The following is a 96,347-nucleotide window of genomic DNA, read 5'->3' as shown; positions in this document are numbered from 1 at the left end:
GCGAGGGTGTAGACGATGTCCAAACCCTGCTTTTGCGCGACTAATACCGCTTGGTCGTTGATGGTTCCGATGTCGCTCTCTTGGCCTCCAGAAAAAGCAAAGAAGATGGTTTCCGACAACGTAATGTCTGCTCCAGATACGGTCGATACTATCGTTGAGAGTTTTGTCAGATATGGATCAGACCAAAAAACTTTTTGTGTCATACATTTAACCGAAGTAATACTTGAGCTTGTTGCGCAATGACTCGAAGTACTCTTCGTTCATTTCAGCAACAATCGGTGAATTCATTCCATCCAGTACTTTTTGACGCAAAACAGCGAGCTCTTCTTTACGCGTTACAAAACGCATCATGAAGTCGTGAGCATAATCCAGTCCAGCATAGCTCGCACTTTCTGAAAGAGCAGATAGCTGAGCATCCGTTAAATCTAATGTCATCTTTGGCATACCCCAATGCTAGGCGTTGAAATTGAGTTTGGCAATCACTGGATACTGCCCGATACATCCAGTTACAAGCCCACAAAAGCAAAAACCCCAGCGCGAACGCAGGGGTTTTTTCAGTTTCAGATGGTGGCCCGGGGCGGAATCGACCAGTGCCGAGGATTTCTAATCCTACCTCTCGACTGCCTTTTTAAACGACATCAAAAACCAATCGTGTAGGTGGCAAGAACAGTGGTGGTTGATACCGCCTGAAATGGCTCTTGACGATAGATACCCGTGACACTAAAGCGTTGGCTCTTGGTGATGTCATAGTAAACGCCCACCGTTGCCGTTGGTCTTGTCTTTACTGGGTTGGGATTGAAGTTCACTGGAGTTAAGCCAGTAACCCCAGTAGCCGAGTACGTACCATTAGCCGTGTTGATGTCGGTTTCGAGGCCTGCACTAGCAAAGAGCGTGGTATTTGGAATGCCGCGATAACGGGCTTGCGCACCAGCAAGTGCTGTTGTGGCATTGGTGTTCAGAGCTGAGTAGGTGAGTGACGCTGTTACTGCTGAGCTGGTAGCTTCGGTATAACCGCCCATGTTGTTTCGGGTATAGCGCATGCCCACATAGGGACTGACTAGCATATCAGGTGCTAGAACAAAACCATACTTGGCCGTAATTTGCGCGCCTTGGCTGTTTAAATTAGATGAGCCAGTGCCCGCTTCACTTAGGCCCACGATTTGGCGATTGACCGTGGTGTTCTTTTGTCCATAGGCTGCAGATACTTTGACTTCAGTACCCGTGCCATCGATGCGTTGGTTCCAGACACCAAATAAACCAATGAGCGGCGAGCTGTTAACGAGGTTTACGGTAGAGCCCGTATTATTGACGGATAGGTTCTGATCGGCATAGGCGCCAATCCGCATAGTAGGTTTAATGCGATAGGCAGCAATCAGAAGCGCGCTGGTGTTATTTAAGCCATTGGCAGCGGATACTGCGGTATTGCGACCACCCGCAGACACGCACACATTGTGCTCACCAAATACCGGGCAGTCATAAGAGAAGCTGTTGGCTAGAACCGAATTTTGTAAGGCATAGGTGTTTTGTAGGGCAGCGGCATTATTGACTATGGACCGCTGAGTGCCCATGAGGGAGACGCCAGCAAACGCAAGATCGAATCCCCCGCCATTAGCAACCAAGGCCCACGTCATATTATCGTAGGCACCAGAAGACGTTCCGGTAGGAAGAGCGGTCCCGCTTAAAACACCAGAGTAAGAGCGCGAGGTGATAAAGGGTGCGCCATAAATATCGAAGTTAGTGATGGGGGTTGAGCCAGGGTTGGTTACAGCCAACTGACCATAGTGCGAAGCTGAGTTAATGATGACCTTGTAGTTGGTGGGCAGATTACCCCTGTACGTTAATGCCGTAGTAGATGGGGAAGAGCCATTACCGCCTTGGGCGTTGCTCAAGGTGCCGATGGTGCCTGGGTTACCAATTCCGGTTCCACTATCTCCACCTGAGATCGTGCCCGAGTTGGTCAACGTCTCGATGGTGCCGTCGTTGTAAATGCCATATCCACTCTCTCCAGCCGAGATCGTGCGGTTGTTGGTCAACGACTCGATTGTGCCGTCGTTGTAAATGCCAAATCCACTCTCTCCAGCCGAGATCGTGCCCGAGTTGTTAAGGGTGGTGATGGTGCCAGGGTTATAAATTCCAACTCCACCAACTCCACCAGATCCAGCAGAGATCGTGCCCGCGTTAGTCAGGGTAGTAATGGTGTCTGAGTTAAGAATTCCGTATCCAATATCTCCAGCCGAGATCGTACCCGAGTTGGTTAGGGTATTGATGATGCCAGAGTTAAAAATCCCATATCCATCGTCTCCAACCGAGATCGTGCCTGAATTGGTAAGGGTGGTGATGGTGCCAAAGTTATAAATTCCGTTTCCAACATCTCCAGCCGAGATCGTGCCCGAGTTGGTGAGGGTATTGATGGTGCCAAAGTTATAAATTCCGTTTCCAAGATCTCCCGCCGAGATCGTGCCCGAGTTGGTGAGGGTATTGATGGTGCCAAAGTCGTTAATGATCCCGACTCCACCATCCGCCGTGATCGTGCCCGAGTTGGTTAGGGTGGTGATAGTGCCATCGTTATAAATTGCGTATCCACTATTATCAGCTGAGATCGTGCCCGAGTTGGTGAGCGTGGTGATAGTGCCACCGTTATAAATTCCGTATCCACTATCTCCAGCCGAGATCGTGCCCGAATTATTATTTAGAGTGGTGATGGCCCCTGCGTTAACAATTCCAGCTCCACCAGCTCCACCAGAGATCGTGCCCGAGTTGGTGAGGGTGTTGATGGTACCTTCGTTTGAAATTCCGATTCCACCCGCTCCAACCGAGATCGTGCCCGAGTTGTTCAGGGTGGAAATGGTGGCTCCGACACCGTAGTTCTCTATTCCAACGACTCCGATGGCACCTGCAATAGACTCAGAGTTGTTCAAGGTGGTGATGGTGCCAGTGTTATGAATTCCGGCTCCCTTCCATTCAACCGAGATCAAGCCCGAGTTGTTCAGCGTGGCAATGAAACCTTGGTTATAAATTCCATATCTCCTCTCTTTTCCAGCCGAGATAACACCATTGGCTGTATTGTTTATCGAATTCCCTAAACCCGAAACACTAATTACCGTTCCCCCAGAATTCGACACTTCGACTAGGCCGCTTGTGGGAGTGCCAATAGTGAGGTTTGCGCCTGTCAACGAGATGCCAGTATCACAAGAGCTGCTTACTGTAGTGTCACCTGACACGATTGGGCAGGGGGTTTGGGCATGGACACCCGCCATGGCAATGAGGGTCGATCCCACTACAAGGGCAATCTGTTTAATGGCAGAATTAATCACGAATTTTGTCCATTGAATCAAATACGTTTGAGTTCTTAGTTAACAATTGTCATTTATTCGCCCTGGATTTACTAGCTTTTTGACTAGTAATTAGCGCTGAAGCTCGAAAATAACCATCAAAATCTGTCAAAGCAGGCTGACCAAGGCCTCGGTCCTCTGCCATGCCCCCCGTCTCTTGACTACACGTTCATACCAAATGCTTTTTCAAAAGGACATGACTCAACTGAACTGTCGTGTAACACGACACTCGAACATCAAGCCAAACTAGCAGCCGCCATCGTGGCAGTTAATTTTGAGTAATGCCGCTCAATCATCAAGACCGAATTGCCCATCTGCCGAGCCAGAGTGTGTATGTCAGTGCCATTTTCCAGCAGTTCCAACGTGGCGTAGGTGTGGCGTAACGAATACAGCGTTCTGACCTGACCATTACCCGTCCGTAGCAATCCCGTATCCTTTAAGAGCCGCTTGAACATGCCATCCACTCGTGCTGGTTGATGCAGATCACTTGTGCGAAATACCAGCTGCGAACAATTACTGGTCAATAATTGATCAAACGAGATCCCAGCAACGTCACTCTGTCTGGCGTGCAATCGTTCCAATACCGCAACGGCAGCATGTTTGGCAATCAGCCAGCGCCCACCAGTTTTGCCATCGACCCAGATGCGCAAATATCTAACGCCCTTATCTGTATGCCAACTGACGTGCTGCCATCGAACGCCCAAGGCTTCAGTGCCGTGTCGCATGCCTGTGTACAGCAACATTTCCACATAGTCCCGCACTAGTGGTCGTGTGATCCGCTCTATCGCTAACCTGCCCTGACCAGTCCATGCAGGCATTGCCGCTTGTAGCTGATCAATCTCAGCACGAGTAAACGCTGGTCGGGCAACACTCTTGATGCCAATCGTGGTCAGCCGAGGTATCTTGGCATTTGGGCTAATCCATCCGTGTCTTACGCCAGTTTCACGCAGACGATTCCAAGCCGACGCGAAGTTCATCAGGGTGGATGCTCTAGGCTTTTTCGCCATCTGCCGATCACGCCACAGTTCAAAGTCCATGATGTCTTGATGGGTCAGCTGTTCAAACTGCCTGTCGCCGAAGTAGGGCAGGAAGTAACGCTCAATACAACTGACATAGCTGTCGTATGCGGTCTTGCCACGAGCAGCATCTATCAGTCGCCCGAGTTCTTCCAGTGTCGCAGCCGCAATTTGTGCAAAGCTGCGTGCCGTGTGTGCTAAGCCCAGTCTCTGGCGAAATCTGGCAAGGTCATAGGCTTCACAGGCAACTTCTACTGCCAGTTCAAGTGATGCACGTTTCGTCGATTGTCTATGCCATGCTCCGTTCCGGATGCGGTAGCGGAATTGCCATAGTGGGCTATCTGTACGACGAAACACAACTACATCACCGTCCCGTAACTGGACGCTTGTGGGTTGTGCGTATTGGAGACTGTGGAGATTTGGTCGTTCGTAGGTAGGTCGGGGCACAAGTGCGAGAGTAGGTAAGAGATCTCGCTTGCGGGACATTAGGTGTTGAATATGGTTTTGTTCATATCGCTATTTTAATTTCTGATTTTGTAGAGGTCGACCTGAGTTTTTGATGAATGCGGTGTCGAAGTGTCGTGTTACACGACAGTTATGAATCAACCGTCCCGTAACTGGACGCAGCAGGTTTCGTCCGTTCAAAAGCACGTTGCCAACCTGTAAACCATGTGCTCGGTATAAAAACAAGCCCAGAAATGCAAAAACCCCAGCGCGATGGCAGGGGTTTCTATAAATTCAGTGGTGGCCCGGGGCGGAATCGACCGGGGTATTGAGGATATCTGACTCTAGCTCCCTTTTATCGAAGTTTTTCTTCCAATCAGTACCGCTCCCAATACCGCAATAGCAAAAATTACATTAAATAAAGTAATGGGTTCCTCTAATAAAAAGTACGCACCTATCAAAGTCAAAAAGGGTTGTAAAAGTTGAACTTGACCAACTCTTGCGACTCCGCCTAAAGCAATTCCTCTGTACCAAAAGAAAAACCCAATAAATGCTGAAAAAAAGCTTACATACAAAAATGAGATGAAAACACCAACTGATAAATCGGTTAGAGCTATATTGGCAAAAAGATAGGTGGCAGGAATATTGATAGGCAGAGTCATTGCCACTGTCCAACTAATCACCTTGATAGCGCCCATCTCTTGAGCTAACTTGCCTCCCTCGCTATAACCAATTGCCGCTGTAACGATGGCAAGTAATAACCAGATATCACCAAATGCCAAACCACCACTATCAATCATTGAGTAGACTAAAACGAGAAGTGTTCCACAAACTGCGGTAATCCAGTATGCAAAGGATGGTCTTTCACGAAATCGAATGGCCCCTACCGCAGACATCGCTAAGGGAATAATTCCAAGCACGATTCCGCTGTGTGCTGAGGGCAACGTTTGCATCGCTAGGGATGTAAAGATTGGAAACCCATACACCACACCAAATGCGGTGATTAGGAGTTTTTTAAATTGGGATTTTGTTGGTAATGGCGACTTGGTTAGCAACAACAATAGCGCGCCACATACGCCAGCAATAACAGCTCTACCAAATGACACATAAAAAGGTGTCATCTCCTGAACCGCAATGCGAGTGAAGGGCAAGGTGAGGCTAAATATGGCCACTCCAATAAAGCCGATCAACATTCCTTTGGTTTCTTTTGTCATCACAACATTCTAGATGAATGTCGTTTTAAACGACATCACAGACCCCCAAAAGCAAAAACCCCAGCGCGAACGCAGGGGTTTCTATAAATTCATTGGTGGCCCGGGGCGGAATCGAACCACCGACACAAGGATTTTCAATCCTCTGCTCTACCGACTGAGCTACCAGGCCAACTGAAGGACGAAATATTACACCAATTCAGACAAGCATGCTTAGTCGAGCTTGGTGCTGGTCCGTTTGAGGATGGCAGAATAAAAGTCACTTTCCTGGGCGAGCATGGTGCTGAGTTCTTTTGGCGACACCACAGTGACGTCCATCGCCTGATTTTCAATCTTCTTTTGAATATTGCCATCTTTTTGTATCTCAGCCATGGCGCGATTGAGTTTAGCGACGACGTCGGGGGGCGTGTTGGCGGGCGCGAACATCGCCGTCCAAGTTCGGATACCAAAATTCGGAACGCCACCTTCTGCAATGGTAGGAATATTATTCAAGGTACTACTACGTTCGGGGCCTGTAGTCGCAATGAGTTTGATGCGACCGTCTTTGACCTGCTCCATCATATTGCCGACTAGGGATGTGATCATGACATCGACGCGTCCCGCAACGAGATCATTGAGTGCTACGCCGGCACCTTTATAGGGGATATGGAGCATATTGATCTTGGCGGCATCGTTTAGCGCCTCCGCAGCTAAATGCTGAGCTGAGCCGTTTCCCGAAGAAGCAAAATTCACCTTGCCAGGGTTGGCTTTTGCATACTTGATCAGATCGCTAACACTGTTGACACCGATGTTGGCGGAAACTAAGACGCCCATGGATTGGGTTGTCGCTAAGGAGACGGGTTGCAGGTCTTTCAGAACGTCATAGGTCGGTTTTTTATGCAAAAGCGGTGTGATCACCGTGGCGGGGGTGCCCCAAAACAGGGTGTAGCCGTCCGGCGCCGCTTTAATGACGGAGTCCGTGCCAATAAGTGTGCCAGCACCTGCGCGGTTTTCGACCAAAACAGGCTGGCCAAGCTTAGTGCTAAGTTCTTGGGCAAAAAGTCGGGCCACAATGTCGGTAGACCCGCCTGGCGCATAGGCCACGACAATGCGAATGGGTTTGTTGGGGTAGTCTGGGCTGGCTGAGGCTTGCTGAGCGGCCCAAAGCGGCAAAATTGCGAGTGCGGCGCGGGTGATTATTTTTTGAATATTCATATCGGTCTCCTGTGTAGGGCATTGTACGGAATGTCTCGGGCTCCGGCCCAGCCAAGGGCATTGCGTGAACAACTTGGTTTGCACCCTTATAATAAGGGTTGTTACGTAGATCTAATAAAAAATTCCTTTATCTATGTCGGTTAGCGTCCTCGCTCTTGGGTTGAACCACGTCTCGGCACCTGTTTCGGTGCGCGAGAGGGTATCTATGCCTGATGATTTAGTGCAGCCGGCACTGAATGCCTTGCGTCAGGCCTTCGGTGGCGCGGTCAAAGAAGCCGCGATTCTTTCAACCTGTAATCGCACTGAGCTTTACTGCGCTGCTGAGCCGCAAGTCGCGCAACAGCTCCCTGCATGGCTCGCTGACTTTAATCGTATTGAGGCTGGGGAGCTTGCACCACACGTGTATTTGCATGGGCGAGATGATGCTGTGCGACATGCTTTCCGCGTCGCGAGTGGTCTGGATTCCATGGTGTTGGGCGAGCCTCAGATCTTGGGGCAAATGAAAGATGCAGTGAGGGCTGCGAGTGATGCGGGTGCGCTGGGTACCTTGTTACATCAGCTCTTTCAACGCACTTTTTCCGTGGCCAAAGAAGTCCGTTCCACCACCGCGATTGGTGCGCAGTCTGTTTCGATGGCCGCTGCCGCTGTGCGACTTGCTGAACGCGTATTCGGTGAGTTGTCGACATCCAAGGTGCTCTTTATTGGTGCTGGCGAGATGATTGAGCTCTGTGCGACGCACTTTGCTGCCCGTCAGCCAAGTGCGATCGTGGTTGCCAACCGTACCCTTGAACGTGCCGAGTCCCTGGCGAAACGTTTCTCTGCTAACACCATGCGCTTGGCAGACTTGCCTGACAGATTGGCTGAGTTTGACGTGGTGGTGTCCTGTACGGCCAGTACCTTGCCTTTACTGGGTCTGGGGATGGTCGAGCGCGCCACAAAACAACGCAAGCGCAAGCCGATTGTGATGGTTGACTTAGCCGTGCCCCGGGACATTGAGCCAGAGGTCGCGCAGCTTGAGGATGTCTATCTGTATTCAGTCGATGATCTTGCCTCCGTGGTGCAGAGTGGTACGGAGGCGAGACGCTCTGCCGTGGTGCAGGCCGAGGCCATCATTGATACTCGCGTCAGAAACTTTATGCACTGGATGCAAGTTAGGGCAAATGTCCCCGTGATTCGCGATCTGCAAACAACCGCTCAGGCTGTGCAGGCTCAGGAGCTTGAGCGCGCACGCCGGATGCTGGCTAAGGGCGAGTCGCCCGAGGCCGTTCTCGAGCAGCTCGCACATGGTCTAACGCAAAAATACTTGCACGGAACTTTAGCTGCGCTCAACCATAGCGAAGAGGCAGAGCGTCAACAATTGCTTGGCTGGCTGCCCCGTATATTTCCGTCTGGATCCGAACGCCGTTAGCGACACTGCTGACTGATCTCGCTTTAAGCGAGTGGTACGCCGTTCTGATCCCCCCAACTTTTTTACACAAGACCGTTCCTCATGAAACCTTCAATGCGCGCTCGCCTTGAGCATCTTTCCCGTCGCTTGGTCGAGGTGGATGCCTTACTTTCAGAGCCTGATGCGGCTAATGATATGAATCAGTTTCGCAAGCTTTCGCGTGAACGCGCTGAGCTTGAGCCAGTCGTCAAGGCGTTCGAAGCCTTTGAGGGGGCGAATACTGATTTGGCCGGTGCCAAGGAGATGCTGGACGATCCCGAGATGAAATCGATGGCGCTCGAAGAAATCGAGGCGTGTAAACAGCGCATTGAAGCACTCGCTGCCGATTTACAACTTCAGTTATTGCCCAAAGATCCTGACGATGGGCGAAGCGTCTTTGTAGAAATTCGCGCTGGCACAGGTGGAGACGAAAGCGCGCTTTTTTCAGGTGACTTACTCAGGATGTACACGCGCTACGCCGAGCAGCAAAGCTGGCGCGTCGAACTGATGTCAGAGAGCGCCTCCGAGCTGGGTGGCTACAAGGAAGTGATCGTTCGCATCGACGGTGATGGTGCCTATGGACGGCTCAAGTTCGAGTCTGGGGCGCATCGTGTTCAGCGGGTGCCTGCGACGGAAGCGCAAGGCCGTATTCATACATCAGCTTGCACCGTTGCAGTCATGCCAGAGGCTGATGAGGCGACCGATATTGTGATTAATCCCAGTGACTTGCGGATAGACACCTTTCGAGCGAGCGGTGCAGGCGGTCAACACATTAACAAGACCGACTCTGCAGTCCGTATTACGCACTTGCCAACCGGTTTGGTTGTGGAATGTCAGGATGATCGCTCACAGCATCGCAATAAAGACAAGGCACTGCAGGTTTTAGCCGCGCGCCTCAAAGACAAAGTGCAACGGGAGCAGCATGACAAAGAAGCCGCGCAGCGTAAAAGCCTAGTGGGCTCGGGTGATCGTTCCGAACGGATCCGTACCTATAACTTCCCGCAAGGTCGCTTGACAGATCATCGCATTAATCTCACCTTGTACAAATTGGGCGCCATCATGGAGGGCAACCTGAGTGAAGTCACCGGGGCATTGATTGCTGAACATCAGGCAGAGCTTCTTGCCGCGTTGGGCGACGGCGTCTGATGCAGACCGGCCAATCCCTTTTGCAGTTGTGCGGTTTGCCTCGGCTAGAGGGTCGTATGCTGCTTGAGTTTGTTTTGCAAAAACCCCGCGAGTGGCTGCTTGCGCATGATACAGACCCGCTCACCCCTGAACTGTCGGCACAGTTTTTGACGCTTGCGGCCCAGCGACGACAAGGCGTCCCCATGGCGCATTTGATCGGTTGGCGCGAGTTTATGGGGCATCGTTTTGAGGTCAACGCCGCGGTGTTGATTCCACGTCCTGAAACTGAACTCTTGGTTGAGGTGGCTTTGGCATCCTTGGCTGGATTATCGAAACCTGCCGTGCTTGATATGGGCACTGGGAGCGGCATTGTGGCGATCAGCTTGGCACTTGCCCGCAAGGATGCCTTTGTCACCGCGACAGATATCAGTGTGGAGGCTTTGGTCGTGGCACAGCGCAATGCTCAGGCTTTGAGCTCACGCGTTCAATGGCGGCAAGGGAGCTGGTTTGAGGCCTTGCCGCAGGAGGCAAGATTCAATGTGATTGTGTCTAACCCCCCTTATATTGCCGCCAACGACGATCATTTACTGCAAGGCGACTTGAGGTTTGAGCCTGCCCAGGCGTTGACGGATGGCCGAGACGGCTTATCCGCACTTGAAATGATCATTCGTGGGGCGGGTAGCCGACTTTTTTCAGGCGGTAGCCTCTGGCTCGAACATGGTTATGATCAGTCTGAGGCCGTGAGCCAATTACTGACTCAGTCAGGATTTAACGCGGTGCAAACACACGCCGATTTGGCGAATTTGCCGCGTGTGACCGGAGGCGTGTGGGCATAAGGATTTATCTCCACTCTGCCTCTTATAATATTATTTTTGTGGTTATTCCCACCTCTATTTTTTTATCGATCAGGACTATCATGAGCGACGTTCAGCAATTTATCCGTGACACCGTCACAAAAAATCCGGTTGTATTGTTTATGAAAGGTACAGCGCAGTTTCCACAGTGTGGGTTTTCTGGCCGTGCAATTGAAATCCTCAAAAGCAACGGCGTGACCAAGTTGGTGACTGTCAATGTGCTCGAGGACGAAGAAGTCCGCAGCGGCATCAAGACCTTTTCGCAGTGGCCAACCGTCCCTCAGTTGTATGTCGGCGGCGAGTTTATCGGCGGCTCAGACATCATGGGCGAGATGAACGCGAGTGGCGAACTCAAGACCGCCCTGGATCAGGCTGGCGCCACCACATAATCTTACGTCGAAGGGACCTGTTGGCGGGTCAGTGGGATGACGGGAGCTAGACTCTCCGTATCGTTATTTCCGAAGATTCGAGAGGCGCTGGATCAAAAGCGGTGTCCCCTAGTGGATTCGCTTTTCCGTCAGGTCTTAACCCCACAAAATCAAACAACTGTGGGTCCATCAAGTGAGACGGTGTCACGTTAGCTAAGGCTTTAAAAATATTCCAGGCACGCCCAGGATATTTTTTATCCCACTCCAGCAGCATGCGTGTGACTTCTTTACGCTTCAGATTTTCTTGCGAGCCGCACAAGTCGCAGGGGATGATGGGAAACTGTTTCCAATCTGCATATTCGATCAAATCTGTCTCGGGTAAGTAGGCGAGGGGCCGAATGACGGTGTGTCGACCATCATCTGAAACAAGCTTGGGTGGCATGGCCTTGAGCTTGGCGCCATAAAACATATTCAGAAAAAAAGTACCGAGAATGTCATCGCGGTGATGACCCAGCGCGATCTTGGTTGCGCCAAGCTCAGTGGCCACGCGATACAAATTACCGCGCCTCAGTCGAGAGCACAATGAACAGGTTGTTTTACCCTCTGGGATCAGTCGCTTGACGATCGAGTAGGTGTCGCGTGTTTCGATGTGAAACGGCACGCCGACTTGGGTTAAATACGCAGGTAAAACGTCGGCGGGAAAGCCCGGCTGCATCTGATCGAGGTTAACGGCGACGATTTCAAAATCAATCGGCGCACGACTGCGCAAGGTCATCAAAATATCGAGCATACTGTAGGAGTCTTTGCCTCCGGAGACACAAACCATCACACGATCGCCGGCTTCGATCATATTAAAGTCAGCAATCGCTCGACCCGTTTCGCGCATGAGTCGCTTTGAAAGTTTGTTTTGTTCGAGACGCAGTCGCTCGAGGCCTTCCTGCATGATCAATAGCCCTGTTGTTTGAGGTGACGCGTCACGGTCTCACGGTCACCTGAAAAAATAATCCGGGAGGCTTTGCCAGCCCGTTGATGTTCATACATTGGATCGTAGTATTCGGTGAGTAAAGGCCGAATCCAATCGCGGTGTGCATCAAGCGCACCTGTGGCCTTTTGCGAAGCGAGCGCCTCAAGCATGCGTTGATTCAGGCGGGCATGACGTTCACCCCCTAGACGTTTGTAGAGATTTTGCAGGCTTTCCAAAAGCCGTGCTGAAAAGGCTTCAAAGCCAGCCTCTGTGCCAAGTTTGCGCGCAAACTGTCCACCAAGATCTTCGACATAGTCATGCAAGATACGCTCGACCCGGGACTCCGTCGGTTCTTCGACCCAAACCACAGGACTCACTTGCATGATGTCTCTTAAGGGAATGGGGAGGGCGCATTTGCCTATCAGGCGTGACTCGTCCTCGAGCGCGATATTGTGTTTGCCAGCGGCATGCAAACGCATAAACGCAATCGCCAAACTATTATCAAAATCAATTTGTACGGGTTGATCGGTCGCATGCTTACCAAAGCTTGAGCCCCGATGGTGCGCAAGCTTCTCAAGATCGATCGTGGCATTCAGATGGTGGATGACCTCAGTCTTGCCGCAGCCGGTAAATCCTGCGACCAGCACAAATTTAGAGGTTGCAATCGATTTGGTTAGCTTTTCAATCAAAAAACTGCGCATGGCCTTGTAGCCACCAATGATGCGCGGGTAGGGCAGCCCGGCTTCCATAAGCCATTGCTGAGAGATGCGGGAGCGTAACCCGCCTCTAAAACAATAAAGATAGCCTTCGGGGTGCGCCTGTGCAAACTTGACCCATTGTGCAACGCGTTGCACTTTGGTGTCGCCTGAGACAAGTTCGTGACCCAAGATGATTGCTTTGTCTTGACCCGCATTTTTGTATTTCAACCCGACAAGGTGACGCTCCTCATCATTCATCAAGGGTAAATTGACCGATGCGGGAAACGCGCCTTGAGCAAATTCAACAGGTGCACGTACATCGAGCAAGGGCGCACCGCTCATGAGAATCGAAGCAAAGTCTTCAGTATCTGGCCGCGTGCTCATGGTTGGCGCGTGTCCTGAAGGATGCAATCTGCTAGTGGGGGGGCGGCAAGAGTGAGCTCAAAACAGCGCAACTCATCACGTCTAAAAACATGGACGCTGATCTTTTGATCAGGCTGGTAGCTTGCCAGAATTGCATCCAAGGTATTGGAGACGGAGTCTATACGGACGCCATCAATCGCGACAAGGAGGTCATGGGCTGAAAGGCCCGCAGTATGCGCGGCACCGCCTTCAAGGGCGGCAGCAATCACCATGTGTTCACCCTGTTTCCGTGTGCGGATATCTAAGGATGGTCGGGCGTTTCCAGTTTTCCATTCTAGACTCAGGCCCTGCGTTGTAAACAGTTGTTTGAGCGGGAGATCTTCGCGTCCATAAGCCCAGCGCTGAATCTCGTCCGAGACATCGACACCGGTCGCATCGCGCACGAGTTGTGGAAAGCCTTTCTCTGACAGTCCGATAGGATTGCCTTGATAAAAGTCACGACCATAACGCACCCACAGCAAGCGCATCACATCATCGAGACTATGCTGATGGTCTGTCGCGAGACGAATCGTGAGGTCGAGCGCGAGTGCGACCAACGAACCTTTTGTGTAGTAGCTAATGATGGCATTTGCTGCGTTTTCATCTTGCTTGTAATAACGCGTCCAAGCATCAAAAGAACTTTCTGCAACGGATTGTTTGTGACGTCCGGGCATGGTCATGACAGAGGCGATTTGTTTGCCTAGCGTCTTAAGGTAAGTTGGCTGATCAATCACGCCACTTCTTAGCAAAAATAAATCATCGTAATAGGACGTGAATCCTTCAAAAATCCAAAGCAAGCGCGTGTGACTTTCAGCAGCAAGCCTGTAGGGCGCAAAGGCGGCAGGTTTGATGCGTTTGACATTCCACGTGTGAAAGTACTCGTGACTGACCAGACCTAAAAAGGTTTGATACCCCTCAGGCGCTTTGTCATGCTCGAGCGTGGGCAGGTCTTTGCGTGAAGCCATCAAGGCTGTGGAGGCACGATGCTCCAAGCCGCCATACGCATCTCCCGTCACCATGGTCATAAACACGTATTTATTTGCGCTGTCGAGAAACGGTACTCGCGCTGTTTCAGGTTCAAAGAAACGGATCTGCGCTTCGCAGATTTTTTTGACGTCCTGCGCAATGCGCTTGAGATCAATATTTGGAACTACCCCAGTAAACACCATTTCGTGTTTAGCGCCGCAGGCCTCAAATTTGATGACTGCCGGGGTGCCCATTTCTACAGGATGGTCAATCAGTGCATCATAGTTTTCAGCAAGGTACGTCCCAAAACCATTGCGAGAAATTTTTGCATTGACGCGTGTATCTTGGGGCAGGCTCGTAAACGCATTCCAACGGGCGGGTCTTGGGGGCTCCAGGAGCGACAGACGGCAGGGATGATCTTCTTGGCCGTGCACCTGAAAAAAGACGCTTGTGCCATTGAAAAAGCAATGCGTTTCGTCGACATGGGCGCCGCGTACGGACAAATCCCACGCGTAGATCACCGCTGTGATGATGACGGGGGCTTTGCAGGGCGCAATACGCCAGCGATGATTATCTAACTTGGTAATAGAGACTTCTTGATAGCCTGATTTCGCTGAGATGTGCTCGAGATGCCGTGAAAAGTCGCGGATCAGGTAGCTGCCTGGGATCCAGGCCGGCAGGGAGATGATTTGCCCTTTTGGGTCCGGCTCCGCAATGCGCAGAGTCACGCGCAGGCGATGTCCCGACAAATCAACGGGTTCTAGGCTGTAAAGTAGAGGTTTGCTTTTAAGTTTACGTTTCATAGCCTCTATCTTATTTCACATTTTCAGGAAGACATCATGAGCGAAAGTTTTGTGTTGGTTGAAACGCGGGGCCGAGTGGGCCTTCTGACCTTGAATCGCCCCAAGGCGTTAAATGCGCTAAATGACCAGCTGATGGATCAGCTTGGGGCCGCCTTGATTGCGTTTGACGCCAATGACGAAATTGGCTGCATTGTCATTACCGGAAGCGAAAAGGCGTTTGCCGCAGGCGCAGATATTGGCGCCATGAAAGATTGGTCCTACATGGACGTTTATCGTAGTGAATACATCACCCGCAACTGGGAAACATTGCGCTCAGTCCGCAAGCCTGTGATTGCCGCTGTGGCGGGTTACGCGCTGGGCGGCGGTTGTGAGCTTGCGATGATGTGCGACTTTATTTTGGCGGCTGACTCTGCAAAATTCGGACAGCCAGAAATCAAGCTGGGTGTCATTCCTGGGGCGGGTGGGACGCAGCGATTACCGAGAGCCGTCGGCAAGGCAAAAGCAATGGAGATGGTCTTGACTGGGCGCATGATGGATGCCGCTGAGGCTGAGCGGGCAGGCCTGGTGTCGCGAGTCATTCCCGCAGAGCGTCTTTTAGATGAAGCCATCGAGACTGCAATAGTGATCGCTGGCATGTCGATACCCATCGCAATTATGGCAAAAGAGTCCGTCAATCGTGCATTTGAGTCCTCGTTGCGCGAGGGAATTTTGTTTGAGCGTCGCGTTTTTCATGCGTGCTTTGCGACAGAAGATCAAAAAGAAGGGATGGCCGCTTTTGTGGAGAAACGAAAACCCAGTTTTAAAAATAAGTAACTTTTTATCAGGTGGGTGGTGATCCCCTTTGTTTTGGCAAGAGCGGTAATTAACCAGCATATTTATTAAAAAAGGGTCAAGCTGATGGATGCCAAGATCTTGGATTGCACCACCTATAAAAAACAGCTATAATAATTGGGTTTGCCGGAAAGTATAATTTTTTTTATGGCTGACTCAGCGGCAAAACAAATGCAAAAGCAAGTAGAACCAATGCAGGTTGATTCGGTTGTTTTAACCGAGGCAGATTTGGTTTTGATTGATGCGCGTGCTCGGGAAGATCTGAAACAGGTTGTTTTTGCTCAAGCACTATCAGCAATATTTGTTGCATTATTTGTTTGGCTGGTTGGCGGTATTGATGCGGGGTGGTCAGCTTTAGCTGGTTCTGGTGCTTACTTTATCCCTAACTCTTTATTTGCAATGCGACTATTTTTAGCGACATTTCGTCCTGGTGGATCAAGTGCCCTCTTGTTTTTGGTGGGTGAGTTCATCAAAGTATGCGCAGTAGTCGGATTGTTGTGGTTGTTAGCTCATGTAGGTGCTGAGCGCGTGGTGTGGCTGGCTGTCATCGCCGGCTTGATCGCAGCGCTCAAAGGCTATATTTTGGTGCTGATGTTTGGAAAGCGTGCGGTAACGCGCCCAACAAACGGCTAGTTTGACGAATTTTTTAGAGAACCCTCATGGCTGCTGCAGCTGACGTATCGCCCCAAGCCGCATATATTCAGCACCACTTGGTGCATTTCAATAGTCTTGGCGAAAAGCAAACCGCAATCGCCAACTTTGGCGTGATCAACTTCGATTCAATGTTTTGGTCGTTCTTGATGGGTTTAACCGCGGTAGGCTTAATGTGGTTTGCAGCTAGAAAAGCGACCTCAGGTGTTCCAGGGCGCTTTCAGGGTTTTATTGAAATGCTGGTGGATATGGTCGACCAGCAGGCCCGTAGCATCATCCCAAGTGAAGAAACCCGCAGGTTAGTTGCACCACTAGCTATGACGGTTTTTATGTGGATTGTGCTGATGAATGCACTAGACTTGATCCCTGTGGATCTTGCGCACTACGTCTTTCATTTGATGGGTATTGGCATAAACAGCACGGACCCCCTCCATTTTCATCGCATTCTCCCAACTGCTGACCTAAACGTACCGATGGGTATGTCCATGGGTGTATTGCTGTTGATGTTGTACTACGGCCTCAAAATCAAAACGCCTGCAGGTTTCGTTAAAGAATTGTTTACTGCCCCTTTCCATGCACACGGTTTTGCTGCGGTCCTTTTAGCTCCAGCCAACCTCTTCCTCAATCTTGTGGAGTATGCAGCGAAGTCGGTGTCACTTGGTATGCGACTATTTGGCAATATGTTTGCCGGTGAGCTTGTATTCATGTTGATCGCTCTGTTGGGTGGTGCTTGGACAGGTTTTAATTCGATGAGCATGAGCTTAGGAATAGCCCATATTTTGGCTGGCTCAGTTTGGGCGATTTTCCATATTCTGATTGTGTTGCTGCAGGCGTTCATTTTCATGATGTTGACCTTGGTCTACATCGGGCAAGCTCACGAAGGCCACTAAAAGTGTAGTGAGTGTTACGTCAAGTTTGCGGCTTGATAGTTTTTACTTGGCGGTTTTGTAGTTTGAATTTTGACAATTTTAATTTTTGATACATAGATAATAATTAAGGAGTTTTCATGACTAACGTCGCTTTCGTAGCTCTCGCTTGCGGTTTAATTATCGGCTTGGGTGCTTTTGGTGCCTGCGTGGGTATTGGCATGATGGGTGGCAAGTACCTTGAAGCTTCAGCACGTCAGCCTGAGCTGATGAATGCTCTGCAAACTAAGATGTTTTTGCTGGCTGGTCTGATTGATGCCGCGTTTTTGATTGGTGTAGGTATCGCCATGTTGTTCGCTTTCGCAAATCCTTTCGTCTAATCGATAGGATAATCACAGGCCTTTTGGGTAAGTGAACGAGTGCACGTGCTAAGGGTTAATGTTTTCACCTTTGGCTTATTGATTCAGCCCTTCCAAGCAATTTCGCCTGAAGGGTACAAGATGTAATAGGGAAACGACCGTGAATCTGAACGCGACGATCTTTTTCCAGATGATCGTGTTCTTTGTCTTAGGTTGGGTCACGATGAAATTCGTGTGGCCACCTCTGACAAAGGCTATCGACGAGCGACGCCAAAAAATCGCTGAAGGCTTGGCTGCTGCCGAAAAAGGCAAGATAGACCTCGCTCAAGCTCAGGCGCGCATTGGTTCGATCGAGGCATCTGCGAAAGCTGAGCTCCACACCCGAATGATTGATGCTGAAAAGCAGGGCGCCCAAATTATTGAGCAAGCCCGTGCCGAAGCTGAAAGAGAACGCGCACGCATTCTCGCGCAGGCAAAACAAGACGCAGCTCAAGAAGTGCAGCGTGCTCGTGATGTACTGCGTGACGACGTTGCTAATCTCGCTGTCAGAGGTGCCGAGCAGATTCTCAAGCGCGAAGTGGATGCCCGCGCCCACGCCGAGTTGCTCACGCAACTTAAGGCGCAGCTTTAATCTCCGGGGTCGACATGGCAGAACTATCCACCGTTGCTCGTCCTTACGCTGAGGCTCTTTTTGCCGTCGCGCGTCAAGACGCTGCTGGTTTGGCCGCATGGGCTGAGCAGGTCCAGCAGCTAGCTGATATCGCAGCGGTCGAAGACGTGCGCGTCGCAATGGCCGATCCGCGTCTCGAAGACGCTCAGCGTTCGAGCGTATTTTTGAGTCTGGTTAAGCCTGCAGCATCTGCTTCGCTACAAAATTTTGTAACGTTATTGGTTGCAAACGACCGTCTCTCACTGTTAAGTCATATCGCGGAGCAGTTTCATGCTTTGCGCGACGAGGCTGAAGGTGTTGCGCAGGCTGACATCACTAGCGCTTTTCCAATGACTGAGCAGCAAGTCTCAGATCTAATTAAGCTGCTTGAGCCAAAATTTGGTCTCAAGCTTAAGCCCCACGTGAACGTTGATGCCTCCCTGATTGGTGGCGTGCGTGTTCAAGTGGGTGACCACGTACTCGATACCTCCGTGCAAGCGCAGTTAGTCCGCATGCGCGACACGATGGCGGTTTAACCCGCCCCAAAGATTCCAGGAGTCTGAACATGCAACTCAATCCGTCAGAGATTAGCGAACTACTCAAGAGCCGTATCGAAGGTCTGGGCACATCGTCCGATATTCGTACACAAGGCACGGTCGTTTCCGTGACCGACGGCATCACCCGCATTCATGGTCTGTCAGACGTGATGCAGGGAGAAATGCTTGAGTTCCCCAATAACGTTTTTGGTCTTGCGCTGAACTTAGAGCGTGATTCTGTGGGCGCTGTTATTTTGGGTGATTACACAGGCGTTTCCGAAGGTGACGCAGTCAAGGCAACCGGCCGCATTCTCGAAGTGCCTGTTGGCCCAGAGCTGCTTGGGCGCGTAGTGAATGCTTTGGGTGTGCCGATCGACGGCAAAGGCCCAATTAATGCCAAAGAAACAGACGTCATTGAAAAAGTAGCGCCAGGCGTGATTGCACGTAAGTCCGTGTCACAGCCTATGCAGACTGGCTTAAAGTCAATTGACTCCATGGTGCCAATCGGCCGTGGTCAGCGCGAACTCATCATTGGTGACCGTCAGACGGGTAAGACTGCTGTCGCGGTTGACGCGATCATTAACCAGAAAGGCAAGGGCGTAAAGTGCGTCTATGTCGCGATTGGTCAAAAGGCTTCGACAGTCAATAACGTACTGCGCAAACTCGAAGAGTTTGGCGCGCTTGACTACACAATCATTGTGGCAGCCACAGCTTCTGACTCCGCTGCGATGCAGTACTTGTCAGCGTATTCTGGTTGCACGATGGGCGAATATTTTCGCGATCGCGGCGAAGACGCTCTAATTGTTTATGATGACTTGACCAAGCAAGCGATTGCTTACCGTCAGGTTTCATTGCTTCTGCGTCGCCCTCCAGGCCGTGAAGCATATCCTGGCGATGTGTTTTATCTTCACTCACGCTTGCTTGAGCGGGCCGCTCGCGTCAATGAAGCCTACGTCGAAAAGTTCACCAACGGTGCAGTAACAGGTAAGACTGGTTCACTCACAGCATTGCCAATTATTGAGACGCAGGCTGGTGACGTTTCCGCCTTTGTTCCAACCAACGTGATTTCGATTACTGACGGTCAAATCTTCCTTGAGACCGACTTGTTCAACGCTGGTGTCCGTCCCGCAATTAACGCCGGTATTTCGGTGTCGCGAGTGGGTGGTGCAGCGCAGACCAAGATCATCAAGAAGCTCTCCGGTGGTATTCGTACTGACTTGGCTCAGTATCGGGAACTCGCAGCGTTTGCGCAGTTTGCTTCCGACCTCGACGATGCAACACGTCGTCAGCTTGAGCGCGGTAAGCGCGTGGTTGAGCTACTCAAGCAGCCTCAATATCAGCCATTGCAAGTTTGGGAGCTCGGTGTGATCCTGTTTGCCGTGAACAACGGATATTTGGACGACGTCGAAGTCTCCAGCGTGTTGCCCTTCGAGAAAGGTATCAAAGACTATCTCAAAGCGAAAAACGCTGCGATGATCGAGCGCATTGAAAGCACCAAAGAATTGTCGAAGGACGATGAGGCAGAGCTGGTTGCTGCATTGGTCGACTTCAAAAAGAACGGTACCTACTAAGTAACCCGCTATAACGACGACCCGACTTCATTGTTGGGTTGTGCGCAAAGCAGATGGTCTGAAACCTGAACGACAGGTCTGACACAGGAAGCGAAATGGCAGGAATCAAGGAAATTCGAACAAAGATCAAGAGCGTGCAAAACACGCGCAAGATCACCAAGGCGATGGAAATGGTCGCCGCCTCCAAAATGCGCAAAGCGCAGGAAAGGATGCGAGCTGGTCGTCCATACGCGACAAAAGTCTATGACATCGCTAGCCACTTGATGGAAGCGAATCCCGAGTACACGCATCCCTATTTGATCGAGCGCAATGACCTCAAAGCAGTGGGTATTGTTGTGGTCTCGACTGATAAGGGTTTGTGTGGTGGCCTAAACACCAACATCATGCGCTTAGTCTTTAGTCGCATGCGCGAGTTCAATGGCAAAAATGTACGGACTCAATTCACCGCCTTCGGTAACAAAGGCTTGGGTGTGTTGACACGTATTGGTGCTGATGTTGTCTCTCAGGAAATCGGCTTGGGTGACAAGCCTGAGCTCGATCGTTTGATTGGCGCGATCAAAGTGCAGTTAGATGATTTTCTAGCGGGCCGTATTGATGCGGTTTACATCGCAACCAATCGGTTCGTCAATACAATGAAGCAAGAGCCAACGTTTACGCGCCTTTTGCCTCTGCCAGGAAAACTGGTTGATCCTTACCATGCCTCATCAGCATCTGGACAAGACGGCGAAGCCGTTACGGCCGAACATGGTTGGGATTATTTGTACGAGCCTGATGCTCAGACCGTGATTGACGAGTTGTTGCAGCGTTATGTCGAAGGTCTTGTGTACCAGTGTGTAGCAGAAAGTATGGCGTCAGAGCAGTCTGCCCGAATGGTTGCCATGAAGGCGGCATCGGACAACGCTAAGAAGGTCATTGGCGACTTGCAACTCGTCTATAACAAGACGCGTCAAGCCGCTATCACTAAAGAAATTTCGGAAATCGTGGGGGGCGCCGCGGCTGTCTAATGTTTAGACTGCCTAACGGTATCCCATCAGACTTTATCAAGTAAGGATCAGACATGAGCAACGGAACCATCGTTCAGTGCATCGGCGCCGTGGTGGATATTCAGTTTCCCCGCGATAACATGCCCCATATTTATGAGGCGCTCCGCCTAGCGGACGACACTTCAAAATTCGCTGAAAAAGGCTTGACCTTTGAAGTGCAGCAGCAGCTCGGTGACGGCGTTGTCCGTACCATTGCGCTAGGTTCAAGCGACGGCTTACGCCGTGGCATGGCTGTGTCAAAAACAGGCGCACCTATTTCTGTGCCGGTCGGTACAGGTACCCTCGGCCGTATTATGGACGTGTTGGGTCGCCCGATTGATGATGCGGGTCCAATCGCCAGCACAGAATTGCGCGCGATTCACCAGCCTTCCCCAAAATTTGACGAGCTCTCACCTTCGGTTGAGTTGCTTGAGACAGGCATCAAGGTGATTGATTTGGTGTGCCCTTTCGCTAAAGGCGGTAAGGTTGGTCTGTTCGGTGGTGCTGGTGTTGGCAAGACCGTCAACATGATGGAACTCATCAATAACATCGCTAAACAGCACAGCGGTTTATCCGTGTTTGCGGGTGTAGGCGAGCGCACACGTGAAGGTAACGACTTCTATCACGAGATGGCAGAGTCAAACGTATTGGACAAAGTGGCGATGGTGTTCGGTCAGATGAACGAGCCACCAGGTAACCGTCTGCGTGTGGCACTGACCGGTCTGACAATGGCCGAGAAGTTTCGCGATGAAGGTCGTGACATTTTGTTCTTTGTGGACAACATCTACCGTTACACCTTGGCCGGAACAGAAGTGTCCGCTCTGCTGGGTCGTATGCCTTCAGCCGTGGGTTATCAGCCAACACTTGCCGAAGAAATGGGCGTTCTTCAGGAACGTATTACTTCGACAAAGACAGGTTCGATTACGTCGATTCAGGCTGTCTACGTGCCTGCCGATGACTTGACCGATCCATCACCTGCCACGACATTCCAGCACTTGGATTCGACGGTTGTGTTGTCGCGTGACATCGCTTCGCTTGGTATTTACCCAGCGGTTGATCCACTCGATTCGACCAGCCGTCAGCTTGATCCTAACGTTGTGGGCGAAGAGCACTATAACGTTGCGCGTGGCGTTCAACAGACGCTTCAGCGTTATAAAGAATTGCGTGACATTATTGCGATTTTGGGTATGGACGAATTGTCTCCAGAGGACAAGCAAGCTGTGGCCCGTGCGCGTAAGATTCAGCGTTTCTTGTCTCAGCCATTCCACGTTGCCGAAGTCTTTACCGGTTCGCCTGGTAAATACGTTCCTCTGTCGGAAACACTCCGTGGCTTCAAGATGATTGTTGATGGCGAGTGCGATGCACTGCCAGAGCAAGCGTTTTACATGGTTGGTGGCATCGACGAAGCCTTCGAAAAAGCCAAGAAACTCCAATAAGGATACGTCATGGCTACCGTCAAAGTTGACGTCGTCAGTGCAGAAAAATCTCTGTATTCTGGTGTCGCAAAATTTGTAGTTCTGCCTGGTGAGTCGGGTGAGTTGGGTATTTTGCCCGGTCACACGCCTTTGATTTCACGCATCCGTCCTGGATTGGTGCGTATCATCCTCGAAGACGACTCCGAAGAGTCAATCTTTGTGGCGGGCGGACTTCTTGAGATTCAGCCTGGTCACGTGACTGTGTTGTCTGACACAGCTATCCGTGGTGGAGACTTGGATGCTGAAAAAGCTGAAGCTGCGCGTATGGCGGCACAGGAAGCTCTCGCCAATGCGAAGGACAAAGCGAGTATGGACGTGGTTCAGGCCGAGCTTGATATGTTGGCAGCGCAAGCGAATGCGGCACGTCGCATTCGCGAGATCACAAACAAGCAGTAATCATTCGGCTACTTTGTAGCGCGGCTGACTGAAAACACGCCTTAGGGCGTGTTTTTTTATGTGCATGCATCTCTTATGCGTGCTTATACGATTGCGTTGATTCCGTATATTCGCTTTCACTTCAAATCTCTAATCTCAAAGGATTTGGAGTGACTTTCCATGCGACAACAAATTGATTGCGCTGTGCTTATTCTCGCAGCACACCAGGCATGGTTGCCAAAGGTTTTAAAAGACTTGGAGCCTGCGCTAAATAGAATCAAAATTCACGCCTTGGAGTGGGAGGCTGGCCATGATCTGGATCTTGAGTTCAGTCTTGATCGTGCATCACCTGTGAGCTTGCCCTTTGAGACGTTGGCACAGGCGAGTATCGGGCTCAGACGCTATGATGTTGTGCTGTTGCCTGTCTCCATGGAAACGATCGCTTGGACCCGTCAAGCACTCGCAGCGATCCCGCGAGGACCCTTCATACCTTTGGTCGGTGTGCTTAAAGAGATGCGTTCTGCAGCAATTCAAGATTTACTCGAAATGGGGTTAACGGATTTTGTTCGTTTACCAATCTGCACGGATGAGTTTCGCGCAAGATTGTTGCATTCGGTCACGTCCGTACCAAGACCTGGAAGCTTGAGAGAGCCCTCGTTGAATTATGGACAAAAAATCGCTATTGCCAGAGGTGTGCTCCCTATCATGGGAGAGGCAACCCTGCGTGATTGGCTGGATATGACAAGGCGTAAAAATCCAGGCTTAGCGACTCTTTCTACAGAGCAGATTCAAAAGATACTGGCAGGTCAATTGCCCCTTGGGCCAGAAAGTGAGAAAGATAGAAAGGAAAGGTTGAAGTTGGAGAGAGTAGAAAGGATAAAGAATATAGAAAAGCAAGATGAAAATGAGATAGACGCATGCTCTACCTCAATAGGGGAGGCATCAGAGCCAGTAGGCCATGGTCATGACAAGCAAAGACACCTTAAAGTCGTCAAAACAAAGCTCATCGAAGAGTTTGAGCGCGCATACTTGACAGAGGCAATGGATAGAAACAGAGGAAATATCGCCAATGCTGCGCGTTACTCAGGAAAACATCGCCGTGCTTTTTGGGCATTGCTGAGGAAGTATGACATCGAAGCTGAAGATTTTCGGACTTAACATTTTCGGACTTAATATTTCGGACGCATCACATCTCGAGCATCATCGCGTCATGGTTCCAGGAGGGTAAAATGATGACAATGTTATTGAGATGCGACTCTTCGTGGGGTCCGGACCGCCCGATTAAAGGATTTTTGTGTCAGTTGCCCCCTTAAAAAACGACCTTTTGCTTCGTGCACTGATGCGTCAGCCCGTGCCTTACACCCCAACATGGTTGATGCGGCAGGCTGGCCGCTATTTGCCTGAATACAACGCGACACGCGCACGCGCAGGGTCTTTTATGGGTCTTGCGCAAAATCCTGATTACGCAGCAGAGGTGACACTGCAGCCGCTTGAGCGCTTTGCTTTGGATGCGGCAATTTTGTTTTCGGATATTTTGACTGTGCCCGATGCGATGGGGCTTGGCCTTTCCTTTGCGCAAGGCGAAGGTCCGCGATTTGCGTATCCGATCCGTGATGAGCAGGATGTCGCAAAATTAGCCGTACCGGATTTGTCTAAACTTCAATATGTGTTTGACGCGGTGCGCGTCATTCGTCGTCAACTCGATGGACGTGTGCCCCTGATCGGCTTCGCGGGTAGTCCCTTCACCGTGGCCTGCTACATGGTTGAAGGCAAGGGTAGTGATGATTATCGTTTGATCAAAAGTATGCTTTACGCTCGGCCTGATTTGTTACATCGCATCCTGAAAATTAATGCTGAAACCACGGCACAGTATCTGAATGCCCAAATAGATGCCGGGGCGCAGGCTGTGATGATTTTCGATAGCTGGGGTGGCGTCTTGGCGGATGGACTATTTCAGCAGTTTTCATTGCACTACACCAAACAGGTCGTCTGCGCGCTCAAGCGTCAAAGTGAGGGACGTACCGTTCCTGTGATTGTTTTTACCAAAGGTGGCGGACAGTGGCTTGAGTCGATTGCCGGCTGTGGTGCGGATGCGGTGGGCCTGGATTGGACCGTTGATTTTGCAGCGGCGCGACGGCGTGTCTCTGATTTAGTCGCTTTTCAAGGAAATCTTGATCCGATCGCTTTGTTCGGTGGTGAGCCTGCGATCAGACAAGAGGTGCGTCGTGTTTTGGATAATTTCGGACCAGTAGGTGCTGGAGGTCATGTGTTTAATTTAGGACACGGCATTTCTCAGTTCACACCACCAGAGTCCGTTGAGGTGCTAGTAGACGAGGTTCGTGCGTATAGCCCCAAGCTGCATGGCTCATGTGCTTAAAAGTGTGTAAACATGCGCCTTTTAAAAGAATAATCGCTGTAATCCTGCATCGAATTGAGGTAGTTGTGCACAGCAGTAAATATAGTCGGGAAAGCCCTGAATTCAGAAAGGCAATTCTATGATAGTTTTCCAAATTCTTGATAATAAAAGAAAATAGTCGTAAATAATTATTAAGTCGACGTGTTATTTAGTAGGTATGAACTAATCGGAAACCTGAGGTACGCTAGTTTTCCCCAAAGTTATCCACAAGTGACAACATGGTTTTTTTGAAGCCATGATTTGTCAGGCTTTTAGACTCAAAATCAAGAAACAACATTAAGTTCATGTCAGATTTGCGTCATTTATCGATGGACGGTACGGCCTCTTCTGAGGCCTGGGTCCGCGTGGCGCTGGATGTACCTTTAGAGGGGCCATTTGATTATCGTTGCGCCCAATCAGTCGTGGTGGGTGATAGGGTTATTGTTTCCTTTGGCCGTCGCAAAATGATTGGTTTGGTTGTGGAGCTCCCTGCAGAACCAGGATGCGACCCGAGTCTGGTCAAAGCGGTCGAGACGGTTCTTAAAGATATTCCACCCCTGACAGCGAGTTGGTTAAAGTTCACTAAGTTTGCCGCAGACTACTATCAACGCCCTTTGGGTGAGGTTGTCATGCCTGCCTTACCCGTCGCATTAAGAAGCCTAAGCGCCTATGAGGGCAAACGCTCTGGGGGTGGTCCTGTCGAGCGTATCGATCAGCGTCGCGCACCCAAGCTCAAGCCAACGGAGTCTTCGCCAGCACCCATCCTCAATGATGCTCAGCAACGCGCTGCAGAGTTGATCGCGGCTGCGCAAGGTTTCCAGCCTTTTCTTCTGTATGGGGTCACCGGAAGTGGGAAGACGGAGGTGTATCTTCATGCTGCAGCGCAAACCTTGGCGCGCGGCAAACGGGTATTGATGTTGGTCCCTGAAATCAATCTGACGCCCCAATTTGAACAATCACTGCGCGCCCGCCTCGAGCCCGTAGCGGGCGTTGGTGGTGTGGCCGTTTTGCATAGTGCACTGTCAGATGGCGAGAGGCTGAGGGCTTGGTTACGCGTTCAGCGTGGTGAGGCCAAAGTGGTATTGGGCACGCGGCTCTCTATCTTTGCGCCCATGGATGATGTGGGTTTAATTGTCGTCGACGAGGAGCATGATCCCTCTTACAAACAACAAGATGGGTTGCGGTATTCGGCAAGGGATCTTGCTGTGTGGCGAGCGCATGACTTAGGTATTCCTGTGGTGCTGGGTTCTGCAACGCCCTCTCTAGAAAGCTGGGTGCACGCTGAAAAAGCGAACTACACGCGCTTGGATTTGCCTGCGCGCGCGAGAGAGGTGAGCTTGCCGTCGGTGCGTCTTGTCGATACGCGTCGTCTCAAGATGGAGCATGGGATATCCGTGCAGTTGCTCGATGCCATGCGCACGCGCTTGGACAATGGCGAACAGATATTGATTTTTTTAAATCGCCGTGGCTACGCCCCGGCTTTGCATTGCACGTCGTGTGGTTGGGTGAGTCAGTGCCCAAGGTGTACGACGTTTACCGTGCTGCATCGCATGACGCCCGGTCGGCATCAGTTGCATTGTCATCACTGTGGTTTTCAACAACGTGTTCCGCAGGCTTGCCCTGATTGTGGCGATCAGGATATGCAGCCGATTGGTCGCGGCACTCAGCGTATCGAAGAGCATTTGGGGTTACTGTTTCCAGAGGCGCGGGTAGCACGCATTGATGCAGACAGTACGCGTAAAAAAGGCAGTGCGCAGGCATTATTTGCAAGTGTGCATGCTGGCGAGGTGGATATTTTGGTGGGGACGCAAATGGTCGCCAAAGGGCATGACTTTGCCAATCTTGGTCTAGTAGGTATTCTCAATGCGGATGCGATGCTTTTTTCGCAGGACTTTAGGGCTCCGGAAAGACTGTTTGCCCAACTCATGCAGGTAGCCGGCCGTGCGGGTCGCCATACCGGGCATGGTGAGGTGATCGTGCAGACAGGGTATCCAGAACAGTCCGTCTATCAGGCTTTGCTCAAGCATGACTATGCTGGTTTTGCGCGTCATACGATGAGTGAGCGTGAGGCGGCCATGTTGCCACCGTTTTCCCATCAGGCTTTATTGAGTGCTGAAGCGCGCGAACTCAATGTCGCGTTAGAATTTTTGCAAGCAGCGAAGGAGGCTGCGCAAGGCTTGTTGCAGGCGCAGCAAACCGAAGCTGTGATTACGTTGTACGACCCAGTACCTTTACGTATTGTGCGTGTCGATAATATGTGTCGAGCGCAACTCCTCGTCGAAGCGACGCATCGTCCTGCACTCCAGTTGCTGATGCGCCACTGGTTAACTGCCTTGCACGACCACCCCGATCTGCGTCGAGTACGATGGCAGCTTGAAGTTGATCCGCTCGAAATTTGATGGCCCCCTATGTCGACGTCTTTCACTAATGGTCTGAATGCTGCTCAGCGTGAAGCTGTGCTGTATCTTGATGGACCCTGTCTGGTGCTGGCAGGAGCAGGCTCAGGAAAGACTCGTGTCATTACACAAAAAATAGCGTATTTGTTGTGTGATTGCGGTTATCCCGCACGCAACGTCCTCGCGCTCACTTTTACCAACAAGGCTGCGCGAGAAATGGAGGATCGAGTCAAGCGTTTGGTAGATCCCTCGATTGCGAAAGGCCTCACGATCAGCACGTTTCATTCGCTCGGTGTGAAAATTTTGCGCGAAGAGGCGCCACATGCAGGACTGAAGCCACAGTTTTCAATCTTTGACTCGGATGATGCGCTAGCAATTATTCAAGATTTACTAGCCACGACGGATCGAGGTCGTTTGCGCGCCGTCCAACAGACGATTTCACTTTGGAAAAATGCGATGTTGGATCCGGACGCTGCGGCCAATTTTGCATCGACGCCCAGTGAAGTAGAGGCCGCACGGGTCTACAGAAGCTATGACGCCACGTTGGCGGCATATCAAGCGGTGGATTTTGATGACCTGATCGCGATTCCGGCACAGATCTTTGAACGCAGCATCGAAGCGCGTGAAAAGTGGCAAAAAAAGGTACGTTATCTCTTGGTCGACGAGTATCAGGACACCAACGTGTGCCAATATCGTCTTGTGCAGTGGCTCACTGGCGCGCGTGCCATGTTCACAGCGGTTGGGGACGATGATCAGGCGATCTATGCCTGGCGCGGAGCGACGATCGAGAATCTGGCTAAGTTGACGACCGATTACCCACAGATCAAACTGGTCAAGCTTGAGCAAAACTATCGCTCAAGTCAAAGTATTCTCGCCGCTGCTAATCATGTGATTACAAAAAATCCAAAGCTGTTTGAAAAGAAGCTATGGTCTGAGCATGGCATGGGTGACGCCATCAGCGTGACTGCGATGGCAAGTGATGAGGTAGAGGCGGAGAACGTCGCGATGAAAATTTCTGCGGCGCGTTTTGAAAAGCAGGCCACCTGGAAAGATTTCGCGATTTTGTATCGTGGAAACCATCAGTCTCGTATTGTTGAACAAGCGATGCGCAATCTGCACATTCCTTATACGATTTCTGGTGGCCAAAGTTTTTTTGATAAAGCAGAGGTTCGTGATGTGCTGGCCTATTTGCGCTTGATTGCGAACGAAGACGATGATCCCGCTTTTATTCGCGCGGCCACCACACCAAAGCGAGGGATTGGACAAGCCACGCTTCAGACGCTCGGGCAATACGCAGGAGAGCGAAAGATTTCTCTTTTTGAGGCCTTGTTTGAGCAGGGCATTGAGCCCCGCCTCAATGCGCGTCAGCTTGAACCTTTACGCACCTTTGGTGAGTTTATTGTTCGTGTTCAGTATCGTGCCGGCCGTGTTGAGTTGGGACAGACGGTACATGCTGCTGAGCCCGCAGGCATTATTTTGGATGACTTACTCAGCGCAATCCAGTACGAACGTTATCTCTATGACACTTTGGATGAAAAACCCGCCCAGTCACGCTGGCAAAATGTCCTTGAATTGGTGGGTTGGCTCAAGCGCAAGGCAGAGGCCGACAGCATGGGTCTGATTGATATTGTGCAACATGTGGCGCTGGTCACAATGCTTGAGCGCAGCGAGGAGGATGAGCCAGATGCTGTCAAGCTTTCGACGCTCCATGCTTCTAAAGGTTTGGAATATCCTCATGTCTATTTGCTCGGTGTGGAGGAAGGTTTACTGCCGCATATGGGGCGTGACGAAGAGGATATGGATCCTGCGAAAGCGGCAGATGCCTTGGTCTCACGTATTCAGGAAGAGCGACGCTTGATGTACGTAGGCATTACACGCGCTCAACGTAGTCTCCATTTGAGTTGGTGTCAAAAGCGTCGTCGTGCGCGCGAAGATTTGGTGCGTGAGCCCTCGCGGTTTATCGAAGAAATGGGGCTATCTGCAGCATCGCTTCAGTTGCAGCCTGATACGATGAGCCCCAAAAATCGCCTTGAGATGCTCAAGGCGATGCTAAACAAAAAAAACTAGTACAACAACGCATACAAGCAATTACGCTTGGAGATTGGCAAGTGTGTGTCGCCAAAACTGCAGTCGTCTTGGGAGCGTGGACACAAAGATATGTTCGCGTAGTGTATGTGCACCATCACCCTCCGCGCCTAGTCCATCGATCGACGGACAACCGATCGCAGCTGTAAAGTTCGCATCACTGCCACCACCTGAGACAGGCGCTTCTTCGAGTACAAAGCCGGCCTCGGTTGCGAAGGGTTTGAGGGTTTCCAGTAGCTTGTCAGCCGCAGGCGACTTGACCATAGCGGGTCGATTGAGTTCAACCTCGATATTGAGTGTGACGTCGGGATCAACAGGTTTGAGCGCTTGCATGCGCGCTAGAATTTCTTGGCCTGTTGGTTCGTCAGGGATACGAAAGTCCACCATGACTTCGCAGTGCGCAGGAACTGTGTTTGTGACAGTGCCGCCAGAGATCGTTCCTACACTGACTGTGATGCCACGGCTGTAGTCTGTCATCGCTTCAAGCGCTAGGATTTGATGTGCCATTTCGCGAATCGCGCTACGTCCTTTTTCATGCGCCATACCTGCGTGCGAAGGCCGGCCGGTGATGACGAGTTTTAACATTCCCGTTCCTTTGCGTCCGGTCACGCAGCGCCCACCGTTTGGTCGGGCAGGCTCAGGCACTAAGGTGTAGACCGCGCGTTTGGCAAAAGCCTCGATATGTTCGCGCGAAGCATGGCTTCCGACCTCTTCGTCTGGCACAAGGAGAAAATCAACCGGCATGGGGGTAGAGCCAGGTTTGGAAAATTCACCAAGCGCGGTCAAGGCCAAGAAAGTACCGCCCTTCATATCAAAACTACCTGGTCCATACAGCTTGTCGTCTTCGATCCGGCACGCGTTGGTTTGAAGGGTACCGTGAGGGTGGACGGTATCAATATGCGCGAGTAATAACAAACCTGGGCGGGTATCGCCCTGGGCACGATTCGATGCATGTATCAGCGGCAGCTTTGTCGGACCGATTTCGCTCAGATCAACGTTTAGCCCTGCGTCTTTGGCTTTTTTTACAACAATCTGCGCCATGCGATGAACTGCAGCAGGATCGTTGGAAGGAGACTCGCACTCGATCCAGGTTCGAATGCCTTGTGCGAGTGCTTGTGCCTCGGGTGTCATGGCGGGTCTATCGAGTCCTGGTGTGGTTGCGGTATTCATGAATGTCCTCTTCTCAGGTCGCTATTTGTGTTCTTTTTTAAAAGATACTCTATTTCTGAGGTTGCGAATGGCTTCAGGAAGCTCGCCTGCGGTGAGGCCGATGGGCCCGATGCCTTGAGCCACTAATGTATCGGCCGCTGCACCGTGCAGCCAAACAGCGGCTGGGATGGCCTGCTCTGCCGGGATGCCTTGTGCGAGCAGACTACCCAAAAGGCCGCTGAGCACATCGCCCGTACCTCCGCTTGCCAGCCCAACGTTACCCGTTGTGTTGACTTGCCAGTGACCATCAGGCGCACACACAATCGTCCCTTTGCCTTTTAAAACGACCCATGCGTGATACTGATGGGCAAGTGCTTGTGCAGCCTTTGGGCGATCTGCTTGAATGTTGAGCGTATCTGTCTGGAGCAGTCTGGCGGCTTCGGTTGGGTGTGGAGTCAGCACAACAAGCCCAGGTCCCCAAGTCTTTGAAATATCGCCCCGCGCCAATGCGTTGAGCGCATCCGCATCGAGAACGAGAGGGCGGGCCGAACGCATGGCTAGAAGACGTTGGAGCAAAGTGAGTGCGGCAGGTGCATGACCGAGACCACAGCCGGCGACCCAGGCATCTAGGGTGGCGGCTTGCTCGACGAGCGTGACTGCGTCATGCAGCATAAGTTCTGGGTTGATGCTGTCGTAGGCGACAGGCAAAGGGGTTTGGGTCAACGCAAGATAGACTTTACCGACGCCGCTTTTGAGTGCAGCGCGACCGGCCAGAATGACGGCACCTGTCATGCCACTTGAGCCACCAAGAATGCCCACTGAACCAAAGCTGCCTTTGTGTGCCTCAGCATTACGGACTGCGAACAGCTGGGGAAACTGTTGCTCCGTAATAGGACTTCCACTGGAGTGGCGAGGTGTCATAGGGATCGTGTGCGGTTGATATAGCGCAAGTCAGGTTGAGGACGGATATGACGAAGACGGTGAATATGACTATTATGCAACAGCAAGCGTTTGATCTTATTTGATTCAGGAAACCATATGAAAACGATTCAGACAGTAGGAGTGGCCGGTGCCGGCGCAATGGGTCGAGGTATCGCACAAATAGCGGCCCAAGCAGGCTTACGCGTCAAACTGTTCGACACGAACCCGGCAGCGCTGAACTCAGCGCGCGACTCGCTGACCAATACGTGGACGATGCTGGCCAGCAAAGGCAAAATGACCGAAGAGCAAGCGCATGAAGCGTTGGGCAAGTTGTATCTGATCGACGAGATCGAGGATCTGTCGGATTGTGACTTGGTGATCGAAGCCATCATTGAGCGACTCGAGATTAAACAGCCATTTTTTAAACAGTTGGAGTCGGTTGTATCCTCCGATTGCATACTCGTCTCTAATACCTCCTCGCTATCTATCACTGCGATTGCCGCTGGATGCGAACGTCCTGAGCGTGTCGCAGGCTATCACTTCTTTAATCCTGTCCCGCTGATGAAGGTCGTTGAGGTGATTGACGGATTACGAACGGATCCTGTGGTGGGTGATGCCTTGATGGCGTTATCGGTCCGCATGGGACACAAGCCGGTTCGCGCGAAAGATATGCCTGGTTTTATTGTGAATCATGCGGGTCGTGGGATGAACACCGAGGGTTTGCGTGTCGTGCAAGAAAATGTGACGGACTTTGCAACGGTCGATGGCATTATGCGCGATCAAGCTGGCTTTAAAATGGGACCGTTTGAGCTGATGGATTTGACGGGTCTCGACGTGTCACATGCCGTTATGGAGTCCATTTACCATCAGTTTTACGAGGAGCCTCGCTTCAAACCCTCACCGATCGGAACAGTGCGTGTGGCGGGCGGGCTCTACGGGCGCAAAAGTCAGGGTGGATTTTATGCTTATGCGGATGGTCAGAAGCTGCCTGTAATCGAAGCTGCTGCGCCGGTGCTGACTGGTCCGGCCAAGGTTTGGGTGAGCCCTGCGCATGCTCTCGGTCATACTCGTGCGACTGAACTGCTTAAGAGACTTGATGCGAATATTCAAACCGGACATCGACCCGATGTGGATAGTCTCATCATCGTGACTCCTTTTGGTGAGGACATATCGACGGCAGTTTTCAAACAAAAGCTCGATGCTGCACGTACCGTGGGTATCGATATGCTTCATGATGTTGAGCATACGCGTAGGCGGACTTTAATGGTTTCACCAGCAACCCATTCGCAATATCAAGAAAAGGCGCATGCCATCTTTGGTGTGGATAACGTTCGCGTGAGCGTTGTGAGAGACTCTGCGGGTTTTGTGGCGCAGCGGATTGTTGCGATGATCGTGAACGTCGCTTGCGATATTGCGCAGCAGGATATTGCAACCCCTCAGGATATTGATCTTGCCGTCAGTCTGGGTTTGGGTTACCCCAAGGGGCCTTTGGGCTTGGGTGATGCCTTAGGAGCTGAACATATTTTGGAGATTTTGCGCAATATGCAAAGCGTGACAGGCGACCCGCGTTATCGTCCCAGCCTCTGGTTGCAGCGACGTGTTCAGCTTGGCCTGTCATTATTGAGCACCTAAGCGCAGTGCAATCGTGATGGTTGAAAAAAAGCCCTCAAAGGAGATTTTTATTTGTAGGCTTTTTTCAGCATTTATTGGGATCTTCTTTTGGTACTTCCTAGCATTTTCTGCTAGTCGAGTTTGATGCCTAATTTTTTAGTAATGCTCCCGTATTTACCAACTTCAATTTTAATTAAGCTAGCAAATTGTTCGGACGAATTACTGATTGCATCTGCACCATTTCTGTCCATTGCGGCTTTGAAATCAGGAGTTGCTGTAATAGCAACAAGTTCTTTATTTAATCTGTCAATAATAGGCTTAGGGGTACCAGCTGGGGCCAATATGCCTAGCCATAAAGCAGCTTCGAAGCCTGGATAACCCAGCTCTGCAACCGTAGGCGTATCCGGAAGCGCTGGCGAGCGCTGTGGGCTACCAACGGCTAGCGCACGTAGTTTATTAGTTTTAGCGTGCTGCAGTAAAGCTGGCATAGATCCAAAGAGAACCTGCACCTGATTAGAGACTATGGCTAAGTCTGCTGCGGCATTACCTTTGAAGGGGATGTGAGTCATATTCATCCCAGTAACGTCGTTCAACATTTCCATCGCAAGCTGAGTAGTGGAACCATTGCCAGCAGAGGCATAGTTCAATTTGCCAGGTTGACTTTTAGCTAAGGTGACGAGTTCAGCCAAAGAGTTTGCAGGAACTTGTGGATTAACGACTAACAAGTATGGGGTCACAGCGACAAGGGAGACCGGAGAAAAACTCTTGATTGGATCATATCCGAGCTTGGAGTAAGCACCAGGTGCTACTGCCATTGTGCTGGTGGTACCCAGCGTGAGTGTGTAGCCATCCGGAGCTGCCTTGGCCGCAGCATCAGTTCCAATAGTGCCACCCGCACCACCTCTATTTTCTACAATAATAGGCTGGCCCAAACGTTCGCTCAGTTTTTGAGCCACTATCCGTCCAACAATATCGGTTGATCCACCGGCTGGAAAAGCAATAATTAGGCGTATTGGTTTATTGGGATAGTTAGCTTGCGCATGCGCTAGAAGTGGTGAGCCTAGTAAAATAGCCGCCGTTAAAAAAAAGCGCGCAAATTGGGACATTTTTTGTTTCATACTAAGAGTCTCCTAATTTATTATTTTGAGGTAGTGGCTTAATTACAAAGTAGCATAAACTTTTGCCAACGACTATTTGTTATGATCAAAAAACTGTAGCAAAGTATTAATATTTCTTCTAACAACAACCGCATCAGATATCATCTACTCAACGCCAAAGGACTGTAATGAGTGCAGAGTTTGTGATTGCACCTCCCAAAATAAATTCAATACCCCTGCAAGGGGATTCCCGGCGCTTTGCAGTAAATCGTATTTTCTGCGTTGGACGAAATTATGCGGATCATGCTCGTGAAATGGGCCATGATCCAGACCGAGAGCCGCCCTTCTTTTTTATGAAGCCGGCTACTGCGATTGTGACTGATGGTCAAGATATGGCCTATCCAAGCTTATCAAATGATGTACATCACGAAATTGAAATGGTTGTAGCGATTGGCAAAGGCGGTTCAAATATTTCCTCCGAAAAGGCACTTGACCATGTTTGGGGTTACGGTGTTGGTTTAGATATGACGCGCCGCGATTTGCAAGGTGAGGCTAAAAAAATGGGCCGCCCTTGGGATACGGGTAAAGCATTCGATCAGTCAGCGCCTTGTTCAGCCTTGATACCCGTTAGTCAATGTGGTCATCCAAGCCAGGGAGCGATTCAACTCTTTGTGAATAATGAGTTGCGTCAAAAAGGCGATTTAAACCAACTTATTTGGAACGTACCAAATACGATCGCTTATTTATCGACATTATTCGCACTTGAGGCGGGAGATTTGATTTTTTCAGGCACTCCAGTTGGTGTGGCAGCAGTTAAAAAGGGAGACCTGCTTAAAGGACATGTCGAAGGACTGTCTGATTTAACTGTTCGGATTATTTAATATTTCGATAGCCGGCTCCTCGAACCCAGTCGGCTTCACCATAGTCAAGTAAGAAACACCAAGCCCTCCTTCGAGGGCTTTTTCAATGTGCGAGTGATTGATTATTTGGCGGCGTCGACCATGTATTGTGTCGCAGCACGCAGATCGGCATCGCTCGCACCGGCAGCGCCACCTTTGGCTGGCATGATGCCCTTACCAGAGATCACAGCGGCAACTAGGGCATCCATGCCTGTCGCAATACGCGGTGCCCAAGCTGTTTTGTCACCGAATTTTGGAGCACCAGCAACGCCGGCGATATGACATGCTGCACAAGCTTGTTTGTAAAGCTTTTCACCCACATCGCTCGTGGCAGGAGCGGGTGCAGCAGCAGCTGCAGGTGTTACCGTGGGCGCAGCGGCGGCATTTGTTGCGACCACCATTGGAGCAGCGGGAGCTGGAGCTGGAGCGACAGCTGCAGGTGCTGCGGCTGGTTTGGGCTCGGCAGGTTCGGCAAATTTGCCGCCCGCGCTGTTTGCCATATAAACCACGGCGCGTTCGATCTCAAAGTCGTCCAAGGAAGGATTGCCACCCTTAGCAGGCATGGCGCCTTTGCCTTTGATGACACTCGCAACCATTGACTGCAAACCCGTCGCATTAGGACCTGCCCAGGCCGTTGCATCTGCAAATTTAGGTGCACCGGCCGCGCCAGCGTCATGGCAGCTTGCACAGACCGATTTGTAGATCTGCACGCCAGTCTTGAATACTTTTGGACCGCTTGCGTCAACGAGATCTAGCTTTGCCACGGGGGCGATGCGCTTTTGTATGGCTTCAGGCGTGAGCGTGTTTGAGCCCGCGCCAACTTGGTCACCCGTGGTGACGAGGTTGACCAACAAAATAATGATGATGACGGGCAAGATGAAAGACAGCACGATCGTGACGATCAGCTGCTTTGGAGTCTTGATGGGCGAATGATGCTCTTCGTGTGGCTGCGTATTGCTCATGACCAAATCCTGCGAGACTTAGGCTGAAGACGTGCGTAGCCGAGGTTTTGAGCACTCCGGATAAGCAAGAAGCCAACCATAGTAGTTAGACGGTTTTCTTATAACCAAAGGATTATAGCGGCATCAGGGGGGCTTAGTGAGCAAGGGAGTCGGAAATCCCTATTCCGAGAAAGAGCGATGTGCTTCTGCCGCTATAATTCGCCCGCTGGCGCCCGTAGTTCAATGGATAGAATAAGAGTTTCCGAAGCTCTCGATACAGGTTCGATTCCTGTCGGGCGCACCAGAGCCCTCAGATCGGCTTTTTCAGCGCTTGATGAAAGCGCGCGACATAGTCGTCAAAACTCTCCCTGTCACTGGCCTCAAGCTGTTGCTGTTCCATGAGGGATTGGGTCGCTTGTGCGTGTGTGGCGGCGAGCTCGGCTGGACTCAGGCCCACCTTTCTTAAGCTCAAGGCATGTGCACGGCTTTGCTCAAGGGTTGCGTCGTGAAAGGACATCTTACGAGTGATGAGTTTTTCTAAAAACTGAGCAGAGGGGGTTGTTGCGGGATCCGCAACCTTGGATCGCTGGACAGCAACGGCATTGAGATATTTTTTTTCGTCCAAGGCATCGTCTAGCGTCTGAGCGCATTGCGCGATGTCATCCAAAAGCTGTTCTGCCCACTGCTTGAGGGAAATTTCTTTGCCGAGCTTGGTGAGCTTGAGCTCAGGTTGTCGACCTTGCTTGACGATTGTCGCGAAGTTGGAGGCACTCTCTGAGCACCAACCACTATCTGCGAAAGGAGGGCTTTCTTGTAAGGCGCAAAAAAGTAGGAATGCATCCACAAAACGCGCTGTTTCAGCGGAAATCCCGGTGGCCTGAGTGGGGTCAATGTCAAGACAGCGTACTTCGATGTATTGAATGCCGCGCTCCGCTATGGCGGTGATGGGTCGCTCGCAAGGACCTGTTGTGCGTTTCGGGCGGATGCTCGAGTAAAACTCGTTTTCAATTTGCAAAACATTGGTATTGAGTTGTATCCACTCACCGTTTCTATGCGTGCCAATTGCCTGGTAATCAGGCCACGGCGTGGTCACGGCATCATAGAGCCGCTCTAGAAAGGTGTTGAGGTCGTTGTAACAAAGCTTGAGTCCAGACTGGGCTTTGTTTTGATAGCCTAGATCACTCATCCTTAAGCTAGTGGCATAGGGCAAATACATGGTTTGCGCATCGAGTTCAAGCAAATCCCCTTTTTTTCCTCGCAAGAAGTCTTTAGACAAAGCTGGGGAAGCACCAAAAAGGTACATCAGCAGCCAGCTGTAACGGGTGAAATTGCGAATCAGTGAGATATAGCCAGCCGAGCGGCGGTCCTGGGGCGTTGACTGAGGAAGGTCGAGCTGGTCCCAAAACGATTCATCGAAAGAAAAGTTGTAATGCAGTCCTGCAATGCACTGCATCGTGCGACCGTAGCGCTCTGCCAGGCCTCGACGATAGACATGCTTGATCATCCCGGTGTTCGAGGTGCCATACCAGCCAATCGGGATTTGGTTGTCCGCAGGGAGATGGGAGGGCATGGAGTGATTCCACATCAGCTCGTCTGTCAATGTGGTGGCCACGACGCGATGCACCTCATCGAGTTCTGCCATCAGGCTATCAACATGATTGTGCGTGCCCGTAATCAGCTCTAGCAGGGCTTCTGAGTAGTCGGTCGTGATGCGCGGATGGGTGAGCGCCGAACCAAGCGCGATAGGGTGTGGGCGCTCAGAAAGCGAACCTTTGGCGTCTACCCGAAGGCCCTCTTTTTCGATGCCGCGCTGCGACCCCCGGAGTATTTCAGGATGCAATTGAAGGGTGGCAAGACGTTGGGTCAGTATGGACACGGGTAAACCTATTGCTGAAGCGGAACAAAGCATTTTAAGGGATGCGTCAAGGTACACCTCGGATGTTAAAAATAGAGGACAATTTGCTCTAATTCTGTTGATTATCCGATTGTGACGCTTTTCGAGGCAATGCGTGCGTACTTTTATTTCCTTTTCAATGTTGTGGTTATTTTTTGCTGTGTTGGCGGGGTGTACGCCTGAATATAACTGGCGCGAATCCATGGTGGCTCAGGATCGTGGGGTCATTATGTTTCCTTCACGGACCAAAACGGAGCAGCGTCAAATCGATGTGGAGGGTGTCGCAGCGACATTTGCTTTGACCTCTTCTGCGGTGGGGGAGGCTGTTTTTTCGGTTGGTTATGTTCCTTTGCCAGAGTCCTTGAGCCCAGAAAAAAGTGCTGCGTTAGTCAAAACAATCGTCGCCGCCTTGGCCGCGCGGGCTGGAAAGCAAGCTCCGGAGTCTGCCCTACAGGGTGAGATTTTTACTTTGGATACGGTTGTAGCGAACAAACCCTCTCTATTGATGGCGAAAGTCGCGGTGCATCGCGGCATGTTGATTCAGGTGGTTGTTTCAGGACCGAAACAATCGCTTTCAAATGAAAATGCGCTTGAGTTTGTTCGCTCACTTCGACTGAGGTGAGGATGGCCCGTGAGTAGGCCTAAACGCAGGGCTTGTGCGACGCCAGCCTGTCTGCCGTAGACATTAAGTTTGCGGCAGGCGTTTAAAAGGTGAAAATTGACCGTCCGCTCTGAAAGGCCGATGATCAGCCCGACTTCCCAGCTGGTTTTACCCGCAGATACCCATTCTAGGCATTGCAGCTCGCGTCCGGAAAGACGTGGATGTGTCATGAAAAGAGATCCCCAGAGGGCGCAAATGAGAATGCGTTAGTTTGAGCGTTCATGACTCTAATTAGAATGCGCAGAACCCCTTTGATGGCGTGCTCTTTTGTAAGAAAGTGTATATAAGGAAGGCAGGATGTAACCAATTGGAAGCAGTCTGTCGGCGCCATGGACTGCCAACTTCGCGCCGCGATGTTAAACTTTGGTAACAGTTGGCGCCGATTTGCTCGATCCGCTTGCGGGCGCCTCATAAATCCCGCTAAAGAAGGTCCGTATGACTGATTCGTCCATTATTCAGGACGCGTGCCAAGCACAAAACATCTCCCCCTCGCCCTCAGGGTCGGTCGGTGTCGTCCATACACAGTTTTTGCATTTTGATGAGCCCCTGCCCTTGGCGAGTGGTCATACCTTGTCGGTCTATGACCTGGCGATTGAGACCTATGGAACATTAAACGCTCATGCAAGTAATGCGGTGCTGATTTGCCACGCATTGAATGCCTCTCATCATGTCGCCGGAATTTCGGCTGAAAATCCAGAGGACATCGGTTGGTGGGACAACATGGTGGGCCCTGGCAAACCGGTCGATACCAATGTTTTTTTTGTGATTGGCGTCAACAACCTGGGTTCATGTTTTGGCTCGACTGGGCCTGCAAGTATTCGGCCTGAAACGGGCAAGCCTTGGGGTGCTGCCTTCCCTGTGTTGACCGTTGAGGACTGGGTGTTGGCGCAGGCGCGAGTGGCGGATCTCTTCGGAATCAACAGGTTCGCCGCTGTGATGGGCGGATCGTTGGGCGGGATGCAGGCACTCAGCTGGGCGATCACGTTGCCTGAGCGTGTCGCGCATTGCGTGGTGATCGCCAGTACGCCACGATTGTCTGCGCAAAATATTGGCTTTAACGAAGTCGCTCGGCGCGCCATCATCACTGACCCCGAGTTCCATAACGGGCATTACTATGCGCACAATACGGTGCCGCGCCATGGCTTGTCCGTGGCAAGAATGATTGGTCACATCACTTATCTGTCCGATGATGATATGGCAGAAAAATTTGGTCGAACGCAACGCGAGCCCGCGGCGGACGGTGCTTACCATTACGGTTATGGTGTGGAGTTCGAGGTCGAGTCTTACCTCCGGTATCAGGGTGAAAAGTTTTCCAAGTATTTTGATGCAAATACTTATTTGCTCATTACGCGTGCACTTGATTACTTTGATCCGGCAAAGAGAACGGGTGGAGATTTCGCGCGTGCGATTGCACCGGCACTGGCTGATTTTCTTTTGGTCTCATTTACGACCGACTGGCGGTTTCCGCCAGAGCGTTCCCACGAAATTGTGCAGGCTTTACTTAAAAATGGTCAGCCTACAACATATGCGGAGATCGATGCACCACACGGACATGATGCCTTTTTGCTAGACGACTCGCGTTATCACAATCTGATGCGTGCTTATTTTTTGCGGATTGCAGCGACTTTAGTCCAAGAGTCCGCTCCAGCCCTGGCGACGAGCGGGGTGCAAGCATGAGTGAACAACTCAAACTGAGTGGCCAAACGATGCAAGGTGATTTGCGCGGAGATTTGGCGCGGATCGCACAATGGGTTCAGCCAAACAGCCGTGTGTTGGACTTGGGGTGTGGTGATGGGGCGCTACTTGCACACTTGCAGCAGTCCAAGAGCGTGCAGGCCGTCGGCGTTGAAATTAGCGATGATAGGGTGCTGAGTTGCGTTCAGCGCGGTGTCCATGTGATCCAGCAAAACCTCGAAGACGGGTTAGCGATGTTTGATGATCAGCAGTTTGATACGGTCGTGCTGTCCCAGACGCTACAGTCTATGCATAATACGGAGCACATTTTGCGCGAGATGGCGCGTGTGGCGCGCGAGGGGATCGTTTCTTTCCCCAACTTCGGTTATTGGCCGCACGGATGGTCAATTTTGCGTGGTCGCATGCCAGTCACAGGGCAGATGCCCTATGACTGGTACAACACCCCCAATATTCACCTTTGTACGCTCAAGGATTTTGAGCGCTTGGCCAACACGCTGCAGTTCACCATCCTCGAGCGTGCCACCTTTAATGATCAGCACGAGGTGAAATTGTTTCCAGGTTGGCGCAGCACGCTTGCCGCATATCGATTTACGGCTAGGTGACACTCATGACTCCTCAACAAGCCCCGCAATCAGGCGTCGAGACGCAGACAATTCCTGCGTCAAAACTATATACCAGTAAACGTGTCGCGCCATTGCTGGCACTGGGTTTTGCGAGTGGCTTGCCTCTGGCGCTGACGGGTGGGACGTTGCAAGCGTGGGCAACGCTTGAGCAAGTGTCTCTTCAAGAAATTGGCTTTCTGACCTTGGTTGGAACGGCTTACACACTCAAGTTCCTCTGGGCTCCGCTGATTGATCGTTACGCTCCGCCATTTTTGGGCCGTAGGCGAGGATGGATGCTCGTGATGCAGGTTTTACTCGCGCTCGGCATCATGGCGATGGGGTTGATGTCTCCTGGTCAGAGTCTGTTGCCTCTTGCCTTGCTTGCAGTCGCTGTGGCTTTTTGTTCCGCAACGCAGGATATTGCTTTTGATGCTTATCGCAGCGATGTGCTGCGCAAAGAAGAAAGAGGGGCGGGTGCTGCCTTGTCTGTGCTGGGCTATCGACTTGCAATGCTGACCTCTGGCGGGCTGGCCTTGATTTTGGCGGATCAGTGGTTAGGTTGGGGTTACACCTATATGTTGATGGGGGCGTTGATGTTGGTGGTTGCACTCGCCACGCTGTGGGCGCCCGAGCCAGAGGTGCCCGCGCAGACGCCACGCTCACTTTCGAGGGCTGTGTTTGAGCCCTTCAAGGAGTTTTTCAGTCGTCCCGAAGCTATCACGGTCTTGCTGTTAATTGTTCTCTATAAGCTAGGGGATGCGTTCGCGGGCGCGCTTTCGACGACGTTTCTCTTGCGTGCCGCGGGCTACTCGGCGACCGAAGTCGGAACGGTCAATAAGTTGTTGGGGTTGACGGCAACGATCGTGGGTGCGCTGACGGGTGGTGCTCTCATGGCGAAATTAGGTCTGTACCGATCGTTGATGTTTTTCGGTTTGCTGCAGGCACTCTCTAATCTTGGCTATTGGGTCATCTCTGTTGGACCGCACAATGTCTACTTGATGGCCGCTGGTGTGAGCCTTGATAACTTGTGTGGTGGTATGGGCACCGCTGCGTTTGTTGCTTTGTTGATGGGGCTGTGTAATCGAGAGTTTTCTGCCACGCAGTTTGCCTTGTTGTCGGCGCTGTCTGCGGTGGGTCGTACTTACCTCGCAGGACCCCTGACTCCACTATTGGTGTTATTTACTGGATGGCCTACTTTTTTCTTGATCACAGTGGCGATTGCTTTTCCTGGCTTGTTGCTGTTGTGGTGGCGTCGCCGCGATATCGAGCGTATCGATGCCGCGGGAGTATGACGCGTAGCATTCAGGTGCGGATAGCTTTACTTTTTCGCCGCGAGTGTAAAGTCGTAATCGATGGTGAACGGTGCGTGATCAGAGAAACGTTCATCTTTGTAAATGCGGGTTGAGCGCGCCAGCGAAGCAATCCCCGGCGTGGCGAGCTGGTAGTCTAGGCGCCAGCCTACGTTCTTTGCCCAAGCCTGTCCTCGATTACTCCACCACGTGTATTGCTCGGGGTTTGGGTCGAGGTTTCTAAAGACATCTACAAAGCCGATTTCTTCAAGGGTGTGCGTAACCCAGGCACGCTCCTGCGGGGTGAAGCCAGAGTTTTTCTGATTTGATTTCCAGTTTTTGAGGTCGATTTCTTTATGTGCGATGTTCCAGTCAGCGCAGATCACATACTCACGCTTCGTTTTTTTGTGATCATCCATCAAGGCTTGCAACCAAGGGCCAAATTTAGTTAAGAAGCGAAACTTGGCCTCCTGACGCTCTGGACCACTCGAGCCTGAGGGAAGGTAGGCGCTGACAACAGTTAAGTTGGACCAGTCGGCACGAATGACGCGACCTTCTTGATCAAACTCTGTACAGTCAATCCCAGTGAGTACGCGCTCGGGCTGTTGTTTCAAATACAGACCGACACCGCTGTAGCCTTTCTTTTCAGCTGCGTAAAAATAACCGGTGTAGTCTAGAGGATGTTGGTAGTCATGCTGAATGTCCGCTAGATGCGCTTTCAGTTCCTGAAGACAAAGAATGTCTGCCTGATGTGATTTCAGCCACTCCATTAGGCCTTTGTTGAAGGCGGAGCGGATGCCATTGAGGTTCAGTGAGGTGATACGCAGCAAGGCAGAACTCCTAGTCGGTGAGATAATGTGAGCGTTTAAAGTCGAGTCGAAACAGAAAGGAATACTATGTCACTAGGTGCTGATCGTCGAGAGTTTGTACAGTTTGCCTTAAAAGAAGGCGTACTGCGCTTTGGTAGTTTTGTGACAAAGTCAGGCCGCACGAGCCCCTATTTTTTTAACGCTGGGCTTTTCAATACTGGGGCTACTGTCGGCAAACTTGCGCAATTTTATGCGCAGGCACTGGTGGACGCCAAGTTGCCGTTTGATATGCTGTTTGGGCCTGCTTACAAGGGTATTGCCCTTGCAACAGCCACTTCGGTTGCCCTTTCATCGCACGCTGGGCTTGAAGGGCGCGATGTGCCGTTCGCCTACAACCGCAAAGAAGCCAAAGATCACGGTGAGGGCGGTGTGCTGGTGGGCGCTCCACTCAAGGGCAAAGTCGTCATCATTGATGATGTGATTACAGCAGGCACCTCGGTACGAGAGTCGGTTGATATCATTCGCGCGGCGGGTGCAGAGCCTTGTGCCGTGCTGATCGCGATGGACCGGATGGAGCGGGCGGGGCCAGATGGTGGGCTTTCGCCTCACTCAGCGGTGCAGGAGGTGCAGCAGCGCTATGGTTTGCCTGTTGTCAGCATTGCTTCTCTCGAGGATGTCCTGGCGCTGCTTGAGGATAATGCCGAGTTCGCCGAACACCGCGAGGCGGTGTTGGCGTATCGCGCGCGGTACGGCATTTAACTATCTAGCTTTGCCTTCAGGAGGTCATTGACCTGCTGGGGGTTTGCTTTGCCTTTAGCGGCCTTCATAATCTGACCGACCAGTGAATTAAAGGCTTTTTGTTTGCCGGCGCGGTACTCCGCCACAATCGCGGGGTGATCAGTGAGCACTGCATCTACCATGTCAGAAATGGCGCCCGAATCACTAATTTGCGTGAGGCCTTTCGCCTGAATAATCGCATCGGAATCACCGCCAAGCTCGCCTGCCCACATTGCAGCAAACACATCGCGGGCAATTTTGTTGGAGATGGTGCCGTCGATGATGCGGGCCAGAAGTGCTGCAAGCGAAGCGGCCGAAACCGGTGATTCGGTGATGTCTTTTTCTTCTCTGTTGAGCGTCGCAGAGACCTCACCCATGATCCAGTTGACGGCGAGTTTGGCTTGACCGGCAGGCAGAATCGCATTGACGCTTTCAAAATACACCGCGAGATCACGGCTGATCGAAAGCTGAGCGGCATCCACGGATGTCAGGCCAAACTCTGAGATAAACCGTGCACGCAAGGCGGTTGGAAGCTCTGGCATCGTCTGACGCACGGATTCAATCCAGTCTTGGGCAATGACAAGCGGTGGGAGATCAGGGTCGGGAAAATAGCGATAGTCATGCGCGTCCTCTTTGCTGCGCATGCTGCGTGTTTCGTCACGGTCTGAGTCATAGAGACGTGTTTCTTGAATGACGCGACCACCATCCTCAATCAGTTCTATTTGGCGCCGAACTTCGTAATGAATGGCGCGTTCAAGAAACTTGAAGGAGTTCACGTTTTTAATTTCACAGCGTGTGCCAAACTCTTGTTGGCCGACAGGGCGCACAGATACGTTTGCATCAATGCGGAATGAGCCTTCTTGCATGTTGCCGTCGCAAATACCTAACCACATCACCAGGCTGTGTAGGGCTTTGGCATAGGCGACGGCTTCGGCGGCAGAGCGCATTTCTGGCTCCGACACGATCTCAAGCAACGGCGTGCCCGCGCGGTTTAGGTCAATTCCTGAGGAGGACTCGCCATGCGGACCAACAAAGTCATCATGCATGGATTTACCGGCGTCTTCTTCGAGATGCGCACGGGTCAGGTTGACTGTTTTTTCTTGATCGCCTACAAAAAAACTAATTGAGCCGCCTTGTACAACCGGGATCTCAAATTGACTGATTTGGTAGTTTTTTGGTGAGTCGGGATAAAAGTAGTTTTTGCGGGCAAAAATGGACCGGGGTGCAATGGTTGCGCCCACAGCTAAACCCAGACGAATCGCTCGCTCGACGGCTGCGCGATTCATGACCGGCAGAGAGCCAGGAAGCGCCAAGTCGACTTCGTTGGCCTGTGTATTGGGCAAAGCGCCGTAACGCGTAGAGCTGCCTGAAAAAATTTTGGTTTGAGTCGAGAGCTGGGTGTGCGTTTCCAGTCCGATCACGATTTCCCATGCCATTATTCTTGCCCCGCAACGCGTTGATGCCAGTCCGTGACTTGCTGAAACTGATGGGCAACGGCCAACAGTCGCCCTTCGTCGAAATAGTTACCAATAATTTGTAAACCGATTGGCAGGGGCTTGCCGGAGGCGCCTGGACCAAAACCGCAGGGAATCGACATGCCAGGCAAACCTGCGAGATTGAGACCCAAGGTGTAAATATCTGCTAGCCAATCTGCGGTCGGGTCATTTTGATTTTGCTCGATGGGTTGCGCGACCGTTGGCGTAACAGGGCCCATAATGACATCACAATGTTGCGTCAATGCTGCTTGAAAATCATCCACAATCATGCGGCGCAAACGTTGCGCCTGCAAGTAGTAAGCATCATAGTAACCATGCGACAGGACATACGTACCAATCAGAATGCGGCGTTTAACCTCTGAGCCAAAGCCTTCCGCGCGCGAGCGAGCAGTCATGTCTTCGAGGTCAGAGTAAGACTCGCTGCGATGCCCATAGCGCACCCCGTCGTAACGGGAAAGGTTGCTGGAGGCCTCTGCAGGCGCGATCACGTAATACGCGGGAATGGACAGCTCGGTGCGTGGCAAGGAAATGTCGACACGTTGAGCACCGAGCTTTTCAAATTGCTGCAGAGCGGCTTCGATGGCTTGAGCGACATCGTTTGACAGGCCTTCTCCAAAGAACTCCTTTGGTACGCCTATGCGTAAGCCCTTGAGCGGCTGAGTCGCATGATTGCAAAAGTTTTTGTCGGCATTGTTGTACTCAGCACGGATGCGCCCGGGTGCGTTGGGGACGCCTTTGCAGTGTTCTGCGCTCGTGGAGTCTTTATTGTCAAAGCCGCTCATGACATCAAGCAGGTCAACGAGATCAAGCGCGCTACTGGCTAAGGGGCCGGCTTGATCGAGGCTTGAGCCATAGGCGATCATGCCGTAACGCGAGACGGTGCCGTAGGTGGGTTTGATGCCGCTGACGCCGCAGAGTGCCGCCGGCTGGCGTACCGAGCCGCCGGTATCTGTACCTGTGGCGGCAATGACGAGTTTGGCTGCCACGGCTGCCGCTGAGGCGCCGGAGGAGCCCCCTGGCACAGCAGAGTTATCCCAAGGATTGTGCGTAGGACCAAAGGCGGAGTGCTTATTGCCGGAGCCCATCGCGAATTCGTCACAATTGAGTTTGCCAAGGGTGACGCAGCCTGCGGCGCGTAAATTGTGCACAACGGTGGCATCGAAAGGGCTCGTATATTGCTTGAGCATATTGCTGCCAGCAGTACTGCGCCAGCCTTGGGTCACAAAGACGTCCTTATGGGCGATAGGTAGACCCGTCAATAAAGTGCCGCGACCATTAGCCAATAGGTTGTCAGCTTCACGCGCCTGAGCAAGCGTGAGGTCAGCGTCGATGTGGACGAAAGCGTTCAAGCTGGCATGCAGCTCAATTTGTCTTAGGCAGTCTTGCGCAAGTTCAGTGGCGCTGAGTTGACGGTTTGAGAGTGCCTGATGGAGTGCGGCGATGTTTGGATAGCGCTGGAGTACGTTTGACATGTTATTCAATGACCTTAGGAACCAGGAACAGACCTTTGGAGGCGCCTGGGGCGTTTGCCATCAAAGCACCGCGACGCTCTGTCGAGGACAGCTCGGTCACAATATCGTCTCTCAGTCGGAGATGAACGTCTGAAACGGATGCCAGGGGATGCGCCAAAGGCTCTACACCTTGGGTATCGACCGACTGGAGTGTTTCAATAATGCCAAGTATTTTATTGAGGTCTGTCTGAGCCTGAGTCAGTTGCTCAGGAGTGAGATGGAGCCTTGCCAGGCGGGCGATACGTGTGACTTCTTGGTCTGAGAGGGCCATAAGGCAGGTTTAATCCATTGAAAGTGTTAGCCCGTGACTTTCCGAGCTTGACGAGAGTAAGTTTTGCCGTTGTGAGGGAATTATAAGTTATGATAGAGGGCTAATCGCCGCAGGTTGCGTGCGTCAATTTTTCCTATGGCTGGGCTCTCATGTTTGGATTCCTGCGTAGTTATTTTTCCAGTGATATGGCGATCGATCTCGGTACCGCCAACACCCTCATTTACGTCCGCGGCAAAGGAATCGTTCTAGACGAGCCCTCAGTTGTTGCGATTCGCCACGATGGCGGTCCCGGAGGTAAAAAAATCATCCAAGCCGTTGGTCGCGAAGCCAAGCAAATGCTCGGACGTGTTCCTGGCAATATCGAGGCGATTCGCCCGATGAAAGACGGCGTGATTGCCGACTTTACGGTGACTGAGCAAATGCTCAAGCAATTCATCCGCATGGTGCATCCACGTAATATGTTCGCGCCTAGCCCTAGGATTATTGTTTGCGTGCCCTGCGGTTCAACGCAGGTTGAGCGTCGTGCGATCCGTGAGTCGGCGTTGGGCGCGGGTGCCAGTCGCGTGTATTTGATCGAAGAGCCCATGGCGGCTGCGATTGGTGCCGGTCTAAATGTATCGGATCCGAGTGGCTCAATGGTGGTCGATATTGGCGGTGGCACGACTGAGGTTGCCGTGATCTCCTTAGGTGGCATGGTCTACAAAGGTTCTGTCCGGGTTGGCGGCGATAAATTCGACGAGGCAATCGTCAATTACATCCGTCGCAATTATGGGATGTTGATTGGTGAACCCACAGCAGAGCTCATTAAAAAAGAGATTGGTTCAGCTTTTCCGGGCTCTGAAGTCCGTGAGATCGAAGTCAAAGGCCGCAATTTGGCCGAGGGCGTGCCTCGCAGCTTCACAGTCTCGTCCAACGAGATTTTGGAATCACTGACCGATCCTCTTAATCAAATCGTGTCCGCTGTCAAAATCGCGCTCGAAAACACTCCGCCTGAGCTGGGTTCAGACATCACGGACAAGGGCATTGCGTTGACGGGTGGAGGCGCCTTGTTACGAGACCTTGATCGTTTGCTTCAAGAAGAAACGGGCTTGCCCGTGATCGTTGCAGATGATCCTTTGACCTGCGTTGTCCGCGGCTGCGGCGATGCGCTCGAGCACCTTGAGAAATTAGGCGCAATATTCATTAACGACTAGTCAGCCTGGCCTTTTGGGGTGCGGGTGACTTTGTACTGAGCTCTGATGCAACGACACGTCACCCTACGTCTTTTTCGGCGCGGAACCGCCGCCGAAGTCACCCTGACCTTACTGGTATTGCTCGCGATCGTCTTGTTGTTTACGGATGCGACATGGAGCAAAACAAATCCTGTTCGCCAGGTAATCGCCACAGCACTGTATCCCTTTCAACGCGTCGTACTTTTTCCACGTGACATGCTCACGATGGCCAATGAGTGGGCCAACGCGGCAGCACTGATCAAGTCTGAAAATGAAGCCTTGCAGCGGCAACGCATCACTTTGGCTCAGGTCTCAACGAATGCGGCGCTCCTTTCAGCCGAGAACACGCAACTGCGTCGACTGTTAGGTGTTTTGGAGACTGCTGTCGACCGCCCGACCGTCGTCGTCGAGGTGCTTTATGAACCAGTCAACGCCTTCACAAGACGTATTGTGTTTAACAAAGGTAGCCGAGCGGGTATCGCTCAGGGCATGCCGGTCATCGATGAAAGTGGTGTGGTCGGTCAAATCACCCGTGTCACACCAATGTCCTCTGAAGCAGCGATGTTGACCGATGAGATTGTGTCGATCCCAGTTCAGGTGCTTCGCAACGGTCTACGGCTTATCGCTTTTGGGTCAAACTCTCCCGGAAAGGTCGAGGTGCGTTACTTTTCTTCTGATGCGGATATTCGAGAGGGTGATCAATTGGTAACGAGTGGTGTGGGGGGCGTCTTTCCCGCAGGACTGGCGGTGGGACGGATCGACCATGTTGAACGTAATCCTGCCTCAGGTTTTGCTCGTGCGGAAGCTCAGCCCGCCTCTCATCCGGAACGCCACAGACATTTTCTGGTTTTACAAGTCCCCGTTGGGGATGGCTTAACGTCCTTGCCTTCAGCCGCTACCATTTCTTCGACGGGGCGTGTGGGTGCGACAGACAAAACCAAGTAATTACGAGGTCATGAAACCACGTTCAAAAAGACCACCCATGCCGATGGCTCACGCCGTTGGTCCTGAGTCTGTCGAGACAACTTCTGGTGCTGGGTATGTGTGGGCCACCATGCTGCTGGTATGGGTGTTGTCCTTGCTGCCTTGGCGCGTCTGGCATTCTGCGCCAGAGTTACTTCTGCTGGTGATTACTTTTTGGTCCTTGCACGACTCTCGTCGTGTCGGAATGGTGGTGGCGTTTTTATTTGGCTTGACGCTCGACGCGCATGATGTGGGGCCACTGGGATTGCAGGCGCTGATGTTCGTCTTGACCGTTTATGGGGCACAAGCCATGCAGCGTCGCGTGTTGCGCTTTGACTTGTTCCAACAAAGTATTCATTTATTGCCTGTTTTTGTGGGCGCGAAGCTTGTGATAGTTTTGATAGGCGCATTTTTGGTGAGTGCATGGCCCGGATGGTCTTGGTTATTAAGCGCTCTTTTGACCGCGGCATGCTGGCCGTTGGTGAGTTGGTTGCTTTTGTTGCCTCAGCATCGTTTGGATGATGCTGAAGGTGGCTCTACTTGAGCCTGATAAACAATGTTTGACTTCAAACAAATAGATCAACAGCAAAAAAAACGCTTCCTGCTCAGAGCTGGTGTGGCGGGTATTTTTGCGGTGATATGTTTTGGTTTGCTTGGTTGGCGCTTTTGGGTGCTACAGGTTGAGCGACATGAAAGTCTCGCCGCGCGTGCGGAAAATAATCGCATTGCTGTGTTGCCCATTCCTCCTCGACGCGGCGATATTTTTGATCGCAACGGCGAAGTACTTGCCCGCAACTACTTGAGTTATACACTCGAAGTCGTGCCAGGCCGTGCCGGCAATGTCGATGAGATGTTGAATCGTTTGACTCCCGTTGTCTATGTCAGTAGCGCGGACCAGCGACGTTTCAAGCGTCGTGTCAATGAGTCGGGTCGTTATGCCAGTATTGTTTTGCGCAATAACCTCAACCAGACCGAAGCCGCGTGGTTTTCAGCCCATTCCTTGCGTTTTCCAGGCGTGGACCTTCGCGCACGCTGGGTTCGCGAATACCCGCAAGGCAAAGCGGCGGGACATGTGGTGGGCTATGTCGGTCGAATCTCAGAGGCAGATGTGACGTCGCTCGAGGAGAAAGGGGAGATCGGTAATTATCGTGGCACCGATATTATTGGAAAAAAGGGAATTGAAAAAACGTATGAGACGGTTTTGCATGGCAAAACAGGCTTCGAGGAAGTCGAGGTCACTGCCCGTGGCAAACCTGTGCGTCGGCTCCGTAAGGTAGACCCTATTCCAGGTTCAAACCTTGTCTTGTCGCTCGATATGAATCTGCAGCGCATCGCTGAGGCTGCTTTCAAGGATCAGCGGGGAGCGTTGGTTGCGATCGAACCGTCGACGGGAGATGTCTTGGCTTTTGTTTCCCAGCCTTCTTACGATCCAAACCTGTTTATCGATGGCATTGATGTTGAAAGCTGGCGACGGCTTAATGAATCTCCGGATCATCCCTTGATTAATCGGCCGGTTTACGGAACATACCCCATCGGGTCGACCTATAAACCTTTTGTAGCGTTGGCGGCACTTGAGCTGAACAAGCGTCGCGCTTCTGATCGTATTAACGATCCAGGTTTTTTTGAGTTTGGTGGTCAGCGTTTTCGCAACTCGGGTTCGACTTATTTCGGCTCAATCGACATGCATCAGGCTCTGGTGGTGTCTTCCGATACTTATTTTTATTCTTTGGCTCCTGAACTTGGTGTCAATGCCTTGCATGATTTTATGAAGCCCTTTGGGTTTGGTCAGATCACGGGCATTGACATCGAAGGTGAGCGCAAAGGTGTTTTACCCTCGACAGAGTGGAAACGTTTGGCTTATAAAAAGCGTGAACAGCAACGCTGGTATGCAGGTGAAACAATTTCTGTGGCTGTGGGTCAGGGTTACAACTCTTTCACTTTGATGCAGCTGGCTCAGGCGACTGCGGTGCTGGCAAATGATGGCACTTATATGCGGCCGCACCTGGTGCGTGCGATCAAAAATCCAACATCGGGTGAGGAGCGTCTGACGGTGGCCGAAGCCTCGCATCGGATTCCACTCAAAACTGAACATCTTCAGACGGTCAAACGTGCGCTTGCCGATGTGACGGTATCGGGCACCGCACGCCAAGCTTTTGCGGGCGCGCCATATCAAACAGCAGGGAAGACGGGGACTGCCCAAGTTTATAGTTTGAAAGGTGGCAAATATCAAAGTAGTGAGATTGATGAACGATTGCGTGACCATGCTTTGTTTATGGCGTTTGCACCTGTCAAAGATCCCAAAATCGCGATCGCGGTCTTGGTTGAAAACGCAGGCTGGGGGGGGAGTGTTGCTGCACCGATTGCACGCAAGGTCTTCGACGAGTGGTTGTTGCGACAACCCAAGGCTGGAATCCTAGCGCGATGAAAGTCTTTTTTAAACTCCTCTTGCGCGTCGTCACGGCTTTTGATTGGCCGCTCATGATTGTGTTGTTGCTGTTGGGGGCGACGGGTCTTTTGGTCATGCATTCAGCCGTGGGCGGCACGGATTGGCGTTATGCGGATCATTTGCGCAATCTTTTGATCGGACTGGGTGTCATGTGGGTGGTGGCAATGGTGCCATTCCAATATATTTTGAAACTCGCCGTCCCTTTTTATATCGTGGGTGTAGTGTTGCTTTTTGGGGTCGAGTTTTTTGGCTCAACGAGCAAAGGAGCAACTCGCTGGTTGAATCTTGGCTTTATCCGTATACAACCCTCTGAAATGCTTAAAATCGCAGTGCCTTTGATGCTAGCTTGGTACTTTCACAAGCGCGAAAGCTCTTTGCGGTTTTATGATTTTTTCGCGGCAGGGGCCTTGTTATTAGTCCCCTTTGTGTTGATTGTTAAACAGCCCGATCTTGGCACGGCATTGTTGGTTTTTGGTGCTGGATTTTGCGTCATTTATTTCGCTGGACTATCATTTAAACTGCTCGCTCCGATTGTGATTGCGATTCTTGTCGGGATTGGCGGCATCCTCGTATATCAGGATGATTTGTGCAAGGAAGAAACAGATTGGGTGGTGTTGCACAGCTATCAGAAAAATCGTGTGTGTACTTTGTTAGATCCAACCAATGATCCGTTGGGCAAGGGCTTTCATACCATCCAGTCGGCGATCGCCGTTGGATCTGGAGGTGTGTATGGCAAGGGCTATATGAGTGGCACTCAAACGCATCTAGATTTTATTCCTGAGCGCACGACGGACTTTATTTTCGCTGTGTTCGCCGAAGAGTTTGGTTTGTATGGTGGTGTGACGTTGCTTGTTTTGTATTTATTGTTGATCTTCCGAGGCCTGACGATTGCAATCGGTGCACCAACGCATGCAAGTCGATTATTGGCGGGGGCGCTCTCGATGGTTTTGTTCGTTTATGTTTTTGTCAATATCGGAATGGTCACTGGTGTGCTGCCAGTCGTTGGGGTGCCGCTGCCACTGCTAAGCTATGGTGGAACTGCGCTCGTGACGATTGGAATAGCATGCGGAATACTCATGAGTATTCGTCACTATTCACCACATGCTGAGTCCTAAGGCTGCACTCGATTTCATCTCAGCGTAAAAGATGATCGGCCTGCAAGCCTTCAAGGAGTTTACGAACCGGGGCGGGTAGCCCAAGTGTACGTAGATTTTTATAGTTGACCCAACGACGTATGATCTCGCCAGAGGGAGGCTGCTCTGGTTGTGGTGTCAAGTCGGAAACATGCACAAGAATCGGCGTAATAGTGAGTCGGTAATGCGTAAAGACATGCAGAAAAGGCGTCAGTGTTTGGAGTTGTTTAGGCGCAAGACCTAAGCGTTCGCAAGCTTGTTGTGCATTGTGATGCGATTCGCACTCAGGCAGACTCCACAATCCTCCCCATATGCCTTGGGTGGGTCTTTGTTCGAGCAACACATGCTCGGCATGACAAGCGACCAACATCCCCGTACTTCGCTCAGGCAAGACTTTGCGTTTGCGTGGCCAAGGGAGTTCTTCGGTTCGGCCTGTCAAACGCGCTTGGCAGCTCTTTGCGAGAGGACAGTCCGTACAACGAGGTCGGCTGCGCGTGCAGACCGTCGCTCCGAGATCCATTTGGCCCTGCGTGTAGCGAGGCATCGCCTGAGGGTCGTCGGAGCACGTTTTCGCAGAGGGAAGCACCTCGCGTGCCCGTTGCCATAGCACAAGCTCTGTGGCCCGTTGTGTCGGATCGCCCTCGATCGCAAAATACCTAGCAAAGACTCTTTTTACATTGCCATCCATTATGGCCGCACGTTCACCATAGCAAAATGCTGCGATTGCGGCTGCCGTTGATGGGCCAATCCCTGGCAGTGTTGCGAGTCCCTCTGCATTTCCCGGAAAGACACCATGCCATTGCGACATGATGCGCTGTGCGCAGGCATGAAGATTACGGGCGCGAGCGTAATAGCCAAGACCCGCCCATTGGGCCATCACGGCTTCTGACGAAGCGTTTGCAAGTGCAGCGACGTTTGGAAAATGACGTAAAAAACGTTGGTAGTACTCAAGGACCGCACTGACTTGCGTCTGTTGCAGCATGATCTCCGAGAGCCAAACACGATAGGGATCTTGCGTGTTTTGCCAAGGCAGATCATGACGTCCGTGGACACGTTGCCACCCGATAATCCGATCGGAAAGTTTCATCGCGGCGCAGTGACTTGTCAGAAGCGGGTGTTGCGTTGCACGGACCATCTCGCCGAGAGGGCGCCTAAGGCGGCAACAATTAGAACACTGACGGCGAGGACAGGAGGGGCAGGCAACGACAACGCAAATTCAGTATCGTAAGTACGGGCAAGTGCCGCGAGTGCATCATTGAGCGGCGCGAGCGTTAAGCGCGCGACGCCGAAACTAATCAGCGTCGCGAGCGAACAGGTGAGTGCGCCCAGATATAAAAAAGGACGCCGAACAAAGGACTCCGTTGCGCCTACGAGGCGGGCCACGCCGATCTCCTCGCGCTGCGATAGGGCTTGCATACGCACGGTATTAAAGACCGTGGCAAGCACAACCAACATCACGCTGAGGGCAAGTAACAATAGACCAATCCGACCAAAGCGCAGGAGAGCTTCGAGACGCTGTACCCAGGCGCTATCAAGTTGCACAAGATCAATGCCTTGCCATGTTCGCCAACTCGCGGCCATTTGATCGGCACGTTTGGCTAGGTCGTCACCCGGGGCGAGTTCGACTACGATGGCATCGGGCAAGGGATTGACGGGGAGTACCTTAAGGGCTTGTTCCCAAGCTGGGTTTGCCCGTAGTTCCTCGAGAGCACGTTGTTTTGGAATGACTCGAACCTTGACGATCTGTCCTGCGTGTTCCTCACGGATACGGGTTGCGAGCTTATCCGCGACCCCATGAGCCGCATCGGTTTTTAGAAAAAGCGTGAGCTCTGGGGTGAGTGAAACTTGGCGAGCGACAGGCTCGATCGAAATGAGGAGCGAGGCGCCTAGCAGGGGTAGTGTCAACGCCAGTGCGATGACTAACAGATTAGTGAGCGAAGAGATGGGTTGCGCCCAAAGTCTTCTGAGCGTGACCACTAAAGCATAGCGATGAAGTCTGAGGAGGCTTTTCATCGCGCAGCGCCCCCAAGGTGTGGTTCGTGATAGCCGGACTCGGGCGATTGAGTCGTCGCAGTGGCAGGTCGTCGAGAGGCGGAGTCGGCAAATTTTCCGGGCTCAATTTTGAAGGCCCGTGTCGCGTATTCTGCCATCAGCGCATCATCATGCGAAGCAATGACTGTCGTGACTCCGACGCGATTGAAGTCTTTGAAGACAGACATGATTCGGCGTGCTGTCTCGCGATCAAGGCTGGCCGTGGGTTCGTCAGCGATGAGGATGGCTGGACGATTGACGATTGCGCGAGCAATGGCGAGTCGTTGCTGCTCACCCCCAGAGAGTTCGATGGGAGGAGTATTTTCCTTGGTGCTCAAGCCCACTTTGTCTAATGCCGCTCTGGCGCGAGCTCGGGCAACATCAGAGGCCAGTCCTGTGACGGTCAACGGGAGCAAAACGTTATCAATGGCACTGCGATCGAAAAGAAGGTGGGTATCTTGCAAAATGACGCCCACCGATCGTCTCAGGTAGGGTCGGGCACGGGCAGAAAGTTGTTCGAGTCGGTGCCCGTTGACTTGGATCGATCCCCGACTTGGGGCTTCGAGGCCCCCAATGAGTTTAAGTAACGTGGACTTGCCAGCACCGGAGGGACCTGCGACATACACAAACTCTCCGGCGGCGACACGGAAAGAAATATCGGCGAGGATGTTGCGTCCTTGGCCGTAAGATTTGAATACATGCTGAAATTCGATCATGACATCACTTAGGTTATTCCCTTATGATAACCCTCCTCTAGCCTATTTTAATAAGCATATGAGACAAGAATTATTGACGGCGAGGGATTTCCCCCATACATTGCTAGTGCGTGTGCGGCTAACATGGTGCCTTGCACAATTAGACCTGCGGTGAGCCCGATAGGCTGCCGTGCCCCTTGGTATTTCGGAGAACGAGTGATGAAATTTTTAAAATTAGCAGTAGTCGGCGCAGCGATGCTTGCGGCCACCACCGTCGCACAGGCAGGTCCTACTTTTGATAATGTCAAAAAGAAAGGCTTTGTTCAATGCGGTACCAATACAGGTCTGGCTGGCTTTTCAGCACCTGACAGCAAAGGCGTTTGGTCAGGTTTGGATATCGACCTTTGCCGTGCAATTGCAACCGTGATGTTCGGTGATGCGTCCAAAGTCAAGCTCACCCCCCTGACTGCACAGCAACGATTTACCGCCTTGCAGTCCGGTGAAATCGATGTGTTGACACGTAACACAACACAAACGATGACCCGCGATACTTCGTTGGGTCTGATCGGTGCCGGCGTGAATTTTTACGATAGCCAAGGCATCATGGTTCGTAAAGATTTAAACATCAAGAGCGCCAAAGAACTCAACGGTGCCACAGTATGTGTTCAGCCTGGTACAACCACTGAATTGAACTTGGCCGATTGGTTCCGTGCCAACAAACTGACCTTCAAGCCTGTCGTGATCGAAAAGGTTGACGAAGTTGTTCGTGCGTATGACTCTGGACGATGCGATGCCTATACGACAGACAAGTCAGGTTTGGCCTCTTCCCGCACAACGTTGAAGAATCCTGCCGCAAACGTGATCTTGCCTGAGGATTTCTCCAAAGAACCTTTGGGCCCGCTGGTGCGCCAAGGTGACGAGCAGTGGTTGAACGTGGTCCGTTGGACACTGTATGCCATGCTCGAAGCCGAAGAGTATGGCATCACACAAAAGAACGTCGACGAAATGCTCAAGAGCACCAATCCTAACGTTCAACGCATTTTGGGCGTGACGCCTGGAATGGGGAAAAACCTGGGTGTATCCGATAAGTGGGCTTACGAAATCATCAAACAAGTCGGTAACTACGGTGAGAGTTTTGCTCGAAACGTCGGCCCAAGCACACCGCTGCGACTTGAACGTGGCCTGAATGCACAGTGGACCAAGGGCGGCCTGATGTACGCCTGGCCCATCCGCTAATCTCTCTTGATACATAGGGGCGACCGCTTTGCGGTCGCCCTAAGTTATGACGAAGCTTAAAGAATCAAACGTAGCACCTCCTGCTCGAAGACGTTTGTCTTGGAATGATCCAGGCACGCGCTCGATTGTTTACCAAGTCCTTGCATTGCTCGCCGTAGGCGGTGTCATATGGTTTTTAGTTCACAATACCCTGACCAACCTGTCAGCGCGTAACATTTCGACAGGTTTTGATTTTCTCAATAGAGAAGCAGGTTTTGCGATTGGTGAAACGCCGATCGCCTATAGTCCCGCGAGCACCTATGGTCGGGCGATCACGGTCGGCTTGCTCAACACCTTGCGCGTCGCCTTGATTGGCATTGTGCTTGCCACGCTCTTGGGAACACTAATCGGTATCGCCAGACTATCGAGTAACTGGCTGATCCGCAATATTTCAAGCATTTACGTCGAAGTCATGCGTAATGTTCCCTTGTTGCTCCAATTGTTTTTCTGGTACGCAATTATCTCGGAAACGCTTCCGGGTCCTCGCCAGGCGATGCATCCATTGCCTGGAGTGTTTGTGTCGAATCGGGGCATGCAGATGCCTTCGGTTCATGGCGATGGTCTGCTGTGGCTGTTGGTGGGCGTTCTGGTTGCCATCATCCTGATGATCGTCATGACAAAGTGGGCGCGTAAAAATCAGGAAAAAACGGGCCAAATTTTCCCCACCGTAAGATGGTCGCTTGTATTGTTATTCGTGGTCCCAGCAGTGATGTGGTTTTTAAGTGGCACCACCTTGGCCCTCGATGTCCCTGAGCTCAAAGGCTTCAACTTTGTTGGCGGGATGACACTCTCTCCCGAGTTCGCAGCCTTGCTGATTGGTTTGGTTATTTACACTGCAGCCTTTATTGCCGAAGTGGTGCGCTCGGGTATCCAATCGGTCAATCGTGGACAATGGGAAGCCGCTGAGGCGCTTGGTCTCAAGCGCGGACAGATTTTGCGTTTGATTGTTCTGCCTCAGGCCTTGCGGGTCATTATTCCCCCGATGACGAGTCAGTATCTGAACATCACAAAGAACAGTTCGCTTGCGGTTGCGATTGGCTATCCCGATATTGTGTCTGTGATCAATACGACCCTCAATCAAACTGGACAGGCGATTGAGGGCATCATGATGATCATGGCGGCTTATCTGACGGTGAGCTTGTCAATCTCGGTATTCATGAACTGGTACAACAAACGCATTGCATTGGTGGAGCGTTGAGATGAGCACGCCTACCCACTTAGTTTCAACTGAAAAAGCGCCCTCAATTAGTGTGGGTGTATTCGCATGGATGCGGTCGCAGCTTTTTTCATCACCTATTAATAGTTTGCTGACTATTCTTTCCGTCTGGCTATTGCTCGCTACAGTGCCCGCGATGGTGGATTGGTTTTTGATCAGTGCGAATACCACTGCCTCGACAGGCGATGAGTGTCGCAAGTCGACGGGCGCATGTTGGGCGATGATTGTTGAAAAACATCGCCTGATTTTGTTTGGTCTCTTCCCTTACGACGAGCAATGGCGACCGATGATCGTGACCGGCATCCTGGTCAGTTCGATCATACTGAGCGGCTGGAGAAAGCTCTGGAATATCTGGTTGCTCGTCGTTTGGACGGTATCTCTGACTGCTGTGGCGATATTGATGTGGGGAGGAATGTTCGGGCTGACCTATGTAGAAAATACGCAGTGGGGCGGTCTGCCACTGACGCTCATTTTGTCTACGTTTGGTATCGCGCTGGCTTTCCCTTTGGGCATTGTCTTGGCCTTGGGGCGTCGTTCCAACATGCCTGCTATCAAGACGATTTGTATTGTGTATATCGAGCTCATCCGTGGTGTGCCGCTGATCAGTATGTTATTCATGTCAGCTGTGATGTTGCCTTTGTTTCTGCCCGAGGGAATGAGCATCGATAAGTTGCTGCGCGCGCAGATTGCCATCATTATCTTTGCGGCGGCCTATATGGCCGAAACAATTCGTGGAGGATTGCAAGCGATCCCCAAAGGTCAGTTCGAAGGAGCCGATTCCCTGGGCTTGAGCTATTGGCAACAGATGAGGCTCATCGTTTTGCCCCAAGCGCTCAAGATTGTTATTCCGCCTCTGGTGGGTTTGTTCATTGCTCTGTTCAAAGACACTTCGCTGGTGGTCATCATCGGCATCTTTGATTTGACGCAGGCTGCGAAGGCTGCTCTCACAGATTCAGCCTGGAGTGGCTTTAGTGTTGAGGTTTACGTCTTTATTTCTGCCATTTATTTCGTTTTTTGTTACTCGATGTCCAAATACAGTCAGTCTCTCGAAAAGCGACTGGCAACCGGTCATGAGCGTTAGGAGCTGCGCGCCAATCTCTGAGCGCGCCCGATTTCTGGAGAACATGTATGGCTGATGCCATCATCCGCATGAAAGATGTCAACAAGTGGTTCGGTAAGTTCCATGTGTTACGCAATATCAATCTGGAAGTCGCTCAAGGTGAGCGCATTGTTGTGTGCGGCCCTTCCGGTTCCGGAAAGTCGACGTTGATTCGTTGTATCAATCGTCTTGAAGAGCATCAAAAAGGTCAGATCATCGTCGACGGCACTGAAATCACGAATGATTTGAGAGATGTAGAAGCCATTCGTCGCGAAGTGGGGATGGTGTTTCAGCACTTCAACCTGTTTCCGCACTTGACCGTATTGGAAAATCTTACGATCGGTCCGATTTGGGTTCTGAAAACGCCCAAGGCCGAAGCCGAAGCTCGTGCCATGAAATACTTGGAGCGTGTCCGGATTAGCGAGCAAGCGCTCAAGTTTCCTGGGCAGTTGTCCGGCGGTCAGCAGCAGCGCGTCGCCATTGCCCGTTCGCTCTGCATGGATCCAAAAATCATGTTGTTTGACGAGCCGACCTCGGCGCTTGATCCTGAGATGGTCAAAGAAGTTCTGGATGTGATGATTGGACTCGCCGAAGAGTCAGGTATGACCATGATATGCGTGACGCACGAAATGGGTTTTGCCCGTAAAGTCGCCGATCGCGTGATCTTTATGGATCAGGGCGAGATCATCGAGGAAAACAAGCCTGAAGCCTTTTTTGATCATCCTCAAAATGAGCGTACCAAGCTCTTTTTGAGTCAAATTCTCCACTAATTGGAACAATGATGAAAACCTTACACGGCAAACTTCGCAGAATCTTTTTGTTAGCGCTTGGTTTGAGTAGTGTGTCGTTTGGTCCGATGGCTCAAGCGCAAGTTGCTAGCGATTGGCCTACCAAGCCTATTCGTTTTGTCGTGCCTTATCCACCTGGTGGTCCGCTTGATACGATTGCGCGGGTGTTGGCCGAACAGGTTAAACCCACCCTTGGACAGGCGGTCATCGTTGAAAATCGCCCCGGCGCGGGTGGCAATATTGGTGCCGATCTGATCGCCAAGGCGCAGCCCGATGGATACTCGCTGGTCATGGGTGCGGTCGCGACCCACGCCATCAATCCCTCCCTTTATAGCAAGATCCCATACGATGCTGTTCGTGATTTCACGCCTGTCGCGCTTGTGGCTTCAGTACCCAATGTGCTGATCGTGAATAAAGAGTTCGCTGACAAAAATGGCATCCGTACGATGCAGGATTTAGTCAAGTATGCTCTGGCTAATCCGGGTAAGCTGAATTATGGTTCCGGTGGCTCGGGCAGTGCGGGTCACCTCGCAGGCGAGTTGCTCTCGGCTAGGACAAAGCTCAAGGCCGTCCATATTCCTTATCAGGGTGCGGCTCCGGCAAAGCTTGCTTTGCTTGCCGGACAATCAGATTACATGTTTGATAATCTTGCCTCTGCGGTGGGTCTGATTAAGGAAGGTAAAGTCCTTGCCTTGGCGGTGACGACCGAGAAACGCTCAGACATATTGCCCGAGGTGCCGACGGTGCAAGAGACAGGAATCAAGCCTTTTGATATTGGGACGTGGTTTGGTGTCTTTACGACTGGGGGTACACCTCCTGCTGTGGTAGCTAAGCTGCATCAAGCCTACGCTGCAGCCTTGGTAGATCCCGCGGTACAGGCACGACTCAAACAGATGGGTTCGAATGCGTCAAGTTTGACGCCCGCACAGTTTGCCGAGATGGTGGTTCAAGAGGGCAAAAAGTATCAGGAGCTGGTCAAGCTCTCGGGTGCCAAGGTTGATTAATGTTGTCGCAGTGACTCGCCTGCGTTGGGTGCAAGACGCCAAAAGGCAAGGCTAGCAAGTGCACACATTGTGCCGATCACAATAAAACCGACCATCACGTCAGCGGCGATCAAGGTATCACTGCCTCGCCAGACCATGCTTAGATTCAGTGCTTCGGCGGCAACACCGACACCCAAGCTAATTCCTAATTGCTGTGCCATGGCGGCAAAGCTGCTGGCTCGGCTCATTCCCGCATGCGCAATGTCGGCATAGGCGAGCGTATTGACGGCAGTGAACTGCAAGGAGCGGAAAAACCCGCCTACCAATAAGATGCCTAGCATGATGATGCCTGGCATTTCTGGAGTGAAACTCGCGCAGGCGGCTAGGCTCACCCCGGTCAAGATCGCATTGATGGTCAGCACATGCCGATAACCCCAACGGTTGAGAATGCGTGGAGCCGCCATTTTCATGAGGAGCGAACCGATCGCGCCCACAAAGGTAATGAGCCCAGCCGCGAGCGCGCTCATACCAAAGCCGATCTGTAGTAGCAGCGCGAGTAGGTAAGGGGTGGCACCGACCGCAAAACGACACAAATTTCCAGCGAGAACCGCTGCCCGAAACGTCGGGATACGCAGCAATTTCAAGTCAAGAATTGGGTTGGGATGTCGGCGTGCGTGCAAAACATATAAAGCACCTGTGATCAGTCCTGTCCCGATGATGGCCAAGGAGATCCACCCAGAGGGGCCGCCATGGCCGAGTGACTCAAAACCGCTGACGAGGGTCGCCATGCAAATGGCGCTGAGTAAAAATCCAATCACATCGAGTCGGGGCGGCTCGGCATCGGCCGGCAGCTCTTTCACATAATGAATGATGAGCCAAATCCCAAGTAAGCCAATCGGTATATTGATTAGAAAAATCCATTGCCAAGAGGCATAGGTGACCAATAGTCCTCCCAGGGGTGGGCCAGCCATAGGTCCAATCAAGGCCGGCATCGATAAAAAGGCCATCGCCTTTAGTAAATTATGCTTAGGAATGGTTCTAAGCAATATGATTCGGCCGACCGGAACCATCATCGCGCCACCCAGGCCCTGAACGACACGCGACATCACAAGCTGCGTCAGAGAGTTTGAGAGCGCGCAGGTCAGCGAACTGAGGGTAAAGAGGGCAATGGCAGCAATAAACACCCTACGCGCGCCGAAGCGGTCTGCGGCCCAACCACTGACGGGTACGAACATCGCAACCGCAATCAGGTAAGACGTAATCGTGATATTCATACTGATCGGATCAGAGTCCAGATCACGTGCCATGGAAGGCAGTGCCGTGATCACGACCGTTGAGTCCAGCATCTGCATCAGGAGCGCGCAACCAACAATAAAGGGCAAGATGCGCTGGGCGGGGGTGGGTGCTTCATGGGGATGGCTAGACATTGGCGGCTCTACAGTACACTAGCAAGCAGTCTAACCTTTTGTTGACGAGTTATGGCAGACCAATACACCTCAGAAATCACACAGTTCCTCCAGAAATTCAAGTCGGAGCATCCTGATGTCGAGCAACGCCAACGCGACGGCCGTGCCCGCCTCTGGGACCGTCCGCAAGACCCTGAGTTGACCGAAGCATTCAAACAGGCGCGCGTCCGTCAAAACCCCTACGTCTATCAGAACGACTAGAACTCGATGGTGCCCAATCAAGTATCAGGCGATAGCCTGAGTGCGCTCGTGGATCCCTCGATAGACACCACCCCGGATGTCATCGATGCGGTTGCACTTGCACGACTGTATGGCGAACCTTTGTTCTCGTTGCCTAATGATTTATATATTCCGCCAGATGCGCTTGAAGTCTTTCTAGAGACGTTTCAAGGGCCTTTGGATTTATTGCTCTACCTCATTCGCAAACAGAACTTCAATGTTCTGGACATTCCGATGGCCGAAGTGACGCGACAATATTTGTCGTACGTCGACCAGATCCGGATGCACAATCTCGAGCTTGCCGCCGAGTATCTCTTGATGGCTGCGATGCTCATCGAGATCAAGGCGCGCATGCTGTTACCGATCAAGAAAACAGACTCTGGTGAAGAGTCTGAGGATCCGCGCGCAGAACTCGTCAGACGTCTGCTCGAGTATGAGCAAATGAAACTCGCAGCCCAAAAACTGGATACCTTGCCACAATTGGGACGTGATTTTCAGCGCTCACAGGCTTTTGCGGATTTGCGTATCGAGCGCGCATTGCCCGAAGTGAGTGTCGATGATTTGCGTCAGGCCTGGATTGATATCATTAAGCGCGCCAAACTGAACGCCCACCATCACATTACACGTGAGCAATTATCGGTACGTGATCATATGACGCATATTTTGAGGCGCTTGTCCGATGTGCGATTTATCGAATTTGGCGAGCTCTTCATGGAACGTATTTCAGAGGGGGCAGCTGTCGCTGTCGTGGTCGTGCACTTTCTCGCATTGCTCGAACTTTCTCGTGAATCTTTACTCGAAATCACACAGGCCGAGCCCTATGCGCCTATCTATGTGCGACTGGCCTACACCAGTGCTGCGGTTTGACCGCTCGTCATACCGCGTCCGGAGAATGTATTGAAGGTTGTACATACGATTGAAGAGTTGCGTGACCAACTGCGAGGCCAGTTGCGCGTTTCTTTTGTGCCTACCATGGGTAATCTGCATGAGGGCCATTTGGCGCTCATGAAACTCGCCAGACAGCATGGTGACCCTGTTGTCGCGAGTATTTTTGTTAATCGCTTACAGTTTGGTCCCAACGAGGATTTTGAACGCTACCCTCGAACTTTACAGGACGATATTGCCAAGCTCGAGCGCGATCGGAATGTCTATGTTTTGTTCGCGCCGGATGAGCGCGAGCTCTATCCTGAGCCACAGAGCTATCGCGTCCAGCCTCCCCAAGAGTTGGGCGATATCCTCGAAGGCGAATGTCGTCCTGGTTTCTTTGGTGGCGTAAGTACCGTAGTACTCAAACTTTTCTCCTGTGTTCAACCTCGCGTGGCAGTCTTTGGAAAAAAGGACTATCAACAATTGATGGTGATACGCAATATGTGTAGACAGTTTCAGTTGCCCGTTGAGATCATGGCGCATGAGACTGTCCGCGCGGACGATGGCTTGGCGCTTTCGTCACGCAATGTCTATTTGCAAGACGCCGAGCGCAAAGAAGCGCCACAATTGTTTGCACTATTGCAGTCCATGCAAAGCAAACTCCGAGCAGGTATGCATGATGTCGAGCAACTCGCCGCGGAGGTCACCGCGGTCCTCGCCAAACGTGGTTGGGAGGTTGATTACATCGCCGTTCGTCGCCAGCGTGATTTACACAAGCCTACGATTGATCAAGTCGCTGCTGACGAGCCTCTGGTTGCATTGGCAGCCGCCAAGCTTGGTGCTACTCGCCTGATCGACAACCTCGAGCTTTAACAATACGTATATAGGCCGTGATGGTTGTGATGGTGTCAATAGGTACCTAGGGTAAATCCGCCTGTCAGATTTGACAGCTTACCTTTGAGTCCGTGTTCTGCCAGACTTTGCCTCGTGTTGATACGGAGGCAAGATGAAACATCCTGACGATAATCGTGGTGCGGGTTGGCGAGCACTGACTGCGCGAGAGCGCGATGTGATTCACCCCGTCGCGGAGGGTAAATCAAACAAATTCATCGCAATCGAATTAGGGATTTCGATGCGAACCGTTGAGGCGCATCGCGCACGCATTTTTTACAAAATGGGTGTGCGCAATGCTGTACAACTCGCTCGCGAGGTGTGTACGAATCCAGAGACTTGATCAAAGCATCCGTTAAGGACAGTTGGGTGCTGTGGCCTTGTTGAGCTCGTCAATCGGATCGAGATCAGGCTGTCGAGTCAGCGTGTACGTGAGGTTGACCGAATCGCCATTGATGGAGACGAGGCGCAGTACGTTGGTCGAGGTCAGCGCGAGCTCTGCGCGGACGTTACCCGAGGGGTTAAGCAAAATAATGCGGGGAACGGCCTGAGGAATAACGCGCCAGCAGCCTTGATCAGTCAGTGAAGAACCACTTTTGCTTGCTAGCTCCAAATACGCGGCCCTGGCGCGCCAGCGACCATTGGGTGCCAAGCTGATCGTGATGCGCTGCGCTGAGCATTTCATTTCAGGATGAAAGCAGGGCAAGGTGCCGGCAAAGGTCAGCGGTTCGGGAAACAGAGAGGCTTGGAGTGAGTCGATTGGCAATGCTGCTTTTGCGCTCTGATTGGCGTTAGCCGCGGCTTGAGTCGCACCGGATGGTTGACCTTGCACTGGCGCGGCGTCCGAAGCGCGTCCTTTTAGGCCAATTTGAATCTGGCTTGGTGCTCGCATCGTCTGACTGCCGTAGGGTGACTCGGCATACTCAATGGCGTCCGTGGTTGAGCTAGCAACCGGAGGGTTGTAGTAGCCGGGCTGTTGCATTTGCTGTTGCATCTGGGCGCAGCCGGCAACGGCGACGGGCAAGCAAAGGGCAAGAGTGCGGTAAATCGTTGCACGGAGAGAAGAGTGCCCTGCAGTTCGTCCTGACATGATGACATTCCCAATTAAAAACAAAAGGATCTTACTAAGAATGATTGCATTTTACGCACTTGGCCTAATGGGTGCACATCTCATACAAAGGAAAGATTAAAGTGGATGAGCAGATGTGGATCGCGCTCGTGGGGGTCATGATAGGTTTATTGTTGTCTGTACCCCTGCTTTGGTTATCGTGGAAAATACCTCAGCAACTCTTAATGGAGGATTCTGGGCTGCGTTTGTTGACTTGGACCGAACCAGCAATTCGCGCGCTTCAGTGGCAGGATGTTTTGTTTGTGTCGCTGTTATGTGTATGCGCCTCGAGTACAGCCTTAATCTGGGGGCTGGAAGTCGAGACGGGTGTGGCATTTGCTTTTTGCGCCATGCTTTTGCTGCTTGCCCGGATTGATGCTCGTACGCATTTGTTGCCGGACATACTTACGCTGCCTCTTTTGTGGCTGGGTTTGCTGTGGCATGCTGCAGGCTTGGGCGAGCGGTCGCTGGAGCTCGCGGTTTGGGGCGCTGCTGCGGGATATATTGTCCTTTGGCTGCCTGCAGGCTTGATGGGTGCCTGGCTGGGTAAGACGCTGATGGGACATGGAGACTTCAAACTCTCGGCTGCGATTGGCGCCTGGCTGGGTTGCTGGGCTTTACCTTTTGTGTGGATATTGGCGTGCACCTCAAGCATTTTGTTTGTCGCCTTGGCAACGCGTTTCGGTGGGCGTCGGTTACGTGAACCCATGCCTTTTGGGCCAGGTTTGGCGCTTGGAGGTATCCTGATGCTGTTTTTTGATACGTTGTAAGCGAATTTCCAGGAGAAACAGGATGTTCAAGTTAGGTCTGACCGGAGGAATAGGCTCAGGCAAGACCCATGTCGCTAATTTATTGGCGAGCTGGGGGGCGACTGTGATTGATTCGGATTTGATTGCGCACCAGCTCACTGCGCCGGGCGGAACAGCGATCGAGGCTATTCGCCATGCTTTTGGCGCTGGGCTGATCGACGAGAATGGCGCTCTTGACCGGGGTCGGATGCGTGAACTGGTGTTTGCGGACGCCCGTCGCCGGATTGAGTTAGAGGGTATCTTGCATCCTCTCATCGCGAAGGAAGTTCTTCGCCAAGCCCATGAGGCAAAAGGGCTTTATGCTGTTTTTGTTGTTCCGTTGCTGATCGAGTCCGGACGCTGGCGCGATAGAGTCGATCGACTTTGCGTGGTTGATTGCGAAGAGGAGACGCAGGTTGCCCGCGTACAAGCTCGCAGTGCAATACCCATCGAGACAATCCGCCGGATTATGGCGGCGCAGGCGTCTCGGACTGAGCGTCTAAGTGCGGCTGATGATATAGTTTCCAATATGGCAACAACATCCTTGGCGGAACTTGAAAAACAAGTATTGGTCTTGCATAAAGCGTGGTGTAACCTAGCGAAGTCGGGCTAAAAGCGTTAAATCTACCGCAAATGCCGCATCGGCTTGGATGATAAGAACCAGTGATTCTTTTTGAATACCCATTTAATGAGCGAGTCCGTGCGCTAATGCGCCTGGAGTCTCTGCTCGATCGAGTGATGTTCTTTGCCAGGCCTGGCGATGCGCGGCACCATCAGGTCGCGCTCGCGGCATTGTTTGACTTGCTAGATGCGACCGAACGTACCGATATGAAAGGGACTGTCCTCCAAGATTTAGAGCGACAGCGAGGTGTTTTGCAGTCATTACGAGATCACCCTGGGGTGGAGCCGAAAACATTGGCTGACATGCTCGTAGAAATCGAGAGTGTCATTACCAACCTCAATGCTGCAGGTAAAACAGGTCAGGAACTCAGAGCCAATGAGTGGCTCAGTAGTTTGCGAGGACGCTTAGCCGTGCCCGGCGGTGGCACGCAGGTGGATATGCCTTCCTTTCATGCCTGGCAATACAGAACAGAAACGCAGCGTTGCACAGATTTGCAGCGTTGGATGTCTTCTCTCATGCCCTTGCAAGCAGGGATTAGTATGGTCATGCGCTTATTACGCGAGACGGGGAATCCTACGGATGCGGTCGCACCGCAGGGCGCTTATCAGCAAATGCTTGCTGGCAAAACCTATCAGTTGCTTCGCGTCTGGGTAGATGAGTCTGCGGGCGTTTTCCCTGAAATCAGCGCCAACAAATATATGGTCTGGATTCGTTACTCCTCACAGGATGGCGAACAGCGACCACAGGCGGTGAATCATGACGTCGCCTTCAAAATGACCCTTTGCGCCCTTTAGGGCCTGCTGGAATTCATATGTCTGAAAGTAATGTGGCAAGGTCAGCGTTTCGCTCACCCTTGATCTGGTTGATTATTGCCTTGGTGCTGGCGGGCCTTGGTTGGTGGCAGTTTGGCGATACGAAAAAAGTGGCACCAAAAGGGCCCCCTGCTGGAATGAGTGCAAGTACGCCTGTCAGAGTAGCTGCGGCGCGCCTGCAGGATCTTGATATTTACCTGCGTGGGCTCGGTACGGTGACCGCCTTAAACACCGTGACTGTGCGAAGTCGAGTGCAGGGTGAGTTGCTCGAGGTATTGTTTAAAGAGGGCGAGCAGGTCAAAGAGGGCACCTTATTGGCGTTGATTGATCCAAGGCCTTTCGAAGTCGCGCTCAATCAAGCCCTGGGAACGCAACAGCAAAATGTGTCGCAATATGAAAACGCTAAACGTGATTTGCAGCGATATCAGACCTTACGCAAACAAGACTCGATCGCTCCCCAGCTTCTAGATACGCAAGCAGCGCTCGTCAGAAAGTTTGAAGGCCAGATCAAAAGCGACCAGGCGACTGTTGATAACGCACGCCTTCAGTTGAGCTATACGCGCATTACAGCGCCTATCTCCGGCAAGCTTGGTTTGAGACGTGTGGATGCGGGTAACTTAGTGAACGCGAATGATCCAGTGGGTCTCGTCGTAATAACCGAGACTCAGCCCATTTCAGTTGTCTTTACACTTCCTGAAAATGATTTACCTGCGGTGCGACAGCCGATGCTCGCAGGACAAAAGCTCGAAGTCGATACTTACGATCGCGCGGATGCCAAGCGTTTGGCGCAAGGCATACTCATGTCCATTGATAATCAAATAGACATTACAACGGGCACGGTCAAGCTCAAAGCGGAGTTCAGAAACGCGGATGATGCTTTATTTCCCAATCAGTTCGTCAATGTTCGCATGAAGGTTAGAACGCTTAAGGGTGCGTTGACAATTCCCGCGAGTGCGATCCAGCAGGGTAATCGAGGTGCATTTGTTTACGTCATTGAACCTGAGGGTACGGCCTCTGTGCGTGTGGTAAAGGTGGGAGACAGGACCGCGGAGTCCTTGGTGATTCTCGATGGAATCAAAGCGGGCGAGCGCGTGGTACTAGAGGGTGTAGACCGTTTGCGTGAAGGTGCAAAGGTGCGCGTGATAGAGCCAAACAGATGAATATTTCCCGGCCATTTATTCTTCGGCCTGTCGCGACAACGCTTGCGATGATCGCGATGTTGTTGTGTGGGTTGATTGCCTATAAATGGTTGCCGGTTTCTTCATTGCCCGAGGTGGACTACCCCACCATCCAAACAACAACGTTTTATCCTGGCGCGAGCCCAGACGTGATGGCGGCCTTGGTGACTTCGCCGTTAGAAAGACAGTTCGGACAAATGCCGGGTCTACGCCAGATGTCGTCAAGTAGTACGACAGGCGCTTCTTCTATCACCCTACAATTTTCTTTGTCGCTGCCGCTTGATGTCGCGGAACAGCAGGTGCAGGCAGCGATTAACGCCGCGTCGAATTTACTCCCTAAAGAATTACCGGCACCGCCCGTCTACAACAAAGTGAACCCAGCGGATGCCGCTGTCATGACGCTTGCCATTACTTCGCCAACGGTCCCCTTACCTCAGGTGCGTGATCTCGTCGATACGCGTATGGCACAAAAAATATCGCAAGTCTCAGGCGTCGGTTTAGTGACGATCGCCGGCGGACAAAGACCGGCGATGCGTATCCAGGCTAATCCACAAGCACTCGCAGCCTACGGCTTGGCGCTTGCAGATGTTCGAACGGCCGTGGTGGCCTCTAATGTGAATCAGCCTAAAGGTACGCTTGACGGCCCGATGCGCTCAACCACGATCGATGCCAACGATCAGCTTCGAAACCCCGCAGATTATCGAGATCTCATTGTGGCGTATCGAAACGAGGCACCTTTGCGCCTCAGTGATGTCGCCGAGGTGGTGTTGGATGCGGAAGACTCACGTCTGGCGGCATGGGCTAACCAGCAGCCTGCAATCTTGTTGAACGTGCAGCGTCAGCCTGGCGCAAACGTGATCGAGGTGGTTGACCGCATTCAGAAATTATTACCCCAGCTTAGAGCGGCTTTGCCTGGCAACCTTGACGTCACGGTGATGTCGGATCGCACGCAAACAATTCGAGCCTCGGTTAAAGACGTTCAGGTTGAGATGCTGATCGCCATTGGCCTGGTTGTGCTGGTCACGTTTGTGTTTTTGCGAACCTTAACGGCTACGCTCATTCCTAGTGTCGTGGTGCCATTGTCGCTCATTGGTACCTTTGGCATCATGTATCTCATGGGTTTTAGCGTCAACAACTTGACCTTAATGGCTTTGACGATCGCGACAGGTTTTGTGGTGGATGATGCAATTGTCATGATTGAAAATATCGCTCGTTATCTTGAGCGCGGCGAAAAACCACTTCAGGCCGCGCTTAAAGGCGCCTCGCAAGTTGGATTTACCTTGGTGTCCCTGACCCTGTCGCTGATTGCGGTGTTGATTCCCTTGTTGTTTATGACCGAGGTCGTCGGACGCCTTTTTAGAGAGTTTGCGATCACCTTGGCGGTTGCTATTTTTCTATCGCTGATTATTTCACTGACGCTGACGCCGATGATGTGCGCCCGTTTGTTGCGTGCGGGCAATGAGCAGAAGTACGGCTGGATTGCTCGCAAAACACATGGTTGGATTGAAGCGCTCATCCGTAGCTATGCCCGCGGTCTGAAAATAGTGTTACGGCATCAGACGCTGACCCTCTTTGTCGCCGTGGGTACCTTTGTCTTGACTGCGCTTCTCTACTTGGCCGTTCCCAAGGGGTTTTTTCCTGCGCAAGATTCAGGACTGATTCAATTAGTCACGCAAGCACCTCAAAATTTATCCTTCGATGCGATGTCGCGGCGTCAGCAAGAGGCGGTAGGTGTCATTTTAAAAGATCCGACTGTGGCGAGTGTCGCCTCCTTTATTGGAATTGATGGCATCAATGAAACAGTCAATACCGGTCGAATTCAGATTGCATTGCGTCCTCACAATGAGCGTGATGAAAATGTGACCCAAGTCATTCAGCGCTTGGAAAACGAGTTGAGTCTCATGACGGGCTTGCGGTTTTATTTTCAGCCTGTTCAAGATCTAACGGTCGAGGATCGGGTGAGTCGTACCCAATATCAAATGACGCTCGAGGCGGCGGATGCCTCACTCTTGGCGCAATGGGTACCTAAGTTGGTGGATCAACTGAGGGTTCAGCCCGAGTTGACGGGCGTCGTGGATGATCTACAAGAGGATGGTCTGAACACATTCATTCACATCGATCGTGATGCTGCGGCAAGGCTGGGGGTGTCTGCGGCCGCGATTGATGATGCCCTCTATGATGCCTTTGGTCAGCGCCAGATTTCAACGATTTTTACACAATCCAATCAGTATCGTGTCGTGATTGAAGTCCCCGCGCAGTTTCGACGAGACCCGTCGTCTTTAGGTTCGGTCTATGTCAAGAGCAATTCGGGTAAGCCCATTGCGCTCAATACCATCGTCAAGGTCACGGAAGGTCGGACTCCGCTGGTCATTAATCGCTTGGATCAATTTCCTTCTGTCACGATCTCTTTTAATTTGAGTCCGCGGACGTCTTTGTCGAGTGCAGTCGATGCAGTGACACGCGCGACACAAGAAATCGGAATGCCCTTAGGTATACAAACTCGTTTTCAAGGTGCAGCACGCGCATTTGAAGCCTCTCTGTCCAGCACCTTGTTGTTGATTCTCGCGGCCATTATTACGATGTACATCGTACTGGGTGTGTTGTACGAGAGTTTTATCCACCCCGTGACGATTTTGTCGACCTTGCCCTCTGCTGCGATCGGCGCGCTGCTTGCCTTGTTGGTGACAGGACGCGATCTCGACATGATCGGTATTATCGGCATTATCTTGTTGATCGGCATCGTCAAGAAAAATGCGATCATGATGATTGATTTCGCTTTGGATGCCGAACGCAAGTCAGGGCTTTCGCCTAGAGAAGCGATCGAACAAGCCGCACTGTTGCGGTTTAGACCGATTTTGATGACCACGCTTGCCGCGCTGTTTGGTGCGATCCCACTGATGCTCTCGACCGGAACGGGCGCAGAGCTCCGTCAGCCTCTCGGCTTGGTGATGGTGGGTGGTTTGCTCGTGAGTCAGGTATTGACCTTATTTACAACGCCCGTGATTTATTTGTTTTTTGATCGGTTACGTCCGCACACGAAGCGGGCCCCAGATGCATCCGTGACGCCATGAATATTTCAGGCCCTTTCATCGTACGTCCGGTCGCGACGACGCTGATCTGGTTGGGCGTGGTATTGGCGGGTTGGCTCGCGCATGGTTTGTTGCCGATCGCACCGCTGCCGCAGATTGAGCTCCCAGTCATTTCTGTGCGAGCCAGTATGCCTGGGGCCAGTCCCGAAGTGATGGCTGCGACGGTCGCCACGCCTCTAGAACGTTCTCTCGGCACGATCGCGGGTGTGACGGAGATGACCTCGCGCAGTACGACAGGTCAGACGCGTATCACGCTTCAGTTCGATCTGAGTCGTGATATCAACAGTGCCGCCACAGATGTGCAAGGTGCGATTAATGCCGCACGCGCTTTGATGCCGAGTGGTTTGCAGGGCAACCCCTCGTATCGCAAGGCGAATCCTTCGGCCGCCCCCATCATGACCTTGGCGTTGACGTCTGCGACACTGTCTCAGGGACAACTTTATGACATTGCCTCGACGACGGTTCAACAAAAGCTTTCTCAAGTGCAAGGTGTCGGCGAGGTGCAGATTGGTGGAAGCACCTTGCCCGCCGTGCGCATTGAGCTCAATCCCGATGCTCTGGCGCAATATGGCGTTGCGCTGGAGGCGGTCAGAGCTGCGATCGCTGCGGCAAACTCGACAAAGCCTAAAGGGTTTTTGGAAAATGACAGTAATCGTTGGCTGATTACGGCCAACGACCAGCTCTGGAAGGCGGCGGACTACAGACCTTTGATTGTGTCGTGGCGCAATGACGCGCCTGTTCGGCTCTCCGATGTTGCCAAGGTTGAGGACTCAGTCGAGGACGTCAATAACATTGGTTATTTCAATCACCAGCAGGCGATTTTGGTGTTGGTGCGCAGCGAAGCCAAAGCAAATATTATCCGCACTGTCGATGAGATCCGCGCGGACCTTCCAATATTACGTGCCATGTTGCCCGCCGATGTGAATTTGAGTGTTGCCCAGGATCGTACGCCTAGTATTCGTGCTTCGGTCAAAGAGGCTGAACATACGTTGATCATTGCAATTGGTCTTGTGATGTTGGTGGTGTTGTTCTTTTTACGCAATTGGCGCGCTGCGTTGATCCCGACGGTTGCTGTACCGGTCTCCTTGATCGGTACTTTTGGTGTGATGTATTTGCTTGAGTATTCGCTCAATACGATGTCGTTGATGGCTTTGATCGTAGCGACGGGCTTTGTGGTCGATGATGCGATCGTGGTGATGGAAAACATCATGCGCCATCTCGAGCGCGGTGAATCAGTCAAGCGGGCCACTTTACGTGGGACGCGGGAAGTCGGATTTACGGTGTTATCGATGAGCATTTCACTGATCGCTGTTTTTATTCCAATTTTATTAATGGGGGGATTGCCGGGACGGTTATTCCGCGAATTTGCTGTGACATTGTCGGTCGCGATTTTGATTTCTATGTTTGTTTCCCTCACGTTGACGCCCATGATGGCCGCACGACTCTTAAAGCGAAAAGCCCCCGAGTCTGAGACGAAGACGCGCGTCAGTTGGTTTGAGCGGGCGTTGAAGCGCAGCATGGACGCGACCGTCAATGCCTACTCGCGGTCCTTGAATTGGGCGTTAGCGCATGGTCGTTTCATGATGCTGTTACTGGCCGCGACGGTAGGCTTTAATTTTTATCTGTATGGTGTGATCCCTAAAGGATTTTTTCCACAACAGGATACTGGCATGATGCTTGGATTCTTTTCCACCGATGATGGGACATCGTTTGAATCGATGAAACCCAAACTGGATCGGTTTCGTCAGGTACTAATGAAAGATCCAGCGATTAATACCGTCACGGCCTATGCGAATGGTCGGGGTGGCAGTAATACCAGTTTTTTAGCGGTTCAGCTTAAACCGTTGAGCGAACGCAAGGTGCCTGTGCGCCAAGTCATCAACCGCCTCAGGCCTCAACTCGCCAGCATTCCGGGCGCTAGGCTGTTCTTAATCCCTCAACAAGACATCAGGATAGGCGGGCGACAAACCAGTTCTCAGTATCAATACACATTGATGGCCAACGAGCTCTCTGATCTCAAGGAATGGTTACCGAAAGTGCAGCAAGCCATCGCACAGCTTCCTGAGCTTGTAGATGTAGATACGGATGTAGAAGATCGAGGGCGACAGGTTTCCATTGTGATTGATCGCGATGCCGCACAGCGACTGAATGTGCCGATGGCAAGTATCTCGGCGGTTCTGAACAACTCATTTAGTCAGCGCCAGATTTCGGTCATGTACGGAGAGAGAAATCAGTATCGTGTGGTGATGGGGGTCGCGCCGCGTTATGCTCAAGGCATGGAGTCGTTGAGCGATGTTTATGTTTTGAGTAAAAGTGGCCAGCGCGTACCGTTGTCCGCATTCGCAAAATTTGAAACCACCAATGCACCACTGAGTGTCCGGCATCAAGGTTTGTTGGCTGCCGATACGATTTCCTTTGATTTAGCACCCGGTGTGTCGCTCGGACAAGCGAATGCGGCGATTGAGCAGGCGGTTGCTTCGATCAATTTGCCAAGCGACAGGATTCAGGCGGGTTTTCAAGGGACCGCTGCAGCCTTGCAGAGTGCCCTGGCTAATCAACCTTGGTTGATTTTGGCGGCACTCATTACCATGTATCTGGTGCTAGGTATGCTGTACGAAAGCACCATTCATCCGCTGACAATTTTGTCGACACTACCGTCTGCGGGCGTTGGGGCCTTACTTGCTCTTTTATTGCTAGAGACGGAGTTCAGTCTGATCGCCCTCATCGGGGTGTTTTTGCTGATTGGTATTGTCAAGAAAAACGCCATCATGATGGTTGATTTTGCGCTGGATGCGCAAAGACGGCTTGGACTCTCCCCGCGCGAAGCGATTCATCAAGCGTGTTTGACACGTTTTCGGCCGATCTTGATGACGACGTGCGCGGCGATTTTCGGTGCCATGCCTCTTGTGTTTGCGACAGGAGCAGGCGTTGAGTTGCGCCAGCCGTTGGGCATTACGATTCTTGGGGGTTTGTTGGTGAGTCAGCTGCTGACGCTCTACACTACCCCTGTTGTGTATTTGTATTTAGATCGCTTCCGTCTGTGGCTTGCGGCGAGGTCTCTTTCGCGATCAGATACTCTTTCTTCTAGACCTGGATCGACACCTCTATGAAGTCTGGTTTGTTGCGTTCGTATGTCATGCGTTTAAAGCAGAGGTGTCGTCTGGCGGGCATGGCGAGTGTGTGCGGCCTTTCTTTGCTGCTGGCTGGCTGTATGGTGGGCCCGGATTACGTGCGTCCAACGATGGATGTCGGGACGCAGTTTAAGGAAACACCGGGATGGAAGGTCGCGCGTCCGGCCGCGAACGAGCCTCGTGGTCCCTGGTGGTCGATGTACAAGGATCCTGTACTCAGCGACTTGATCACGAAATTGAATATTTCCAATCAGAATATTGCGTTAGCCGAGGCGAGATTCAGGCAAGCTGTCGCGGTGACGCAGGGCGCGCGTGCGCCCTTGTTGCCCTCGCTTTCAGCGACGGCCAATACCACGCGCAGTGGTGGTGGCGTCTCAAGTGGCACGAGTGCCGCGATGACGGGTTATGGTTTGAACGCGCAGGCTATTTGGCAGCTCGACATTTGGGGCAGCATTCGCCGCAATATCGAAGCGACAGATGCGACCGAACTCGCATTGGCCGCAGATGTATCGGGCGCTCGGCTCACGGCACAAACCGCGATGACGCTGGCGTACTTGCAGGTACGCGTGCTGGACGAGCAGCAGCGTTTGTTGGCGGCAACGGTAACGGCCTATGAGCGCGCACTCAAACTGACACAGAATCGCTACAACGCAGGGATCTCTGGGCAGGGTGATGTCGCGGTCGCGAGCACCCAGCTTGCGAGTACACGTGCGCAACTCATCGATTTAGAGCAACAGCGGGCTGTCTTTGAGAATGCAGTGGCAGTTTTGCTTGGACGGCCTCCCTCTACGTTTTCGATTAAAGCCGAAAAAGTACCTCTCATTCCTCCCGCTGTGCCCGTGGGTTTACCTTCAGAGTTGTTGGAGCGTCGTCCGGACATCGCCGCTTCTGAACGGCGGACTGCTGCCGCGAACGCGCAGATTGGCGTGGCGACGGCAGCTTGGTTTCCGAGTCTCACGCTCAATGCGAGTGGAGGGTTTCGCAGTAACGATCTCACGCAATGGTTTAGTGCGCCCGGCCAGATTTGGGCCCTGGGTCCACAGCTCGCCGCCTTGATTTTTGATGGAGGCGCGCGTCAAGCGCAAATTAATCAGGCGCGTGCGCAATTCGATGCTCAGGCGGCGACTTATCGTCAGACGGTATTGACGGCCTTGCAAGAAGTAGAAAATGCGATGGTGCAAATGCGCGTCTTCGAGCAAGAAGAAGTCGTGCAAAAGCAGGCGGTTCAATCCGCTCAGCAATCATTAAGACTGGCGCGCAATCAGTACGATCAGGGTTTGATTGACTATTTGAGTGTCGCGGTGCTTGAAACCACCGCACTCAACAACGAACGCACCTATATCACTCTGGTGGGCAATCGTTTTGCTGCGAGTGTGAGACTCGTTGCTGCTTTGGGTGGAGGTTGGTCCGCAGAAGACCTCAAGAGCCTCGATGACTCAGGCAATCCATCCGCGAATCCCAGCAAAGCCGTGCCCACCAACTGATTGGGCGTGCGCAAGCGTGGCGGCGGACTGGCCACCTAAAGCAAAAACGGGCAAACCTGCCTGAGCATTGAGTTGGGCGAAGCTGTCCCAGCCGATGCCGGGATGTTCTGGGTGCGAGGCGGTCGGTAGAACCGGCCCTAACACGGCAAAATCAGCGTCGAGTGTGCGTGCGTGTTCGAGCTCGGCGAGGTTGTGCGTGGAGACGCCCACACGCTTGCCCTTGTCCAATATCGGCCGGTTTGTCAGGGTTGCGGCATCTTGGGAGCGTAGATGGACACCATCGGCTTCATGCCACCAGGCCTCGGGGTGAGCGCTGTTGATTAAGACACGAGCGCCAACAGCATGGCAGCGGGCAAGCATGGTTTTCAGGGCTTGATGCAGATCCTGTTGTGCGGGACCGCCCGGCCAGCCTGGCTCGCGCCATTGAAACAGCTTGATGCCTGCTGCGAGTCCTTGGTCTAGCTTGTTTAAAAACTGGGGAAACTGCTCGGGTGATCCGGCCGAGGAAATCGCATAAATGTTCGGGAGTTGTAGCCAGCGCAGGGGAGGGTAGGTCGCGGGTAAAAGCTGGGGGACGTCTTGAGCAGTGTCGATGGGTACCCAGCGCAGTAATTGTCCCTCCAAACCTTGCGGCTCGCCTGACCACTCGGTGACGCGACAAAAGGCGAGTCGAACGGTGGTGGTGGGGTACTTGTGCACATAGGTCACCCAGGGGGTAGTCTGGGTGACGGTGATGCCGATTTCTTCTTTTAATTCGCGAGTCAGTGCTTGTTGAACGGATTCGCCCGCTTCGAGCTTGCCCCCAGGAAGCTCCCACCAGCCAGGCCAAGGTTTATCGGCTGGGCGGTTGCCTAAAAGCACCGTGCCATCGGGTCGCAGTAAAACGCCTACTGCGACGTCAATGATTTTCTCAGGCATTGCGGGCAGCCCAGTCGCGGGCGAAGTGCCAGGCGATACGGCCTGAACGTGAGCCGCGTTCGAGCGCCCATTGCAGCGCTTCGGTACGTGATTCAAGGATGCTTGCTTCTGAGCATCCTAAGGTGCGGAGCCAGTGATACACGATGTCCAGGTAGTCGTCCTGGCGGAAGGGGTAAAAGGACAGCCACAAACCAAAACGCTCTGAGAGAGAAATTTTTTCTTCGACAGTTTCACCAGGGTGCAGTTCGCCGTCCGCGCCGTGTTTGGCCTGGAGGTTTTCACTCATGTACTCGGGCATGAGGTGGCGACGGTTGGAGGTCGCGTAAATCAGGACGTTATTGCCGGCAGAGGCAGCCGAGCCGTCCAGAACGGATTTGAGTGCTTTGTAGCCAGACTCGCCTTCTTCGAAGGACAGGTCATCGCAAAATACGATGAATTTCTCGGGGCGCTGAGCCACGAGATCAACAATATCAGCCAGATCACTCAAGTCAGACTTGTCGACTTCAATGAGACGTAGGCCACGATCACCGTAGGCGGTGAGCATGGCTTTGACGAGCGAGCTTTTACCTGTGCCGCGCGCGCCGGTCATGAGGACGTTATTCGCAGGCTTACCCTCGATGAAATGACGCGTGTTGCGATCGATGACTTCTGTTTGACGCTCGATATGCTGCAGGTCTTCGGTATGAATGAGCGAAACGTTGGCGATTGCATCGAGCCAGCCATGCGAGGTCCCGCGTTTACGCCAGCGATAGGCGCGCGCGTCCCAGTTTGTGGCAGGTGGCGCGGGTGGTAACCAAGCCTCGAGTTGAGTGAGAACGCGCGTGGCGCGTGCGAGCAGGTCGGCCATATCCTGGCTCGTTGTATGCGTAGGAGCGGTCATTAGGATCTGTAATCTGCGTTGATGCTGACGTATTCATGCGAAAAATCGCAGGTGTAAACGGTGTCGGAAATCGTGCCGCGACCCAGCGCGATGCGCACGAGGATTTCGGACTCTTTCATGATGCGTTGGCCATCGGCCTCTTGGTAGTCTGGATTGCGTCCGCCTTGGGTGGCAACCAGTACATCGCCGAGCCAGAGCTTGACGCCGCTGACCTCGAGATCGGTGATCCCTGCGTAGCCAATCGCGGCCAGAATACGGCCTAGATTTGGGTCGCTGGCAAAAAAAGCGGTCTTGACCAGTGGCGAGTGCGCCACGGCATAGGCGACTTGCAAGGCCTCTTCGGTGGTTTTTGCTTCTTCGACGCGAATAGTCATGAATTTGGTCGCGCCTTCGCCGTCACGCACGATTTTTTGGGCCAGATCGGCGGCTGCGTCTGCCAGCGCGGCTTTAAGTGCCGCGTAATGAGGATGTGCGGCGCTGTCGATGTTCAAGCCACTCTTGCCTGTGGCAATCACAATGAAAGAATCGTTGGTCGAGGTGTCACCGTCAATCGTGATGCGGTTAAAAGACACATCGGCGAGTTCTTTGGCGAGCTGATTGAGAAGGGGTTGGGCGATGCCGGCGTCGGTTGCCAGATAGCTCAGCATGGTCGCCATGTTGGGACGGATCATGCCGGCGCCCTTGCTGATGCCGGTAATGGTGATGCTGCGGTCGCCCAAACTCACGCGTTGTGAGTGAATTTTGGGCTGGGTGTCGGTTGTCATGATGCCGTGCGCAGCCGATACCCAGTTGTTTTCACTGAGATTTTTAAGCGCACCAGGCAGGCCTGCCTTGATGCGGTCAACGGGTAGCGGCTCGAGAATGACGCCCGTGGAAAAGGGCAGAATCTGCTTGCTGTCGAGCTGCATGAGGGCAGCGAGTGCCTGACAGGTTTCGTTGGCAGCTTGCATCCCTGGCTCGCCGGTACCGGCATTGGCGTTGCCCGTGTTAATCACCAAAGCACGAATCGGGCCTGCGCCGGCTAAATGCTGCTGGCAGACGAGAACGGGGGCAGCGCAAAAACGGTTGCGGGTAAAGACGCCTGCAACGGTTGAGCCAGGGCTCAAGCGAAAGACCGTCAAGTCGCGGCGGTTTGCCTTGCGAATGCCGGCTTCGGTGACGCCGATTTCGACACCGGGGACGGGAAATACCGCTGCATCGGACGGGATATGTAAATTAACGGCCATGTTTGATCTGCTAATAAGGAGTTGAGCAAAGTATCATTATCACCTGTTTTTCATCTCGCTGAGCGGGTCGGAAGCGTTGCACAAAGGGGCTCACCTGCTACTATTTGCGCTGCAGTAGCAACCCCCTTTTTTGCCCAAAGCAGGGCAACTGATCGCTCAGGAGACTTTTTATGCGTTTGATAAAGCAACTTCTTGCCTTGGCCGTACTAGTGCCGGGTTTGGCGTTCGCGCAGGCACCGATCAAAGTCGGCATCGCGAATGATTTGTCCGGTCCTTTCGCCGCAATCGGAGCGGAGGCGCGCGATGGTTTTAATCTCGCGATCAAAGAGTTGGGTGGCAAGCTCGGTGGGAAACCAGCAGAGTTTTTGCAGACGGATATGGGCGGCAATCCTGATCAAGCGCGTCAGCTTGTTAATCGTTATATTCAGCGTGACAAGATTGATTTCTTTACCGGCCCGATCGGATCGAATGTGGCTTTAGCAGTCGGCCCCACCTTGTTTGCCGCCAAGATCCCTTATCTTTCCAATAACCCCGGTCCCAGCCAGTTTGCGGGTGCGCAGTGTAATGACTACTGGTTCGGCGTGTCCTACCAAAACGATGCTTTTCACGAGGCAGCAGGCAAGGTCGCCGCTGACCGTGGTTTTAAGAATATGGTGATCATGGCCCCGGATTATCCGGCTGGCAAGGACGCTCTAAATGGTTTTAAGCGTGGCTACAAAGCAGCGGTGAGTCAAGAGGTCTACACCAAGCTTGGACAGATCGATTATGCGGCTGAGTTGGCGCAACTCCGTGACGCTAAGCCAGAGGCGGTCTACATCTTTTTGCCGGGCGGTATGGGTATTAACTTTATCAAGCAGTTTGTCTCTGCAGGTCTGAACAAGAGCATCAAGCTGGTTGGTCCTGGCTTTTCAGGCGATGAAGATGTCATCCGTGCCGTAGGCGAGCCCATGCTTGGCATGTTTAATACGGCCCAGTGGGCCCATGATCTGGACAATGCTCAAAACAAAAAATTTGTCGCAGCCTTCCGCAAGGAGTACAACAATCGCACACCTGCCGTCTATGCGGCCCAGGCTTACGACGTGATCATGGCGATTGATGCCGCTGTCAAAGCAACCAATGGCAACGTGGCGGATCGTCCGGCGGTCTTGGCTGCGCTTAAAAAGGCAGACTTCGCTTCAGTGCGCGGACCGTTCACGTATGGCATCAACAACTTCCCCATCCAGCCTTATTACCTGCGTGTCATTGAAAAGAACGCAGACGGTCAGGTCACCAATAAGTTGGTGGGCAAGGTGTTTGACTCCTATCAGGACGTCTACGTGGGTCAATGCAAGAAATAACATGAGTTCGACGCTGATCGCCGAGCAGTTACTCAATGGACTGCAATTCGGCCTGATGTTGTTTTTGATTGCAGCGGGCCTGACGTTGGTGTTCGGGATTCTCGATATCCTGAACGTGGCGCATGGTTCGCTGTATATGGCGGGCGCTTATGTTGCTGCTCAAACCATGCAGGTCACACAGTCTTTTGTCGCCGCGGTGGTGGTCGCGGCCGTGGTGACAGGGCTCGTGGGCTTGGTGCTTGAGCTTGTCTTGATCAGAAAGCTTGTCATCCGCGATCACCTGGCTCAAGTGCTCGGCACGTTCGCGGTGATTTTGATTGCCAATGACGTGATCAAGATGATCTGGGGACCTGCCCCGATGATGATGAGCATGCCACCTGCGCTATCGGGACCTGTTCAACTGACGTCAGAGCTGCTGTACCCGGCGTATCGGCTGTTGATCATTGCGGTGGGCTTGGCGGCGGCCTTGGGTCTTTATTTATTTGTGACGCGCACGAGAGCCGGCGTACTCGTACGCGCGGGGGCGTCCAACCGACAGATGGCCACCTTGATGGGCGTGCGCGTACCACTGTTGTTTCTGGGGGTCTTTGTGCTGGGTGCGATGCTGGCCGCGCTTGCGGGTGCTTTGCTCGGGCCTGTGACGGCGATTCAGACAGGGATGGGCGAGCAAATTCTGATTTTGGTGCTGGTGTGCATCGTCATCGGCGGGATTGGTTCAATGCGAGGTGCGTTTGTGGGTGCTTTGCTGGTGGGCTTTGTGGACACGGCAGGGCGCGCCTTTTTACCCTCATTGTTAAAGATTTTTTTCTCGCCTGCCGTCGCCTCTAGCGTGGGTCCGACGTTGGCGGCATTATCTATTTATATCCTGATGGCGGTGGTGTTGGTGTTCCGACCTTCAGGATTGTTTCCGGCGCGCGGTTGATGATGCGCAAGTTTTTCACTGCGACCAATATGTCTGTGCTGGGCTTAGCCTTGCTATTGTTGTTCCCGCTTGTCGCGCCTGTGCTTAATCTTGATTTTTATGTTTCGTTTGTCCGGCGTGTCTTGATTTTTGCTTTGGCCGCGACGAGTTTGAATTTTATTTTGGGTTACGGAGGTATGGTCGCGCTGGGTCATGCGGCATTTTTTGGTGCTGGCGCCTATGTCGTCGCGATGCTCTCCGTCCAAGGCGTCTCGCAAGCCTTGATAGCCTGGCCTGTTGCGATGTTAGTCGCGGGTGCCTTAGCGCTTGTCATCGGCTTTATTTCCTTGCGCACGCGTGGCGTGTATTTCATCATGATCACGCTGGCCTTTGCCCAAATGGTGTTTTATCTGTTCATTTCGCTGCGGCAGTATGGAGGCGAGGATGGCATCAACGTAGCAGGCCCCAGCGTTTTGCCCGGCCTCAATCTTGCGAACGATCGAACATTTTATTATGTCGTGCTGGTGGTGGTGCTGGCCTGTTTGTGGTGGCTCAATCGTCTCATCCAAGCCCGCTTTGGTCAGGCCTTGCAGGGCATTCGAGAAAACGAGTCTCGAATGGAGGCTTTGGGCTATCCGGTTTTTCGAATCAAGCTGCTGGCCTTCGTCATCGCAGGCGTGATGGCTGGGCTCGCAGGTGCACTATTGGCCAGTCACAATCAGTTTGTCTCTCCAAGCCTGATGCACTGGACGGCTTCGGCCAATCTCATCATTATGGTGATTGTCGGAGGCATTGGTTTGCGCTATGGCGGACTTGTGGGGGCCGCGGTGATGCTGTGGCTCGAGGAAGTGCTGCGCTTGTATACAGACTATTGGCACTTGCCTTTGGGCGTGCTGTTGCTTGCGATTGTGTTGTTTGCGCCGAGAGGGTTGGCGGGGATGTTTAAACGGGGCGCTGCGCGATGAGTGCTCTTGTGTCTAACGCCGTGTTGGAGGCGCAACAGTTGAGCAAGCGTTATGGCGCGCTGGTCGCATGCGATCAGGTTTCGCTGTCTTTGTTGCCTGGTGAGATTCATGCTCTGATTGGACCCAATGGCGCGGGCAAGTCTACGCTGATTCATTTGCTGTCAGGCTCGGTTGCCGCAGATAGTGGTCGTCTTGCGCTTCAGGGGCATGACGTCACGCGCGCGAGTTTGCACCAGCGGGTAGCAGCGGGTTTGTCGCGTTCTTATCAGATCACCAATATTTTCAAACAGTTCAGTGTGTATGAAAATTTGTTGCTCGCAGTGCAAGCGTGTTCGGGCAGCAGCTTTAGTTTCTGGCGTCCCCGCGCGCAGGATAAGGCCTTGTATGAGGCTGCGGAGTCTTTGGCGCGCGATTGTGCGATCGCGCCCGCTGTATGGCATGTTGCTGCCGGAACGTTGCCGCATGGAGAGCAACGCAAACTAGAGTTTGCCTTGGCCTTAGCTTCTAAGCCATCCGTGCTATTACTTGATGAACCGATGGCTGGCATGGGGCCGGATGAAACCATTAAGCTGACCGAGTTGATTGCCTCGATGCGCGGACGCACCACGATGTTACTGGTCGAGCATGATATGCAGGCGGTTTTTCGGCTTGCGGATCGTATCTCTGTCTTGGTCTATGGTCGTATGATCGCAACCGGCACACCCGAGGAAATCCGCAATCATGCTGGCGTGCGAGAAGCGTATCTGGGTGAGGAGCAGACTTGATGTTGCACGCCCATCACATACAAAGCGGATACGGCCAGAGCCAGGTGTTGTTCGATGTCTCGCTTGAGATCCAGCGTGGCGAGGTCGTGGCCTTGTTAGGGCGCAACGGCATGGGTAAAAGTACGCTAGTCCGGACGTTGTTTGGTCTACTGCCCTTGACAGCAGGCACCCTGAGTTTTGAGGGGGAGAGTATTGCGGGCTGGGCGTCTGATCGCATCGCGCGCTTGGGTTTGGCAATCGTGCCCGAAGGGCGGCAGTGTTTTCCCAATCTGACAGTCCGAGAGCACCTCGCGGCGTTTGCCGCGCACCGCAATCCCGAGATCACTGAGCCTTGGGATGTTGAGAAGGTCTTTGAAATCTTTCCTCGTTTGCGCGAGCGGGCACGCAATATGGGTAATCAACTGTCCGGTGGCGAACAACAAATGCTAGCGATTGGACGAGCGTTAGTGACCAATCCCAAACTGCTCGTGCTGGATGAAGCGACTGAGGGACTTGCTCCTCTTGTGCGTGAAGAAATCTGGCAATGTCTTGCGCGTTTACGCGAAAGCGGACAGACTATTCTCGTGATCGACAAGTATGTCGAACGCTTATTAAAGCTGGCCGATCGGCATGTGATTTTGGAGCGGGGCGCGGTGGTGTGGCAAGGTAGCTCCGCTGAGCTGGATACCCAGCGGAATCTGTGGACACGTTATCTGGGCGTTTAGCCTTTGGCTAAGCGCGCAAACACTTTGTCGGCAGCGGCGATTGTCGCGCTAATCACGCTGTCATCATGCGTCGAGGAAACAAAGCCGGCCTCATAGGCTGACGGAGCAAAATACACCCCTTCGTCTAGCATGGCATGAAAGAACACCTTGAACATGTCGATATTGCTGGCGGACACTGCGGCCAGTGTGGTCGGGATATCGTTTGAGAAATACAAACCGAACATGCCACCCTCGCTGTCCGCGCTAAACGCGATGCCATGCGCATGCGCGCGCTCGGTGAGTCCTTTGGTGAGCGCGCGTGTTTGTTTGTCAAGCGCTTCGTAAAAGCCTGGTTTAGACAACAGCTTGAGGGTGGTGATGCCAGCGGCGACCGCGACAGGATTGCCCGACAAGGTGCCAGCCTGATAGACACCACCTAGAGGGGCGATATTTTTCATGACCTCGGTACTGCCGCCAAAGGCTCCGATCGGCATGCCGCCACCGATGACCTTGGCCAAGGTGGTGATGTCGGGCTTGATCCCGGTTAGGCCTTGAACGCCCTGAGGGCCAACGCGGAAACCTGTCATGACCTCATCGAAAATCAACAAGGCGCTGTGTGCCGTGCATTCGCTGCGTAAGGTTTCAAGAAAGCCTGCGATTGGCTTGACCATGTTCATGTTGCCCGCAATTGGCTCAACGATGACACAGGCGATCTCTTTGCCATGCTGTTTAAACGCAGCTTTGACACCCTCGATATCGTTGTAGTCGAGCACGATGGTGTGCGCCACAAACTCTGGGGGGACGCCCGCAGAGGTGGGGTTGCCAAACGTCAAGAGTCCTGAGCCCGCTTTGACCAACAGGCTATCCGCATGGCCGTGGTAACAGCCTTCGAATTTGATGATTTTGTTGCGACCCGTCGCACCACGTGCAAGACGGATCGCTGTCATCGTGGCCTCTGTACCAGAGCTCACCAAACGAACCTGTTCAAGAGAGGGCATACGCTCAATCAGCATTTCCGCGATGATGACCTCAGTCTCTGTTGGGGCGCCATAGGACAAGCCGTGCACGGCGGCATCCTGGACCGCCTTGACCACCTCGGGATGTGCGTGACCAAGAATAGCCGGACCCCATGAGCCGATGTAGTCAATGTAGCGTTTGTCATCGGCATCCCAAAAATAGGGTCCTTGAGCGCGCGCGACAAAGCGCGGTGTGCCGCCGACTGAACGGAAGGCCCGAACGGGAGAGTTGACGCCACCGGGGATGCTGCGACAGGCGCGTTCGAAAAGTTCAACGTTGCGTGACATAAAAAATACTCCGTTCAAACAGGAAGAGAGGATATAGAAAGAGGTGAAGCGGGTGGCATCTGCGTAAACGGCGCTGATAAAGCGCGCGCTGCGGCTTCAATATCGGGCGCCAAGAATAGGCTGCCGACGACGGCGATCGTATCTGCACCGGCGTTCGCTAAAGTGGGGGCTTGAGCGATGCCGATACCCCCGATCGCAACGACGGCGGGCCGAGGCTCGCCCAAAGCTTGGCAAAGTGCTTGCCCCTCGGACAGCACGCTCAGTGGCGCTGTCGGAGCGTGTGGTTTGGTGGAAGAGGCATACATGGCACCAAAGGCGATATAGGCAACTTTTAGCGCGAGTAAGCGTTGGGCGCGTTGCGGATCGGCATAACAGGAGACACCCAGAAGCATCTCAGGGCCGATTTCGCGGCGAACAAGCGCCGGATCGTCATCATGCTGACCCACGTGCACGCCATGGGCGCCCAGCTCAAGCGCAAGGCGCCAGTCATCATTGATCAGAAACACCAGGCCGAGTTCGTTGCAAACCGGGAGTAAGGTCTGCGCCAAATGGCGGCGCAGTGCAGGCTCAGCGGTTTTGTGACGAAGCTGCAAGGCCTTCATGCCACCGCGTGCAGCGGCGCGTACCGCGAGCTCGAGGCGGGCGGCATCATCCCAGTCTGGGGTGACGCCATAAAGGCCAGTGGGAAACTTAAGATTCGGTTGCATCAGAGAACAAGGACCCATTAAGGAGCGATCGGTATACGTCGGGCGATCAGGTGCCCCATGCCCGGTTGAAAAGACTGTAACAGGGCTTGCCCCGCATGGGCGCAGGCCTGCTCTGCAGCGTTGGGGACGCTTAATCCGCGCGCCAGCAGGCAGGCGAGCGCCGTGGCGATCAGGCCACCTGAGTCGCGGGTCCGCTCTGAAAAGACCGGGCTTGGCCAGGCGATCGTTTCACTTTCAGGTCCAGTGAGCACGTGAGCCTGATGGCCTGGGCGCTGTTTGACCCCAGTCACAAGCACCCACTGGGCACCAATGGCTTGAAGCGCTTGGGCGCCTCCGGTGTGTCCGGAGGCCTCCATGACCTCGTCGCTAATCCATTGGGTCAGTCGGCGTGCTTCAATGACGACAATATGGGCCTGCGGTACAAGCAGCTCAATGACGGCGCCAATCAAGTCGTCAACCTCGTCCTCTTCTTCGGCGGGGGTCTCGGTGTCGATTTCCTGTGCGCCGAGGTGTAAAACCAGAGGGATTTGGCTGTAATCCGCAGCGATTTGTGCGACAGCGCTGACGGCAGCCACCGAGGAAAGTGCGCCGACTTTGATCGCTTGAACAGGGATATCCTCTAGGACGCAGCGCGCCTGGTCATCGATTTGCTCGGCGGAACAGGGGAAAACGGACTCGCTTTTGGCACTGTCTTGGATCGTAATGGCTGTCAGGGTAGAGACGGCGTGCCCACCGAGTGCGGCACAGGTGATCGCGTCCGCGGGCAAGCCATCCGAACCGGTCGGGTCAAAAGGGCCGAAAAGAAGAGTCACGGGTGTTGCGATGGGTTGATTCATGTCAAAAAGACAAGCGATGTGTAGGCACGCATGGATAGGTTTGGTTAAGATTGACCCCATTGTAAGAGATGACCCGTTTTACCTGTCTTTTTCCTTGAGGACAGACGGGTTCCACTAAAAGAGAGAAAGATGCGTACTTGGATGTGTTTGATTTGTGGTTGGATTTACGACGAAGAAACGGGCGTACCCGAAGAGGGGATTCCTGCCGGCACGCGCTGGGAGGATGTTCCGCCAAACTGGGTTTGCCCCGAATGTGGCGCGCGCAAAGAAGATTTTGAACTGATGGAAATCTAGTCCGCGCCTATGGACGTATCGCAACGCGCTGCCGAGACTGTGACCGACTTGTCGAATCAATTTTTGATGGCGATGCCGGGCATGGTGTCGGGTGATTTGGCGGGGACGGTTATTTATTTGTGTGAGCACAGTCCAAAAGGCGCCTTAGGTCTTGTGATCAATCGGCCGACGGATTTGAGTGTCGCTGGCTTGCTTGAAAAAATTGACCTCAAGCTCGAAATCGCCCCTGGACAATGTGCTGAGCAACATCCGGCACATCTGCCAGTGGTATTTTTCGGTGGTCCGGTGCAGACCGATCGCGGTTTTGTACTGCATTCGCCCGCAGGTGATTACAGTTCAAGCATCAAGTTCGGACGCATGGCCCTGACGACCTCGCGCGACGTGTTGGAAGCGGTCGCCCAAGGTCACGGACCACAACAAATATTGGTCACGCTAGGCTATGCAGGATGGGGCGCAGGTCAGCTCGAAAATGAGTTGGCTCAAAATGCCTGGCTGAGCGTTGCTGCGCAAGAATATATTATTTTCGATACGCCACCCAAGGATCGCTACCCCGCAGCACTTAAGTTGCTTGGCATCGATCCCGTTATGCTGATGGGTGCGGCAGGGCATGCCTGAAGAAACCTTGCTAGCCTTTGACTATGGCGCTAAAAAATGTGGCGTCGCGATGGGTAATACCTTACTCAAACAAGCCCGTCCTCTGGATATTATTTTGGAAGCGACGCGCGACGGACGTTTCAAGCGGATCGAGGCTTTGCTCAAGCGCTGGCAACCTGAAAGACTGGTTGTAGGATTGGCGCTGGCGACGGATGGTGACGAACAATATGCCAGTCAACATTGTCGTCGCTTCGCGCGTCAACTCGAAGGGCGGTTTGGTTTGCCTGTTGTGTTGGTTGACGAGCGCGGCTCGAGCGTTGAAGCTCAAAAAATCACCGGGAATGAGCTTGACGATGCGGTCGCTGCGGCGATCATTTTGCAGCGTTATTTTGATGCGTTGACTTAAATGATTCCGGGCTAAATGAACGCATGCGCAACCCCCAACTAAACCCACGTGGTGCGCTCACACATCTGCTCACAACCGAAGGGGTGTCGCGGATAATACTGACGCGCATTCTCGATGCGACTGAGTTGTTTTTCACTCCAACAGAAAGTGAAATTAAAAAAATACCGCTCCTTCAAGGAAAAAAAGTACTGAGCTTGGTGGATCAAGATATCGCTGCTCAGGCGCCAGCCGTCATGCGCGGATTTGAGCGCGCGGCGCAGAGTTTATCCGCAGAGTGGTGCGGTATCCAAACATTGCCAAGCACCTCGAAATCTTTTCTGGCCAGTCTTGATGCGGATATTATTGTCTTGCGCACCCAAGCCAGTGGCGCGCCTTATTTAATTGCACAACATGTTGGACCGCATGTTCATATCATCAATGCGGGGGACGGCAGCCATGCTGATCCGACGCGCGCCTTGATGGATATGTACACGATTCGTCGCGTTAAAAAAGACTTTGCGCATCTCACTGTGGTGCTGGTGGGAGCCGTATTACATTCGCGTCAAGCGCGTTCCTGTATTCATGCGCTCACAACCTTGTGCGTCGCCGAAGTTCGCGTGGTCGCACCCTTGACGTTGTTGCCCGAGGGGCTTGCGCAACTGGGTGTGCGTGCATATACGGATTTGGCGCAGGGGCTACATAACGCTGACGTTGTCATCATGCTGGAACACGAGCCTTGCGAGACTGACCATACCTACATCCCTTCGGTTCAAGAATATGTCAAATGCTATGGGCTGACAGAGGAAACACTAGCTGCTGCCCAAGACGATTGTTTGGTTCTTGGTGTGCAAGCTCAAGGTATCGAGCAAGAGGCTGCAGGTCTTGCGGTGCGCATGGCGGTGATGAGTTTTGTTGCGGGGGTATCGGCATGAGGCTACATATTCAGCAGGGTCGAGTCATTGATCCTGCCAATGGCCTTGATGCGTATGCGGATGTCTGTATTGCCGAGGGCATGATTGTCTCAGTGGGGGCGGTTCCGGAGGGCTTTGTTGCAGAAAGAGTGCTTAATGCATCTGGCATGCTTGTGCTACCCGGCTTAGTGGATCTGTCTGCCCGTGTAGGGCAGTCGGGCGATGCCTCTACTGCCGCCTTGGCCGGGGGCGTGACAAGTCTCGTGCAGCCACCGGAGATGCTGCTAAATCATGCGCTCGAGTCACAGGCCAAGGTTTACCCCCTAGGTGCGCTGACGGTAGATTTGAACGGCCAGGCTTTGACGGAAATGGTGAGGCTTTCCCAAGCGGGTTGTGTGGGGTTTTCACAGGGCGATAAGCCCGTGCAAGATACTGCGGTGCTTTTACGTGCGATGCAATATGCGAAATCGTTTGACTGTGCGGTGTGGTTGCGGCCTCAAGACGCATGGCTGTCGCGGGGCGGTGTCGTTGCGAACGGGGCGTATGCGTCGCGTCTGGGTTTAGCGGCGATTACTGTCGAGGCCGAGACCATTGCATTGCAGACCTTGCTGTCGTTACAGCGCATCACTGAAGTGCGCATGCATCTTTGTCGTTTGTCGAGTGCCGAGGCGATCAACATGGTGCGCGCAGCGAAAAAAGAAGGGCGGCCTATCACCTGTGATGTGGCGGCCAATCATGTGCATCTTACCGATATCGATATCGGTTATTACGACAGTCTTTTTCGGCTTGACCCTCCCTTGCGGGGTCAGCGTGATCGCGACGCGATTCGACTTGGACTGTTGGATGGCACGATTGATGCAGTGTGCTCGGATCACACCCCACTGACGGACTTGGATAAAAATCTGAATTTTGTCGATGCGGTACCAGGCGCCATGGGTTTGGAGTTGTTGCTTTCACTGATGCTAAAGTGGGCACAAGAGGCACGTGTACCCTTGCTAGACGCGCTCAAACTGGTCACGCATGCTCCGGGTCAAGTATTGGGTCAAAGTGCCAGATGGACCGTTTCGCCGGGTAGTCTCACTGTAGGCGCGCCTGCGGATGTATGCGTCGTGGATCCAGAGGAATATTGGTTAGTATGCCGTGAAAATATTCACAGTGTTAGTCAATGCACGCCCTTTCTAGGTCGTGAGTTGCCTGGGCGTGTGGTTTTAACGGTCATGCGCGGTGATCTTGTTTGGGAGCGATCTCGTTGAAAGTCTTGCGTTTCCTTTTAAGGACCACGGTGGTATTGATGTGGGTGTTTTGTGGGTTGTTGACGCTCGTATTGATATTTCCGCTGGCTGGGCACAAAGGTCGGTTAGCGCTCAAGCGCAGTTGGTCTGGTGTGTTGCTCTTGTTGTGTGGTGTGCGAGTGTCGTATTCAGGTGAGCCTCTGCGCGAGGGACCTGCACTTTGGGTGATCAATCATGTGTCCTGGCTTGATATTTTTGCGATCAATCATGCACGCGCCGCAGTGTTTATTGCCAAGAGTGAAATCCGACGCTGGCCTGTGTTAGGTTGGTTAGTGGCCGGAGCGGATACGATTTTTATCGAACGCGCTTCGCGCCATGCCGTGCAAAAAGTTGCCCGTGCGATGCAGGATACATTTGAGCGTGGCCAAGTGGTAGGCTTGTTTCCCGAGGGCACGACGTCACAAGGTTACGATTTGTTGCCTTTTTATGCCAATCTTTTTGAGCCTGCTCGGCGTGCAAATGTCCCGATACAGCCCGTGGCCTTGTTATTTTTTCATCACAATAAACGCAGTGATTTCGCGGCCTTTGTGGGCGATCAAAATCTACTGCAAAACTTATGGACGGTCTTGGGTGGAACAGGTATCAGGATTGAGGTGGCGTTTTTAGCGCCGCTCTGGATGCCAAATGGCGAACCCGCACCAGCGCGTGCAGCGCTCGGCGCGCGTGCTCACCAGGTCATCAAGGAAGTGGTGTTGAGGCGCTAGGGCCCTACACCAGTGTCCTGTGCTCGGGGTCAGTCGATTAGCAGCTTTGGCAACGAGGGTGTGCACGCAGGCGGGAATAAACGCCGAGAGCGTTATTCGCAAAAATCTTCTTTTTCTGCGTACTATCCGCCGAAGGGGAAGCGTCAATATAGCGACGTGTGTCGTCAAAATAAAAGTTGGTGAGCGGATCAATGCCTTGCACCGCACCGACTGTTTCTGACGCGAACAAAATGTTTTTGTTGGGGACGACACGCAGCAATAGATCAATACCAGGCTGATGGTACACGCACGTATCAAAAAATACGTTATTCAGCACTTTTTCCTCCAGCGAGGAGATGCCCATGTCAAGCGCCATGCCGCGATAACGACCCCAGTGATAGGGTGCTGCACCACCACCGTGAGGAATAATGAACTTGAGGGTCGGAAAGTCCTTGAAAATATCCGAGGTCATAAACTGCACAAAGGCGGTCGTGTCGCCATTGATGTAGTGGGTGGCGACCGCGTTGAAATGTGGATTGCAGGAGCCGCTGACATGGATCATGGCCGGAACATCGAGTTCGACCATTTTTTCGTACAAGGGATACCACCACTTTTTGTCCCACAACGGCGGGTCGGTCCAGCGTCCGCCTGTTGGATCGGGATTGATGTTGGCACCAATAAAACCAAACTCGTTCACGCAGCGCTCGAGTTCTTCGATGACGCGCCTACCGGGTTGCACGCCAGCCGCCTGAGGCAGTTGACATACGCCGATGAAATGATCCGGGTAGAGTTTGCAGACGCGATTGATCAATTCATTGTTGTAGCGCGCCCAGACGACATTGGTATCCTCGTTGCCCATGTGGTGGTCCATCGCGACCGCTTTAGGCGAGAAAATCGTCATGTCGATGCCACGCTCTTTCATGATGCGCAACTGATTATTATCGATACCATGACGGATTTCGTCGTCGGAGACGGCGGGTGGTGGGGCCGTCGGGGCTAGACCTGTTCGCTGAAACTCGGCGATCTGGTCGGCGCGAAACTTGGCGACTTGGGGTGGGGTGGTCGTAAAGTGACCGTGGCAATCGATGATCATGTTTAAGCTCGGTAAACGATGAAAAAGAGCACTTTACACAATTTTTACGCGTTTGACGGACTTGTCCCTTAGGATAATATCTTGCGACACGATTGTTTATCTTTTGCCAAACAGGAAGCCTAAGCCATGTCCAGCCCCGTGAATCAGCAGACCCTAGACTGGATCGCTGTCTTAGAGCAGCGCGCGACGCGTCACGTCGTGACCGTAGGTGATCACCAGGTGGTTTGGCGGCAATTCGGTGAGGGATCGCCTTTGGTGCTGATCCATGGCGGGCATGGCAGTTGGTTGCATTGGGCTCGCAATATTGAAGTCCTTTCTAAAGATTTTTCTCTGTGGATCCCCAACTTGGCGGGCTATGGCGACTCGAGCGACCCCCGCTTTGATGACTTTTCAACCATGGTCGATGTCACCGCAGAATGTCTGACGCAACTCTTTGGCTGCGGCACCCCTTTCGATCTGGCGGGTTTTTCTTTTGGGGGACTCGTGTCTGCTAATTTAGCGGCCAAGGGCCTGCCGGTTCGCCGTTTGGCGTTGCTCGGCCCCGGTGGCCATGGTGGTCCGCGCCGAGAACGCGGCATGCTCATCAACTGGAAGCGCGCAGAGACGCACGAAGAGCTGATTGAGGCGATGCGCTTTAACTTGTGGGCGCACATGATTTACGCTGAGGCGCACATCGATGCTTTTGCGATGGGGATCCATACCTATTCGTGTATCAACACCCGCTTTCGGAGTCGAGGTATCTCGGGGCGCGGCTTGTTGGGCTCAGCCCTTGATGCATACAGCGGAGAGACGTTGATTATTTGGGGGGAGCATGACATCACCTGCACCCCAGAGTATCTGATGACGCACATGATCAACGGGCATGCGAGACGCCAAGGCTTGATTTTGCCCGAAGTCGGTCATTGGGTGAATTACGAAGCAGTCGAGCCCATCAATGTTTTGCTAAAAGACTGGTTCAAAGTAGGTAGGATTGCGCAGGGGCTATAGCCCCCCCCCTCTCAGTCCTCGTGCGGGTCGAGCATTTGCGCGCAGGGGACTTGGATCACGGCATGGTCTTGTAGGCGCACCGCAGTGAGATGGCCGCCCCACAGACAACCGCTATCGAGACAAATCACATCGCTGTCGAGTTTGAGGCCGAGCGTGGACCAATGCCCAAAGACGACGGTCACGTCACGCGTTGCGCGCTTGGGTAAGCTAAACCATGGGATGAGATCTATGTCATCTGGCGCGGGCTCGATTTTGACATTGAGATGCATTCGGCCTTGTTTGTCACAAAAACGCACGCGCGTGAGTGCGTTGATGATCACGCGTAAACGATCTGGTCCTTTGAGACGCTCATCCCAGTGATCTGGCGTGTTGCCATACATCAGTTGTAAATGCTTTTTCCAATCTGCGCTTTGAAGCGCGGCCTCGACTTCGCTCGCAAGTTCGAGCGTGTGTTCGGCATCCCATTCTGGCAGCACGCCCGCATGAACGAGTAAGTGACCATAGGCGTAATGCGCTAATGGCTGATGACGCAGCCAGTCAATGATGGCTTGCGCATCGGGTGCGGCGAGGACCTCGTCCAAGGTGTCCTTTTTACCGTTCTTTCGTACCCCAGCGGCCATCGCTAATAGGTGTAGGTCGTGATTACCTAACACCACCGTCGCACGATCACCCAAGGACATGATCCGACGCAGAGTCGCCAGCGATTGTGGACCACGGTTGACCAGATCACCCGCAAACCAAAAGTGCGCGTCGACATCCTCTTGGATATCGGGCTGAGATAACAAGGTATCAAGAGAGCCGCAGCAACCTTGAATATCTCCGATCATCCAGATGCTAGACATACTCATATGGCTGATTTCTTCCAAAAGGAGCGTGTGCGTTGACGGTTCGCGATGGCATTACGATTTTCCATTGTAAAGACCGCAGTGAGCGCGAGAATCATCGCGCAGATATTAGGCAGTAGTGCGGTGACGACGGGCGACCATTGATAAAGCAAACTGACATTGAGTGCGAGTTGGTTAATCATGAAAAAACCAGTGCCCAGCAAAATCCCGAGAAACACCTTGGCGCCTACACCCCCTCGACGTGTTTGCATAAAACTGATCGGCGCTGCGATCGTCAGCATCACTAAAAGAGTGAAAGGATAGGCGAGTTTGCGCCACATGGCGACGATTTGACGATCGGCTTGAAGTTGGTTGCGGTTGAGGTATTCGATATAGTCCTGAAGCGCGAAAAAAGACATGCGTTCTGGTGTCAAAATCCGGGCGATCAAGCGTCCTGCTGTGAGGGATGTGTCAAAGCTGCGCTCGGCCGACTGCGTGATGGTCACAGAAGGCGTCTTAGACACCTGGGCATCGATAAGCGTTTGTTCGAGCGAGGGTGCAATATGATTCTCTGTGACTATTTGCATCACAAGTTTGCCATCGACAAAACGACCGGCTTCGGATTGTGCAACGAGTGAGAGCGTCCGGCCATCGGGAAACTCGTAGACGCGCAGATTGGCGACGTTGCCAGAGGAGAGCAAGTTGCCGACGTTGATGATGCGGGTGCCGCCGTTGGGCGTAGGCTCCTTAAACCAGTAGCCACTCGCTAGACGTCCGCCCTCGACTTTACCGCGCATAAGCAAGTTGGTTTCGCTACTTTTAATTTCAGCCATCGGAGTTAAAAATTCAGACAAAATGAGAGCGCCGAAAATAATCGGTAGGGATACAGTCCAGAGCATTTTTAAAAGGCCAAAGCCACTGACGCCAGAGACGCGCAAGATGACGAGTTCGTTGCGCTGAGCCAAACCTGATAGCGCCAAAATCGCGCCAATCAGCACGCCAATCGGCAGTAGATCGTAGAGGCGTGTAGGGGCAGACAGCAGCTGCAAATAAAACAGCGCAGTGAGCGGAAACTTGTCACCGACCGTGTCAAGCTCGTCAACGAGCGTAAAAAAAGTAAAAAGTCCGAGCAGGGCGATCAACACCACGGAGGTGGAGCGATAAATTTCTCGGGCAAGATAACGTCGGGCAGTTCGCATAAGTCTAAGTGTAATGCCCAATCACGATCGGTTGAGCTCTGCGCGTAAAGTCGCAAGAACGGGCTGGACATCAGGACGCTTTCCATGCCATAGAAAAAAACTCTCAGCGGCTTGACCCACCAGCATACCCAAACCATCACTGATTTGAGAGGCTCCCTCTTTTTTTGCTTGAAGCATAAAGGCGGTTGGTTTGGCGCCATACATCATGTCGTAGGCCCAGGCGCCGGGTGCATAGAGTCCCAAGGGTAGTTCGGGGGTCTCGCCGGTCAAGCTGCTGGCACTGGCGTTAATGACAAGATCCCAACCGGTGGGGTCCAAGGCTTCATTCAAGCGACCTGCCGACAGTACTTTCAAGGCGATCGGTGACGCGGCGTGCCATTCAGCGACCAGCGCCTGGGCCCGCTCGGCTGTTCGGTTGACGACGAGCAGTCG

At 52.6% G+C, this 96,347-nt stretch carries 91 protein-coding genes, 2 tRNA genes, 1 pseudogene and 1 riboswitch (1 of these 95 running past the window's edge); of the genes and pseudogenes, 59 read left to right on the top strand and 35 right to left on the bottom strand.

All coding sequences use genetic code 11. The annotated features are described in order from the left end of the window. The 7 genes and pseudogenes from AC8GE9_RS15585 to AC8GE9_RS15555 form a co-directional block, all read right to left on the bottom strand. Positions 1 to 203: pseudogene (locus tag AC8GE9_RS15585) on the bottom strand (alanyl-tRNA editing protein); the annotation flags it as partial. A gap of 4 nt (positions 204 to 207) precedes the next feature. Next, positions 208 to 444, bottom strand: coding sequence for a hypothetical protein (locus AC8GE9_RS15580; RefSeq protein ID WP_506678085.1), 237 nt, complete (start codon positions 442 to 444; stop codon positions 208 to 210). A 194-nt stretch (positions 445 to 638) separates the two neighbouring features. Continuing rightward, positions 639 to 3,314 carry a beta strand repeat-containing protein gene (locus AC8GE9_RS15575; RefSeq protein WP_506678084.1) on the bottom strand — a complete coding sequence of 892 codons (2,676 nt, stop codon included), beginning with the start codon at positions 3,312 to 3,314 and terminating at the stop codon, positions 639 to 641. A gap of 254 nt (positions 3,315 to 3,568) precedes the next feature. Next, positions 3,569 to 4,705: a tyrosine-type recombinase/integrase gene (locus AC8GE9_RS15570; RefSeq protein ID WP_506678083.1), complete on the bottom strand. Its 1,137-nt coding sequence runs from the start codon at positions 4,703 to 4,705 to the stop codon at positions 3,569 to 3,571. Between the two features lie 431 nt (positions 4,706 to 5,136). Continuing rightward, the gene (locus tag AC8GE9_RS15565; RefSeq protein WP_506678082.1) at positions 5,137 to 6,006 is read right to left on the bottom strand and encodes a DMT family transporter; all 870 of its coding nucleotides are present in this window, start codon (positions 6,004 to 6,006) and stop codon (positions 5,137 to 5,139) included. Between the two features lie 93 nt (positions 6,007 to 6,099). Further along, positions 6,100 to 6,175, bottom strand: a tRNA-Phe gene (locus AC8GE9_RS15560). Between the two features lie 41 nt (positions 6,176 to 6,216). Then, a complete protein-coding gene (locus tag AC8GE9_RS15555) occupies positions 6,217 to 7,197 on the bottom strand; it encodes a Bug family tripartite tricarboxylate transporter substrate binding protein (RefSeq protein WP_506678081.1) in 981 nt (326 codons plus the stop codon). A gap of 133 nt (positions 7,198 to 7,330) precedes the next feature. Here AC8GE9_RS15555 and hemA point away from each other — a divergent pair, with 133 nt between their 5' ends. From hemA to grxD, 4 genes are all read left to right on the top strand, one after another. Beyond that, positions 7,331 to 8,605, top strand: coding sequence for a glutamyl-tRNA reductase (gene hemA / locus AC8GE9_RS15550; RefSeq protein ID WP_506678080.1), 1,275 nt, complete (start codon positions 7,331 to 7,333; stop codon positions 8,603 to 8,605). 81 nt (positions 8,606 to 8,686) lie between these two features. Next, complete coding sequence (gene prfA / locus AC8GE9_RS15545) at positions 8,687 to 9,769, top strand: peptide chain release factor 1 (RefSeq protein WP_506678079.1); 1,083 nt, start codon at positions 8,687 to 8,689, stop codon at positions 9,767 to 9,769. After that, positions 9,769 to 10,584: a peptide chain release factor N(5)-glutamine methyltransferase gene (gene prmC, locus AC8GE9_RS15540; RefSeq protein ID WP_506678078.1), complete on the top strand. Its 816-nt coding sequence runs from the start codon at positions 9,769 to 9,771 to the stop codon at positions 10,582 to 10,584. The genes prfA and prmC overlap by 1 nt, the downstream gene beginning before the upstream one ends. 80 nt (positions 10,585 to 10,664) lie before the next feature. Further along, complete coding sequence (gene grxD / locus AC8GE9_RS15535; protein ID WP_506678077.1) at positions 10,665 to 10,991, top strand: Grx4 family monothiol glutaredoxin; 327 nt, start codon at positions 10,665 to 10,667, stop codon at positions 10,989 to 10,991. Between the two features lie 46 nt (positions 10,992 to 11,037). Here the strand turns inward: grxD and ttcA are convergent, their stop codons facing one another. The 3 genes from ttcA to AC8GE9_RS15520 are packed head-to-tail and all read right to left on the bottom strand — an operon-like array spanning position 11,038 to position 14,803. After that, positions 11,038 to 11,913: a tRNA 2-thiocytidine(32) synthetase TtcA gene (gene ttcA, locus AC8GE9_RS15530; protein ID WP_506678076.1), complete on the bottom strand. Its 876-nt coding sequence runs from the start codon at positions 11,911 to 11,913 to the stop codon at positions 11,038 to 11,040. 2 nt (positions 11,914 to 11,915) lie between these two features. After that, entirely contained in the window at positions 11,916 to 13,016 is a 1,101-nt protein-coding gene (mnmH, locus tag AC8GE9_RS15525) for a tRNA 2-selenouridine(34) synthase MnmH (protein WP_506678075.1), read from the bottom strand. Continuing rightward, positions 13,013 to 14,803 (bottom strand): M61 family metallopeptidase, encoded by a 1,791-nt coding sequence (locus AC8GE9_RS15520; protein ID WP_506678074.1) that lies wholly within the window; start codon positions 14,801 to 14,803, stop codon positions 13,013 to 13,015. The genes mnmH and AC8GE9_RS15520 overlap by 4 nt, the downstream gene beginning before the upstream one ends. 36 nt (positions 14,804 to 14,839) lie before the next feature. Between AC8GE9_RS15520 and AC8GE9_RS15515 the strand changes: the two genes are divergently transcribed. The 14 genes from AC8GE9_RS15515 to AC8GE9_RS15450 all read left to right on the top strand — a co-directional run bounded on the left by AC8GE9_RS15515 (position 14,840) and on the right by AC8GE9_RS15450 (position 29,996). Further along, a complete protein-coding gene (locus tag AC8GE9_RS15515) occupies positions 14,840 to 15,616 on the top strand; it encodes an enoyl-CoA hydratase (protein ID WP_506678073.1) in 777 nt (258 codons plus the stop codon). Positions 15,617 to 15,805: 189 nt separating this feature from the next. Further along, positions 15,806 to 16,267, top strand: coding sequence for an ATP synthase subunit I (locus AC8GE9_RS15510; protein WP_506678072.1), 462 nt, complete (start codon positions 15,806 to 15,808; stop codon positions 16,265 to 16,267). A 26-nt stretch (positions 16,268 to 16,293) separates the two neighbouring features. Beyond that, the gene (gene atpB / locus AC8GE9_RS15505) at positions 16,294 to 17,175 is read left to right on the top strand and encodes a F0F1 ATP synthase subunit A (protein WP_506678071.1); all 882 of its coding nucleotides are present in this window, start codon (positions 16,294 to 16,296) and stop codon (positions 17,173 to 17,175) included. A gap of 116 nt (positions 17,176 to 17,291) precedes the next feature. After that, positions 17,292 to 17,531, top strand: a complete 240-nt coding sequence (gene atpE / locus AC8GE9_RS15500; protein ID WP_506678070.1) for a F0F1 ATP synthase subunit C — start codon at positions 17,292 to 17,294, stop codon at positions 17,529 to 17,531. Between the two features lie 139 nt (positions 17,532 to 17,670). Next, on the top strand, positions 17,671 to 18,141 hold the full coding sequence (locus AC8GE9_RS15495) for a F0F1 ATP synthase subunit B (protein ID WP_506678069.1): 471 nt from the start codon (positions 17,671 to 17,673) through the stop codon (positions 18,139 to 18,141). A gap of 14 nt (positions 18,142 to 18,155) precedes the next feature. Beyond that, entirely contained in the window at positions 18,156 to 18,695 is a 540-nt protein-coding gene (locus tag AC8GE9_RS15490) for a F0F1 ATP synthase subunit delta (RefSeq protein WP_506678068.1), read from the top strand. A gap of 29 nt (positions 18,696 to 18,724) precedes the next feature. Then, entirely contained in the window at positions 18,725 to 20,266 is a 1,542-nt protein-coding gene (atpA, locus tag AC8GE9_RS15485; RefSeq protein ID WP_506678067.1) for a F0F1 ATP synthase subunit alpha, read from the top strand. A 95-nt stretch (positions 20,267 to 20,361) separates the two neighbouring features. Next, the gene (gene atpG, locus AC8GE9_RS15480; protein ID WP_506678066.1) at positions 20,362 to 21,270 is read left to right on the top strand and encodes a F0F1 ATP synthase subunit gamma; all 909 of its coding nucleotides are present in this window, start codon (positions 20,362 to 20,364) and stop codon (positions 21,268 to 21,270) included. Between the two features lie 53 nt (positions 21,271 to 21,323). Continuing rightward, entirely contained in the window at positions 21,324 to 22,724 is a 1,401-nt protein-coding gene (gene atpD, locus AC8GE9_RS15475) for a F0F1 ATP synthase subunit beta (protein WP_506678065.1), read from the top strand. A gap of 9 nt (positions 22,725 to 22,733) precedes the next feature. After that, a complete protein-coding gene (locus tag AC8GE9_RS15470; RefSeq protein ID WP_506678064.1) occupies positions 22,734 to 23,159 on the top strand; it encodes a F0F1 ATP synthase subunit epsilon in 426 nt (141 codons plus the stop codon). A 159-nt stretch (positions 23,160 to 23,318) separates the two neighbouring features. Then, positions 23,319 to 24,296, top strand: a complete 978-nt coding sequence (locus AC8GE9_RS15465; protein ID WP_506678063.1) for a helix-turn-helix domain-containing protein — start codon at positions 23,319 to 23,321, stop codon at positions 24,294 to 24,296. Positions 24,297 to 24,432: 136 nt separating this feature from the next. After that, entirely contained in the window at positions 24,433 to 25,515 is a 1,083-nt protein-coding gene (hemE, locus tag AC8GE9_RS15460) for a uroporphyrinogen decarboxylase (protein ID WP_506678062.1), read from the top strand. Between the two features lie 323 nt (positions 25,516 to 25,838). After that, the gene (locus AC8GE9_RS15455; RefSeq protein WP_506678061.1) at positions 25,839 to 27,932 is read left to right on the top strand and encodes a primosomal protein N'; all 2,094 of its coding nucleotides are present in this window, start codon (positions 25,839 to 25,841) and stop codon (positions 27,930 to 27,932) included. Positions 27,933 to 27,941: 9 nt separating this feature from the next. After that, on the top strand, positions 27,942 to 29,996 hold the full coding sequence (locus AC8GE9_RS15450) for a UvrD-helicase domain-containing protein (RefSeq protein WP_506678060.1): 2,055 nt from the start codon (positions 27,942 to 27,944) through the stop codon (positions 29,994 to 29,996). Between the two features lie 21 nt (positions 29,997 to 30,017). Here AC8GE9_RS15450 and AC8GE9_RS15445 read toward each other — a convergent pair whose 3' ends face one another. Beyond that, positions 30,018 to 31,184, bottom strand: coding sequence for a M20 family metallopeptidase (locus AC8GE9_RS15445; RefSeq protein WP_506678059.1), 1,167 nt, complete (start codon positions 31,182 to 31,184; stop codon positions 30,018 to 30,020). A 21-nt stretch (positions 31,185 to 31,205) separates the two neighbouring features. Beyond that, complete coding sequence (locus tag AC8GE9_RS15440; protein WP_506678058.1) at positions 31,206 to 32,084, bottom strand: NAD(P)H-hydrate dehydratase; 879 nt, start codon at positions 32,082 to 32,084, stop codon at positions 31,206 to 31,208. 117 nt (positions 32,085 to 32,201) lie between these two features. Between AC8GE9_RS15440 and AC8GE9_RS15435 the strand changes: the two genes are divergently transcribed. After that, positions 32,202 to 33,716 (top strand): 3-hydroxyacyl-CoA dehydrogenase, encoded by a 1,515-nt coding sequence (locus tag AC8GE9_RS15435; RefSeq protein ID WP_506678057.1) that lies wholly within the window; start codon positions 32,202 to 32,204, stop codon positions 33,714 to 33,716. A 110-nt stretch (positions 33,717 to 33,826) separates the two neighbouring features. Here the strand turns inward: AC8GE9_RS15435 and AC8GE9_RS15430 are convergent, their stop codons facing one another. Further along, complete coding sequence (locus tag AC8GE9_RS15430) at positions 33,827 to 34,813, bottom strand: Bug family tripartite tricarboxylate transporter substrate binding protein (RefSeq protein ID WP_506678056.1); 987 nt, start codon at positions 34,811 to 34,813, stop codon at positions 33,827 to 33,829. A gap of 167 nt (positions 34,814 to 34,980) precedes the next feature. On the opposite strand from AC8GE9_RS15430, the gene AC8GE9_RS15425 reads away from it, so the two are divergent. Beyond that, positions 34,981 to 35,673 (top strand): fumarylacetoacetate hydrolase family protein, encoded by a 693-nt coding sequence (locus tag AC8GE9_RS15425; RefSeq protein WP_506678055.1) that lies wholly within the window; start codon positions 34,981 to 34,983, stop codon positions 35,671 to 35,673. A gap of 101 nt (positions 35,674 to 35,774) precedes the next feature. On the opposite strand, the gene AC8GE9_RS15420 is transcribed toward AC8GE9_RS15425, so the two are convergent. Next, positions 35,775 to 36,653 (bottom strand): c-type cytochrome, encoded by an 879-nt coding sequence (locus AC8GE9_RS15420; RefSeq protein ID WP_506678054.1) that lies wholly within the window; start codon positions 36,651 to 36,653, stop codon positions 35,775 to 35,777. 208 nt (positions 36,654 to 36,861) lie between these two features. On the opposite strand from AC8GE9_RS15420, the gene AC8GE9_RS15415 reads away from it, so the two are divergent. Beyond that, positions 36,862 to 36,936 (top strand) — tRNA-Arg (locus AC8GE9_RS15415). Positions 36,937 to 36,942: 6 nt separating this feature from the next. Here AC8GE9_RS15415 and gshA read toward each other — a convergent pair. Further along, positions 36,943 to 38,541, bottom strand: coding sequence for a glutamate--cysteine ligase (gene gshA, locus AC8GE9_RS15410; RefSeq protein ID WP_506678053.1), 1,599 nt, complete (start codon positions 38,539 to 38,541; stop codon positions 36,943 to 36,945). A gap of 100 nt (positions 38,542 to 38,641) precedes the next feature. On the opposite strand from gshA, the gene AC8GE9_RS15405 reads away from it, so the two are divergent. Continuing rightward, positions 38,642 to 39,148 carry a hypothetical protein gene (locus tag AC8GE9_RS15405; protein WP_506678052.1) on the top strand — a complete coding sequence of 169 codons (507 nt, stop codon included), beginning with the start codon at positions 38,642 to 38,644 and terminating at the stop codon, positions 39,146 to 39,148. Here the strand turns inward: AC8GE9_RS15405 and AC8GE9_RS15400 are convergent. After that, complete coding sequence (locus AC8GE9_RS15400; RefSeq protein WP_506678051.1) at positions 39,067 to 39,357, bottom strand: LuxR C-terminal-related transcriptional regulator; 291 nt, start codon at positions 39,355 to 39,357, stop codon at positions 39,067 to 39,069. The genes AC8GE9_RS15405 and AC8GE9_RS15400 overlap by 82 nt on opposite strands. Positions 39,358 to 39,553: 196 nt before the next feature. Then, a riboswitch (SAM riboswitch) is annotated at positions 39,554 to 39,633 on the top strand. Here AC8GE9_RS15400 and metX point away from each other — a divergent pair. The 3 genes from metX (at position 39,623) to AC8GE9_RS15385 (ending at position 42,776) form a co-directional block, all read left to right on the top strand. Further along, entirely contained in the window at positions 39,623 to 40,864 is a 1,242-nt protein-coding gene (gene metX / locus AC8GE9_RS15395; protein WP_506678050.1) for a homoserine O-succinyltransferase MetX, read from the top strand. Its footprint overlaps the riboswitch before it by 11 nt. Next, entirely contained in the window at positions 40,861 to 41,484 is a 624-nt protein-coding gene (gene metW / locus AC8GE9_RS15390; RefSeq protein WP_506678049.1) for a methionine biosynthesis protein MetW, read from the top strand. The genes metX and metW overlap by 4 nt, the downstream gene beginning before the upstream one ends. A 5-nt stretch (positions 41,485 to 41,489) precedes the next feature. After that, positions 41,490 to 42,776, top strand: a complete 1,287-nt coding sequence (locus tag AC8GE9_RS15385; protein WP_506678048.1) for a muropeptide transporter — start codon at positions 41,490 to 41,492, stop codon at positions 42,774 to 42,776. A 26-nt stretch (positions 42,777 to 42,802) separates the two neighbouring features. Here AC8GE9_RS15385 and AC8GE9_RS15380 read toward each other — a convergent pair whose 3' ends face one another. After that, complete coding sequence (locus tag AC8GE9_RS15380; RefSeq protein WP_506678047.1) at positions 42,803 to 43,603, bottom strand: exodeoxyribonuclease III; 801 nt, start codon at positions 43,601 to 43,603, stop codon at positions 42,803 to 42,805. Between the two features lie 66 nt (positions 43,604 to 43,669). On the opposite strand from AC8GE9_RS15380, the gene pyrE reads away from it, so the two are divergent. Continuing rightward, positions 43,670 to 44,341 carry an orotate phosphoribosyltransferase gene (gene pyrE, locus AC8GE9_RS15375; protein ID WP_506678046.1) on the top strand — a complete coding sequence of 224 codons (672 nt, stop codon included), beginning with the start codon at positions 43,670 to 43,672 and terminating at the stop codon, positions 44,339 to 44,341. On the opposite strand, the gene gatB is transcribed toward pyrE, so the two are convergent. The 3 genes from gatB to gatC are packed head-to-tail and all read right to left on the bottom strand — an operon-like array spanning position 44,338 to position 47,637. Beyond that, entirely contained in the window at positions 44,338 to 45,795 is a 1,458-nt protein-coding gene (gene gatB, locus AC8GE9_RS15370) for an Asp-tRNA(Asn)/Glu-tRNA(Gln) amidotransferase subunit GatB (RefSeq protein ID WP_506678045.1), read from the bottom strand. The genes pyrE and gatB overlap by 4 nt on opposite strands. Beyond that, positions 45,795 to 47,327: an Asp-tRNA(Asn)/Glu-tRNA(Gln) amidotransferase subunit GatA gene (gatA, locus tag AC8GE9_RS15365; protein WP_506678044.1), complete on the bottom strand. Its 1,533-nt coding sequence runs from the start codon at positions 47,325 to 47,327 to the stop codon at positions 45,795 to 45,797. Before gatA ends, gatB begins: the two co-directional genes overlap by 1 nt. A 1-nt stretch (position 47,328) precedes the next feature. Beyond that, on the bottom strand, positions 47,329 to 47,637 hold the full coding sequence (gene gatC / locus AC8GE9_RS15360; protein WP_506678043.1) for an Asp-tRNA(Asn)/Glu-tRNA(Gln) amidotransferase subunit GatC: 309 nt from the start codon (positions 47,635 to 47,637) through the stop codon (positions 47,329 to 47,331). Positions 47,638 to 47,786: 149 nt separating this feature from the next. Between gatC and AC8GE9_RS15355 the strand changes: the two genes are divergently transcribed. Genes AC8GE9_RS15355 through rodA form a run of 5 tightly spaced genes read left to right on the top strand, consistent with a single transcriptional unit; the run spans position 47,787 to position 53,372 of the window. Beyond that, positions 47,787 to 48,830 (top strand): rod shape-determining protein, encoded by a 1,044-nt coding sequence (locus AC8GE9_RS15355; RefSeq protein ID WP_506678042.1) that lies wholly within the window; start codon positions 47,787 to 47,789, stop codon positions 48,828 to 48,830. Between the two features lie 45 nt (positions 48,831 to 48,875). Further along, on the top strand, positions 48,876 to 49,793 hold the full coding sequence (gene mreC, locus AC8GE9_RS15350; protein ID WP_506678041.1) for a rod shape-determining protein MreC: 918 nt from the start codon (positions 48,876 to 48,878) through the stop codon (positions 49,791 to 49,793). Between the two features lie 10 nt (positions 49,794 to 49,803). Next, positions 49,804 to 50,355, top strand: a complete 552-nt coding sequence (gene mreD, locus AC8GE9_RS15345) for a rod shape-determining protein MreD (RefSeq protein ID WP_506678040.1) — start codon at positions 49,804 to 49,806, stop codon at positions 50,353 to 50,355. A 12-nt stretch (positions 50,356 to 50,367) separates the two neighbouring features. Continuing rightward, entirely contained in the window at positions 50,368 to 52,236 is a 1,869-nt protein-coding gene (gene mrdA, locus AC8GE9_RS15340) for a penicillin-binding protein 2 (protein WP_506678039.1), read from the top strand. Next, entirely contained in the window at positions 52,233 to 53,372 is a 1,140-nt protein-coding gene (rodA, locus tag AC8GE9_RS15335; protein ID WP_506678038.1) for a rod shape-determining protein RodA, read from the top strand. Before mrdA ends, rodA begins: the two co-directional genes overlap by 4 nt. A 19-nt stretch (positions 53,373 to 53,391) precedes the next feature. On the opposite strand, the gene mutY is transcribed toward rodA, so the two are convergent. Genes mutY through AC8GE9_RS15320 form a run of 3 tightly spaced genes read right to left on the bottom strand, consistent with a single transcriptional unit; the run spans position 53,392 to position 56,137 of the window. Next, complete coding sequence (gene mutY, locus AC8GE9_RS15330) at positions 53,392 to 54,477, bottom strand: A/G-specific adenine glycosylase (protein ID WP_506678037.1); 1,086 nt, start codon at positions 54,475 to 54,477, stop codon at positions 53,392 to 53,394. Between the two features lie 17 nt (positions 54,478 to 54,494). After that, positions 54,495 to 55,403 carry a cell division protein FtsX gene (locus AC8GE9_RS15325; protein WP_506678036.1) on the bottom strand — a complete coding sequence of 303 codons (909 nt, stop codon included), beginning with the start codon at positions 55,401 to 55,403 and terminating at the stop codon, positions 54,495 to 54,497. Continuing rightward, complete coding sequence (locus AC8GE9_RS15320; protein ID WP_506678035.1) at positions 55,400 to 56,137, bottom strand: cell division ATP-binding protein FtsE; 738 nt, start codon at positions 56,135 to 56,137, stop codon at positions 55,400 to 55,402. The genes AC8GE9_RS15325 and AC8GE9_RS15320 overlap by 4 nt, the downstream gene beginning before the upstream one ends. A 198-nt stretch (positions 56,138 to 56,335) precedes the next feature. On the opposite strand from AC8GE9_RS15320, the gene AC8GE9_RS15315 reads away from it, so the two are divergent. Genes AC8GE9_RS15315 through AC8GE9_RS15295 form a run of 5 tightly spaced genes read left to right on the top strand, consistent with a single transcriptional unit; the run spans position 56,336 to position 61,498 of the window. Beyond that, on the top strand, positions 56,336 to 57,352 hold the full coding sequence (locus tag AC8GE9_RS15315) for an amino acid ABC transporter substrate-binding protein (RefSeq protein WP_506678034.1): 1,017 nt from the start codon (positions 56,336 to 56,338) through the stop codon (positions 57,350 to 57,352). Positions 57,353 to 57,398: 46 nt separating this feature from the next. After that, complete coding sequence (locus AC8GE9_RS15310) at positions 57,399 to 58,589, top strand: amino acid ABC transporter permease (RefSeq protein WP_506678033.1); 1,191 nt, start codon at positions 57,399 to 57,401, stop codon at positions 58,587 to 58,589. A 1-nt stretch (position 58,590) separates the two neighbouring features. After that, complete coding sequence (locus AC8GE9_RS15305) at positions 58,591 to 59,688, top strand: amino acid ABC transporter permease (RefSeq protein ID WP_506678032.1); 1,098 nt, start codon at positions 58,591 to 58,593, stop codon at positions 59,686 to 59,688. A gap of 47 nt (positions 59,689 to 59,735) precedes the next feature. Then, the gene (locus AC8GE9_RS15300) at positions 59,736 to 60,476 is read left to right on the top strand and encodes an amino acid ABC transporter ATP-binding protein (RefSeq protein WP_506678031.1); all 741 of its coding nucleotides are present in this window, start codon (positions 59,736 to 59,738) and stop codon (positions 60,474 to 60,476) included. 8 nt (positions 60,477 to 60,484) lie between these two features. Continuing rightward, on the top strand, positions 60,485 to 61,498 hold the full coding sequence (locus tag AC8GE9_RS15295; RefSeq protein WP_506678030.1) for a Bug family tripartite tricarboxylate transporter substrate binding protein: 1,014 nt from the start codon (positions 60,485 to 60,487) through the stop codon (positions 61,496 to 61,498). Here the strand turns inward: AC8GE9_RS15295 and AC8GE9_RS15290 are convergent. Further along, the gene (locus AC8GE9_RS15290) at positions 61,495 to 62,904 is read right to left on the bottom strand and encodes a DHA2 family efflux MFS transporter permease subunit (protein WP_506678029.1); all 1,410 of its coding nucleotides are present in this window, start codon (positions 62,902 to 62,904) and stop codon (positions 61,495 to 61,497) included. The two genes, AC8GE9_RS15295 and AC8GE9_RS15290, sit on opposite strands and share 4 nt — an antisense overlap. A 51-nt stretch (positions 62,905 to 62,955) precedes the next feature. Here AC8GE9_RS15290 and AC8GE9_RS15285 point away from each other — a divergent pair, with 51 nt between their 5' ends. The 4 genes from AC8GE9_RS15285 to AC8GE9_RS15270 all read left to right on the top strand — a co-directional run bounded on the left by AC8GE9_RS15285 (position 62,956) and on the right by AC8GE9_RS15270 (position 65,263). Then, positions 62,956 to 63,144 (top strand): DUF3460 family protein, encoded by a 189-nt coding sequence (locus AC8GE9_RS15285; RefSeq protein ID WP_506678028.1) that lies wholly within the window; start codon positions 62,956 to 62,958, stop codon positions 63,142 to 63,144. Between the two features lie 6 nt (positions 63,145 to 63,150). After that, positions 63,151 to 64,029, top strand: a complete 879-nt coding sequence (locus AC8GE9_RS15280; protein WP_506678027.1) for a segregation and condensation protein A — start codon at positions 63,151 to 63,153, stop codon at positions 64,027 to 64,029. Positions 64,030 to 64,059: 30 nt separating this feature from the next. Continuing rightward, positions 64,060 to 64,902, top strand: a complete 843-nt coding sequence (gene panC, locus AC8GE9_RS15275) for a pantoate--beta-alanine ligase (protein WP_506678026.1) — start codon at positions 64,060 to 64,062, stop codon at positions 64,900 to 64,902. A gap of 133 nt (positions 64,903 to 65,035) precedes the next feature. Continuing rightward, the gene (locus AC8GE9_RS15270) at positions 65,036 to 65,263 is read left to right on the top strand and encodes a response regulator transcription factor (protein ID WP_506678025.1); all 228 of its coding nucleotides are present in this window, start codon (positions 65,036 to 65,038) and stop codon (positions 65,261 to 65,263) included. 12 nt (positions 65,264 to 65,275) lie between these two features. Here AC8GE9_RS15270 and AC8GE9_RS15265 read toward each other — a convergent pair whose 3' ends face one another. Further along, positions 65,276 to 66,010, bottom strand: a complete 735-nt coding sequence (locus AC8GE9_RS15265) for a copper resistance protein NlpE N-terminal domain-containing protein (RefSeq protein WP_506678024.1) — start codon at positions 66,008 to 66,010, stop codon at positions 65,276 to 65,278. Positions 66,011 to 66,111: 101 nt separating this feature from the next. Between AC8GE9_RS15265 and AC8GE9_RS15260 the strand changes: the two genes are divergently transcribed. From AC8GE9_RS15260 to AC8GE9_RS15230, 7 genes are read left to right on the top strand one after another with little or no spacing between them, the layout of a single operon-like run. Further along, positions 66,112 to 66,798 carry a prepilin peptidase gene (locus AC8GE9_RS15260; protein ID WP_506678023.1) on the top strand — a complete coding sequence of 229 codons (687 nt, stop codon included), beginning with the start codon at positions 66,112 to 66,114 and terminating at the stop codon, positions 66,796 to 66,798. Positions 66,799 to 66,820: 22 nt separating this feature from the next. After that, positions 66,821 to 67,429, top strand: a complete 609-nt coding sequence (coaE, locus tag AC8GE9_RS15255) for a dephospho-CoA kinase (RefSeq protein WP_506678021.1) — start codon at positions 66,821 to 66,823, stop codon at positions 67,427 to 67,429. A gap of 50 nt (positions 67,430 to 67,479) precedes the next feature. After that, positions 67,480 to 68,232: a cell division protein ZapD gene (gene zapD / locus AC8GE9_RS15250; protein WP_506678020.1), complete on the top strand. Its 753-nt coding sequence runs from the start codon at positions 67,480 to 67,482 to the stop codon at positions 68,230 to 68,232. 17 nt (positions 68,233 to 68,249) lie between these two features. Next, positions 68,250 to 69,410, top strand: coding sequence for an MdtA/MuxA family multidrug efflux RND transporter periplasmic adaptor subunit (locus AC8GE9_RS15245; RefSeq protein WP_506678018.1), 1,161 nt, complete (start codon positions 68,250 to 68,252; stop codon positions 69,408 to 69,410). Then, positions 69,407 to 72,499, top strand: coding sequence for a multidrug efflux RND transporter permease subunit (locus tag AC8GE9_RS15240; protein WP_506678017.1), 3,093 nt, complete (start codon positions 69,407 to 69,409; stop codon positions 72,497 to 72,499). The genes AC8GE9_RS15245 and AC8GE9_RS15240 overlap by 4 nt, the downstream gene beginning before the upstream one ends. Further along, positions 72,496 to 75,627 (top strand): efflux RND transporter permease subunit, encoded by a 3,132-nt coding sequence (locus AC8GE9_RS15235; protein WP_506678015.1) that lies wholly within the window; start codon positions 72,496 to 72,498, stop codon positions 75,625 to 75,627. Before AC8GE9_RS15240 ends, AC8GE9_RS15235 begins: the two co-directional genes overlap by 4 nt. Next, entirely contained in the window at positions 75,624 to 77,132 is a 1,509-nt protein-coding gene (locus tag AC8GE9_RS15230; protein WP_506678013.1) for an efflux transporter outer membrane subunit, read from the top strand. The genes AC8GE9_RS15235 and AC8GE9_RS15230 overlap by 4 nt, the downstream gene beginning before the upstream one ends. Here AC8GE9_RS15230 and AC8GE9_RS15225 read toward each other — a convergent pair. From AC8GE9_RS15225 to argJ, 3 genes are read right to left on the bottom strand one after another with little or no spacing between them, the layout of a single operon-like run. Then, the gene (locus AC8GE9_RS15225) at positions 77,085 to 78,050 is read right to left on the bottom strand and encodes a Nudix family hydrolase (protein WP_506678089.1); all 966 of its coding nucleotides are present in this window, start codon (positions 78,048 to 78,050) and stop codon (positions 77,085 to 77,087) included. The two genes, AC8GE9_RS15230 and AC8GE9_RS15225, sit on opposite strands and share 48 nt — an antisense overlap. Continuing rightward, positions 78,043 to 78,930 carry an ATP-binding protein gene (locus tag AC8GE9_RS15220; protein ID WP_506678011.1) on the bottom strand — a complete coding sequence of 296 codons (888 nt, stop codon included), beginning with the start codon at positions 78,928 to 78,930 and terminating at the stop codon, positions 78,043 to 78,045. The genes AC8GE9_RS15225 and AC8GE9_RS15220 overlap by 8 nt, the downstream gene beginning before the upstream one ends. Further along, a complete protein-coding gene (gene argJ, locus AC8GE9_RS15215) occupies positions 78,930 to 80,156 on the bottom strand; it encodes a bifunctional glutamate N-acetyltransferase/amino-acid acetyltransferase ArgJ (RefSeq protein ID WP_506678010.1) in 1,227 nt (408 codons plus the stop codon). The genes AC8GE9_RS15220 and argJ overlap by 1 nt, the downstream gene beginning before the upstream one ends. 170 nt (positions 80,157 to 80,326) lie before the next feature. On the opposite strand from argJ, the gene AC8GE9_RS15210 reads away from it, so the two are divergent. From AC8GE9_RS15210 to AC8GE9_RS15190, 5 genes are read left to right on the top strand one after another with little or no spacing between them, the layout of a single operon-like run. Next, a complete protein-coding gene (locus tag AC8GE9_RS15210; RefSeq protein WP_506678008.1) occupies positions 80,327 to 81,493 on the top strand; it encodes an ABC transporter substrate-binding protein in 1,167 nt (388 codons plus the stop codon). A 1-nt stretch (position 81,494) separates the two neighbouring features. Next, complete coding sequence (locus AC8GE9_RS15205) at positions 81,495 to 82,415, top strand: branched-chain amino acid ABC transporter permease (RefSeq protein WP_506678007.1); 921 nt, start codon at positions 81,495 to 81,497, stop codon at positions 82,413 to 82,415. A gap of 2 nt (positions 82,416 to 82,417) precedes the next feature. After that, positions 82,418 to 83,359, top strand: a complete 942-nt coding sequence (locus AC8GE9_RS15200; RefSeq protein ID WP_506678088.1) for a branched-chain amino acid ABC transporter permease — start codon at positions 82,418 to 82,420, stop codon at positions 83,357 to 83,359. Continuing rightward, on the top strand, positions 83,356 to 84,123 hold the full coding sequence (locus tag AC8GE9_RS15195; protein WP_506678006.1) for an ABC transporter ATP-binding protein: 768 nt from the start codon (positions 83,356 to 83,358) through the stop codon (positions 84,121 to 84,123). The genes AC8GE9_RS15200 and AC8GE9_RS15195 overlap by 4 nt, the downstream gene beginning before the upstream one ends. Beyond that, positions 84,123 to 84,827, top strand: coding sequence for an ABC transporter ATP-binding protein (locus tag AC8GE9_RS15190; protein WP_506678005.1), 705 nt, complete (start codon positions 84,123 to 84,125; stop codon positions 84,825 to 84,827). The genes AC8GE9_RS15195 and AC8GE9_RS15190 overlap by 1 nt, the downstream gene beginning before the upstream one ends. Here the strand turns inward: AC8GE9_RS15190 and hemL are convergent. From hemL to thiD, 3 genes are read right to left on the bottom strand one after another with little or no spacing between them, the layout of a single operon-like run. Further along, positions 84,824 to 86,110: a glutamate-1-semialdehyde 2,1-aminomutase gene (gene hemL, locus AC8GE9_RS15185; protein ID WP_506678004.1), complete on the bottom strand. Its 1,287-nt coding sequence runs from the start codon at positions 86,108 to 86,110 to the stop codon at positions 84,824 to 84,826. The genes AC8GE9_RS15190 and hemL overlap by 4 nt on opposite strands. A 14-nt stretch (positions 86,111 to 86,124) precedes the next feature. Next, positions 86,125 to 86,817 carry a thiamine phosphate synthase gene (thiE, locus tag AC8GE9_RS15180; protein WP_506678002.1) on the bottom strand — a complete coding sequence of 231 codons (693 nt, stop codon included), beginning with the start codon at positions 86,815 to 86,817 and terminating at the stop codon, positions 86,125 to 86,127. Positions 86,818 to 86,834: 17 nt separating this feature from the next. Beyond that, positions 86,835 to 87,653 carry a bifunctional hydroxymethylpyrimidine kinase/phosphomethylpyrimidine kinase gene (gene thiD / locus AC8GE9_RS15175; protein ID WP_506678001.1) on the bottom strand — a complete coding sequence of 273 codons (819 nt, stop codon included), beginning with the start codon at positions 87,651 to 87,653 and terminating at the stop codon, positions 86,835 to 86,837. A gap of 129 nt (positions 87,654 to 87,782) precedes the next feature. Between thiD and AC8GE9_RS15170 the strand changes: the two genes are divergently transcribed. The 6 genes from AC8GE9_RS15170 to AC8GE9_RS15145 are packed head-to-tail and all read left to right on the top strand — an operon-like array spanning position 87,783 to position 91,833. Continuing rightward, positions 87,783 to 87,947 carry a rubredoxin gene (locus tag AC8GE9_RS15170; protein ID WP_028816113.1) on the top strand — a complete coding sequence of 55 codons (165 nt, stop codon included), beginning with the start codon at positions 87,783 to 87,785 and terminating at the stop codon, positions 87,945 to 87,947. A gap of 9 nt (positions 87,948 to 87,956) precedes the next feature. Continuing rightward, positions 87,957 to 88,562, top strand: a complete 606-nt coding sequence (locus AC8GE9_RS15165) for a YqgE/AlgH family protein (RefSeq protein ID WP_506678000.1) — start codon at positions 87,957 to 87,959, stop codon at positions 88,560 to 88,562. Beyond that, entirely contained in the window at positions 88,555 to 88,947 is a 393-nt protein-coding gene (ruvX, locus tag AC8GE9_RS15160) for a Holliday junction resolvase RuvX (RefSeq protein WP_506677998.1), read from the top strand. The genes AC8GE9_RS15165 and ruvX overlap by 8 nt, the downstream gene beginning before the upstream one ends. A 23-nt stretch (positions 88,948 to 88,970) precedes the next feature. Beyond that, positions 88,971 to 89,858, top strand: coding sequence for an aspartate carbamoyltransferase (locus AC8GE9_RS15155; RefSeq protein ID WP_506677996.1), 888 nt, complete (start codon positions 88,971 to 88,973; stop codon positions 89,856 to 89,858). Then, positions 89,855 to 91,090: a dihydroorotase gene (locus tag AC8GE9_RS15150; RefSeq protein ID WP_506677994.1), complete on the top strand. Its 1,236-nt coding sequence runs from the start codon at positions 89,855 to 89,857 to the stop codon at positions 91,088 to 91,090. The genes AC8GE9_RS15155 and AC8GE9_RS15150 overlap by 4 nt, the downstream gene beginning before the upstream one ends. Continuing rightward, entirely contained in the window at positions 91,087 to 91,833 is a 747-nt protein-coding gene (locus AC8GE9_RS15145; protein WP_506677993.1) for a lysophospholipid acyltransferase family protein, read from the top strand. The genes AC8GE9_RS15150 and AC8GE9_RS15145 overlap by 4 nt, the downstream gene beginning before the upstream one ends. A gap of 37 nt (positions 91,834 to 91,870) precedes the next feature. On the opposite strand, the gene AC8GE9_RS15140 is transcribed toward AC8GE9_RS15145, so the two are convergent. Continuing rightward, positions 91,871 to 92,905 carry an amidohydrolase family protein gene (locus tag AC8GE9_RS15140; RefSeq protein ID WP_506677991.1) on the bottom strand — a complete coding sequence of 345 codons (1,035 nt, stop codon included), beginning with the start codon at positions 92,903 to 92,905 and terminating at the stop codon, positions 91,871 to 91,873. Positions 92,906 to 93,031: 126 nt separating this feature from the next. Here AC8GE9_RS15140 and AC8GE9_RS15135 point away from each other — a divergent pair, with 126 nt between their 5' ends. Then, positions 93,032 to 93,892, top strand: a complete 861-nt coding sequence (locus tag AC8GE9_RS15135) for an alpha/beta fold hydrolase (protein ID WP_506677989.1) — start codon at positions 93,032 to 93,034, stop codon at positions 93,890 to 93,892. Between the two features lie 11 nt (positions 93,893 to 93,903). Here AC8GE9_RS15135 and AC8GE9_RS15130 read toward each other — a convergent pair whose 3' ends face one another. The 3 genes in view from AC8GE9_RS15130 to aroE are tightly spaced (at most 21 nt apart) and all read right to left on the bottom strand, a layout consistent with a single transcriptional unit that may run on beyond the window. Continuing rightward, positions 93,904 to 94,740 (bottom strand): symmetrical bis(5'-nucleosyl)-tetraphosphatase, encoded by an 837-nt coding sequence (locus tag AC8GE9_RS15130; RefSeq protein WP_506677988.1) that lies wholly within the window; start codon positions 94,738 to 94,740, stop codon positions 93,904 to 93,906. Then, positions 94,737 to 95,915, bottom strand: a complete 1,179-nt coding sequence (gene lptG, locus AC8GE9_RS15125) for an LPS export ABC transporter permease LptG (protein ID WP_506677987.1) — start codon at positions 95,913 to 95,915, stop codon at positions 94,737 to 94,739. The genes AC8GE9_RS15130 and lptG overlap by 4 nt, the downstream gene beginning before the upstream one ends. Positions 95,916 to 95,936: 21 nt before the next feature. Further along, on the bottom strand, positions 95,937 to 96,347 hold the final stretch of the coding sequence (gene aroE / locus AC8GE9_RS15120) for a shikimate dehydrogenase (RefSeq protein WP_506677986.1). 477 nt of this gene lie beyond the right edge of the window; only the last 411 of its 888 coding nucleotides appear in the window; the start codon falls outside the window, past its right edge; it ends in the stop codon at positions 95,937 to 95,939.

It is taken from the genome of Zwartia lucis (genome assembly GCF_965234455.1).
Taxonomy (GTDB): domain Bacteria; phylum Pseudomonadota; class Gammaproteobacteria; order Burkholderiales; family Burkholderiaceae_B; genus Zwartia; species Zwartia lucis.
This window is presented reverse-complemented; position numbering and strand designations above follow the sequence as displayed.

Coding starts and splice junctions, on each gene's coding strand:
- AC8GE9_RS15580 (WP_506678085.1), bottom strand. CDS start 444: ATGCCAAAGATGACATTAGATTTAACGGATGCTCAGCTATCTGCTCTT.
- AC8GE9_RS15565 (WP_506678082.1), bottom strand. CDS start 6,006: ATGACAAAAGAAACCAAAGGAATGTTGATCGGCTTTATTGGAGTGGCC.
- AC8GE9_RS15555 (WP_506678081.1), bottom strand. CDS start 7,197: ATGAATATTCAAAAAATAATCACCCGCGCCGCACTCGCAATTTTGCCG.
- hemA (WP_506678080.1), top strand. CDS start 7,331: ATGTCGGTTAGCGTCCTCGCTCTTGGGTTGAACCACGTCTCGGCACCT.
- prfA (WP_506678079.1), top strand. CDS start 8,687: ATGAAACCTTCAATGCGCGCTCGCCTTGAGCATCTTTCCCGTCGCTTG.
- prmC (WP_506678078.1), top strand. CDS start 9,769: ATGCAGACCGGCCAATCCCTTTTGCAGTTGTGCGGTTTGCCTCGGCTA.
- grxD (WP_506678077.1), top strand. CDS start 10,665: ATGAGCGACGTTCAGCAATTTATCCGTGACACCGTCACAAAAAATCCG.
- ttcA (WP_506678076.1), bottom strand. CDS start 11,913: ATGCAGGAAGGCCTCGAGCGACTGCGTCTCGAACAAAACAAACTTTCA.
- mnmH (WP_506678075.1), bottom strand. CDS start 13,016: ATGAGCACGCGGCCAGATACTGAAGACTTTGCTTCGATTCTCATGAGC.
- AC8GE9_RS15520 (WP_506678074.1), bottom strand. CDS start 14,803: ATGAAACGTAAACTTAAAAGCAAACCTCTACTTTACAGCCTAGAACCC.
- AC8GE9_RS15515 (WP_506678073.1), top strand. CDS start 14,840: ATGAGCGAAAGTTTTGTGTTGGTTGAAACGCGGGGCCGAGTGGGCCTT.
- AC8GE9_RS15510 (WP_506678072.1), top strand. CDS start 15,806: ATGCAAAAGCAAGTAGAACCAATGCAGGTTGATTCGGTTGTTTTAACC.
- atpB (WP_506678071.1), top strand. CDS start 16,294: ATGGCTGCTGCAGCTGACGTATCGCCCCAAGCCGCATATATTCAGCAC.
- atpE (WP_506678070.1), top strand. CDS start 17,292: ATGACTAACGTCGCTTTCGTAGCTCTCGCTTGCGGTTTAATTATCGGC.
- AC8GE9_RS15490 (WP_506678068.1), top strand. CDS start 18,156: ATGGCAGAACTATCCACCGTTGCTCGTCCTTACGCTGAGGCTCTTTTT.
- atpA (WP_506678067.1), top strand. CDS start 18,725: ATGCAACTCAATCCGTCAGAGATTAGCGAACTACTCAAGAGCCGTATC.
- atpG (WP_506678066.1), top strand. CDS start 20,362: ATGGCAGGAATCAAGGAAATTCGAACAAAGATCAAGAGCGTGCAAAAC.
- atpD (WP_506678065.1), top strand. CDS start 21,324: ATGAGCAACGGAACCATCGTTCAGTGCATCGGCGCCGTGGTGGATATT.
- AC8GE9_RS15470 (WP_506678064.1), top strand. CDS start 22,734: ATGGCTACCGTCAAAGTTGACGTCGTCAGTGCAGAAAAATCTCTGTAT.
- AC8GE9_RS15465 (WP_506678063.1), top strand. CDS start 23,319: ATGCGACAACAAATTGATTGCGCTGTGCTTATTCTCGCAGCACACCAG.
- AC8GE9_RS15455 (WP_506678061.1), top strand. CDS start 25,839: ATGTCAGATTTGCGTCATTTATCGATGGACGGTACGGCCTCTTCTGAG.
- AC8GE9_RS15450 (WP_506678060.1), top strand. CDS start 27,942: ATGTCGACGTCTTTCACTAATGGTCTGAATGCTGCTCAGCGTGAAGCT.
- AC8GE9_RS15445 (WP_506678059.1), bottom strand. CDS start 31,184: ATGAATACCGCAACCACACCAGGACTCGATAGACCCGCCATGACACCC.
- AC8GE9_RS15440 (WP_506678058.1), bottom strand. CDS start 32,084: ATGACACCTCGCCACTCCAGTGGAAGTCCTATTACGGAGCAACAGTTT.
- AC8GE9_RS15435 (WP_506678057.1), top strand. CDS start 32,202: ATGAAAACGATTCAGACAGTAGGAGTGGCCGGTGCCGGCGCAATGGGT.
- AC8GE9_RS15430 (WP_506678056.1), bottom strand. CDS start 34,813: ATGAAACAAAAAATGTCCCAATTTGCGCGCTTTTTTTTAACGGCGGCT.
- AC8GE9_RS15425 (WP_506678055.1), top strand. CDS start 34,981: ATGAGTGCAGAGTTTGTGATTGCACCTCCCAAAATAAATTCAATACCC.
- AC8GE9_RS15420 (WP_506678054.1), bottom strand. CDS start 36,653: ATGAGCAATACGCAGCCACACGAAGAGCATCATTCGCCCATCAAGACT.
- gshA (WP_506678053.1), bottom strand. CDS start 38,541: ATGCTTTGTTCCGCTTCAGCAATAGGTTTACCCGTGTCCATACTGACC.
- AC8GE9_RS15400 (WP_506678051.1), bottom strand. CDS start 39,357: ATGACACATCCACGTCTTTCCGGACGCGAGCTGCAATGCCTAGAATGG.
- metX (WP_506678050.1), top strand. CDS start 39,623: ATGACTGATTCGTCCATTATTCAGGACGCGTGCCAAGCACAAAACATC.
- metW (WP_506678049.1), top strand. CDS start 40,861: ATGAGTGAACAACTCAAACTGAGTGGCCAAACGATGCAAGGTGATTTG.
- AC8GE9_RS15385 (WP_506678048.1), top strand. CDS start 41,490: ATGACTCCTCAACAAGCCCCGCAATCAGGCGTCGAGACGCAGACAATT.
- pyrE (WP_506678046.1), top strand. CDS start 43,670: ATGTCACTAGGTGCTGATCGTCGAGAGTTTGTACAGTTTGCCTTAAAA.
- gatB (WP_506678045.1), bottom strand. CDS start 45,795: ATGGCATGGGAAATCGTGATCGGACTGGAAACGCACACCCAGCTCTCG.
- gatA (WP_506678044.1), bottom strand. CDS start 47,327: ATGTCAAACGTACTCCAGCGCTATCCAAACATCGCCGCACTCCATCAG.
- gatC (WP_506678043.1), bottom strand. CDS start 47,637: ATGGCCCTCTCAGACCAAGAAGTCACACGTATCGCCCGCCTGGCAAGG.
- AC8GE9_RS15355 (WP_506678042.1), top strand. CDS start 47,787: ATGTTTGGATTCCTGCGTAGTTATTTTTCCAGTGATATGGCGATCGAT.
- mreC (WP_506678041.1), top strand. CDS start 48,876: ATGCAACGACACGTCACCCTACGTCTTTTTCGGCGCGGAACCGCCGCC.
- mreD (WP_506678040.1), top strand. CDS start 49,804: ATGAAACCACGTTCAAAAAGACCACCCATGCCGATGGCTCACGCCGTT.
- mrdA (WP_506678039.1), top strand. CDS start 50,368: ATGTTTGACTTCAAACAAATAGATCAACAGCAAAAAAAACGCTTCCTG.
- rodA (WP_506678038.1), top strand. CDS start 52,233: ATGAAAGTCTTTTTTAAACTCCTCTTGCGCGTCGTCACGGCTTTTGAT.
- mutY (WP_506678037.1), bottom strand. CDS start 54,477: ATGAAACTTTCCGATCGGATTATCGGGTGGCAACGTGTCCACGGACGT.
- AC8GE9_RS15325 (WP_506678036.1), bottom strand. CDS start 55,403: ATGAAAAGCCTCCTCAGACTTCATCGCTATGCTTTAGTGGTCACGCTC.
- AC8GE9_RS15320 (WP_506678035.1), bottom strand. CDS start 56,137: ATGATCGAATTTCAGCATGTATTCAAATCTTACGGCCAAGGACGCAAC.
- AC8GE9_RS15315 (WP_506678034.1), top strand. CDS start 56,336: ATGAAATTTTTAAAATTAGCAGTAGTCGGCGCAGCGATGCTTGCGGCC.
- AC8GE9_RS15310 (WP_506678033.1), top strand. CDS start 57,399: ATGACGAAGCTTAAAGAATCAAACGTAGCACCTCCTGCTCGAAGACGT.
- AC8GE9_RS15305 (WP_506678032.1), top strand. CDS start 58,591: ATGAGCACGCCTACCCACTTAGTTTCAACTGAAAAAGCGCCCTCAATT.
- AC8GE9_RS15300 (WP_506678031.1), top strand. CDS start 59,736: ATGGCTGATGCCATCATCCGCATGAAAGATGTCAACAAGTGGTTCGGT.
- AC8GE9_RS15295 (WP_506678030.1), top strand. CDS start 60,485: ATGATGAAAACCTTACACGGCAAACTTCGCAGAATCTTTTTGTTAGCG.
- AC8GE9_RS15290 (WP_506678029.1), bottom strand. CDS start 62,904: ATGTCTAGCCATCCCCATGAAGCACCCACCCCCGCCCAGCGCATCTTG.
- AC8GE9_RS15285 (WP_506678028.1), top strand. CDS start 62,956: ATGGCAGACCAATACACCTCAGAAATCACACAGTTCCTCCAGAAATTC.
- AC8GE9_RS15280 (WP_506678027.1), top strand. CDS start 63,151: ATGGTGCCCAATCAAGTATCAGGCGATAGCCTGAGTGCGCTCGTGGAT.
- AC8GE9_RS15270 (WP_506678025.1), top strand. CDS start 65,036: ATGAAACATCCTGACGATAATCGTGGTGCGGGTTGGCGAGCACTGACT.
- AC8GE9_RS15265 (WP_506678024.1), bottom strand. CDS start 66,010: ATGTCAGGACGAACTGCAGGGCACTCTTCTCTCCGTGCAACGATTTAC.
- coaE (WP_506678021.1), top strand. CDS start 66,821: ATGTTCAAGTTAGGTCTGACCGGAGGAATAGGCTCAGGCAAGACCCAT.
- AC8GE9_RS15245 (WP_506678018.1), top strand. CDS start 68,250: ATGTCTGAAAGTAATGTGGCAAGGTCAGCGTTTCGCTCACCCTTGATC.
- AC8GE9_RS15240 (WP_506678017.1), top strand. CDS start 69,407: ATGAATATTTCCCGGCCATTTATTCTTCGGCCTGTCGCGACAACGCTT.
- AC8GE9_RS15235 (WP_506678015.1), top strand. CDS start 72,496: ATGAATATTTCAGGCCCTTTCATCGTACGTCCGGTCGCGACGACGCTG.
- AC8GE9_RS15230 (WP_506678013.1), top strand. CDS start 75,624: ATGAAGTCTGGTTTGTTGCGTTCGTATGTCATGCGTTTAAAGCAGAGG.
- AC8GE9_RS15225 (WP_506678089.1), bottom strand. CDS start 78,050: ATGCCTGAGAAAATCATTGACGTCGCAGTAGGCGTTTTACTGCGACCC.
- AC8GE9_RS15220 (WP_506678011.1), bottom strand. CDS start 78,930: ATGACCGCTCCTACGCATACAACGAGCCAGGATATGGCCGACCTGCTC.
- argJ (WP_506678010.1), bottom strand. CDS start 80,156: ATGGCCGTTAATTTACATATCCCGTCCGATGCAGCGGTATTTCCCGTC.
- AC8GE9_RS15210 (WP_506678008.1), top strand. CDS start 80,327: ATGCGTTTGATAAAGCAACTTCTTGCCTTGGCCGTACTAGTGCCGGGT.
- AC8GE9_RS15205 (WP_506678007.1), top strand. CDS start 81,495: ATGAGTTCGACGCTGATCGCCGAGCAGTTACTCAATGGACTGCAATTC.
- AC8GE9_RS15200 (WP_506678088.1), top strand. CDS start 82,418: ATGCGCAAGTTTTTCACTGCGACCAATATGTCTGTGCTGGGCTTAGCC.
- AC8GE9_RS15195 (WP_506678006.1), top strand. CDS start 83,356: ATGAGTGCTCTTGTGTCTAACGCCGTGTTGGAGGCGCAACAGTTGAGC.
- AC8GE9_RS15190 (WP_506678005.1), top strand. CDS start 84,123: ATGTTGCACGCCCATCACATACAAAGCGGATACGGCCAGAGCCAGGTG.
- hemL (WP_506678004.1), bottom strand. CDS start 86,110: ATGTCACGCAACGTTGAACTTTTCGAACGCGCCTGTCGCAGCATCCCC.
- thiE (WP_506678002.1), bottom strand. CDS start 86,817: ATGCAACCGAATCTTAAGTTTCCCACTGGCCTTTATGGCGTCACCCCA.
- thiD (WP_506678001.1), bottom strand. CDS start 87,653: ATGAATCAACCCATCGCAACACCCGTGACTCTTCTTTTCGGCCCTTTT.
- AC8GE9_RS15170 (WP_028816113.1), top strand. CDS start 87,783: ATGCGTACTTGGATGTGTTTGATTTGTGGTTGGATTTACGACGAAGAA.
- AC8GE9_RS15165 (WP_506678000.1), top strand. CDS start 87,957: ATGGACGTATCGCAACGCGCTGCCGAGACTGTGACCGACTTGTCGAAT.
- ruvX (WP_506677998.1), top strand. CDS start 88,555: ATGCCTGAAGAAACCTTGCTAGCCTTTGACTATGGCGCTAAAAAATGT.
- AC8GE9_RS15155 (WP_506677996.1), top strand. CDS start 88,971: ATGCGCAACCCCCAACTAAACCCACGTGGTGCGCTCACACATCTGCTC.
- AC8GE9_RS15150 (WP_506677994.1), top strand. CDS start 89,855: ATGAGGCTACATATTCAGCAGGGTCGAGTCATTGATCCTGCCAATGGC.
- AC8GE9_RS15140 (WP_506677991.1), bottom strand. CDS start 92,905: ATGATCATCGATTGCCACGGTCACTTTACGACCACCCCACCCCAAGTC.
- AC8GE9_RS15135 (WP_506677989.1), top strand. CDS start 93,032: ATGTCCAGCCCCGTGAATCAGCAGACCCTAGACTGGATCGCTGTCTTA.
- AC8GE9_RS15130 (WP_506677988.1), bottom strand. CDS start 94,740: ATGAGTATGTCTAGCATCTGGATGATCGGAGATATTCAAGGTTGCTGC.
- lptG (WP_506677987.1), bottom strand. CDS start 95,915: ATGCGAACTGCCCGACGTTATCTTGCCCGAGAAATTTATCGCTCCACC.